The organism is Nonlabens sp. YIK11 (assembly GCF_001413925.1).
Classification (GTDB): Bacteria; Bacteroidota; Bacteroidia; order Flavobacteriales; family Flavobacteriaceae; genus Nonlabens.
This window is the reverse complement of the sequence record NZ_LBMJ01000001.1, coordinates 1,590,001-1,705,343: the sequence shown is the minus strand read 5'-3', so window position 1 is coordinate 1,705,343 and position 115,343 is coordinate 1,590,001. Positions and strand designations below refer to the sequence as shown.

The window sequence follows — 115,343 nt, the reverse complement described above, 5'->3', positions numbered from 1 at the left end:
TGCCGCTCGCCACTGGCGGAAGGTTTGATGCGATCTAAATTGAACTTTACCAAATTCACGGTGGACAGCGCTGGAACTAGCGGTGGCCATAAAGGCGAGGCGCCAGATAAGAGATCTATTGAAGTTGCCAAACGCTACGATCTTGACATCTCGCAACAACGCAGCCGCAAGCTGACACCACAAGATCTTGAAAACTTTGACTATATCTATGTCATGGATCGGTCCAACTATAATGATGTGATGGACCTAGCTCAAAATGACGAGCAGCGCGCCAAGATCAAAAAGATTCTTGAAGTCCCTTTTCCAGGCGACGATCTCGATGTTCCAGATCCCTATTACGGCGGTGATCAAGGCTTTGAGAATGTCTACAAAATGCTGGATCAAGCCACTGATGCGATTGCACAGCAGCTTAACAACCACTAATTTTAAATGATTTACTTGTTTCCGTATTTTGCGATGATGGCTTTGCGGTCCACTTTTGCCGTGTGGGTTTCGGCAAATTGCTTTACAAAAATGACTTTGCGTGGTTTTTCAAATCGGTCTAGTTTCGCTTTCGCGAAAGCGGATTCCAAATCGATCTCTTCACCTTCTACATAAATAACCACTTGTTGACCTAGGGCTTTTTCTGGCTCTGAGGAGATAAAAAAGCGGTTATCGATAAACTTGGACAACTTGTTTTGAACTGATTCTGGATGGATCTTGATACCACCAGTGATGATGACGTTATCTGTCCTTCCTAAAATCTTGAACATTTTTTCATTCTTAATGATTGCCAGGTCATTAGTTACCACAGGTTCATCTGCAAGATCTGGAGCATCGACCACGAGGCAATCTGCACCATTTAGGCGCACCTTGATTCTAGGCAAGGCAGTAAAGAATTCTTCATGATTGGGATAGAGTTCGCGTATCCCAACGTGCGTGCTGGTTTCAGTCATTCCATAAGTATGGTAAGCTCTGGTGTGGCGACCTTTTAGGCTTTCTACTAGGGCTTCATCAACCGGTCCACCACCTATGATGATCTTTCGGCTTTTGTATAAATAATCCAGAGAATGTTTTACTTGATAAGCGGTCATCGCGGTAAAATCATAACGCTTGGTCGCTTTATCCAGCGGATTTTTTGACGGTGCCACCAGGTCGATGTGCCAGCCTAATTCAATCGCACGCACCATCATCAGTTTACCGGCAACATAGCTTAACGGCAAACAGCACAACACATCCATTCCTGCACTTATTCTAAAACGCTCGCCTGTCATGCGCGCACTGTTGATCATGTGCTTTTTCTCCAGTCTATACTCTTTAGGCACACCAGTAGAGCCACTGGAGAATACCGTATGATAGGAAAAATCATCCAGCCAGTTCAATAGAAAATCACCTACTTGACGTTCCCACAGTTCTCCTTCTTTGGCATAACTGTAGGCGACGGTCATCAGGCCTTTATGGTCAAGTGATCTACCGTTTAATTGGAATTCTGGATGTACTTCTGGAATCATCTTATGGATTTAATGTATTGTCAAATTCTATGCTATCGTCGTTCGTATGCGCTGGAACCTCAACTTTCCCAAACAATCGTTCCTTCCAGTTGGTCCACTTATACTTCCATGCAAATAAAAGAACTAGCGCCGGATAATATACCAACAATGGAATAAAAGTGGTAAAATTTACTTCAGGATCAGAAACGTCTATCAATAAGGATTCCGTTTGAAAAGCGGTCCAGTCTGCCGTGACCAGTAACGCGATAAATAAATTGTTTGCAGCGTGAAAACCTATGGCCAACTCTGTTCCTTCATCCATCAACGTGAAAAGTCCAAGTAAGAATCCTGTGCCTACATACCAAAACATAATGGTATAGCCCAGTTTTGCTATTTCTGGATTACCTAGGTGCATCAATCCAAAAATCAAGGAGGTCACAATAAATGGAACGGCCCTATTTTTTGCCATCAATCCCAATCCTTGCATCATGTAACTACGGAAAAACAATTCTTCCCAAGTCGTCTGAATAGGTACGAGAACGATCGCCAACACGAATAGTATCCCAAAATTAACAGGGTCAAAATTCCAGATATAGTCTTCTGGAATCAAATAATATCCAGCAACCGTAGAAATGATGGACACCAATCCAACCACAATAAACGCAAACCAGGCCCGACTCCAGTCAAACTTAACTCGTGATGTTGTGGCCTGTGTCCATGATAGTTTATGAACATATTTGACCCAGATCCACCAGCCCAATATCCCAAAAACGAAACTAATCATCAACAAGAAAAAAGTCAGGTTGGAAGGTAATACACCCATAATGGCAGACGCATCATTAAGCGCGCCCATATTGCCGTCCATAACCGTTTTTACAGCGATGGCAATAGCAAATGGAGTTGCTCCTATCACTTGACAGGCCGCAAAAATGACGATAAATCCTAAAATCCATCTCCACGGCTCGTTGAACTTATTTGCTGCTCTCTTTATAAACATTCTAGAAATTTATTGGATTAGTGTTCCATAAAGCAATCTCGTTACAATGCAACGCACCGTTTTTGATCTGTAATGGAGCTTCAATATTATTGGTATACAAGCCGCCAGTTCCCAAACCCTGCGGCATGGAAACACCTAACGTGTACGTAAATTGTGCGATCGCGTTCAGCCCTATGTTGGACTCTAGGGCGCTGGTCATCCACCAGCCTATGTTGCGTTCTCCTGCCAGATTGATCCATTCTCTTGAGCTGGCAAAACCACCTACAAGAGCAGGTTTCAAAATAATATATTGTGGCTGGATCTGATCCAGACAGCGAGCGCGATCTCCAGAAGTGTACAAGCCAATCAACTCTTCATCCAGCGCGATGGGCACTGGAGTTTTCTCGCACAATTCAGCCATTTCCTTCCATTGGCCTTGCTGGATGGGTTGCTCGATGCTGTGGACCTTATAGGTTGAAATTTTGTCGAGTTTAGCCAGAGCTTCTTTAGGTTCAAAAGCTCCGTTAGCATCAACTCTTATGGTGACTTCGCTTTCGCGAAAGCGAGATCGTATCGACTTCAACAACTGCATTTCGGCATCAAAATCTATGGCGCCTATCTTCAATTTGATACAGTCAAATCCAGCCGCGAGCTTCTCTTCCAGCTGCTGCATCATGAATTTCTTATCGCCCATCCATACCAAGCCGTTGATGGGAATATGATCCTGCTGTTGCGTGAATGGAGATGGAAAAAGCGTAAACGGATCGCTGGACTGCAGCGATTTCATCGCCATCTCATAACCGAATAAAATTGATGGCCACTCTTGCAGGGCAGCGCTCATTTCTGCAGGTTTCATTCCTATATGATCGCAAACCCATTGAAGTTTCTCTTCATAATCAGGCCTATCGTCGCTGGACAATCCTTTAAAAAGATTGCACTCACCTATTCCTTTTTCGCTGTCGTTTTCTACAGTAAGAAAGTAGGTGTCTTTGGTTTTGAGTACTCCACGAGAAGTTCCCGCAGGCTGTTTAAATTCTAAAGTGTATTTCTGGAAACTGGCTTTCATGACGGCAAGATACGCAATGAGTTAAGCGGCATTTGTTAGAACTATTAAAAAAGAAAGAGCGCTAGCCTTTGCGTTTTACGGTCCATTCAAATTTAAACTTACTTACCTGTATACCGTCTGCATTGATTCCAGTGGCTTCCATCCAGACCGTCTGGCCTTCACCTGTGGCTACTGTTTTTTCAATGGCATCTTTAATTGCGAGTCCATCATTAGATGTGAAGGTGATCTGACCTGTTGCTTTCTTAGTAAAGGTGGCTTCATTGTTAGCTACCAGCATGCTCACCTTAGCATTGGATTCTTTGATATAGGACATGACCAAAGCGCCTGTGGTAAGCTCTGCTGCCATGGCCTGCACGGCAAAATACATGCTCTTGAACGGATTTTGATTGAACCACCTGTGCTTGACACGTGTCGTGCACGTCTCTGGCGTGATGGTTTTTACACGTACGCCGCACCACCAGCAGCTGGGTAATTTAAAAAACGTAAAAGTGTTGATTTTGGCCGGTGTGATCATGTATGGTAGCTTGACGTGTACAGCAAAACTAACCGATTTACAGCAGAGTAAGCAAAAAACTTTTGATGTTCAAATCACTTTCTAGATTTAAATTGTAGCTCCTTTTACATCGAGATTTATGAATAACAAACTCATCTTTATTTGAAATTTTGATGATTATCCGATCACACTAAAAAATAAAATCAGATTTTTTCATATCTAACCATTCCTCTTCAAAGGGCTGTTTTTATTACGCTTTCGTGAAAACGAACTCATCAAATCACCATATCTGAACAAAAATATATGGTACTTTGTATTGCATAATACTATCTTTTAGATATATATTTGCATTAGAAATTAATAGGTCATGGAAAAACAACAACAAAACAACCACAATAATATCGCGATGGGAATCCATCTAGCGACATTTGGAAAATGGATCTTCCCATTGGGAAATTTCATTCTGCCCATTCTACTATGGATGGTGAATTCCAAAAAATCTGACTTTATAGATCGCCATGGAAAACAGGCCATCAACTTCCAATTGAGCATCACGCTCTGGACCGTTATACTTGCCTTTATAGGCGGCGGCGTGATTATAGGGAGCATGATCTCTGGCGGTCCAGATTTATGGCAAGCGATGGATGGTCCTAGCTTTCCCTTTACCAATGACTTGGGGATTTTCTCCACTATCGTCGCCAGCGGTGTGATTTGCGGTACGCTTATTCTGGCTTTGGGCATTGTGGATCTGGTCTGCACGATCAAGGCGGCGATCAGGGCTCATGATGGAGAGGAATACCGCTACCCGTTAACGATTAATTTTATTCCTGATACGCCAGTTCAGGAAACATCTAACACGAACTAACATGAAGATAGAAAACACAAAAGCACAAATGCGCAAGGGCGTACTGGAGTACTGCATTCTATCGATCCTCAAGGAAGAAGATGCCTATGTGGCAGAGATTCTTGATACTTTGAAAGATGCTAAACTCCTGGTGGTGGAAGGCACCATCTACCCGTTACTGACACGTTTAAAAAACGCAGGACTACTCAACTACCGTTGGGAAGAAAGTACTGGTGGACCTCCACGTAAGTACTATGGTCTTACTGAAACAGGTAAGATCTTCCTTACTGAACTCTCCAGCACTTGGGACGATCTCAAGAATGCCGTCAATATTGTTACCAAACCTAAAACCAAGAAATCATGAACAAGACCATCAATATAAATTTAGCTGGGCTGTTCTTCCACATAGATGAAGATGCCTATCAACGCCTGCAGCGATATCTTGCAGCGGTACGCAGCTCCTTTTCTGGAACTACGGGCGCAGACGAGATCATGTCTGACATCGAGTCCAGAATCGCAGAACTTTTCCTTGAAAAGCGCGCCAATGAGCAACAGGTCATCTCTATAGGTCATGTAGAAGCTGTGATTGACATCATGGGACAACCAGAAGACTATGAAGTTGACGAGGACATCTTTACAGAATCTGGCAGTAAAGCCAAGCGTCCCAATTATGCTACTAAAGGGAAACAGCTCTTTAGAGACACGCAAAACGGGTACGTTGGTGGAGTGAGTTCTGGATTGGGACATTATTTAGGCGTCGACATCGTTTGGGTACGTGTTCTATGGATCCTGATTACTTTCCTTACCGCTGGTTGGGCCATACCTATCTATATATTGTTATGGATTTTTGTTCCCGATGCAGTGACTACCAACCAGCGCCTGACCATGATGGGCAAGGAAGTCAACATCTCCAATATAGAAGATAATTTCAAAGCGGGTTTTGAGCCCGTGGCCGATGGGCAGACCGACGCCGGCCACCTTATCGTAGGTCAAAAGGGAAAACGTGGAACCGTTAAGTTTTTTGGATTTTTAGGCAGTCTGATCATAGGAGTTCTAAAAGCAATCGTAAAGATATTTGGGTTACTGTTATTCCTCACGACGACAATTGCACTGGTGGCCTTGATCGTATCGACCATCACGGCGAGTGCAATAGATATTGAAGGGTATAGTTTGTTAACCATTTTTGACTGGGTTGTCCCAGCAGATTTTGCTTCCTTCTGGTTGGTTCTTGCCATTATTTTAGTTGCAGGAATACCATTATTTCTTCTTGCTGTTTTAGGCTTGAAGTTATTGGTGAGCAATTTGCGCACCTTAGGATCTAAAGTGTATCTGGCACTTTCTGCCATATGGATCATTGCTGTGATCGCCTTAAGTATCATGATTGGGAGAATCATTGCCAGTCAAGCGATTGATGCGAGTGTACAAAAAACAGAGAAGTTTGCCATTGACGCATCGCAACCGTTCTCACTGGACCTTACCAGGACAGATCGTATCAACTCTTTCAATCGCAATGGTGTCCAATTTGAGTTTGATGAGATTGACGGGCAACAATACGTTAAGTATTATAATGTCAAGGTAGCAACTGGATCCACAACAGATTCTGTTGCACGTGTCGAGCTCTTGTTCAAATCCAAAGGAGCCAGTTTTGAAGAGGCCAAGGAACGAGCAAAACTGATCCAGTTTGAGTACCAACTCACAGACTCTTCTTTTGTAGGATCAGACTATTTTATGTTGCCGCAAAATGGTGGATTTGGCGATCACGATGTGGAAGTCATGGTGTATTTGCCAGAAGGTACCACCGCTCGATTCAATGAGCGATTTGGTGAGCGATACAGATCGTATATCAACAATGACGCATTCCGTTTAGGGAATAACATTGAATACACGTACCAGATCAAGGATGGCAAGGCGGTATGTCTGGATTGCCCCATTATTGAAGAAACAAAAGAAGCTGAAGATGAAGCTATGGATACAGTAAATGATAGTGTCCCGGCGAACAGCATTCCAGAAAATGATGGTGACTGGCAGTATGATGGTAACGATGGCGTGAGTCAAAACGATCGATCATGATAGCGCTCATCTGTTACCTCATCGACCTCATCCTACTATAAAATAGGAATATATTAAGAACCGCTCCCTTTATATGGAGCGGTTTTTGGTTATATTCAAATTAAAAACCAAAAGAAATGAAGAATTTACTAGTAGCATCGATGTTGTTGTTGAGTTTCGCTTTCGCGAAAGCGCAAAAAGTAAAAGGCAATAGAGATGTAACCACCCAAATCATTACCGTAGAACCTTTTCAAGAAATAAGAATAGGTGAAGAACTGGAAGTCACTCTATCTGAAGGTGTTACTCCCAAAGTTGATGTCAAGTCAGATTCCAACCTGCACCAATACATTGATGTTTCTGTAATAGGTGGCGTATTGACTATTAAAACCACTGCAGACATAAGACGCAATAAAGAGCTGAAGATCAACATTGTCTACACTCCACAACTTAGAACGATCACCGCCTTTGAAGATGCGCAATTGAGCACCACCACAAACTTTAGGTTAGAAATGCTTCAAATAAATGTGAAAGACAAAGCCAGAGTATATTTTACAGGGCGCGTGAATGAACTCATTTTTAATGGTATGGCAGACAGTAAGTCAGAATGTAATCTAGGTGGCGGCAGTGCCCAGTTGAACCTTAACGGGAACTCTGATACTGAAGCGCTCCTTAAATATGACGAGATTAATTTCTTGATGACAGACAAAGCGACCGCACGTATTGAAGGTGATGCAAAAACAGCATCCATGGTTCTTGAAGGTAGAGCCGATCTTGTTGCAGAAAAGCTAGACCTCAAAGACTTAAAATTAAGCATCACTCGCAATGCAGAAGCAAGTGTGAATGTCAACAAAGATTTTGAATTGAAAGCCAGCGGCGATGCACAAATAGAACTGTATAACAATCCAAAAATCAATATGGCCGAGTTTACAGACAAAGCGGTCTTGATGAAGAAATAAAAGATAGTTAGTAAAACCAAAAATCCCTTGATGGCCGTGCCATCAAGGGATTTTTTTTATCGTAAAACTTTCAACCTACTCGATGCTGTAATCTCCAGCCTTTACTTCTTCTACCACACCTATATCGGCTAGATAGCGTTCTGCGTCTAGAGCAGCCATACAACCAGTTCCTGCTGCGGTGATGGCCTGTCTATACACTTTATCCTGAACGTCTCCACTAGCGAAAACTCCAGGTAAATTGGTTTTGGTCGTATCTGGAACAGTGACTAGGTAACCATCATCGCCCATGTCTAATTGACCCTTGAAAATGTCTGTGTTAGGCTTGTGACCTATAGCGATGAATAATCCAGTGATTTCAATCTCGTGTTTCTCGCCAGTTTGATTGTTTTTGATGCGCAAACCATCCACGACTTGGTCACCTAGGACTTCGTCCACCTCGCTATTGTATAGGACTTCAATATTTTTAAGACTGTTTACTCTATGCTGCATGGCTTTAGAAGCTCTCATATAGTCTTTACGCACAAGCATGGTTACTTTTTTACAGATGTTGGCTAGGTAACTGGCCTCTTCTGCTGCCGTATCTCCAGCACCTACAATCGCTACTTCTTGATTGCGATAGAAAAATCCGTCACAAACGGCGCACGCACTAACGCCACCGCCGCGCAAACGCTGTTCACTAGGCAACCCTAGATACTTAGCAGATGCTCCTGTAGAAATGATCACAGTATTGGCTTCCAGATGAATTTTTCCGTCTACCACTACTTTGTGGATGCCACCTTTCTCGGTAGCAAAATTCACTTCAGTGACCATACCAAAACGAACATCAGTTCCAAAACGTTCTGCCTGTTTTTGTAGGTCTACCATCATGGCTGGTCCATCGATACCGTCAGGATATCCAGGAAAATTATCCACTTCAGTCGTCGTGGTCAACTGGCCACCAGGTTCCATACCGGTATACATTACAGGTTTCATATCTGCTCGCGCAGCATAGATCGCAGCCGTATATCCTGCTGGTCCTGATCCTATGATTAAACACTTTATTCGTTCTATTTGCTCTGACATGTTCTCAAATTTGGAATACAAAAATAAGATTAATACACGGCTATTTAAGGCGATAGCCATTAGGATTTATTATCACTTTATCAAACAAATGGATGTTGTAAAGCCTAATTTTGAGCATGCCTGTCACCTACAAAAATCCCATTACCCGTGAAAAAGCGACCCTACTGGAAACCAGTGCCAGTACAAACGGCGCATACACCTATATTAAGGTAGAACTACAGCCCGATGGTGGCAATCCCATTCATTACCATAACCGATTTACAGAGGAGTTTGAACCCATTCAAGGAACGTTAGGTGTACACTATCTAGGTAAAGAATTACGTCTATCACCTGGTGATACCTTTAAAGTTCCAATCACCGACAATCACAGATTCTACAATCCCAATCCAGAATCTATTGTATTTAGAGCACGATTAGAGCCAGGACAACCCGGTTTTGAGAACTTCATGGCCGTACTTTTTGGACTGGTAAGCGATGGCAAAACCTTTGGTAGTAATCAAATTCCCTACAATCCATTTTATGCTGTCCTATTGTTAAAATGGGGCGACACTCAAGTGGATAACTTGTTATTCAGACTGTTGCGACCACTGCTGGATGTGATGTTCTCGCTTTCGCGAAAGCTAGGTTACGACAAAAAGCTCATAGCAACTTACGTACGTCATCACTAGGTTTGCAACTCAAATCACAAAGTTGTAACATTACGTTTACTTAAAAATTCATGGAAAGCCAAAACATCAATCACGAGGACGAAAAAATTATTGAAAATAGAGAACTGAATATCTGGGAAGCACTAATTCCTGTTGTGGCGCTAATAATAATGCTGGCCTTTAACGTTCTGGTGGTTTATGGTGATGATGCGCTGTCTGGATCCAATCAATTTATCCTTTTACTAGGTGCGGCCGTGGCTGGGCTGGTAGGTTATTTCAATAAGGTTTCCTATGAGACCATGATTGAAGAAGTCGCACAAAACCTCAAATCCACCGCAGGTGCCATTTTGATTCTCCTTATGGTAGGCGCGCTGGCAGGAACCTGGTTGATAAGCGGTATTATTCCTACCATGATCTATTATGGTCTGGATATTTTGAACCCTACCATATTTTTGGCCGCATGTGTGGTGATTTGTGCCGTCATTTCTGTCGCAACCGGTAGCAGCTGGACCACCAGTGCCACTGTAGGTATCGCCTTGATAGGTATTGCCGGAGCGCTAGATATCAATGCTGGGATGACGGCTGGTGCTGTTTTGAGTGGCGCTTACTTTGGTGATAAACTCTCACCGCTTAGTGACACGACCAACCTTGCTCCTGCCATGGCAGGAACGGACCTTTTCACGCACATTAAGTACATGACCTTGACCACGGTGCCTACCATTGTCGTCACGCTTATCGTTTTTGTCATCATTGGTTTTTCTATAGACACTTCAGGAAATGCAGATGTCACCGTTTATCAAAACGCGATCGAGAATACGTTTAACACATCAGCCTGGTTGTTTTTAGTTCCTGTACTAGTCATCGCAATGATTGTTAAAAAGGTATCGCCACTCGTGGCTTTATTGGTAGGAACATTACTCGCTGCTGTTGCGGCATTAATTTTCCAGCCAGAATTAGTGTTAGCCAACAGCGGACTGGATACCTGGAACTTTACGTCAGGTTACAAAGGTTTGATGAATGCCATTACCGTAGACACGAGCATCGCTCCTATTACAGAAAATACCGAAATAGGTGAAAAGCTTGCCGGTCTGTTTGAATCTGGTGGTATGGCAGGAATGCTGGGAACCATCTGGCTCATTATTTGCGCCATGGTTTTTGGTGGAATTATGGATGCCATAGGTGCGCTGGCCACCATCAGTAAAGCCCTGCTTAATTTATTCGATTCGGTTTTTGGATTGTTTGCGAGTACGGTTGTGAGTTGTCTTGCGATCAACTTTACCGCCAGTGATCAATACCTTGCCATTGTCGTACCTGGAAAAATGTACGCCAAAGCCTATCAAGATAAAGGACTGGCTCCAGAAAACCTCTCCAGGACTCTGGAAGATTCTGGTACGGTAACTTCTGTCCTGATCCCATGGAATACTTGTGGCGCCTATCAAAGTACAACGTTAGGCGTTGATGTCATCGCCTACTTACCTTATGCGATCTTCAATTGGTTATCGCCATTTATGACCTTGTTGTTTGCTGCCTTTAGCATCAAGATCAAGGAGCTTTCTGGTAAGGTGGCTAGTGATGGGCAAGTGGATTTGTAGGATGAATTTATCTAATGATAGAATATGGCACTTATCACTCGTTCTGACTCTCTTCTTCAGTCAATTGGTTGTAAGTCAGAATAAAATGTATAGCGGAGTTGTTCTTGAAAACAACACTCCGATATTGGGCGCTACTGTTGTCGTAAAAGGAACATCTATAAGTACCAAAACAGATTTTGACGGAAAATTCAATATAATTGTCCCGAAGTCTTCCAAAATATTGATTTTTAGCTATTCAGGGTATGAAACCGTCGAGCGTACCCTAGATCAAGAAACTTTTATAAATGTAGAAATGCATACCTACAGAGAAAAAGGTATTTGGGTTTCTGTAGGAGGTTTTTCAGATTTGACTTTTGCACCTTATGGAATAGCAATTAGTAATGGCCAGCAAGAACAAAAACTACTTCATTTTGAAAGTTTTCAAGAACGTGTTTCGTTGAGACTTGCAGTCGCGACAGACTTTTCAGAGAACTGGACTTATGAATCTAAATTTATATATCACCCGCCAATATTGAATAATAGTCTTTCTAACACGTCAATAGCATATATAAAGAAGGATTATCAGGAATTTAAATTTGAAGACTGTTTTCTTTCTACTAACGTGACGAAATTAAATTTTATAAATGCAATGCTAACGGCTAAAGTTGGAGTTCAAAGATTTGATAGAAAACAAGGATTTGGTGGTGCCATAGGTTTTGAAAGTGGAAATTATAACTTGAGATTTCAATACGGCGCACAAATAGGGTATTGGAATGATTATTTTACCTATGAAATTTATTTTCGGAAATTTTTAATCGAAGATAGTTTGAGTTTGATTACGAATTATGATAGAATCAATAACGTCAATTTCTTAAAAGTTGGTATTAATTTCCTATTCAAGACTCACGCAGATAAATATTGAGTTTAGTCATTTAAAATAGTATTACCCTAAAATCCCGTTAACCACAACCGCTTTACATCGCTTACCTCCTATTTTTACGGCTTAAAAAATAAAGCTATGTACAAATATTTATACGCATTACTGTTTTCTTTACTGCTGATTTCCTGCAAATCCAAAGACCCTAAGGACAGCACACCTAAAAAGGTGAAAGAGGAAATGAGCGACAATCCCAACCAGACCGTGACCACTGCCATAGGTGATATCACTTTGCCAGCTCCATATGCAACAGAATCTGAGGTTCTTGTGAGCAACGTGGTAGGATGGAAAGATGGAATGACTCCTATTGCACCAGAAGGTTTTAAGGTAAACGCTTTCGCGAAAGCGTTACAACATCCACGCTGGACCTATGTCCACGAGAATGGTGACGTATTTGTCGTAGAGTCCAATACGCGCAACAGTGCCAACCAAGTCACCTTACTGCGTGACACCAACAACGACGGCGTTGCAGATTATCAAAACGTTTTTGTAAGCGGTTTGAATCAGCCGTTTGGGATGTTGATCATCGACAACACGTTTTATGTGGCCAATACTGATGGACTATACGCTTATGATTACACAGATGGTATCAACCAATTGACCGGTAGTGGTAAGAAAATTTTGGACTTACCTGCTGGCGGTTACAACAATCACTGGACACGTAACTTGATCACCAATGCCGATCAGTCAAAAATCTATATTTCGGTAGGTTCTGGTTCTAACGTAGGTGAAAACGGAATGGAATATGAAAAGCGTCGCGCGACGATTCTAGAAATCAATCCTGATGGATCTGGTGAGATCGAGTATGCCACTGGTTTGAGAAATCCAGTAGGAATGGACTGGAATCCAGTCACTGGAGAGCTATGGACCGCAGTAAATGAAAGAGATAAATTAGGGAACAATCTGGTTCCAGATTATGCGACCAGCGTAAAAAAAGGTGGCTGGTACGGCTGGCCTTATTCTTATTACGGACAAATCAACGATCCACGATGGAGCGATGACCCACATCAAGACTTGGTGGATAAAGCCATTGTTCCAGATGTACCTCTTGGCTCGCATACAGCTTCGCTAGGATTTGAATTCTATACTAAGGACGCATTTCCCGCAGCTTATAAAAACGGAGCTTTCATAGGCCAACACGGTTCCTGGAACCGTCAACCATTGAGTGGTTACAAAGTGGTATTTATCCCATTTGATGCCGCAGGAAAACCACAACCACCACGTGATTTCTTAACTGGTTTTACGGCCAAAGGATCTGACAAAGATGTGTACGGTCGTCCCGTAGGCGTAACTGTTCACAATGACGGAAGTTTGTTAGTGAACGATGATGATAGCGGTATTGTCTGGAGAGTAAGCGCGATCTAGTAACTACCCTTTTTCAAAATATTTAGATACCCGAGTCTTTTATTAGATTCGGGTATCTTTGTTTTTAATCCAATTAGATGACATAAATTATAAATCGTGGTACAAAAAAGCGATGTAGAAAAACTTATTGTTCAGACAAAAAAGAGCAATCTTCTAAATCATTGGAATGACACTTTATTTTACAACACTACGAGATACAGTGGTGAGATTAAAGATAAAGAAATTCTATTATGGAGATCATATCGTTTTTTGCGTGGGGATTATCCTGTATTTCACCTCTCATTCGATGAAAATGAAATACTTAGTGAAATAAAATTAGAAAGAAACCCTTTCATTATTTTTCTTAGAAAATTTGTAATCGGAGTTTCTGCTTTATTGATAATTTTCATGTTTTTAGCAGCTGATTTGGGAACTGCCGTCGCCTATACAATTTGGGTAATTATAATTATAGCTTTACTTAGTTTAGTTTTAGGCATCAGTAGAAGATCGACAGTAAAGTACCTTACAAATGAATTAAGACAGGCGATTGAGAGTTTCGAAAAAAGTAAAAATGAAGAACTAAATAAGTCCTCAATAACTAATCCAGACGATGGACTGAAAAAAGAATGGACTTCAAGTAAAATATTGATCAGACTTATTCTATATCCTTTTGTGTATTTTTAGTCTACATTTCAATAATTGGTTTTTTTCCAAGTGAGAAAATTTTATTTGGACTATTTGGTTTAATTGTAGGTATAGGCTATCCTCTAATCGACTTAGTGCTTGCTTTTAAATTGAAGTCCACAATCTGTTAATTTAAATAGACGATCAAATACCTAAATCAAATTGAGATTCGGATATCTTTGGTCTTATATTTAGATTTTAGATAAATTAAAATGACAATTTGAGATTTACCATTTACCTATCAGCTTTAATTGGCCTAATGATTGGATGTTCAGATTCAAAGCAAAATCTAATTGTTGTTGAAGATGATCATGATATTGATTTAACTCAACTAGATTCAGTACGCGATAACTTGAATGGATTTTGGATTCTTGAGGATGTACTTGATGAGGAGAATTTATTATATCTAGATTTCGATAAGGAAAATAATGTCACGTCTTGGGAAACAATTCCATTTTCAAGAGAAATTGAGCAGTCTGGAGTAATACCTATGATTTCCTGTAGGCCTTGGGTAACCATTATTAAACCACATGATAAAGTTGAATTGGAATTTGTCGGTTTGTATTATTCTGATACATTGGAAATAGAATCCCTATCTAAGACAAAGTTTAAAATAGACGGATTAACCTACTTAAGGCATAAAGGTTACGATTTCATGAGTTCTCCAATTATGCCAGAGTCTGTACCTGAAGATTAAATCCAAAGATTTAGACACTCATTTATTTCAGGGAACTATCCACCACTATCAAGGAAATTTGAAATAGCCAATTCTGAATTTGTTTCAGGTATATTTGTTTTGAACAAATACCTAGAAATACATTCGATGAAGTCCATCTATTTTTTTACCGTACTGGCGGCACTCAGTTTTTCTAACATCACTGCTCAAATCGATCCCACAACAGTCACCATCAAAACAACTGAAGTTGTTGACGATGTATATATGCTGGAAGGTCGTGGTGGCAATATCATGATTGTAGTTTCAGATGATGAGACGCTTATGGTGGATAGTCAGTTTGCGCCGTTGAGTGAGAAAATCAAAGCTACTATTGACTCGATTAGTTCTAACGATATTACCTATTTGGTCAACACGCATCATCACGGCGATCATACGGGCGGCAATGAGAATTTTAATAGCAAAGAAACTACGGTAATTGCGCAAGCCAATGTCCTAAAAAGACTGAAAGAAGCTGATAAGGCAGTTGGCTACCTACCAGAGATTACGCTGGACGAAAATATCAAGCTGGAAATGCCTGATGACAAAAACATCATGGTCGTGCACGTACACAACGCACATACGGATGGCGACAGCTTTATTTATTTTGTAGACAAAAACGTCGTGCATATGGGCGATGTATTTTTTAAGGATAAGTATCCGTTTATTGATTTGAACTCTGGCGGCTCGATTGATGGATACATCGCTGCCCAGCAGTTGATCCTGCAAACCATTAATGAAGATACGCACATCATTCCTGGCCATGGAGAACTTTCAAAGGTTCAAGATCTTAAAAACAGTATCAATATGTTGAAGGATTTCCGAAAAGCGATCCAGCTTGCCATGAGCCTCAACCATACGAGAGAACAGATCATGACAAATACTGAAATCACAAAGCGTTATGACGATCTAGGATACGGCGATGGCTTTATCAATAGCGAGCGCATGAAGGCCATCATATATGACAGCCTCAAATATCCCAATACCGATAATTAAAATTTTATGAGAGCACTCGTGATTTCTGGTGGTGGTAGTAAGGGCGCTTTTGCGGGTGGCGTTGCACAGTATCTTATCCAAGAACTCAAATACGACTACGATCTCTACATCGGGACCAGCACTGGCAGCTTGCTTATCTCGCATCTCGCATTAAAAAAGATCGACAAGATCAAGCAGGTATATACGAGTGTGAACCAGAAATCCATCTTCAGCGATTCACCGTTTTTGATCAAAAGGGACAAATTCAACAATCAGGAAATAAGTATCAATCACTGGAATGTGTTGCGCCGTTTTCTTAAGGGAAAGAAAACCTTTGGTGAGAGCAAAAACCTGCTCAAATTGATCAAAGAAGTTTTTACGGAAGAAGAATTTAGTCAACTCAAAACATCGCATAAAGACATCGTGATCACGGTATCTAATCTTAGCTCGCATGAGACGCAATACAAGTCCATCAAGGATTTTTCGTATGAAGATTTTTGTGACTGGATCTGGATTTCCTGCAACTACGTTCCATTTATGAGCATCGTTTACAAGGAAGGTTGCGAGTGGGCAGATGGCGGTTTTGGCAGTATGGTGCCCATCAAAGAAGCTATTGATCGTGGTGCCACGACTGTAGATGTGATCGTTTTAGAAACTGAGGTCAATTATTTGAACAATTTACCGTCCACAAATGCCTTTTCCCTGTTGACTAACCTACACGGTTTCATGATGGATCGCATCGAGAAGCAGAATATCGCCATCGGTAAATTTGCGGCAAACAACAAAAATGCGATCATCAACATGTACTACACGCCTACGGTTTTGACGACCAATTCTTTGGTATTCAACAAACAAAAAATGACCAAATGGTGGGAAAGCGGTTACAATTATGCCGCTCAGAAAAACATGGATCTCAACGAGATCAAACCACACGAGGATTAGCACTAATCAAATTTGTTTCATTACATCAGGGCTATTGTTTTATTCTATGAATGAATGGGGCAACTAGATCGTAATGAGTTCGCTTTCGCGAAAGCGAAGACTACTTTTGCACCCTCAAATAAAAAACAAAATTGTAATGGCTATAGTAGGCAGAAAATTTCCAGACTTGACAGTAAACGCGATGAACGAAATGGGTGACACCTTTCAAATCAACGTACTGGAAGAAGCAAGAAACAACAACAAAAAAGTATTATTATTCTGGTATCCAAAGGATTTCACCTTTGTTTGCCCAACAGAACTTCACGCATTCCAAGAAGCATTACCTGAATTTGAAAAAAGAAACACCTTGATCATTGGCGCATCTTGTGATACCGCAGAAGTTCACTTTGCATGGTTGAACACGGCAAAAGATGACGGTGGTATTGAAGGAATCACGTATCCACTTATCGCAGACTCTAATCGTAACCTATCTACAATGCTAGACATCCTAGATGCAGATGAAGAGTACAACGATGACCTTGAAGGATATTTGTTGAAGGGTGATAACGTATCATTCCGCGCGACATATTTGATCGATGAAGAAGGAACGGTATTTCATGAAGGTGTGAACCACATGCCTGTAGGACGTAACGTAAATGAATTCCTAAGAATGATCGATGCGTACACACACGTACAGAAAAACGGTGAGGTATGTCCAGCAAACTGGGAAGAAGGTAAAGATGCCATGAAGGCAGATCGTCTAGCAACTGCAGCGTACTTGTCCCAAAACTAAATTTTAATAGTTAGTATGTAGTATTTAGTACTTGGCGCTACGCTTTGCTTTAAGAAACGATTACTAAATACTATTTGACAAGTCCCATAAAATCATTTATTGAAGTTATTAGTAAATGGTAGTGACTAGAGAAATGCAACCGTATTTCTCTAGTCTAGCTACTAGATACTAACCTCTAAATACTAAAAAATGCAAACACTAGAACAAGATAACCTACAAGAGATTGTAGCAGGAAATAAAAAAGTAGTGGTCCAATTCATGGCGAGCTGGTGCGGTAACTGTCGCGTGATGAAGCCTAAGTTCAAGAAACTGGCTAGCGAGAACGAAGACACGATCTTTATCCTTGCAGATGCAGAGAAGTATCCAGAATCCAGAAAACTGGCGACGGTAGATAACCTACCTACGTTTGCCACGTTCAAGGATGGTGCATTTGTGAACCAAGTACAGACTAACAAATTTGAAAATCTTAAAGACCTCGTACATGAAGTTACCAGTAATTAGACACTTTCAAAAAGGAGCTAGCAAGGAGCAGTTGGAAACAACGCTTGAAGTACTAGAGCACTTTACAGAACATAGATCTGTGACTGATGAGGAAATGGATGTGGTGGGTGAATTGATCACTAACATTTGTGGAGCCATTGAAGTACACAACAATGTGGAGAACGGTATGAGTGGTATTGAAGCTGCTAATGCATTTGCACAAAAAGTGATGGGCTCCATAGACGCCTAGTTCTTTTAAAGCTAATTTTAAAAATTAAAAAAGTCCCGAAGAGCCATGCTTTTCGGGACTTTTTGTGTGTGGACGTTTCTCGGTAGATTGCTCGATCAATCCAGCTTCTCGTAACGAGCAGATATAGTATCACGATCACCACCTATAAGCGATAACAAAACCACATATTCCAACATTTTACCCTGAACCAGCACCAGATTCCCTTCATCATCATTGCCTATGATCGTCTTGTTCTCTTTATGATAGTAGAAAAAGGGTAATGGAATAAGCGTTAATTTTCGGTTGATGGCAAAGTATCCGTTTTTGATTTTCCCTTTAAAAATCAGCTCATCTTCCTTTCTACCGTAACGATACAATGTCACTACTAATTTGTTATTGTCAACAAGGTTCAACTCTACCTGCGTATTGTCTGCATTGAACAAAAGATCCTTATGGGATTTATTCTTATACAAATCCTGCCATAGACTATTTGCTGGATCCTCTGGAATGGCGTTTTGATAGACACCGTTCAATTGTTTTGCAGAAAACAGATCGGCTTTGAAATCAGAATTTCGTTCCAGTCCTCTTTGAGATATACAGGATGAAGTCAAAACAGCAAGGACTGCTAAAAGGATAAAATTGCGCATGCAGGTTGGTTTGGGTTTAGAAAGGCACATCAAGCATTATTCCGTTATTGAAAAATTAAAGAAATTCCCTGCAAACAATTAAAAGTTATATTTGATAAAACCCTAATCCATGAAGAAAATCATCCTACTATTCGTTGCTTGCATGATGCTTTCCAGCTGTGCAGAACTTCAATCCATCGCCAGCCAGTTACCACAAAGCGGAGCGCTTTCACAAGCAGATATAGGCAACGGTTTGAGGCAGGCACTTGATAAGGGCGTCAATCAACAAGTGACCAAATTATCCTCTAGAGATGGCTTTTTTAAGAATGAAACCGTAAAGATATTGTTGCCGCAAGAATTACAGGATGTGGATAGCGGTCTGCGTAAAATCGGTTTAGGAAGCGTCGCAGATGAAGGTCTCAAACTATTGAATCGAGCTGCAGAAGAAGCGACCAAAGAAGCACTTCCCATTTTTGTGGATGCCGTAAAAGACATCACTTTTGCAGATGCAAAAAACATTTTGCTAGGCGATCAACGCGCCGCCACCAGTTATCTGCAATCAAAAACGCAGCAAAGCCTTTATGATAAATTCTCACCCGTAATTGATAAAAACCTAAGTGAAGTAGGCGCGACCAAATTATGGAGCGACGCCATCACGCGATACAATTCGATCCCATTGCTTAATGATGTCAATCCTGATTTAAGAGATTATGTAACCCAAAAGGCATTGGAAGGTGTTTTCACCATGATCGCACAAGAAGAAATTCAGATCCGTGAATCTGTCAACGCGCGAACTACAGATCTTCTTAGACGTGTATTTGCGCTTCAAGACTAGACCATTAGCTCAAGGTTTTTAGACTTTCTTAACTTAGATTAATACTTTATTAAAAACATTATTGGTTGAAACTTTTAATTTTGACCATTAATAGTTTTTAGAGTACCATGACCGATATTGAAATAGAGCAAGCAGAAAAGACACTTAACCTTAAAGAGAAAAGATATTGCAACCTAATGCGCAAGTCGTTTGAAATCTCTCTAAAGGACCGTGAACGCGCTGCTAGAATTCACGATAAAGCAAAAGCTTTGTACGAAGAGATAACCTCTACTCGCAAGGCCCTTAATATGGAATTGTCATAGGTAACATTACTACAACAATCCTCTAGCCTTAATTTCTAGATATTTATTGATGGTATTGACGGTAAGCTCTTGAGGCTTTGTCAATATCGTTTGAATCCCAAATTTATTAAGCTCATTAACGATGAGCTTTTTTTCGTAAGCAAACTTCTCTGCGATCGTTTTAGTAAAAATCTCTTGGGTCGTTTCCGCTTTTTCCTTCAACATGCTGGACAGTTCTGTGTTTTCAAAAAAGATCACCACAAGCAAGTGGTTCTTTGCAATCGCCTGCAAATAGGGTAATTGGCGGTGTAGCGCGTCTAGCGTTTCAAAATTGGTGTAGAGCAATAATAAACTACGCTGTGTAATTTTTCGCTTGATGTCAATGTAGAGACGTGAGAAATCGCTTTCGCGAAAGTCGGTATCCAAGTTATACAAGGTCTCTAAAATCAAATTCATTTGTGAAGATCTCTTCTGCGCCATCACCTGATTATCAACCCTACTGGAAAAACTGAACATTCCAGCCTTATCACCTTTTTTAAGAGCAATGTTAGAAATCACCAGAGTCGCATTAATCGCATAGTCGACCAACTTCAATTCTTCAAAAGGCATCTTCATCACCCTACCTTTATCAATCACACTATACACAGGTTGCGACTTCTCATCTTGAAATTGATTGATCATCAATTGGTTGCGCTTAGCCGTCGCCTTCCAGTTGATATTACGCACATCATCACCCAGTATGTAGTCCTTGATTTGTTCAAACTCCATGGTGTGGCCTATGCGACGTATCTTCTTCATTCCATAATCCTTGAGCTTGTTGGTGAACGCCATTAACTCGTATTTGCGCATTTGCAAAAAGGATGGATAATTGGGAACCATGGCATCATGGTCAAAAATGTACTTGCGCCAGGTCAAACCTATTCCAGACTTTACAAAGACATTTAGGGATCCAAAATGAAACTCACCACGCTCTGTAGGTCTAGCCGTGTACATCATAGTTTGCATGGCTCCAGACTTGAGTTCTGTTTCAATTTTAAAATCTCGCTTTTGAAATTGAATGGGCAATTCATCAATAATGCGCAGATACGTCTTAAAACCATATTGGTTTTGGGCCTTTATCTCAACTGGATTCTCATCACCATTTGAGAACTTGTCTGGTAAAATCCTGCTGGCTTTAATGCCTTTACTCTTGCCGTAAATCAGTATCAGGTCAACTACAAGAAGACCGATTAATATAAAAAAACCTATGACCAGATAGTCAATGAGTCGTTCAAAGAAGAACGACACAATGAATAGCACAATCAAACCAAGTAATACTTGGAAAAATCGTTTGCTTAGGAATAGGGCTTTATAGATTTTCTTCACTATCGTGGTATCTCGATGGTTTCTAAAATTTGAGCAACGGCTCGATCTGCCGTGAATCCTTCCATTTCACGTTCTGGAGTAAGAATGATGCGGTGTCTCATTACCGCCTTGGCGATATATTTCACATCGTCTGGAGTTACAAAATCACGTCCCATAATGGCTGCATACGCTTTAGAGCCATTCATGATGGCAATAGAAGCTCTAGGAGAAGCTCCTAGGTAAAGATTGGCGTTGTTACGCGTGTTTAATACGATCTCTGCAATGTACTTGATCAAATTGTCCTCAACCACAATACCTTTTACCGTTTCCTGATGCTGTACAATTTGTGCAGCACTCATGATGCCTTCAATCATGGATTCTGGATCTGAGTTTTTGCGGTTATGGTTGCCTTCCAATATTTTGATTTCCTCTTCCAGATTAGGGTACGATACGTTGATCTTGAAAAGGAATCGATCCAGCTGCGCTTCGGGCAATCTATAAGTTCCTTCCTGTTCCACTGGGTTTTGAGTGGCAAAAACCAAAAACGGTTTCTCCATCACATATTCCTTACCATCAATGGTGACCTGTCGCTCTGCCATCGCTTCAAACAGTGCGGCTTGGGTTTTAGCTGGAGCACGGTTGATCTCGTCGATCAAAATGATATTAGAGAATATAGGACCTTGCTTAAACTCAAATTCGTTGTTTTTCATGGAAAAAACCGAGGTTCCCAAAATATCACTAGGCATCAAATCTGGAGTGAATTGAATTCTTGAGAATCCTACCTGCATGGTTTTGGCCAGTAGCTTTGCAGTTACCGTCTTGGCAACACCAGGAACTCCTTCAATAAGCGAGTGACCGTTTGCAAGTATGGAGACGATCAACAAATCGATCATTTCTTCTTGACCTATAATCACCTTGCGCAGCTCTTCTTTAATCTTGACTACAGCGCTGGATAATTCTGTGAGGTCAACACGACTGCTAAACTTTAGATCGTCGCTATTGATATTATCTGTAGCAGGTGTTTGCACAGCAGCTGATTCTGGTGAGACTTCACTTTCTGGCTGGTGCACATGCTGCTTTTGCGCTGGCTCTGGAAGATTCTGGTTGTGATCTTCTGGTGTTGGGTTGTTATTCTCTTCCATTATTTAGTGTCTTTAAAAAACGCGTCAATGAGTTTGTTAAGTTGTTTCAGTTCGTATTGATTGTGCAAAGGTTTTGCCCTAAGTGTATTGATGTATTGGATAAGCTCTTGCGTCTGGTTTAACGGTCTCGCCGCTTTTGCCGATAACCTTTTAATAAAAGCCCCATCCAGCTTTTCAGTATTCATGTAGTAATTACTGCGCACGCGTTCTAAAAAGAATGTGATCTTCTTGTCCACAATACTGGTGTAGTCACCACTTTGATAGTATAGATTACCTATGGTCTTGGTAAATTCTACCGTAGCATTTTCAAGCGGCTTGATCACAGGAACGATGCGCTGCTCGCGTTTACTTACAAAAACCATATAGAGCAAAATTCCAGCAATAGCCAGATAATAGGCCCATCTCAGTGAGGCTTGAGATAAAATGAATCGCAACGGAGACGTGACCACTCGCCTGCCCGACTTCCCATAATCATCAAAGTAAATCTTGTCATTTTTGAGATAGGACAAAGATTCTGCAACATATTGCTGCTTGCCATTAAGCATATAATAATTACTGTAGGCAACAGGACTCAAGTTATAATAAATGGCACCATCGCCTACCGTGACTTCGACAAAATTCACTTGAGGTGTTTTTCTGGTTTTAATCTCCATCGCCTTCATGGCCTTGAAACTATCCGGATCTTTATCTATGATGTTGTCCAGATCTTCGTCGTCATTCTCGTTTTCAAACATCGATTCCAGATAATTACCTTCTGGGTTAAAAGCAAGAACCTCGCCCAACACCTTAGTACGCAACGTATCATAACGTTCAAAATAGCGATAGCTGCCTTCACGATGATACACATAACTGCGATCCTTAAAAGCCTTATTTGTCAATCGTGTTCTTATGGTGTCGTTACTGGTATCCATATAATAACTGCTGGAACTGGTCTCTAGTCCTAAGGTGTCTGCCAAAGAACCATAAGCGCTGGAACTGGAAATAAACACCTTATTGCCACGCGCCACAAAGTCCAGGAGATAATCAGTTTCAGTGGCGTCAAACTCCAAGTAGTTGTTCAAAAAGATGTAGGTCGCACCAGTATCATCTTCATGCTCACGCAAGAAATCCAGAGGCACCTGATCAACACTTTGTACCTGTGCTCCTTCAAATATCTCATCAAGATTGTCGTACAAAACAAACGCACCCAACGGGATCTTATCACCGCTGGTGTAGCTGGGTCGCCAGTTGACCGGTTTGGGACGGCTGCTCTCAACCACAAAAAGGCCCACGAGAATGGCACCCAGTACGAATAATATGATTTTTGATCGCTTATCCATCAGGCGGCTTTTTTGTTGAGAAGTTCAAATTGTTGTTTCGCTTTCGCGAAAGCGAACTCATCAATGGCAAATTCTCCATACCAAACGTAGTCGTACAAATAAGAAACCTTCTGGAACTGATCCTTTAACGCGGCATCCTTGATCTCCCGATAGTAGTCACCATTGGTTTTCTGGAAATCCCAGTCAATCTTGCCAGCAGCACTAAGCTTCTTGAGTGAGTTAAGATATAAATACCTTATGGCATTGCGATAATTGCCGTTTGCGATGGCCTCGTTTATGAATTTATTGAGGTCCAGTTCTTTAATGTGGGTTTCCTCAATCTTGATTTGATTTCTGGTCTCGCCGCCACGTGCTCTGATTCCAGAGGCTTTCTCGCCCGTCAAGAGTCGCACGAGCAGATAGATGGCAATACCTCCAAAAATGGCATACACGGTCCATTTGATGACGATAGCCCAGAATGGACTGATGTCGATACCAAACCAACTGCCCAGCTTCTTGAAGAACCAGTCAAAGAAATCAGTTAAAAAATTGTCGGCTTCTTGAGTGGTGTCCTCATAATCGAACTCTGATCCCGAATATTTTTCGTTTAGATTTTCTGGAAACTCGTTGACCTCAATCACACGGTCATCGTAATCACGACCGAGTGTGTCTGTGATTTGTCGCGGTCGCTGTTCAATTTCAGGAACGAGATCTTGAAGGTTTTGAGCTTTCGCGAAAGCGAACACCAGCATAAATATAAAACAGAGTTTCAGCTTCATACCTGTGCTCCAATGTTTTCAATGCGTGAACGCAAATAGATGTTGTGTTTAAACTCGTGCAGATTGAAGTATAGAAAGGCGTTGATGACCTGTGAGATAAGCTGCATGAACATGATCATGATGCAGAATAAAGTCACGATCAAAATGATCAAAATATGACTTAACGTGCTGTCAGCAAAGGCCTCGCCATTGTCAATCGCGTGAAACGTGATGATCCCAACGATGATGGCTGGACCTATTTGCAAAGCAAACAGACAGATCTGGACCAAAAAACCCAAAACGAAATTGACGCCTACGGTTCTCCAAAAACCACTGAAAAGCAATTGCCACGCCTCGCCAAAAGCGTCAAAAACATTATGCTCTTCATTGTGCACATAACTAAAGATGGAGAGACTGATCCAAGCGTTGAATCCCAGTCCAATGATTAGGGAAATAATCGTTCCCAGGACCGGTATAAAGGCGAGAACAATTTGTGCAATGAAATAGATAAAATACAGAACTACGGCGCACAGCGCTAGTAGCAGAACGCCCCAAAAAACTCTTTTGGCTTTGCTCCATACTAGTTTTTTGGGCAAGTTGTTCGTTTTTTCGGTTTCGTATAAGGATAGATAGCTGCTTGATATGGCGTAATTGAAAATGCTGGCCAGCGCAATCAGGAAAATCAAGAACATGATGGAGAGCCCGATAATAATTGAAGCTTGATCTGTATTGCCATAGTTATTACCTAGAATGACACCGCTTTCCATGACCATGTACTCTACTATTCCTGTTACCAGGAAATACACGCTTATTAAAAACAGGATGAAGAAAATCCCGTTGTAGCCAATAAATACATTGATCAGCCCTTTGATGTTGGCCTTCATGAAATTGAAAAAAGCCGTGATGATGCCACCAAAATCTCGGCGCAATCTAGGCTCTATGTAATCGCTCATATTGTTTCTTAAGATATTGAGGATACACAATGTAGTATCCTATAATTATCGCGGCACTTACCGCGACGATAGAGTACTTGATGATCGCAGGCATGAAGGCATATCTGGTCACAAAACCTTCTATGAAACCTGCCACGATAAATAGAGGTACCGTACTGATCACGACCTTGATACCGTTTTTTGCACCACGCACAAAGGACACGCGCCTCGCATACGTTTTAGGAAACAAAATGGCGTTCCCCATAATCATTCCTGCCGCACCACAAATCACAATAACCGAAAGTTCAATAGTACCGTGTAGCATGATAACGCTCCAAGATTCTATCCCAACATTTTCCAGCGCAAACATAGCAAAGAAAGTTCCCACCATGACTCCGTTGGAAAATAGGATATATCCTGCACCAATAGAGGTGAGCAATCCAGCTGCAAAACACAACATGCCAACCCTAACATTATTGATGGTTATGGCGAGAAACATTCCCAGCGCACCATCTTCTTGATAAACACCTGTAGGATTACCATCCTTGATATTTTCTAGCGTCATGTTCACATAGGAATCTCCCAAAATAAGCCTGGTAAAGGAATCATCGTTATAGGTACTTATGGCACCTATAGCAACGGCTACCATAAAGATCAAGAACGCATATAACATCGTGATTTGATGCTCTGCAAAAAACAGAGGAAATTCCGTTTTAAAAAATCTAATGATCTTGTTTCCCTTTTCCTTTTTATTGACGTAAATCTTTTGATGGGCCTGACTTGCCAGTGAGTTAAGGTATAGCAACGTCTTGCTTTCTTGGTAATAAGTTTGGGCAAAAGAAAGATCGTTAGTCAACTGAATATAGAGACTAGCCAGCCTGTCGGCATTTATATTTGAATTAGCATCCAGAGCCTTTTCAAATGCCATCCATTTTTCTTTATTTTGCTTGACAAAAGCCGCCTCGCGCATTCTGTGAATTTTGGCTAAAGATAAACACTAAAAATCCCATGTCAAACACTTCTATCAATACAGCGCAGAATGTAAATATCAACTACCATATTTCTAGTTTGGGTTATCGCATTACTGGAGTTTTGGTAGATCTGGTGATCATGTTTGTATACATCATCATCCTGGGTTACATAGAAGATGGAATGAGCAACCTGTTTGACAATTTTACCACCTTTGGGTTGAGTCAATTGATGTTCCTGCCAGTGGCTTTTTATTCGCTTTTCTTCAATATTGTATTTAACGGTAGGACGCCAGGGAAATTTGTGGTTGGTACCAAAGTGGTGAAGATCGATGGCTCGCCAGCAACCTGGAGCGATTACCTCATCTCGTGGATGCTTAGACTGGTCGACATTTGGGTCATTAGCCCTGGAATAGGTGTGATGTCCATTATTTTTAGTGATAAAAACCAGCGATTGGGTGATATGGCATCAGACACGATTGTGATTGACACCCGTAAGAAAACCAAAATAAGCCACACCATTCTTGAAGATGTCAAGGAAGATTACGAGCCCACATTTTTGACGGTCAACATGCTTACCGACAAGGACGTCAACGAGATTAAGGAAATTTACAGACTGGCTGGAGAAAGTCGCGATTATGAAACCTTAAAGATGCTACGCATCAAGGTGGAGCAATTGCTACAGGTAAACTCTGACCTGCGCGACGGTATTTTTGTACGCACCGTACTCAAGGATTACTCCTATTTAACACAAGGCAACTAGATGGATTTTATTGAGATTATTGATTTGATGGGAACCATTGCGTTTGCCATCTCAGGAGCTCTTGCGGCTTTTGCTAAAAAGCTGGATCCGTTTGGTATTATTATCATCGCATTTGTCACAGCCGCTGGTGGCGGTACCTTGCGCGATATTTTGATAGGCGTACGACCAGTGAGCTGGATGCTCAATATGGATCTGGTGTACACCATTCTCATCTGTGTACTGATCACATTTATTTTTAGAAGATGGTTGTTGACTTTGCGCAAAACACTCTTCCTATTTGATACGATCGGTATTGGACTTTATACGGTAGTGGGAATAGAAATGGGACTTACCGCTGGATTGCACCCTGTAATTTGTATTACTTTAGGATGTATCACTGCGTGTTTTGGAGGTGTGATACGTGACATTCTTGTAAATGAAATTCCAGTGATATTCAGGAAGAATATTTACGCAACGGCCTGCATCGCTGGTGGTTTGGTTTACTTCCTATTGGCCAAACTCAATCTGCTAGAAAATTGGGCCTTTATAATCTCAGGATTGACTGTGATTACCATTAGATTTTTTGCGGTGATTTTTGAATGGCAGCTGCCAAGCTTTTATGAAACGGGAAAAGAAGATCCTACCGTTTTCTGATGGGTTGATAATACCGCTTTCGCGAAAGCGGACTCTATTCTGACTTTATCGCATTAAATTCTCACCAACTCGCCTCGTTCCAAAGCCTTTTCCATATCTACTTTTATGTATTTATGGCTGTTGAAGAATTTACCTCTAGAGGTTCTCTTGATCGTAGCGATAACAGTTCCATCATCCTTTTTATCAACGGAATGGATTTCCACTTCTTCATTAATGATTCTGTCATAACTAAAAATGCCGCCTCTTTTGATGATGAAATTTGCTTTGGGGAATTGAATGGCTTCATAATCGTTGTTTTCTACCTGCGCAATTTTGAAAGTATCACCTTTTTTAAATGACAAGTTAGCATCCTGAGCCACAGTATAATTACTAAAAAATAATAGTGAAATTACAAGAGAAAAAAACAGATTCTTCATTTTAAACTTATTTTGATTTAAATAATCGCAAAATAAGCATTGCATAAAAACGAATTTATTAAATGTTTCAAAAATTGATGGTTGCTAAAAATCTGGGACTCGGTCTTGTTGAAAGTAGATGGAGCTAAGATATTTAGAGAAATTTAATGACTAGATTCTCTATCCAAGCTTTGCAATGCAGACTGTTTTAAAGTGAATCAATCCTTTCCCGCTTGGAACAGGAAATCCTTTTCTTCACGGCTCAAACTTTCATACCCGCTAGCAGATATTTTATCTAGAATCGCGTCCACTCTTTTTTGATGGTCACTCGCAGATTTTTTGGGCGTTGCCGTTTTGTTAGTGTTGCGGTATACCGTTTTCATATTGCGGTTCGTTTTGGCAGACTTAGGTTTTGATTTGAATAAGTTGACCATACTATCGCCAAATCCTGCAAAGCCTTCCAAAATATCAATACCAGCCTTCATACGCGTTGCTGAATAATAACCTACGCCAGCGCCAGCAAGGTGCGCCACGCTACCGCCAGCATTATTGTTGGTCAAAATAGCAATGATATCAAAGACAATCAATGCAATAGCTAAGTACTTCAGTTTTACGTTCAAGATGAAGAACAATCTCACCTGAGTCTCTGGCATATAACTACAGATAAAGAATAACGTAGCATAGACTCCAGCACTAGCTCCTACCAGTACGTTATTTGAAAAGAAACCTACAAAGAGCTCACTAACAAGCGTAAATACCAAACCACCTGCAACGACACCTGTAAAAAACAGCGTCAAAAATTGGCGACCACTGAATAGATTGAGCATCATCTGTCCCGTGAAATAGAGCACCAACATGTTGATCAACAAGTGAAAGATTCCGCCGTGTAAGAAACCATAAGTCAACCAGGACCATGGTTGCAGAATGGCAGGAACAAATCGTGAAGGCAATGCAAACCAAGCCGTAATTGGTGGATAGATAAGTCCTAAGAGCCAAAACAACAAAGTAGTGATACTTATAACCGCTACCAACTTACCACTCACGTTGAGCGTTGCGTATTTCAGTTTAATGTTATCTACAAAATCCATTAGTCTATTCTATAACCGTCCATGTCGTTGCGCTTCCAGTACCACACCATAATAAATCCAAAGATGGCACCACCTAAATGCGCTGCATGACCTACGTTGTCTTGTAGTCGTAAAATTCCAAAGGTGCTTAAGGTTTCATACAATACATAAGCGCCTATCAACCACTTTGCCTTAATCTGAAAAGGGATAAATAATATCTGAAACGGCATATTGGGATAGAGATAAGCAAATCCTGCCATCAATCCAAAGATACAACCACTGGCACCTACCATGGGAACAGCAAGACTGGTTCTCGTAAAAATCGCTTGACTTATCTCAGCCTCACTAGCACCTTGGGATGAAAGTTCACTCACATAACCTAGATACTGAAAATAGTCAATTCCAGTGGTAAGCAGATACGCTCCTATACCACAGGCCAAATAAAAGAAAATGAACCTATTGCTTCCCATCCAGCGCTCTAGTAGAGGGCCAAAAAGCAGTAACGCGTACATATTGAACAAAATATGCATGAAGCTGGAAGAATCGTGCATGAACATGTGTGTAAACACTTGCCATACCTGGAACTTAGGATTCATAAAGAACCATAAACTCAAATCGTCATATAATGCCGGTGCAATAAAAACCGTACCTATATAGATCGCGATATTCAGGATAATGATATTCTTGACTATTGGTGTCAGGTTATTGAACATGTACTAGTTAAATTTTGAATTAAGGTGGTCGCCCGTCAGATTGATAAAAACTTTCTTTCTTTGAGCGGTTAGCTCTGGTTCCTTGCAGGCAAACAATTCATCAATCAACTGTTCCATTTGTTGTTTGTTGAGGGCATCACCCGTTTTTATGGCCATTTTTGAAGCCATTCTAGAGGCCAGTCGGTCTACGTGGGAAAAACTACCGTCTGGTAATTCTTCTTGTTGGAATGCAATTATGGAATCCAACAATGGCTCTACATCTGTTTCCTTCAAATCTAACGGTAAACCTTCTATTTCAATGTTGGCGTTTTCCAAATTTTTAAAAAGAAACCCAACACTCTCAAGCTCGGTTTGCAGCTGTTTCAAAATCGTGACCTCTTCTTGTGGTCGATTAATGGAAATGGGAAACAGCAATTGCTGGCTCACGCCGTTCTGTACGGTGAGTTGTCGCAACAACTGCTCATACAAGATTCGCTCGTGTGCCCGGTTTTGGTTAATGACTAGCAATCCACTTTGTAGCGTACTAATTATAAACTTGCGCTGCAGCTGGAAAATATTGGTGTCGTTTGTGGCTTCTTCTGGAGAGAAGAGTGATTGTTCCGCTTTCGCGCCTGCCTGCCGGTCAGGCAGGAAAGTGAGATTCTCATCCGTCATCGTGGAATCCTCATCCAGTCCAGCATATAAAGCTTCCCATGCAGGCGACTTTTCTGGTCTATAACCGTTGGATTTTGGGGTGTTGCTCGACCTGGAATCGGTTTGCTTGAACGGATTGAAGTCTGGATCTACCTCAATGCGTGGCGCGCTGGCGGCACTTCTCGCCTTTTCATATGGCAAATCGAGCTCCATATCTTTCTGGAAATCAATGGAGTCAATGCTAAATTGTCCCAAGGCATGCTTGACACTGGCACGAACGATGGCATAGATGCTGTGTTCATCCTCAAACTTGACTTCAGTTTTTGTGGGATGAATATTTATATCGATACTGTCTGGCGGCACATCCAGGTATATAAAATAACTGGGGTTTGCCTTATCTGGCAGTAAACCTTCAAAAGCACTGACCACGGCATGATGCAGATAGGAATGTTTTATGAACCTATCGTTAGCAAAAAAGTATTGTAGGCCTTTTGTTTTACGGGCAAATTCTGGTTTGCCTATGTAGCCATGGATGGAAAGCAGTTCTGTTTCTTCTTTGAGCGGCACGAGCTTGTCATCGACCCTAGAACCCATGATGTTGACGATGCGATGTCTGTAAGAACCAGCTGGCAGGTTGAACAGCTCACTGTCGTTGTTGATAAATTTGAAGGCAATTTGTGGATGCGCCATGGCGACGCGATGGAATTCATTAGTGATGTTGCGCAGTTCCACGCTGTCCGATTTCAGAAATTTGCGTCTAGCAGGAACATTGTAAAAAAGGTTGCGTACACTTATCATGGTACCGGCTGGCGTTACGACTGGTTCCTGACCGGTAACTTTGCTGCCTTCAATATCGAGTTGCGTGCCCAGGTCATCTTCCTCACGTCTGGTCTTGACACTCACGTGTGCGATCGCTGCCACTGATGCCAGTGCCTCACCTCTAAAACCTTTAGTAGCCAGTGCAAAAAGATCCTCGGCACTGCTGATTTTTGATGTAGCATGACGTTCAAACGCCATACGTGCATCTGTCGTGCTCATACCTTTACCGTCGTCAATCACTTGCACCAGCGTTTTTCCAGCGTCCTTAATGATTAGGGTAATCGCTTTCGCGGAAGCGTCAATAGCATTCTCCAACAACTCTTTGACCACACTGGCAGGACGTTGAACGACCTCGCCGGCCGCAATCTGGTTTGCTACATGATCTGGTAATAAACGTATGATGTCTGACATAAAGTCAATTAGAAACTAAAAATGGATAGGTCAAAGTCGATGAACCATAGAAACAGAAGTATCAAAATGGCCACAATGATATAAATACGGGTGCGCGCCGTACGCTCAGTTCCTTCCTTATAATCGCGCATGGCATTATTGAACTTAGTCTTAAGCCCACGGTTATCGATGGTCGACCTGTAATCATCAAACTTATGCCTGATCTCAAACGGATTGCCATCCTTGTCCTCATTCTTGTAGTAACGAGGCTCGTAAGAATATTTTTTGTTTTTGCGACGTGATAGAACTCCCATAATCTGTGCTCTTTACAAATTTAATTACAAATCAATAGAGTCAGAACAAAGATGATGCCTATCTATCAACAACGATAGCCTTTAAGCGCCGTACATCTTGTTGCGCAACTCTTTGATATCCTTATTGTCCATATAATCCTCAAAAGTAGAATAACGGTCAATCGCACCTTTTGGAGTCAATTCAATCACACGGTTACCTACGGTTTGAGCAAACTGATGGTCGTGTGTGGTCAACAGAACGGTTCCCTTAAAGTTACCCAAACTGTTGTTGAAGGCTTGAATGGATTCCAGGTCCAAGTGGTTGGTAGGTTCATCTACCATCAACACGTTAGCTCTCTTCATCATCATTCTGGAAAGCATACAGCGCACCTTCTCACCACCAGAAAGTACTCTGGCACTTTTCAGGGCTTCTTCTCCAGAGAAGATCATTTTACCAAGGAATCCGCGGAGGAATACTTCTTCACGTTCTTCCTCAGTTTGTGCGTATTGACGCAACCAGTCTACCAGATTCATATCCACATCAAAGAACTCTGAGTTGTCCACAGGCAAATAACTTTGAGTAGTGGTTACACCCCAATCGTAAGTCCCAGCATCTGCCTTAGTCTTACCGTTGATGATGTCATAGAATAAAGATGTGGCGCGGCTATCCTTAGAATAAAGAATGACTTTATCGCCTTTGGCGAGGTTGATATCTACATCCTTGAACAACACCTCACCGTCGATAGATCCAGCCAGCTTCTTTACATTTAAGATCTGGTCACCTGCCTCGCGATCGCGTTCAAAAATGATGGCAGGATAACGTCTGGAAGAAGGCTTGATTTCGGCTATGTCCAGCTTTTCTATCATTTTTTTACGAGAAGTAGCTTGTTTGGACTTGGCGACGTTCGCGCTGAATCGAGCAATAAATTCTTGTAATTCTTTTTTCTTTTCTTCGGCTTTTTTGTTGGCTTGTTGACGTTGTCTTGCCGCAAGCTGCGAGGACTCATACCAGAAGGTATAGTTACCACTATATTGATTCACTTTACCGAAGTCAATATCTGCAATGTGCGTACAGACCGCATCTAGAAAGTGACGGTCGTGAGATACCACGATCACTGTATTTTCATAGTTGGCCAAAAAGTTCTCCAACCAGTTGATCGTTTCATAATCCAGGTCGTTAGTAGGCTCATCCATGATCAAAACGTCAGGATTACCGAAGAGAGCCTGTGCCAATAGCACACGTACCTTCAATTTGTTATCCATGTCCTGCATGAGCGTGTAGTGATATTCCTCACCTATTCCCAGGTTGGACAATAAAGATGCTGCAGCACTGTCTGCATTCCAGCCATCCATTTCTTCAAATTTCACTTGAAGCTCGCCTATTTTCTCTGCGTTCTCGTCTGTATAATCGGCATAGAGCGCGTCGATTTCAGATTTTAATTTATAAAGTGGCTTGTTTCCTTTAAGAACGGTTTCCAGTACGGTATCCTCATCATGTGCATTGTGATCCTGCTCCAGCACGCTCATACGTTTTCCTGCTTCCAGATGCACATGACCGCTGGTAGGTTCCATCTTACCGGTCATGATCTTTAAAAAAGTGGACTTACCAGCACCGTTTGCACCAATAATACCGTAACAATTGCTACCGCCAAATTTTGCGTTGACCTCATCAAAAAGGACGCGTTTCCCAAATTGAACGGATAGATTTGAAACTGTTAGCATAGCATGATTTTTAAGGCTGCAAAAGTACTGATTTCCTACATATTATTACTTAAAACACCAGTCCTTATTTAACAGCCCATTAACTGCTGTAGTCGACCAGAACCTCTTTTTTTGTAACGCTCCAAAATAAAATGAAGAATTGTTCATATGATTAAGCTCTTTACGCTTTCGCGAAAGCGAACTATTACCACAAGGCTGCTTATTCTATCCATCATATGGATCCCATTTCTTTATTCCTGTGAAGAAGATACCAGCGGAACTACCTATATAAGTGGTAAAGTGGTCAATCCTGAAGCGTCGTACGTGGTAATCACTGATTATATGGATGTTAGGGATACCTTACAGCTGGATGATCATGGTAATTTTCAAGCCACCTATGAAGATTTAAAATCTGGATTGTACAGTATCTCCTATCCTGGCGAGTATCAATCCTTTTACGTTGACAAAGGTGATAGTCTAGGAATGCGAGCCAATACTAAGGCCTTTGATGAGACTCTTGCATTTACTGGTGCCCACTCAAGGGAAAATAATTTTCTTATTCAGTTATATATTGACATAGAAAAGTCCAACATGAGACTGCTCAAGTACAAGAATGAGTCTCCAGAAGTATTTTACAAGAACGTTCAAAATGTCAAAAAAGAACGTCTTAAAAATCTAGACAATGCTGTTGCCAAGTACAATTTTGAGGATCGATTTGTTGATTTTGCTAGATTCATCATTAACCTCAATAGTTATTATGAGCTAGAGCGTTACCCTATTCTTAATGATGGGAATCCTTATGAGGATGAAGGTGTCGTGTTCCCTGAGGAGTTTTTTGCACACAGACAAAGATTGGACCTTAATAAAACCAAGTTACTTAATAATTATGCGTTCCGTCCTTTCATGAACGCGATGGTGTCCAACATTGCTTTTAAAAAACTATCCATCAAGAATGATGATGATGTAGATCTCAACAGCTATTATTATAATAAAGAGCGACTCGCCATAATTGACAGTACACTTACTGACGAGACCTTGAAGAATTACTTTGCAGCGAGCGAGATACGCAATTTTATAAGACGTCGCAAAAATGCCAAAGACATCAACCTTTTAGTCAATGATTTTTTGACTATTTCTACAGACGAACGAGTCAATGCAGAAATTGCCCAAATGGCATCTACCTACATCTCGCTAGATCCTGGGCAACCATTACCTAATTTTAAGTTGCGTGATATTGAGAATGAAACTGTCATGCTTAAGGAAGAGGTCAAGAATCTTAGTGTTCTGTATTATTGGTCGATTAAGGATAAAAATTATGCGGTAGGTATTCACGAACAAGTGAAGGATTTGCAGCTCAAGTACCCTGAAATAGAATTTATAGGAATCAACATTGATGATTTAGGCTATGACGAGTGGCAGGACGTTATTGCTCAAAATAACTTTAGGGATTCCCGTGAATTTCAAATCTCTGGAAGATCCTCCGTTGAGCGCCAACTTGCCCTGCGCAACAGCAATCGCAGCATGGTGGTAGATCATGACCTCACCATTATCGACCCCAACATCAATTTATTTTACTACAGGATTGAAACTACCTTACTAGGATATATCAATCGTTAGTATTTAAGCTGAGTACGATTCCCAAATTTTTTCATGCGGACAGAGATGTGAATTCTCATTTGACTCCTTAGTTTTCACCACATAAAAAAGCCGAAACACATTGATGTGTTTCGGCTTTTTTCAATTCAGGACTCTTTGGATAGATTAAGAGTTTCCTTTTTTATAGTCGGCTAAGAATTTTGCTAGACCTATGTCTGTCAATGGGTGCTTAAGCAATCCTTCTATTGAAGATAATGGTCCGGTCATCACGTCTGCACCTAACTTGGCACATTCTAAAATATGCATGGTGTGACGTACCGATGCTGCAAGAATCTCAGTTTCAAAACCGTAGTTGTCATAGATCAATCTGATCTCTGCAATAAGGTTCAAACCATCTGTGCTGATGTCATCCAATCTACCTATAAATGGAGAAACGTAAGTTGCACCAGCCTTTGCAGCTAGCAATGCCTGACCTGCACTAAATACTAAAGTACAGTTGGTCTTGATTCCTTTATCAGAAAAATACTTGATTGCTTTGATACCATCTTTAATCATAGGCACCTTTACCACGATCTGGCTATTGAGCGCTGCAAGCTTCTCACCTTCTTCTACCATACCATCAAAGTCGGTCGAGATCACCTCTGCACTGACATCACCATCCACGATCTCGCAGATTTTCTTGTAGTGGTTGATAATATTTTCTGCACCAGTAATGCCTTCCTTTGCCATCAAGCTAGGATTAGTGGTGACTCCATCCAGCACGCCTAGATCTTGCGCATCTGCAATTTGATCAAGGTTTGCGGTATCAATAAAGAATTTCATAAGAATACGGGCTTAAATTTGAAGTAAAAATACAAGTCTCAATGGGTTTGTGGTCCACGGTTTATGCTATTTTTGATCAGAACTTATTAACGAACCGCTCAAACCTACTTTAAATGAAATTTTTCCAGAGCCGTATTTTCCTGTTGATAATTTTCTGTTTTGTGCTTCTATCCTGCAACAGCCCAAAGAAGTCGCTCACACCAGAAGCGCTTGAGGTTAATGCCATTGACGTGCCGCCAGGAACACTTAAAGTAAATGACACTTTGTACGTGGATCGAGTTCCAGTGACTAATTTGATGTACAATGAGTTTCTGGATAACCTTGAGAATTATTGGAGCATGAAAAAGCACGAGCGCATGCAGTTCTATCCACGTTATGATCTATCTCAAGATACCGTGTTCCAACCATGGACCGGTAACACCAGGTTGTACATGGAGGCCACTTATGAGAATCCTAAGGAACTCGTCAACAAACAACTCAAACTAGGTGAATACAGCAAAAACCCTAGATATGCTTACCATCCAGTGATAGGAATTTCAAAATTTCAAGCAGAGTTGTTCTGTTTGTGGCGATCTGATCTGTCCAATGCGGTGTACGCCATACGCAGCAAGTCAGAAAAGAAACGAGCCAAGTTTCCCTATAAGGTCAACTATCGCCTGCCCAAACAGAAAGAAATGCTCCAGATTGAAAATCAGTTAAGTAGTCGCGACAGGATTCGCTACTATCAAGACGACATGTTCTCTGCCATGGCTAGTACGCTCACCTTTAAAGAATTGCAGGAAAATGGCAACCTGATGATTCTGGAACTTAAGGAAATCGGTCAAGACGGCACCTATCTGCCCTTGTTTAACCAGCCACTTCAATATTACGATCGCGCCGAGTTGAAAACAGGTTTCCGTTGTGTTTGTGAAGTGGAAAAGAAGTAGTACTTTCCTCACAACTCAAAGGCTTAAAATGTTTTCGCTTTCGCGAAAGCGAACTCCTTTCACACCATCTAAATAACCAAAATCATGGACATCAATTGGAAACTATATACGGATAAGATTGAGTTCATGCCCGAGGTAATCGTGGGCACTGTATTTCTCTATATCTTATTGATCGTCTTTACGAGACTGTTTGGTCTGAAGAGTTTTAGTAAAATGACTGGCTTTGACTTTCTCAATACGGTGGCCATAGGTAACTTGCTTGCAATGAGCGCTGCCACGAGTTCTCCATCATTATTTGTGGGCGCTCTATTAATAGGGATGTTGTACCTAATGAACTATCTGGTTACCTATGTCATGTTTAAAAGTAAAACTGCAAGATCGATGATCGATAATACACCTATCCTACTCATGAAAGACGGCGAAATTATTGAGGAAAACTTGCAAAAAACCAAAGTCACCAAAAATGAACTGAGAGGTAAGTTGCGCGAGGCCAATGTAATCAGGTTGAGCGAGGTGCGCGCCGTAGTGCTGGAAACCACTGGCGATGTGAGCGTCCTGCACACAAGTGGTGAAGAGCGCATGGAGGATTTTATCATGGAGGATGTTGAAGGTTATTAGATGAGTATTCTTTATATCATTCTGGGTTTTGTGTTGCTGGTGGCTGGTGGTGAGTTTTTGGTACGCTCATCAGTTGGGCTATCCCTCAAACTGAACCTGTCTAGAATGATCATTGGGCTTACCGTGGTTTCTTTTGCGACGAGTGCGCCAGAACTGATTGTGAGCGTTCAAGGTGCCCTCAATGGACTTTCGGCACTTGCGGTTGGGAATGTAATAGGATCCAACATTGCCAATATTGGAATCGTTTTAGGCGCCACTGCGGTTGTGGCACCACTGGCCATGGATAAGGATTTCTTTAAATTCAACTGGTTGTGGATGGTGGTTTTTAGCCTTATTTGCTATGCGGTTTTATGGACGGGAAACAACATCACCCGGCTGGAAGGTGTTTTTCTTATAGCTTTATTAGTGCTTTTCTTAGTGTTGCTCATTCGCCGTGCTCGTAAACAACCAGCTGCGGTAGATATTGACCTGGATATGGATCTGGACGAAAGCGCTCAAAAAAACAAATGGTGGAAAATCATTCTCTATTTATTATTAGGTGGTGCCGCACTATGGCTGGGATCTGAATGGCTGGTGAAAGGTGCTGTCGAGATTGCCACGGCACTAGCTATTCCTGAAGGTGTGATAGCAGTTTCCATGATCGCTGTAGGAACCTCGGTTCCAGAACTGGCCGCCTCTCTTATTGCCGCCATCAAGAAAGAAAAAGCCATTTCCTTAGGTAATCTGGTGGGAAGCAACATTTTTAATATAGGATCTGTTTTGGGAATAACCGCTGTGATCCAACCTATAGAAATCGATGGTCAAAACCTTTCACTCCTTAGTAATGATATTTTGTGGATGATAGGATTTGCCGTCGTACTGTTACCTCTTGCCTTTTTACCTAAACGATTTGTGATTTCTAGATTCAAGGGAATTGGATTATTGGCAATTTACGGCCTGTTTATTTATTATATCTTCAACGCCCTATAGTATTTAGGGCTTCAGCACGAATTTTTTTGAGCTATTAACGTTAAACCCCATTTTTTTTAGGGGTGTTTTTCTTATTTTAATATTTTTACACCACTAATTCAATTAAATCCAATATGTCCACACTTAGATTTCAAGCAATCAAAGAGACGTTGAATCGTCAACCAATTCCAGTGACGGAACCAGAACGCCGCAGTAGTATTTTCGGTAAGCATGTGTTTAACAAATCTGCCATGCGTCACCACTTGACAAAACAAGCTTACAAAAGCGTTATGTCTGCCATGGAAACGGGTACTAAAATAGATCGTGAAATTGCAGACCATATCTCTACAGGTATGAAAGATTGGGCAATTCAAAATGGAGCAACACATTACACGCACTGGTTCCAACCACTAACTGGATCAACAGCAGAAAAGCATGACGCCTTTTTTGAGCTGGAAATGAGCGGTGAAGTAATGGAAAAATTTGATGGAGGCCAATTGGTACAACAAGAGCCAGATGCATCTTCTTTCCCTAACGGCGGAATTAGAAATACTTTTGAGGCACGTGGTTACACGGCATGGGATCCTACATCCCCTGCGTTTATCATGGGTACTACATTGTGTATCCCAACCGTATTTGTTGCTTATACTGGTGAAGCGCTGGATTTCAAAACTCCTTTACTTAGATCACTCCAAAGCATAGATCAGGCAGCGACAGCGGTTTGTAAATATTTTGACAAAAATGTTTCTAAAGTAGTGGCTACACTAGGATGGGAACAAGAATATTTTCTTATTGATAGTGCGTTAGCATCATCTAGACCAGACCTTGATCTTTCAGGTCGTACCTTGTTAGGTCATGCATCTGCAAAAGGTCAACAGTTAGATGATCACTATTTTGGTTCTATTCCTTCACGAGTATTGAATTTCATGCGTGACATGGAAACAGAATGTATGCTATTAGGTATACCTGTAAAAACCAGACACAATGAGGTGGCACCTAACCAGTTTGAATTAGCTCCTATTTTTGAAGAAGCTAACCTAGCAGTAGACCATAACAGTTTATTGATGGATGTGATGCGCAAGACCGCAGCGAGACACCATTTTAAAGTACTATTCCACGAGAAGCCTTTTGCAGGAATCAATGGTAGTGGTAAGCACAATAACTGGTCACTCTCTACCAATACTGGAGTAAACCTATTGGGTCCTGGTAGTACTCCTATGAAGAACCTTCAATTCTTGACGTTCTTCATCAATACCATCAAAGCCGTTCACGATCATGAAGAATTAGTGCGTGCATCGATTGCAAGTGCGTCTAACGATCACCGTTTGGGAGCAAATGAAGCACCACCAGCGATTATCTCTGTATTTATTGGTTCTCAACTAACAGACGTTTTAGACCAATTAGAAAAAGTCACTGATGGTAAACTAACGCCAGAAGAAAAAACGGATCTTAAACTAAATGTGGTAGGTAAAATTCCAGAAGTGATTCTAGACAATACCGACCGTAACCGTACCTCACCGTTTGCCTTTACCGGTAACAAATTTGAGTTGCGTGCAGTAGGTTCCATTGCCAACTGTGCCAACCCAATGACGGTTCTTAATGCCATCGTTGCTAAACAATTGATCGAATTCAAAAAAGAGGTAGATGCGTTGATCAAAGACAAGAAGCTTAAGAAAGACGAAGCTATCTTTAATGTACTGAGAGAATACATCAAGAAGTCCAAGAAAATCAGATTTGAAGGTGATGGTTACGGTGAAGCTTGGGCAAAAGAAGCTGCAAAAAGAGGCTTGAGTAATAATAAAACGACTCCTACTGCCTTAAAGGCTAAAATCTCCAAGAAATCCATAGCGCTATTTGAAGAACTCAATATCATGAGTAAGATCGAGTCAGAAGCACGTTATGAGATCGAGATTGAAGAATATGCCATGCGCATACAAATTGAAGGACGTCTTTTAGGTGATATAGCACGCAATCATGTGATTCCTACAGCCATTAGATATCAAAACACGTTGATTGAAAACGTACGTGGTTTGAAAGAAATCTACGGTAAGGACTTCAAAAAGATTGCTCACGAGCAAATGGAGATCATTGAAGAGATTTCAGATCACATCGCCAAAATCAATAAAGGCATTACAGATATGACTGAAGCGCGCAAAAAAGCGAACAATGCAAAAGATGCGGTAGAGACCGCAGATCTTTATTGTGATGAAGTGAAGCCATTCTTTGAAGAAATTCGTTACCACTGTGATAAGCTAGAAATTTTAGTCGACGATGAACTATGGCCATTGACCAAATATCGAGAACTATTATTCACTAGATAATTAGATCTATCTTTATTCAAAATCCCCAGTATCAACTGGGGATTTTTTTTGATTAATTAGTGGCTCAAAGGCTTAATTACTTTGTGCATTAATTAACGCTAGATATCTAAACAGTCATAATTAAAGTCCTAAACACGCGGTCGATAGCATTCTAGCAAGTCAAGGATCTTCTAGACGTAAAGACTAACTCCTTTAGTTTAAAAGAAGTTGCTTCAAGTCATTTCCTTGCTTCAATAGATTCCTTCACCTTCACAAGAAAATCTAGGATCTTAAATAGTATTTTTGCCTTATGAGCAATGAGATTTCCAAAAGATACGCGCAACGCGGCGTTAGTGCAGGTAAAGAAGATGTACATAATGCGATTAAAAATGTAGATAAAGGCTTGTTCCCACAGGCTTTTTGCAAGATTGTTCCAGATTATTTGACCGGCTCAAACGACCATTGTCTCATAATGCATGCAGATGGCGCAGGTACCAAGTCTAGCCTTGCTTACACTTATTGGAAAGAAACAGGCGACATCTCTGTATGGAAAGGAATTGCACAAGATGCACTCATCATGAATATTGATGACCTGCTTTGTGTAGGTGCCACAGACAATATCTTATTGTCCAGTACCATAGGACGCAATAAAAACCTTATTCCTGGCGAGGTCATCAGTGCCATCATCAATGGTACGGAAGAACTCATTGCAGACCTAAAAAAACATGGGGTAGAAATCATCTCTACCGGTGGTGAAACGGCAGATGTAGGCGATTTGGTTCGTACGATCATTGTAGACTCCACGGTTACTGCTCGAATGAAGCGCAGCGATGTCGTGGACAATGCAAACATCCAGGCTGGAGATGTTATTGTTGGTTTGGCTAGCTATGGACAAGCCACCTACGAATCCGCCTATAATGGCGGTATGGGAAGTAATGGACTTACCAGTGCAAGACACGATGTGTTCCATAAGTCTATGGCCTCTAAATATCCTGAAAGTTTTGACGCAGCCGTTCCAGAAGATTTGGTTTATTCTGGATCAAAACATTTAACCGATTCCATTGAGAACAGTCCTATTGATGCAGGTAAATTAGTGCTCTCGCCTACTCGCACCTATGCGCCTATCATCAAGAAAATATTGAGCAGTGTTTCTAGAGAGCATCTACATGGCATGGTACATTGTAGTGGTGGCGCTCAGACTAAAATTCTACATTTCATAAAGAATTTACACATTGTTAAGGATCAGCTTTTTGATTTACCACCTTTGTTTAAGATGATTCAGGAAGAGTCTGGAACTGATTGGAAGGAAATGTATCAGGTATTCAACATGGGACATCGTATGGAGCTATACGTGAATGAGTCGATCGCACGAGATATCATTTCAATCTCAGAGTCCTTTAACGTACCAGCTCAAATTATCGGACGTGTAGAAGCTGCCGATTCCAAAAAACTGACGATTAAAAGTGAATTTGGAACTTTTGAATACTAAGTATTCCTGGTAACATTGCCTATTTCATAAAACAAACTTCAAGTACAAGCTAGTGTTGAAAGCCGGCAATTTCTTTTTCGATCAAGTTAATCCATTGTAATTCCTGCTTCTGGATTTTTCCATAGATAGATCATGTAAAAAATCCAAAAAAACAAGAACGGTAAAGCGGGAAAAAGCATCCGGGAATATGCACAGAGCAATGAGCTCCCTAAAAGATAAATAATTGCAAATGCTGCAGATGCCGTGACAACCAATGGCAGCCTCTTCCTTAGTGGAATCATCATTACAGTACTCAAGCAGATGAACACAAACAAAAAACTATTGGGCACGGCCAGAAGAATAAAAGAAAACTCTTGATACGTATAGCTATTAGGAATATCCAGAAATAACCTACTCACATTTGAGATGTAGTTTTTCAAGAACTTTTTTGGGTAGCTCAAGATATTCTCAAAAGCTTTCTCCTTTAAATATTTATCCTTCTCAACAGGTTCTAGTGTTTCAATAGAATTGAAAAACTCGTTGTGGTTCTCAAACTGCGGCTTTTTTTCAAATTCCCGGCCTCGTACCAGTACCCATTCACCTTGCTCACCTTCATACGGCGTACTCAACCAGTACAGACATTGCCCACCAGAATTGGCATAATAAGGAAATTCACCGGTCAAGCTATAAGTGTACGTCAAGTATGGCAGCGTTACGGCGTTAGCTAGTAGACAGATCAAGATCAAACGATAACACTTGGCTTTAAACGTACGGAATGCGATAAGCACCAGCAAAACGCATATAAACCCAAGAACGACATATGCAAAAATGACCTTGGTGAGAATAAGAAACCCAAGAGCCAGAGATGCTAGAATCAATTTCTTTATAGAAAACCTATTCAGAATTTCACAGAATAGAAACAGTATAGTGCTAGCCAGAAAAAAAGCAAAACCTTCTGAAAGAAGGTACCTAAGAGAAAAACTCACCTGTGGATAGTACAAACCTAAAAGATAGGCACCCCATAAAGCATGTCTTACCGATAAAAAACGCAAGCATGTGCGGTAGAAAAGCACAATGCCTGAAAACAGAAAGAAAACATTGATAAACTTCAACGCCGCTAGTGGCATGCCTAGCCAAACGAATGGTGCCAAAATAATGGGATAACCTGGTCCGTTCCATAAAAATAAAGGCCCATCAATGGCATAGCCACCATCAATAATATTTTGCGCATACATCAAGTATCGAGCTTGATCGCCGCCTAATTCTGTATCTATGGTCAAAAGAGCCACCACTATATAAAGCAACAGCAACGGTAACAGGTATAAAACAGGCAACCTTTTAAATAACGTCATTCCTAGTGCTTAACCCTTTATTTTAGCTCTCAAATTCATGTGTTTCACAAAAACAAAGTGAAGATATAGAATATCATTCATTGAACTTCCTTACAATTTCCAACTTTGGTTCAATGTATTTCACACAAAACGGCGCATCGGGTCGTGTACGGTAATAGTCCTGTATAGATTCCCGCGATGCCTTAAAGTCTGCAAATGGTAGGATTTGCGTGATGTATTTTTTATTTCGCTTTCGCGAAAGCGAACTCATCACCACCTTCACCTCTTCCATTTGAGCGTCATTCATCACATAAACCGCACTGCGATATTCTGATCGTCGCTGGTGTGCTACTGTAGAGGCATGCGTGGCCAGATGCACATCAAGAATTTTTTCAAAACTCACCATGGCTGGATCAATATCCAGCAAGATCGCCTCACTCCAGCTATCGATGGGTGACTCGCTTTTGATGTAGCCTTGTCTCACATTGGAAACTCCTTTCAATTGCTGGAAAACCGCCTCTGTACACCAGTGGCAGCCGCCGCCTAGACCTAGGGTTTGTGTGGTTTTCATTTTGAGGTTGTGGTTCGCAATTCAGTGCAATTTCCGTATTTTCGCAGGACTTGAGAAAAGAAGATGCTAGATAAATTAAACATAGTAAAAAATAGGTTTGACGAGGTGAATGACCTGATCATTCAGCCAGATATTATTTCTGACCAGAAACGATACGTCTCGTTAACTAAGGAATACAAAGACCTTAAGGACTTGATGGATAAGCGTGAAGAATACATCACACTTACCTCAAACCTTGAAGAAGCACAAGAGATCCTGGCAGACGGCAGCGATCCTGATATGGTAGAAATGGCGCAAATGCAGCTGGATGAAGCCAAAGAAGCCATTCCAAAACTGGAAGAAGAGATACGCATGATGATGATCCCTAAGGATCCTGAGGATGCTAAAAATGCCGTAATGGAAATTCGTGCTGGAACTGGTGGTGATGAGGCAAGTATCTTCGCTGGTGATCTTTTCAGGATGTATGAAAAATACTGTTCCAGTAAAGGCTGGAGCACCAACGTGGTCGACACCAGTTATGGAACCAGTGGCGGCTACAAAGAAATTATTTTTGAGGTTAATGGTGATGATGTATACGGCACTCTCAAGTTTGAGGCTGGCGTACATCGCGTACAACGTGTCCCACAAACTGAAACTCAAGGTCGTGTGCATACCAGTGCCGCAACGGTGATGGTACTACCAGAAGCAGAGGAATTTGATGTACAGCTGGACATGAGTGAGGTGCGTATCGAGCGCACTACCTCGACAGGTCCTGGTGGACAATCGGTAAATACAACCTATTCTGCCATCAAGCTGCACCACGAACCTACCGGTATGATCGTGAGTTGCCAGGATGAGAAGTCCTCACACAAAAACCTTGAAAAAGCATTGAAGGTACTGCGCTCCCGATTGTACGAGATCGAGCTGGCCAAGAAAATGGAAGCCGACAGTGCCAAGCGTAAAAGCATGGTAAGCTCTGGTGACCGTAGTGCCAAAATCAGAACCTACAACTATCCGCAAGGTCGTGTGACAGATCATAGAATCAACCTAACTTTGTATGATCTGGACAACATCATCAATGGTGATGTTCAAAAGATTATTGATGAGCTACAACTGGTCGACAATACCGAAAAGATGCAAATGAATGAAGATGGTATCTAAACGCTTTTGAAGCTTCACGCTTTTTTTGCCTTAACCATAGAAGTAATTAGATGAATGACAAAAAGCCTTTAAATTATAAAAATAAGAATGCTTCGTATGAAATTAGTATTCCCTATTTAAATTGATGGCCTAAGATTTTAATTGAATAACATTGAACTATTGAATATTCTAAAAAGACTACTTATCTGCTTCTTTGTATTCTCTGGAATTACGGCGATGAGTCAGGACTATGTAACGTCTGACAACTTCAAGTTGAAGTTGATCAAGGCAAAGAAAGCATCTGGTTCCACTTGGGAATACACGATAAAAACCTCAAAACAGACTAAAAAAGCTCAGGTAAGACTACGCCTTAAATCTTCAACAGGTAAAAAAGAAAGTTTTGACCCCAACAAATTTTACTTGGTATCTAATGAAGCTAAGGTTAGGGTGCGGCCGCTGGATGTTAGGTATAATTATGCAGCTGGCTGGATCTTTATACCCTTTGATAGACTAGCCTACAATCCTATAGATGCACAAAAAGTGAAAGATCTGGTATCCTACGATCCTGATATTGAAGACACTTTCCAAAATTATGGTCTTGACGGCTTTGAAAACATATCTCCAGAAATCAACTTTGGAACGAAGAAAAAACCTAAAGTCATTCCATCTTATCTTGAACCAGAAGATCTTAAATCATGCAAACTAGATTTGTATTTTGCGTTACCTAAGGAATTAAAAAACTTTGAGATTTATCATGGTGATGAGAAAATAGCTAACGTTACTCTCAAATAAAGTATCAAGATACATCAACCTGCTACAGCATGCGAGAATCGAGTCTAACCATTCTATCTAGTGACTTTTCAAAAACTTTAAAGTTTTTAACGGGTCTACTCCTTATCACTTTTACGACTGGTTGTGGTATTCAACAGGCCAACAAACAGCTCAATCCTCAAAATAAGATTGTAGGCAATCCTGCAGATAATTTGAGGTACGATTATGCTGGTACGTTTAATCAAGAAGATCTACAGTTTCTAAAAGATACGTTTAGATGGACTCAAGATGTTCTGGTAATCAATTATAATTTATCTGACGATAACTGCGCCATTCCCTATAACAAACCTACAGATCCCAAAACCAGATACGACCGTGCACGTAATTATTGGGATTCTTTTTATTCAGACATTGATCTAATGGGTGCCAAAGTAGTTCACGTAGAAGCCAGTGAGCGCTACGGCAAGGCCTTTGGATCTTATTCCAATCGCTACTATTGGGATGAAAAAGGGTTTTTATTGGATCACTTCTTCAACAATGCCCGTGAGTGTGAAAATGTACTGGTAGTCAATAAAGAAGGTAAGTTTTATCAGGAAAACAGGTCGTACAGTCAACAGCAAGTGGCCTTTTATATTGCGAAATTGAAAGACCAAATACCAAACTATGAATTGGAGTAATTCAATAATACCAACATTGCTATTTTTTGTTTGCACCACTATTTACGGTCAAAATGCAAAAAACGAATCTTGGAAAACGAGATTTGATTATCAAGGTCAGGTAATTCAAGAAAATCTAGACAAGTTTAAATCAAGTTATAATTGGGATGGTAAGGATATACTTTTAATTCATTACACCTATTCTAATTATAAATGTCCATTCGGCAAATTATCTAAAAGCCCTAAACGGAGACTTAAAAAGCAAAAATCTCAATTTATCGAATTCCTCAGTGAAATAGATTCTTCAGAAGTCAGTGTTCATTTTGTAGAAAAGGATGAAGAATTAGGAAAGGAGATGAATGAATTGGATCCAGATTTTCATGGCGATAGGAATCAGTTTCTAGCTAAACGCTATTTTGACAAACCCACAGACTGCATAGGCATATTTATCATAAACTCAGCTGGCAGGTATTATCAAAAAAATTATCATTATTACAAAGAGCAAATTAAATACTACGATGCTATGCTTCGACAGGATTTAAGGATGCGAAAAATGATCCTTAACGACTCCATTTAATGACTCCTCAAAACCTTTCCGATCAAATAAAAACTAAGAAATCATTCCTATGCGTAGGTCTTGATGTGGATTTGGAGAAGATTCCATCGCATTTGTTGCAGGAAGAAGATCCTTTGTTCGCTTTCGCGAAAGCGATTATCGACGCCACTCATGACCTGTGCGTGGCCTATAAGCCCAATACCGCCTTTTTTGAAGCTTACGGTGTGAAGGGTTGGAAATCACTGGATAAAACGATTAATTATCTAAATGAGAATTATCCTAACCACTTCACCATTGCAGATGCCAAACGCGGTGATATAGGCAATACCAGCTCGCGCTATGCCAAGGCTTTTTTTGAAGACCTCAACTTTGACAGCGTGACAATTGCACCTTATATGGGCAAGGACAGTGTGGAGCCGTTTCTTGAGTTTGAGGGCAAGTTTGCAATACTTTTGGCATTGACATCCAACGCTGGTGCATTTGATTTTCAAACCTTAACTGCAGCTGACCAACCGCTCTACCAACAGGTTTTACAGAAAGCTTCCCAATACAAAAACTCCAACCGACTTATGTACGTCGTGGGCGCTACAAAGGCTGAATACCTTAAAGAAATCAGACAGATTGTTCCAGGTTCTTTTTTACTCGTTCCTGGTGTAGGCGCACAAGGTGGCAGTCTGGAAGAAGTATTTAAATACGGCGCAAACGATCAGATAGGATTGCTGGTCAATTCTTCTCGTGGAATTATCTATGCATCAAATGGGCAAGACTTTGCAGATGCGGCGAGGAAAAAAGCGCAAAACTTACAGCAGCAGATGGGTGCTCTTTTAGGCTAAGTACGCTTGAAGATGCTTTTTGGATGGGCTACTCTGTAAGAATCTGGCTTATCCCTGAAGATTTCAGCAGCATCTAATTGTTCTTGATACATTTTTAAAGTCGCCCCTTTACAGAAACCATAGGAATAATGGTATTGAATTAATTCTAAATCTAGTTGACTCAATTCTTCAGGAGCATCTACACATGAGGAGAAATAGCTATTGCAGTCGAGTTCTCTTGTGTCTTCAAAATATCCTAGTGTCTTCACAAAATATCTTTTCAATTGCTTCAGGCGCATTTCTTGGTTGAAGTATACTTCTGGGTCAATCCTCAGTGCGCCCTTTTCAATAAAAGCACCTTTCCAGCTTAAATAAAAGTCTACCGCACTTGAACTCATTCTAGGTTCATATTCGTAAGACCCTTTGTAGTAAACTACAAAATTGGAATCCTCAACATTATTCACAATATCCATTTTAAGACTGTCCACTTTACTGGCTATGTTTAAGGCAAAGTCAGTTAACCCTTTCCTGTCTTTTCGATGTACTTCTTTAGAAAAATAAATACGCATTTCATCTTTCCAATATTTCATACTTGCGGGAAATGTGTCTCTAACATTCGGATCCTTGAAAGCAACTTTTTCGTAGATGTCCGTAAACTTTTTAGAACGATAATCAAATGGTACAGTGATTAAGTCTTTGTTAGGATTGTCAGCAAATCTGAAAAGAATGAGAGTATCTCGATCTTTAAATATCATAGTTTCCTTAGGTATATCTTCTAAAGATTGATTGGTAAACTTCAAAAAGTCTCTCAATCGAATAGAATCAACAACAGATGGCGAATGCTGTGCAGTGATGGTATTACAACAAAGTGCTATTAAAATATACCCTAAAATTTTATTCATAGTCTGGTTTGGTAAGTTTAATGAAATCGTCAAATCTAGGTCCGACTTTCCATAGAATATGGTAATGCATTTTTAATAATTCAATATCCATTTCCTCTACCCGTTCATTATTTTCGTAAGCATACGTGTTAAGGCTAGCAACATTGCCATCTGTAGAATTTCTAAAGTTGGTGATCACGTGATAAAAAAGATGTTTCAGTTTTTTAAGCGCAACGCTACCGTTATCAATTTCTTTATAATTGACCTTGATGAGCGTTTGGTATTTTGTCCCGTCATATCCTTTCCATTCTACATCCTTGATGTTGTCATAAGGCAGACCATCGGGAAATTTTTTTATGTAACGCTCGTAGCTTTTACTTCCAGGTTTTATTCGATATACTGAATCGTTAGTGTTAGCGACTGCCACATTAGACTTCTCCTTTTTATTAGTAAAATCGACGTTCAAATTTGGAATTCCTTGATAAGTTGATTTGACGTGCGTTTGGAAATTGTCTCTGAGAAGTTTTGGTAATTCAGGATCTAGAAAAATATGGACGGGTTTTTTCCACTGTACAATATTTACAGTAGATGGTTTGGAGTTTTTCCCATTGAATGAAAAAACGTACTTGAGATACATATTATAAAGGAAATCATCTTGATAAATGCTTTTATCATTTACCTCACCAAAATCCCTATCTGCACGAACTAAAGTATCATTTTTTAACACTAGAATGTCCTGATCAGATTCTATTTCTTGCTTTATAGCAATGTATTTTTTATAGGATTCAGAATCAGCTGCTTGAGATAAAGCTACCGCAGGTAAACAAATTATGAATAAAAGAAAAAGTGATCGGTTATATGTCATTTGTTTACTTAAAATCTAAATATAAACGTCTCTATCGAGAATAAAAAACCAATCCTCCAGATCTCAGTTCTCTTTGGAAATATAAAGGATCAATACCGCTTTTTATAAAACAGCTTCCCATCACGACCGTAGACCTTCCAGGTGCCGGTTTGCTCGCCATTTTTGTAGCGACCGGAGATCTTAAGGTCACCACTTGGATAATATTCTTTGTAAACGCCATGCGGCTGGCCGTCTTTTAAACTCACTCGCATTTTGAGTTTGCCGTTGGCATATTTGGTTTCGTAACGACTAGCGGTAAAATCACTGGGAAATAACTCAATCCTAAAAATACTTTTGGTATCGATCTCGTTATCGACGCTTACAAAATCAGTTGGGTAATCTTTGTATTTTTCTTCTAATCTCAAAACGTCAAGGTCGTAATCCTTGTCATAATGCAAGGCCAGTTTAGAAACAAACTGATCGTTTTGAGCGGTCAACTCCATGCCTAGTTGAGTCAGTTGAGAGAAAAATAGCTCTTCCTTCTGGAGCAATTCCTTGGATTCTCCGGTCAGATAAGCCTGCGCCGCCTTCATGGAAAGATTGGTATTTACATAAACAAACACGTTGCTTCTTGAACTGAATTCGTCCTCAAAATCGGTGAAGTAATCGTCCTCTTCCAACGTGTTGTCCTCTTCATAGGCATCGATGAACAATTTTAGGGTTTTGGGTGAATTGCTAAAAACCACATAATCATCAATGGTCGTATAATACGGTTTCTCGATACGCTCAAAAAGATTGCCCAGAATCAACTTGAAAAACCCTTTGATTTCCAGATAATTGATTTGATAATCGCGATAGGTCACGGCCTTGAATTTGACCGGCGTTCTCTTCCTGATTTTCTCTTGGATTTTTTGAAGGCTTGCGTTGCTCACGTCCACATCTTTAGATTTAAAGACCACGGCCAGTCCTTCTTGTTCTGATAGTTGTGGTGAGTACGCTTTCGCGAAAGCGATCTCATTATCCACCCAATCGTAAAAATCCTGCTCTAGGGAAATGTCGAGAAACTGCTCCACACGTTGCCTGCCGCTGGTATAGGTCGCTAGGGATTCAGGATTTGAGGTGGAAAGCAGCTCATAAAAATTGTTGTGTAGCTGCGTGAACTCATCAAAGCCAAAACTCATGAAAAATGCGGTTTCCTGTGGTAATACCTTAGGAATATCGCGGGCTGCCGTGCCGCTTTCTTCTAGGGCGCGCATCAGGCTGGTGGTCGCTGCATTGCCGGTGGTAAAGCCGGTGGCGGTGAGCAGCCTGTCGTTTTTCTCATCGATGTTCCAACCGGTGTAGGCAAAATCATCGGTAAGCATGTCCACCGACTCGCTGGGTTGTATCGAGAACACCCGATAGTATTCTTTCAGTTTTTTGTGGTTAAGGTAAAGTCGCAGCAAGCCATTTTGCCTGACCTCTTGTTGCACCTCGAGAAACTGGAGATCACGACCTATGACTGGATTCTGGAATTCTTTTATGCTGTCTTCCAACAATTTTGCATGGTAAGATGCAATCATCTGGTTTTCTATAAAACCTATCGTCAGCGTTTCAAAGCTTTCTAGATCTGTAATCTCAGTGAGCTCGATGTTTTCAAAATTGCGTTTGTTTACCTTAAAACCGTCGCTCACAAACTGATTAAGATTCTCTTTGATCAGGTTGAGTCTGGAAAGTTTGCCCAGATCCACAATGTATAAAAAGGCATAATCGTCACGCTTGATCATATGGGCACTTACGATCAGATCCCTATCGCCTATGATCTCAAACAGATCTGTATCTGACTGAAACATGGAATCAATGGCATTGAGCTTGGCACTCATGGCGTGAATCTGCTCATTAGACTGGAAATGATCCCAGATCTCGCTTTTGGAAAGTGTTTTGAGATTTGAGATAGGCTCGTCCATCTCAAAGAAGAACACGCTATCTGACGGAATCAGATAGATGGAATTGACGCTGTCCTGTTTAACTAAAAAGAAATGAATAGCTTGATAAACAAGAAATCCTATGATTCCTAAAATCGCTATCCAGATGATTTTCTTTTTCATGAGTACGTAGGTCTACGTCTGTATCACCCCAAGATTAAAGTCCTTCGCAATAGGCGCATGATTGGCAGCTTCTATTCCCGTGGAGATCCATTTCCTGGTATCTATAGGGTCAATGATCGCATCAGTCCAGATTCTAGCAGCGGCATAGTACGGTGAAACCTGATCGTCGTAGCGGTCTTTGGTTTTGGCAAAAAGCTCTTTTTCTTCTTCTTCGGTCAATTTCTTACCCGATTTTTCTAGCGAAGCTTTTTCAATTTGCATCAGCACTTTAGCAGCACTATTTCCTGACATCACGGCAAGTTCTGCACTAGGCCATGCCACGATCAATCGTGGATCGTATGCTTTTCCACACATGGCATAGTTTCCAGCGCCATAGCTGTTCCCTATCACGATCGTAAATTTAGGAACCACACTGTTGGAAACGGCACTCACCATTTTTGCTCCATCTTTTATGATACCGCCATGTTCGCTTTTGGAACCAACCATAAAGCCAGTAACATCCTGCAAGAACACTAACGGGATTTTCTTCTGGTTACAGTTGGCAATAAATCTTGTGGCTTTATCTGCACTATCGCTATATATCACACCGCCAAATTGCATTTCGCCCTTTTTGGTCTTTACAATCTTACGTTGGTTGGCCACGATTCCAACCGCCCAACCATTGATACGAGCATAACCCGTGATAATGGTTTGACCATAGCCAGCTTTGTATTCGTCAAAAGTATCTGCGTCAATAACCCGCTCGATAATTTCCATCATGTCATACTGTGCGCTGCGCTCTCGTGGCAAAACACCATACAGTTCTGATGGATCCTTGGCTGGTTTGACCGCTTTGACCTTGTTGAATCCAGCTTTGTCATAATCGCCTATTTTGTCCATGATGCGCTTGATCTTGTCCAGCGCATCCTTGTCGTCTTTGGCTTTATAATCAGTAACACCGCTTATCTCACAGTGTGTCGTCGCGCCACCTAGAGTCTCGTTATCAATGCTCTCGCCTATCGCTGCCTTTACCAAGTAACTACCTGCCAAAAAGATGCTGCCCGTTTTATCAACGATCAACGCCTCATCACTCATGATAGGCAGATAAGCACCACCGGCCACACAACTACCCATCACGGCTGCAATCTGGGTGATTCCCATGCTGCTCATCACGGCATTGTTTCTAAATATGCGTCCAAAATGTTCTTTATCAGGGAAAATCTCATCCTGCATGGGCAAATACACGCCAGCACTATCTACCAGGTAAATGATAGGCAAACGGTTCTCCATCGCAATTTCCTGTGCTCGTAGGTTTTTCTTACCCGTAATCGGGAACCAGGCACCAGCCTTTACGGTAGCATCATTTGCCACGACAATCACTTGACGACCTGCAACGTGACCTATTTTGACAACAACGCCGCCACTGGGACAGCCGCCATGTTCTGCATACATGCCATCACCAGCAAACGCTGCGATTTCCACTGCTTTTTCTGCATCGTCCAGCAAGTAGTCAATACGCTCACGAGCAGTCATCTTTCCTTTGGAATGATGCTTTTCAATGCGCTTCTCGCCGCCACCTAGACTGACTTTGGCCAGTTTTTGACGCAATTGCGATAATAGTAACTTATTGTGATCTTCGTTTTTGTTGAAGTCTAAATCCATGCAAGGTGCTTTTTCCCAAAAATAAAGCATTTGATGATGAAAATGATGTGGAATAGTTCGCTTTCGCGAAAGCGAATTCCCAACCATCTACTCTACAAATAAATAGCTGGATTCTTTTAAAATCAAGGCTTACGATAATGCCGATTCTCTTGAAGCTCGTAAGCCGCCACGGAATTTCCCAGCCAGAAACGTACGGGAATCGTGCGGTTCTGCCCAGAAAACTCTGGTCGATACACGGTAAAGTGCAAATGCGGACCTGTAGACCAGCCGGTATTGCCACTATAGCCTATATGCTGGTCCTTATTGACCTTATCGCCTTTGCGTACCAGTGAGCCATTGACCATGAGGTGCGTATATTCTGCAATGGTGCCGTCTTCATGAAGGATTTTGATGTAGTTGGCATACTCTAGACACTTCGGCTTTGTGCAGCCTAAGGATTGATCTTCCCTAACGGCGATGACAAGGCCACCACGAGCGGCGTGCACCGGCGTACCCGTAGGCATGCTAAAGTCGATTGCATATTTACCACGATGTGTACTGCTGCTGTTGTTGCCTTGGGAAACCCGGTAGGAAGCGGTTCTAGCATATGGCAAATGATACAAGAAATCCTGTGGTTCCTGGGTTTGATTACCTATGAGATATGAAGCGCTCGCTTTATAGCCGTAAGTATCTCGCTTGATCATGTGCAGCTGGAGTATCTCAAAGTTTTCGCTATGTGCTGGCACTACAAATACACGCTTAGAAGTATTCGCCTTAAGATTGTTGGGTTTGAGATCCAGCTTGACCGTAATGGGATAAGGTTCATTATTGGTGACTAGATACGCATAGCCATCATCAATAGCGACCGCACCACTCGTAACATCCAATTCCTGAGCGTCAACCGTAAAGAAAGATAAAATGAAAAGCACTAAAAGAAAACGCATGAAAAAGTCGCTTTTGAGATCGACTGTGTATCATTAACGCAGTTATCCTACCTTCTAGTATTATTGAGCAATAGAGTCTGCAAAAACTTCTACCGAATGTATTTTTTCATAAACCGTTGGCTCAGGCTCTGCTTCTGGATGTGGTTCTACTACGTTGCCTTTGTAGATGGTCAATTTGCCGTTTTCTTCTAGACCGTAGTAGTTATTTCCAGTACCTGCGTAATAGCTACGGATGTAGAAAAGCGCACCTGCGGGCATTTCTAGTGCCACCGCTTTTTCCTCGTCGATCATGATTCCTCCTACATCCATTCCTATTTTCAGTGAATCACGAGAGGTTGATGGGTACAAGTACAACGCATATTTTGTAGGACTGGTAAGATCTGTATCACTGTTGCTTGCCTCAAAGGTTTTAAAGTCAAAATCGGTTTGACTCAAATCAACTGGTGTAGGTTTTTGAGCCGTAACTTCAACCTCATCACTGGCTGGATTTTCTATCCTATCTGTCTGGTTTTTACAACTCGAGGCAAGAAGGATGATAATCAAAAAGTACAAGGTATTTTTCATGGATAAACTTTTTACAACGGCAAGGTAACCAAAGCCTAACATTATATTTTTCAAAATTATACTACATTTAACCTTATAACTTGTTCCTCATGAAAAATGCTTTAAGTGCCATCATCTTCGGAGTGGCCATTGTCCTGTCTGCTATCTTTTTAGGAAATGCCTTTATGAATCGCAATCAAAAACAGGGAACCATTGAGGTTACCGGACTAGGTAGTCAGGATTTTGTGTCTGATTTGATTGTTTGGGAAGGAAGGTTCACGGCGAGCAGTCCAGTTTTGAGCGATGCCTATGAGCAAATTGCCAGCAATAAACAAACGATTGAGACCTACCTCAAAGGGAAAGGTATCGATCCATCCATAATGGTATTTAGCTCTGTAAATACTTCTAAAAACACCACGCCTATTTATGGAGCCAATGGTAATTATCAAGGTGAAACCTTCAATGGATATGAACTCTCCCAAACCATAGAAGTGCAATCCAATGAAGTAGAAAAAATTGAGAAAATATCTCGCGAGGTAACCGAGTTGCTCAATCAAGGAGTGCAGTTTTACTCACAGTCGCCTAGATATTACTACACCAAATTATCTGATCTCAAAATCGAGATGATCTCTAAAGCAACTGAAGACGCCAGAATACGTGCCGAGCAGATTGCTGCCAATTCTGGTGGCGGTTTGGGCGATTTGATATCTGCAGATATGGGCGTATTTCAAATTACCGGTCAAAACAGCGCCGAGGATTATTCTTGGGGTGGCACCTATAACACCAGCAGCAAAGAAAAAACAGCATCAATTACTATGAAGCTGGTCTATGAGGCAGAATAGCCGCTCTCAAATTATTCTTTAAACCTCAGCATCCAGAAGATCCGTTGCAATATGATAGCGTGGATCTTCAATACTGGTTTCGATCACTGTTTCAAATTCTGGATTGCGCTTGATCAATAACGCTTGACACTCTGGACTCAAATGCGTGAGCTTGATTTGCTTGCCCAGATCCAGATATTTGTTCCCAACAGATCGCAAAGCCTCTACTCCACTATGGTCTTGCACTCTGGATTCCATAAAGTCGATCTCAATCTTATCCGGATCATTTTTAGGGTCAAATTTTGAATTGAAGGCTGTTACAGATCCAAAAAACAGCGGTCCCCAAATTTCATACACCTTGGTTCCATCTGGCTTAAGGCTTTTTCTAGCTCTAATTCTTTTGGCACTATTCCATGCAAATACCAGCGCACTCATAATCACACCAGTCACAACCGCAATCGCTAGATCTTGCCATACGGTAATCGCACTTACAGTGATCAAAACAATTAAATCTGCCAGCGGTATTTTATTAATAATCCTAAAGCTGGACCATGCAAAGGTTCCTATGACGACCATAAACATCACACCCACGAGAGCTGCGATAGGAATTTGCTCTATTACCGGCGCACCGAACAAAATGAAAATCAACAATGCAATTGCTGCAACCACTCCAGAAAGTCTACCTCTTCCACCTGAATTGACATTGATGATGGATTGACCTATCATGGCGCAACCGCCCATACCACCGAAAAGTCCGTTGACAAGATTACCAGCTCCTTGAGCCACACATTCACGATTCCCGCTACCACGAGTTTCAGTAAGGTCATCAACTAGATTCAAAGTCATCAAAGATTCAATCAGACCTACCGCAGCCAATGTCACGGCGGTACCTAGAATAAGTGACCAATTGCCTTGAAGAGTATCCAGCAATGTAAAGATCTGGAATTGAAATTCAGGTAAGGAACCTTGCATACCATCGCCGCCACCATCTCTGATAAAAGAGCCTACCGTAGCCACATCTAGATTGCCAAATATGGTGATCCCAGCAACGACAGCGATAGCTACCAATGCTGCTGGTAATGCTTTGGTGACTTTAGGCAAAAAGTACATGATTGCCATGGTAAGTCCCACAAGCGCCAGCAAAATATACAAAGACGCACCTGTCATCCATTCCTTAGCATCTCCAGTTCCTGTCTTGAAAAAATCCAATTGTGCCAAAAAGATAACGATGGCCAGACCGTTCACAAATCCCATCATCACAGGATGCGGAATCAATCTTACAAATTTGCCCAATCGCAAAAAACCAGCTGCCATCTGTATCACACCTACTAGCAGCAATGTGATAAACAACCACTGCAATCCTAGATTTTCATAAGGCGTGTCCATTGCCAGACCTACTTCATTACCAGTCTTGATCAACAGCACCATAACGATCGCGGTGGCACCCGTAGCACCAGAAATCATTCCAGGTCTACCGCCAAAAAGCGCCGTAATCAATCCCATCATAAAAGCTCCATACAATCCCACCATAGGATCGACACCAGCTACAAAGGCAAAAGCGACCGCTTCTGGCACCAGTGCTAGGGCCACAGTAAGCCCAGAAAGAATATCATTTTTGGGATTGCCTATAAAGTTGTTGAATAGCTTCATGGAATAAATTTTAAATGTAATTTTTAAGGGCGCAAAGATAGTGGATTGTAATGGGTTTGGGATTTAGGATGCCATCACTGCTCAACCACGCTAGTTGAACGCGCTACCAAAATAACAAGAGCCAAAAATGCAGGACCACCACTTTATTTATACAACTCCCAAAGCTTCGCAAATTACCGATGCGATAAGTTTATTGAAGAAGGCTGCACAACGGCTTCAATCCCAAAATATCAAGCAATGGAGTTACTGGCTCGATCCACCAGCCGAACGATTGGAATGGCTACAAGAAGGATTCGAAAAGGGTCAGTTTACCTTTGTGTATAAGGATGAAAAACTCATCGCTACGTATCGCTTGATGGATGTGGACCTCAAGTATTGGGGCAAGAAAGAAGAAAGCGCCTACTATATTCATTCCTTGGTCGTTGACCCAGATTTTAAGGGACAGAAAATCGGATCGCACCTCATCCATCGCATATTTCAAAAAGCCCTCATAGCCAAAAAACAATTCCTGAGATTGGATTGCGATGCAACTAACGACGGCCTTTGCCAGTATTATGAGAGGTTGGGATTTGAAAAAGTAGGACAGGTACAAATGGAACTGTCCCTAAATGCACTTTTTGAACGACCCGTTTTAAATAAGAAATAGGCTCTTGATGAGTTCGCTTTCGCGAAAGCGAAATATCTACCAACATTAACTTTCAACCATAAAAAAAGCGACTCTTAAGTCGCTTTTAGTTTATTCTAGAAGATCCATTAAGAATTGGAGCTGCGGCTTCTATTCTTATTGCGATTCCCAGTAGATTTAGGTTTGCCGCCAGATGGTCTTGAATTGCGACCACCGCCGCGACCACGATTGCCTCCTTGTTTTTTCAAACTAGGTTCTGCCGCGTCTTCCATTTTAAATTCAAATGGATGATCGTCTACCACAGGTATTTTTGTCTGGATCAATTTTTCAATGTCCTTCAAAAAAGGTCGTTCTTCCAGCATACAAAAACTAGCTGCCATACCACTAGCTCCAGCTCTACCTGTACGACCTATACGGTGCACATAAGATTCTGAAACGTTAGGCAAGTCATAGTTGATCACATATGCAAGCTCGTCGATGTCGATACCGCGAGCGGCAATATCTGTCGCCACAAGCGCCTGTAATTTTCCATCTTTAAAATCACCTAGCGCACGCTGGCGCGCCACTTGTGATTTGTTACCGTGAATGGCGGCACTTTTGATCCCTGCTTTTTCAAGGTCTTTAACGATCTTGTTAGCACCATGCTTTGTTCTGGAAAAAACAAGCGTGGAATCATTCATGTCAGTTTCAAGAAGGTGGACCAATAGGTTAGTCTTATTTTTCTTGTTGACGTGATAGATGCGTTGTTCTACTTTTTCGGCAGTGGTTTTTTCTGGCTCGATGGTCACGCGCTCAAAATCTCCCAAAATTTGTCGGGAAAGTTCCACGATCGCCTTAGGCATGGTCGCGCTAAAAAACAGCGATTGACGTTGTTTAGGTAATAATTTTAGTAGTTTCTTGATGTCATGGATAAAACCCATGTCCAGCATTTGATCAGCTTCATCGAGTACGAAATACTCAATATCTGCCAGGGAAATATACTTTTGGCTTATTAGATCTAACAACCTTCCAGGTGTTGCGACGAGTACATCGACACCTTGATGTAGTGCGTAGACTTGTTTGGTTTGTTTGACACCACCATAAATGACGGTGTTTTTGATGTTGGTGTATTTCGCGTAAGCGGTAAAATTCTCATCAATCTGTATCGCAAGTTCTCTGGTAGGTGTCACCACCAATGATCTGATCTTGCGCTTCTTTCTAGGTCCTTCACCTTCCAGCAATTGCTGTAGGATAGGAATGGAAAAGGCAGCTGTCTTACCGGTACCGGTCTGTGCGACGCCTAGTAGGTCCTTGCCTTTTAATAAGATGGGAATGGATTGTGCTTGAATAGGTGTTGGATTCTCATATCCTTGGTCCTGTAAAGCTTTCAGGATGGACTCGTCGAGCCCCAATTCTTTAAATGTCATGTAATGTATTAAGCTGCAAAGGTACGCTTATTCAAAAAGCATTAGCTATCTATTGGCGTAACTATTATCTCACGCTTAAGGTGTAATCCCGTGAGGTCGAGTCTTCACAAAGCGTATCGCCGTCTTCCAAGATGCCTCCATCATCGTCTGTGAAGAAAATGGGTTCTACCGTTAGAAATACACGTATTCTGTAATCGCCACGCTCTGATGGGTTGCCAAATATGAAAAGTCTACGTCCTTCCTGTTCGTAATCCATACCTCTAGGTAAACCAGTTACCGTAAAGTAGTAGAAATAACTGTCATCACGAGGATCGTTATTCACTTGAGCTCTCAAACTATGTTCATAATACTGACCTGCCACTGCGGTATTGAAAATTGAACTGGGCAGTTCGGGTCTGGTAGGAATGATACAATCGGTTAGAGGATCACAAGAAATGAAACTTAAACTAAGGACGATAAAAAGCAAGTATAGTTTTCTCATGATCTGGATTTTTTAAATCCCAATCAATGAAAGTGCCAAATTTTATAAAAGCCTTTGATCCAAACACTTGTACGGGCTTCAAAGATGTACGAAAAGGTAAGCCAAGTAGAAAAACTTTAAATGCAGCTATACGAATTTTTAAAAACGAAATGGAGAATTGAGATCAACCTACCATCCACCACTAGCGCCGCCGCCACCAAAGCCGCCGCCGCCAAAGCCACCACCGAAACCGCCGCCGCCGCCAAAGCCGCCGCTGGAACCACCGCCAAAACTGCCACCACCGCCAAAACCACCGCGACCCAAACTGCTGAGTACAATAATGTCTAGTAAAGAAGCGCCAGATCTGCGGCCGCCGTTATTACCATCGTTGTTTCGGTTTTTGATACTCATGATAATGACTAGAATGATAAAGCCCAAGACGATGATCGCTTGAACCGGCACACCAGAACTTTTTGAGAAATCCCGAGTTTCGGTAAACTCGCCGTTTAGCGCAGCGAAAATAGCATCAGCGGCTTTGTCTAGCCCTGCGTAGTAATCGCCTCTTTTAAACTCTGGGATGATAACACGATTGATGATGCGCTCTGACATCAAATCGGTTAACCGGTATTCGATGCCGTAGCCTGTAGCGATATCAACGCGTCTATCATCTCGAGCCAGCAGAATTAGAATACCGTTATCTTCACCTGCCTGACCTATGCCCCATTGCTGGCCCCATTCTGCAGACACCATTGAAATATCTTGACCATCTGTACTACCTATGATCGCCACCACGATTTGTGTACTCGTGCTATCTGCATAACGCAACAGTTTGCTGGTCAATGCAGCTTTCTGACTAGAGTCCAGCAAATCCACATAATCGTAAACTGCCGTTTGTTTTGATTCACTGCTGGGCTTTTCAGGAATTTCAAACTGCGCATATGCAGTGCTGGAAAGCAGCAGAAAACAGGCAAATATGTAGAAGAAGTGCTGTTTCAACTGGTAGATATCTGGTCTGGAAGTTCATTGACGTCGTCCTTGTGCCATGGGAAATAAGCGGCCAATTTCTCTCCTACGAGTTCGATTCCCGTAACCAGGCCTTTTTTGAATTCGCTTTCGCGAAAGCGAGCCTCCATACCATCTTTTATGGAATTCCAAAAATTACCTGGAACCACGTTGTTGATCCCACTATCGCCTAAAACGGCAAATTTGCGATCGTCCACGGCCAAGTAAAATAGGATGCCATTAGCATCCTTAGTGTTGTCCATTTTGAGTAGATGAAACAATTCCTGGGCGCGCGTGTAGGCATTGCCGGCACAAGTGCGCTCCAGATGGACGCGTATCTCGCCACTGGTGCGCAGTTCTGCCTTGCGTATCGCCTCTACGACTTCTTCCTCGTCGTTTGCGCTTAGAAATGCTTCTACCTTGCTCGCCATGTTAATTATTGAAAAGATCTCCTACTTTAGGGGCGTTCTGTGCGCCTTCATCTGCCTTAAAATAAGGAGATTCATCAAAGCCTAAAAAGGATGCCAATATAGATCCTGGGAATTTCTTGATTTGCAAATTGTAGACCTGTACGGTATCGTTGTAACGGTTGCGTTCTACATTGATGCGGTTTTCAGTACGCTCCAACTCGTTGATCAATTCCTTGAAGTTCTCGTTAGCCTTGAGGTTAGGATAGTTCTCATAGGTCGCCAATAATCGGCCTAAACCACTGGAAACGGCACCTTGCGCCTCGCTAAATGCCTGAATTTGCTCTGCGGTAAGGTTGGAGGCATCGACATTAACGCTGGTCGCTTTGGCTCGAGCCTCAATAACACCAGTTAGCGTTTCCTGTTCAAACTCTGCATATTGTTTTGCGGTCGCGACAATATTGGGAATAAGGTCAGACCTGCGTTGATAGCTACTCTCAACATTCGCCCATTGGGATTGTACCGCTTCGCTTTTTGCAACTGCTGTGTTGTTCCATGTTATGCCGTAGATGGCTAATATGATAATGACCGCAAGTGCACCGATTCCTGCTAGAGCACCGCAGCCTAGTCCTGCTATTTTAGCGTTGTTCATTACTTCAAATTTTAGTTACTGATTGGTATTAAATTGAATCCGAAAGTTACAATGAATAGATTAGAAAAACACTTAGTTCTCGTTCAACTCACTTCTTAACTTCTGGAAATAGGCAGGTGAATGTAGCAGCCTGCTGCCGTACCATGAAAATGGTTCACCGTCCACGATGAGGATGCGTGGTTGTGGTAGGTTCGCTTTGGTGGTTCGACCTCGCTCACCATAAACTTCTGCATCGCTGCGCTCTTTGAAAGCGGTATCAAATTCAGCTTTGTCGTTCTCACTAAAATTATAGGGCTCTGAAGAGAGCAAGATCACTTCTGGTCGTTGTTTGACGATCTGATCCATTTCCAATTGCGGATATCGAGTGTGTGTTCCCATGACATTTTCAAATCCTGCGAGGCGCATCATGTCATGGATAAAAGTGTCGCGACCTACCGTCATGTATGGCTTTTTCCAAACAAGATATAAGGCCGATTTTGTTTCTAGTTCATCGCTGAATTGCTGGAAGCTGACTTGAATCTTCTCAATGATATCTCTTGCTTTTTCTGTGCTGGCAGTCAAATGACCTATGTGCTGGATCATTTCTAAAGCGTCCTCTAAGGTGGAAACGTCTGAAACGTATATAGGACAAATGGAAGAACAGATCTCCACCATTTCCATCGTGTTCTCTTCTTTATTACAAATGATTAGATCTGGTTGTAGGTCTATTAGGCGCTTCTTGACAACCTTTTTGGTGCCACCCACAACCCTCTTTTCTTTTAAAGCTTTTTCTGGATGCACGCAAAATCTGGTAATACCAACAATTTTATCCTCAAGACCTAAGTCAAATAGCAATTCGGTTTGCGAGGGAACGAGAGAAATAATGCGTTGTGGTGCTGCTGGTAGTTGCACCGGCCTATGGCATTGATCTTTAAGAAAAATGCTCACCTAATCCAATGCATTTTTAGTGACCCACATTTTGTAACCAATAAGCGCCATCTGTAATTTTGAGGCTTTGGCGAGGTCAAAATCTTCATCCTTGCTATAACTGGGCAGGACGGCTTTATTGATTTTGGCCAGCATTTTAAAAATGGATTTTTTCATAACCTTAAAAGTACTTAATTCCCTCAAGGCAAACTGCTAACAAAAACAAAAGAGGACACGATCGCTATGGAATCGTGTCCTCTAAGTATTATTTGAAGCCAACTGTTACTTTTAAAGGATAGTTGGCCATAAGTTTTAATTCTCTTTGTCGTTTTTTGTCGTTTTGGTCTTCTTTTGAGTGACAATGATGATGGCACCATCCTTTGCGTCTGCACCGTACAGAGCGGTGGCTTCATCAGACTTTAATATTGAAAATGATTCGATTTTGTTAGAATCTAGAGCATACATCTGCTCCTGTTTTGCCACCACTCCATCGATCACGATATATGGAATGGCACGTGTGCTTTTAATAGCGCTTAACTTGACGTCCTCTGCAGATTTAAGGGTGACCACAATAACACCATTTTCTGATCCTTCACCATAAACCGCAGTTGCAGCTTTATCTTTTAACACATCTACGGCCTTGATGGACTGTGGATCGATTTCATTCATTTTTGAATAAGGAACTCGCTTACCATCAACAATTAAAATAGGATCTGTTCCAGTAGATCGTATGATGGGTTTCCCTCTTTGAGCTTTAGGCACATCATAAATCACAATATTGTCCATGTCATTCCCTAAGGTATCTGTGTTAAAGAATTGTGTTTTCATGCTGGATTTTACACTATCCTTATTCATCCTAAGTATCTGGAATCTAGCTTGTCGCATAACATCATGAAGAGAATCCAGATTCATGCGACGCATTTCCCTTTGTGCTTTTTTCAGGTCAGCTTCCATTTGTTTGATATCAATATCTTCCATCCGTACCTGTAGATCCTTGTAGCTGGCTCTCATGGCACGGTGAAAGGAATCTATGTCTATCTTTTTAAGATCCTTCATCATTGACATCAAAGAATCGGTATCAAATTTGAGACTCTGGGAAAAATATAAGGAATCTGGACTGTAGATATAAGTTGCTGGATCATTTTCCGAGATTAAAACGTTTCCTTTTGCAGTCCATCTAGTCTTCTCACAGCTGCCCATGCTCCATTTTTTACTATTACCATCAATGATACCAGTGATACAGATAGGATTGATAGGTTCATCACCATTATAGTTTTGCGAACCCTTAAAGCCACGGTTATCATCAAGCTCGATCTTGATCCTGGTAATTTTTCCATCTTGATACTTTAGATTTTTATAAGTGAAATCTACATTGTGGTCTGATTTTAATCGCTTTTTGAATGTTTCAAGACTTTGCTCTGTCGTCGTGGCGACGATTTTGAATTCAATCGTTTCAGTAGCGACGCTTGTTGCATTTTGCTCGCCGTTTTTATCGTCATTCTCCTTAATAACATCCTGCGCCGCACTCGTGACAGAAGTATTTGCAGAACTAGTTGCAACATTCTGAGCTTGTTCTTTTTTGAAATTGGACTTGACATATTCCGTTTTAGTCACCGTGTTGAAACTGTATAAGAACAGTGCCATAACAGGCAGGATCAACGCATATTTGTAAGCGTTCCAGGTTTTTGAAGTTTCTTTTTGTAGCATTTGAATTCGTTTTTTGATAAAAGGTGTGAAAAAATTATTGGCAAGTGCCGGCTGCATATGGCTGGCCGCACTGGATAGTAGGGTGCGTTCATAACTTATACCGGTGGTGTTTTCTACTTTGGCAGTGGCATCTGCGATGAACTCTAGGTTTTCACCTATTTGACGTTTGAGCCACCACGCTAGCGGATTCAACCAAAACACGGCGCAGTACAAATGGGACAGTAACAAATCCACACTGTGCCATTCTCTCGCGTGAACCTGCTCGTGTTTCAGGATCAGGTCATGATCCTGTTGTTGCTCATCGCCTACCGTAAAGCAGATGTACTTGAAAAAGCTGAATGGAGTCACCTTTCGCGAAAGCGAAATTCTTACATATCCATCTTCCAACCGACGCTTCCCAGAGATGATCAATTTCCTCAAGGACAATAGCTCCACACCCATTTTGCCTATAAAAAAGAGGCTTACAGCCGCATACAGCATAAGCAGTAATTGGGAAGTGTTGATCAATGGCTCGACTGGCGGTTCCTGCTGTAGCAGCGTCATGGCGGTCACCATATCTGCAGCGCTGTAGGTCACTTCAGGCTGCTCCACATAAACCGTTTGCGTGATCTCGATTAATGGAAAGGTGATGCTGGCCACCATTCCAAATAGCAAAAAGAACCGGTTTGCTTTAAAGAATGTTAATCTGCGCAGCAATAGATGATAGGTGATCACAAAAATACTCAGTACACCAGCGCTTTTCCATAAGTAGTCAAATGCTTCTTCCATGGCTAGTCCTTTTTAGATTCAATCATTTCCAGGATCTCGCGCAACTCCTTGGCACTAATTTTTTCTTCCTTGGCAAAAAAAGAAACCATGTTCTTGTACGAGTTATTAAAATAACTGGTCATGGCGTTATTCACATATTTGTTGCGGTAGCTTTCCTTATCGACGATGGGAAAATATTGATGCGTCTTACCAAAGGCATTATAACCCACAAATCCCTTTTCTTCCAGCTTGCGCACTACGGTCGATATGGTGTTGTAGTGATTGGAGCCATCCAGCTGCGGCACAATCTCTTTAACAAAGGCCTTTTCCAGCTGCCATAGCACCTGCATCACCTCTTCTTCCTTTTGGGTCAGTTTTTCCATGTGTTGTGTTGTTTGGGCGTTCCCATCCCGATAAAAATCGGGATGGTCGGGCTTTCGGCGCTACGCGGTAGCTTGCCTCAATCCCTAACGCATTTCAAACATATAACTATTATTTTAGTTAACAAACTATTTTTATAGTTATTCAACTAAAAACGTCGTTTTATTAAAAATAGTATTACTTACTTTACTTTTTGTAAAGTTTACTTTACTTTTACCGTAGCATTTAATATTTAGAAATCATGAAAAGTAGCATCCTTTTTCCGCATCGGTTTAAAATTCCTGCCTTTATTATTTTCATTCCCAGCTTACTGGCAATGATAGGTATCATGTTCTTTGACCTAGACACCTCTGGATTGGCTTTAGAGCTAGAACTACCCGTCATAACCGAATCTCCTTTTATGGGTGACCGTCGCTATTTTGTCTGGGTAAAGCGTGATGTGTTGGATCTGATTCTACTATCTGTTCTCATCATTAGCGGTATTTTATTCGCCTTTTCAAAAGAACCCATTGAAGACGAGATGATCGCCTCCATACGCAAGGACTCCTTGATCTGGGCAGTGTACCTGAATTATGGTATGTTGCTAGTAAGCATATTTGCCTTTGCAGGACTTGACCTATTCGTCATATTGGCACTTAATATCTTAAGCCTGCTCATATTTTTCATGCTGCGCTTTCAATGGCAAAAACGAATTCTTAAAGATTCCCTAGATGCAGAATAACCTAAAAGTATGGCGAGCAAAATATTCCTATACACAACAAGATCTCGCCGATAAGATTCAAGTAAGCCGACAAACGATTAACGCTATGGAAAAAGGGAAATATGTTCCATCTACCGTTCTAGCTTTAAAGATTGCAAACGTTTTTGACACAACAGTATTGGATGTGTTCTCGTTAGAAACTTCAGACTGGACCTAAAAAAAGCACGCCTTACAGCGTGCTTTTTTATTTCCAGATTTATATCAACTATAATTTGTTTCCTTCAAGATCTACCAATTCACCAGCACCATTTTTAAGCGTGATGATGTTATTCTTTAAATTGAATTGGTAACGCAATCCACTGATGCTTACGGTTCCACTTACCGGGCGGTCGTCCACTTCCATGGGCAATACCAGTACCGTACGTTCCATGGCATCATAAACTAACGTACGTGATTTGTAAACCTCATAGGTGTATTGTTGTGCGTTGATAAAGACATAGCCTTGGCTTTTTACATCTGTCTTCTTCACTTTGCGTGCCTCTCGATCCTGTAGCTTCTTAAGTTCTGCAATAGTAGCTTTCATGCTAGCATCATCATCCTGTTCGACAGCCTTTTTCTCTTTAGCCTTCAAAGCAGCAAGAGCAGCATCATCAACTTTTTTCTTATTTCTAACGACTAGGTCGTTTTCCATTTCCATTTGTGCGGCTTCATTTGCGCTTTGAGCCAAGTCGCTTTTCTCTACCATTTTTTCTTTGATCGCAGGAGATTCTGGTGCTACAGGAGTTTTTTGAACCATCAATTCCTTTTGAGCCTGCGTAGCAGCTTGCTGATTTTCGAGTGCTTCCTTTTTTGCCAGTTCTTCTCGTTCTAAAGCCACCTTTTGAGCCTCAAGTTGTTCCTGCTGTTTTTTTAGGGCTTCGGCTTCTTTCTGTTCTTGAGCTTTTTGGGCCGCAAGTTGTACCTCTTTTGCTTTTTGAGCGGCAGCTTCCTTTTCTGCTTGAACCGCTGCGGCTTTTTCTTGAGCTGCTTTTTCTAGTTTACCTTTTGCTTGTTCTGCTTCAAGCTCCTTTTGAGCCTGCGCTGCAGCTTGCTGATTTGCGATTGCTTCTTTCTTTGCCAGTTCTTCACGTTCCAAAGCTGCCTTTTGAGCCTTGAGTTGTTCCTGCTGTAATTTTAGAGCTTCGGCTTCTTTAAGAGGTTGAGCTCTTTGAGCAGCAAGTTGTTCTTCCTTTACTTTTTGAGCAGCAGCTTCCTTTTCTGCTTGAAGGGCTGCGGCCTTTTCTTGAGCTGCGGCCTCTACTTCTTGGGCTGCGCGTTTTCTTTCAGCCTCTAGTGCTGCTTTTTCCTGTGCAGTGATTTCTTGAGGACCGCTTTGATCCACTTGGGACTCTTCCAACTTATCAGGATCTGTAACGGTCGTTGATTTGATACTATACGTTGAGGTAGTTTGCGATTTAGTGACTGGTTTAGGCACCTCTGGAGCAGCATTGTTGGTTGCAAGTGCTTTAGTGTTCCCACTTGCGGCACCTGCGTAGCTTATGCGCTTCGTTGATTTCTCAATGCGCAAAACTTGTGGTGTTATACCTGATGCATCGATACTCTTGATCGTTTGGGACGAACCGACTGCCGGCGCAAATTCCAATTCAATTGCCGTCAATCCTACACGGCCCAATTCATAATCCTTGAATTTTGTAGTGATGCCATAAGCATCTTTGATCATGTTGATCTTTTTAAAAAGCGAGGTGCGATCATCCTTTGAGGTGATACTAATCTCGTGGATATCGTTTTGTGAAGTGGTGGTTGTGGATTGCGCTTTCGCGAAAGCGATACCCAGCAAAAAAAGTATGGCTCTCAAGTAATGCGATTTCCCTACAAATGCATTCATGATTAGTGGTTTTATAATTCAAAAATACTCTTTATTCCGAAAGCTGGTATCATGATCAAATAATATCAGTATCGTTTTCTAAAACTTATTCAAGGTATCCAGTGGCTCTCCATTTTGATTGACCAGATCACCATCCTCATTCTTGATGTACAACACATTACCAGAATAATTATAAGTAAAGGATTCTCCTTGAATCTTGAGTGTGCCGCTCATAGGCGTTTGCTTTAATTCTTGATTAATGGTAAACAAGAAGTTTCCCTGGTTGCCATACACGATGGAATAACCGTCATAGACTTTATAGAGACATTGCTCTAATGCAAAAATCAAATAACCTTGGGATTTAAAGTTGCTACCGTCATCTTCTCCCAGCATAGCTTTTCGGTAGGCCTTGAGACTTTCTGCAGTTTCTGATTTGAGACCTTGCTCTTCAATAACTTCCTGCTGCTTTTTGATGAGTTCTTCATAACGCGCCTGTTGGGCCAGCGCTTGGGCGAGCATTTCTTCCTGTTTGAGTAAGGTTTCTTGCAGTCGTTGCTGTTGGGCCTGCAGGCTGTCTCTTTTTGCCTCGGCCCGTTCATTGTTATAGGCTAGCGTCTGTCGCTCGCGACGGGAACGGTTGACCTCAATCTGCAATTCCTGAAGCTCTTTTTTGCGCAGCGCTTTTTCCGTTTTGATGGAATCCGCATCGGTCGATAGGGTCTCTTTAATCTGTTCCAGTTGCTCATTTTGCGACTTGACCCGATCCATTTGTTGTTCCTGTCTAGCAGACTGGCGCTCGATGCTAGCAAGCGTTGCAACGGCTCTCAAACTATCCAGTTGCTGGGTGCGCGTGATATTTGAAGGAACAAAAGTTTCTGATTTTGCCAGAATCTTTGACGGTTGTTGTAGTGTATTTGCAATCTCGGGTTGTACTATAGGTTCGTTACAGAGAGAAAGTCGATCCACACTGCCATCACCTACCACCATGCAAATGGGATCGATCCCATTTTCATTATTGGCGACGTATTCTATCCAGTCTTCATTGACCGGCTTGACCGCGATGCCCAATTCCTTGACGTGATTTTCATTGCGCTGGTAAGCAAATAACTTTACCTCTAACTTGTGGTCTGTTTTCAATTCATCAATGATACCAAACAGCTCTTCCCTACTGGAGTCCTTGGTGATGGAGTAAGATTTTTTTGAGATGTTTGTGGGGCTTGTTTGTGAGTTCGCTTTCGCGAAAGCGAAAACCATCAAAACACTTATGTATGCGCAAGGGTTTTGAAGTTTTACAAACATTTTCATTGTGAGTGATTTAAGTCTTTCAATAATACGAAAATATCGTTCTATTTGGAACTTTAGTTTACCTCATGGACGTTGCCAATCGTTTGAAAGGTTTTAACTTTGCCGCTCATATTTTGTAGTTATGATTAAGATTACCCTGCCAGATGGCAGCATCAAAGAGTTTGAAAGCGGCACCACACCTATGGATGTCGCCATGAGCATATCCCATGGCCTGGCACGCAACGTGATTAGTGCCAGTTTTAACGGTGAAAAGGTCGAGACCAAAACGCCTCTAGAAACAGATGGCCACCTTGTCTTGTACACTTTCAATGACAAAGAAGGTAAAGAGGCCTTCTGGCACTCTTCTTCCCACATCATGGCACAGGCCGTTGAAGAATTGTTTCCTGAAGCCAAATTAACGATAGGACCAGCCATTGAAAATGGTTTCTATTACGACATTGATTTTGCCGGTCGTTCCATCACTGAAGCTGACATTCCTGCCATTGAGAAAAAAGCGATAGAGATTGCTCGCGGCAAGCATGAATTCACCATGCGCAGCGTCTCAAAAGCAGATGCCCTGAACAAATACAAGGAAGAAAACAATCCCTTTAAAGTCGAGCTGATCCAAAACTTGACCGATGGAGAGATCACTTTTTGCGATCACGACACCTTTACCGACTTATGTCGCGGTGGACACATTCCAAACACCGGAATTGTCAAAGCCTTTAAAATTATGAGTATCGCCGGTGCATACTGGCGTGGTGACGAGAACAACCCGCAACTTACCAGGCTGTACGGTATCTCTTTCCCTAAACAAAAAGACCTCACCGAGTATCTAGAGTTACTGGAACAGGCAAAACAACGCGACCACAGAAAGCTGGGCAAGGAATTACAGCTATTTACCTTTTCACAGCGTGTAGGCCAAGGTTTGCCGTTATGGTTGCCTAAAGGTGCTGCGCTTAGAGAGCGCCTGGAAAACTTTTTGAAAGCTGCCCAGAAAAAAGCAGGTTATGAAATGGTCATGACTCCGCACATAGGTTCTAAAGAATTATATGTCACCAGCGGTCACTATGAGAAATATGGTGCCGACTCTTTCCAGCCTATCCATACACCGGCTGAAGATGAAGAGTTCCTATTGAAACCCATGAACTGCCCACATCACTGTGAGATTTACAAAAGCATCCAGTGGTCCTACAGGGATTTACCAAAACGCTTTGCAGAATTTGGTACGGTGTACCGATATGAGCAAAGTGGTGAATTACATGGATTGACCCGTGTGCGTGGCTTTACACAAGATGATGCACACATTTTCTGTACTCCAGATCAATTGGATAAGGAGTTTATGGATGTGATTGATTTGGTGCTTTATGTTTTCGGGTCTTTAGGATTTGAAAATTTCACCGCACAGGTAAGCATCCGAGATCCCAAAAAGCCAGAGAAATACATTGGAGATCTAGACAACTGGGAAAAAGCAGAAAATGCGATTCTTAGAGCTGCGCAGGCTAAAGGATTGGACTATGTGGTTGAAGAAGGTGAAGCTGCATTCTATGGCCCTAAACTGGACTTTATGGTTAAGGATGCCTTGGGTCGTAGCTGGCAGTTAGGAACCATTCAAGTGGACTACAATCTGCCAGAACGCTTTGATCTATGGTACAAAGGTGCTGACAATGAGTCACACAGACCTGTCATGATCCACAGAGCACCATTTGGGAGTATGGAGCGATTTATCGCCATACTATTGGAACACACTGGCGGTAATTTTCCTTTATGGTTGATGCCTGAGCAGTGTACCGTGCTGTCTTTGAGTGAGAAATATGAAAATTATGCAAAAAAGGTAGCGGAAACACTAGAAATTAACGAAATTCGTACCACAGTAGATAATCGAGCCGAGACAATGGGCAAGAAAATCCGCGAGGCAGAAATGGCCAAATTACCCTATATGTTAATAGTAGGTGAGCAAGAAGAAAAGGATGGCACTATTTCTGTACGTAAACATGGTGGAGACGATTTAGGAACAATGACAGCACAACAGTTTGCAGATTTGATTCAAAAAGAAGTCGCCAGCAGTATCAAAACATTTGAAGTTTAATTAAAATTATTTAGCCATAGCAATAAGAAGACGCAGAAGCCGCGGACCAGCGCGGATTATCAAAGAAGACAAGCACGCGATCAATGAAAAAATACGTGCACGCAAACTACGACTGGTAGGAGAAGGTGTCGAACCCCAAATTATCGACACTCGAGATGCCCTAGCAAAAGCTCAGGAAATGGAAATGGATCTTGTAGAGATCTCTCCTAATGCTGATCCACCAGTGGCAAAGATCATGGACTACAAAAAGTTTGTCTATGAACAAAAGAAGCGCGAGAAAGCCATGAAGGCAAACGCTTCTAAAGTGGTCATTAAGGAAATCCGTTTCGGTCCTAACACAGATGATCATGATTATGAGTTTAAAAAGAATCATGCCGAGAAATTTCTTAAGGAAGGTGCCAAATTAAAAGCGTACGTATTCTTTAAAGGTCGTTCTATCATTTACAAGGATCAAGGAGAGATACTTTTATTGAGACTCGCCCAAGATCTAGAAGAATTGGGTAAAGTGGAACAGATGCCTAAAATGGAAGGTAAGCGTATGAACATGTTCTTAGCTCCTAAGAAGAAATAAAAACGTTTTTCTAGTGTATAGATCACTAGGCTGAGAGAAAATAGAGAAAAGACTGTTCCAGTTTGGTACAGTCTTTTTATTTTCATGACAAATATCTCTGGATATGGCAATTTTGTTGCGTGATCATTGAGCTAAATAGAAATAAAACAATACTTTTGCAGTCCTTAAAATTGACGGGGTTCTTAAAGCTAATTCGAGCGGTAGTTGAGAATAGCGTTTTGAAAATCACAATTTCAATTTTAAGGATGCGAGAATTTAAAAAAGGAACTTATGCCTAAGATGAAAACAAAATCCAGTGCCAAAAAGCGTTTCAAGCTTACCGGTACAGGAAAGATCAAAAGAAAACACGCTTTTAAAAGTCACATCCTGACTAAAAAGAGCAAGAAACGTAAACTAGCCTTGACGCACGATACCCTTGTGCACAAGTCTGACGAAGACAATATCAAGTTACAATTGCGTCTTAAGTAAGACCGTACTGTAAACCTTGATGGTTTATTAATTCATTTACAAACCCAGTTTCTAGGCTTACAAGAATTCATTTTTGAATCGCCTGTTACTAAAAAATTAAATTATGCCAAGAGCAACAAACAGAGTGGCCTCAAGAGCCCGCAGAAAAAAAGTCCTCAAGCAGGCAAAAGGTTATTTTGGACGTCGTAAAAACGTATGGACAGTAGCCAAAAACGCAGTAGAGAAAGCCATGTCTTACTCCTACCGCGATAGAAGAAACAAGAAAAGAACCTTCCGTAGATTATGGATCACGCGTATCAACGCTGGTGCAAGAATGCACGGAATGAGCTACTCACAGTTTATGGGAGCTGTTAAAAAGAACAACATCGAGTTGAATCGTAAAGTTCTTGCTGACCTAGCAATGAATCACCCAGAAGCTTTTGCAGCTGTAGTCAATCAAGTAAAATAAAGGTGTAACCACCTCTCGCATTTAAGGAAGATCCCGATCAGCAATGGTCGGGATTTTTTTATACCTTTTAATGAGTTCGCTTTCGCGAAAGCGAACAACTATCCAAGCATGGTGCTATTTTCAATCTATGGTTTTAAAAGTTATTTTTGATCACTGGAAATAAACTCATTGAAAAACACAGTTTTATTACTATGGCTTTTAATAGCTAGCCTATGTTGCGCACAGCAGTCCAGTGAGGACTATCCATTCTTGTCCAAAACTTACGTGCAGTTCAATCTGGGCATGATCTTCAACGACTTTAATGAAGAGCAGCTTCAAGATGGTTTTACGTATGACGGTACCAATCCCAACCGATTTTCTGGCAGGATCTTGTTGGGTTATGAATTTGCTCCAGATTGGGCCATTCAATATGGTGTACTGCGGCCTGCCAGCTGGTTTGAGTATGAAAAGGTCAACGGTACCAACCTAAGTAAAACGGTATGGACCAATGTATGGTCATTGACTGCCAAAAAGGATTTTCATTTAAACGATCGCTGGGGCGTTTTTATAGAGGCTGGACCTGCTACTGTTGCTCGCAAGGGTTTTACTCTAGGAACAGAAACTGGAGTTGAAGATTACAGGTACCTTTCTATTCTAGCGGCTGCAGGCATCACCTACAAATTATCAGATCAATGGGAACTGCTTGCCCACGCAGTCCATATCCCAAAGGATCAACAAAACCAGCCGTCGATTCAAAATTATAGCATAGGCGTGCAGTACAATCTCAACGAATTGGCACCAAAAACTAATGGTGAGAATGCTGGTGATCGTCCATTTTTTCCAACGCATACCTTTCAGCTAGGTTATGGGAATGATTTTATTGGTTATGCTCCTAATAAGATTTTCTCCATGAATGCTAGAATTGGTGGTACCGAGAGTTTGGGAATTCCCATATTTTGGTATGGAGATGCCAAGGCGTCCAACACTGTACTGGCCAATTACACCAAAACCGTTTATAAATCCAACAAATTTTTCAGCCTAGGCTATGGAGCCAGCATCACCGCGTTTGAGAACAGCATTGACAAAAAATGGACCGGTGCGCTATCTATCTATCCGCATATCAACTTCTTTTTTTGGCGCAGAGAAGGATTTGATGCTTATGCAACCTATAGCGTCATAGGACCTACTTTTATTACCAGAGAAGATATTGACGGCGTGGAAACAGGACCTAAAGTCACCTACCAGGATTTTATAGCTGCCGGTGCTTACTTTGGTGCAGACCGCAAGTGGAATGCAGAGCTCAAAATCATTCACTATTCTAACGGTAATATTTTTCCGCGCAACGATGGTGTGGCTGTACCTATTGTTTTTCAGCTGGGTTATCAGTGGTAGAAAGCTAGCTTAAATATCAAAGCCCAAATTCCAAATCTCAATTTTAAGTTTCAGTTTCAGTTTCAGTTTCAGTTTCAGTTTCAGTTTAAAGATTCAAACCGCATTTTAATACTTGCAAATTGGATCTTGAAATATTTTACTGGATTGACATTCGTTTTGCTAGGTAATTATCACGCTTTCGCGAAAGCGTAACTATCATAAGCATAACACATATTAAGTCTTGTAAGACTACAATTTAAACCTCACTCCTATTCCGCTTTCAAGATCTGGAGCATTGTTGACCTTAAGGTCTTCTTTGAGATACACAAAATACTGGATGCGCTCGCGACCATGTGTGTAGTGAAACGTCCAGCTGCTCAAGCTTTCCAACAATGTGGTATAGGCATTGTGCCAACCGGCATTAATACTCGACCAGTCGCCTTCAAGATAGAAATAATCTTCCTCGGCCTTTTTACGATAGCGGGTCTGTTCCTGATAATTTAATCCTATGCTGTTGTAATTCCCTCGATCTGTGATATCTGTCCACTCCACCATGATTTCGCTAGACCCTAAAAAAGCGTTGTTGCCTAGATCTACGTTTTGGTCAAATTCTAGCAGGTTTCTTCTCAACACACTGCCGCCTAATCCTAGTTTCCAAAAATTCCCGTTTTTCATGTTCCACTCTTTCAAAAGGTTTGCGCTCACTCCTGCATCTACTGATCGATTAAATCGAGTGATGTTCCAACCCGAGTGCAGCGCTAGATTAGCGTAAATCTGTTGCTTTTCAAGCCAATCAATTTTTGGGTAGTAATGGTAAGCGACTTCCATACCACCTAGAAATAGCTCGCCATGCTGCATGGAAAGTTCCCGACCACTAGCATCGGTATATTCGAAATTCACCTGATTAAGCCCATAGAACCTACGACCGAAGGCGTCCTCACCACCAGCCACATTGCTATGGAACCATTCAATGGAACTATCGCTGGAGAAATAAGAAAAAGGATAATTGCCCTTAACGGCAATAAAACCTCTTAAGCCTAGCTGCAACTCACTTTTAGCATTGATAGGGATTTCCAGATCGACCCGATATACTTTAAGCACGGCATCAAATTCAAAATGAAAGATCTGGGCTGGTGTAGTTTCCTGATCCTGAAAATCAAAGATTCTAAAAAACCAGGTAGTGTTTGAAAAATCTTCTCGTATAGAAGGGTCTTCTGGCAAATAGGCCTTTAATTCTGGCTGGAATACATTGCCACTTTGTTGCTGTACGCGCATCGTTACATCAGACACAGGTTCTTTTTTAAAATTCTGCGAGATGCGGGAAATGAAAATACCAAAAGGATGCGTGCTCAAAAGGTTAAGCTTATCCATACCGGGTTTGTAAACGGTATCGATCACCTGTGATTGTGCACCACAAATGCTAAAGAAAAAGAGCGATAAGGCAATTAATCTCAGGTTCAATGGAAGTTGGGTTGGTACCTAAAATTACTAAAATTATGTTAAAAGACTACAATGAAATTATTTGGTGAATTATGAATATGATGGTCATTTGTTTTAAGGCTGAGTAGAGTTCGCTTTCGCGAAAGCGATAACCACTTAAAACGATAAACCCATATTAAAGATGTGGCAAGTACCCTAATTCTGGCTTACATTGTTCGCCAAAACCAAGAAGCGTGGCTATTTTATTGATTAGAAATGATAAGGATTACCAACCATGGATCGATGCATTCCAGGAATATGATGCATCCCTTGAAGTCGTGACTCTTGAAATGGATCACGATCCAGATGCGGTGACCATGGCCATGATGTGGAAGGCTCCAGAAGGTAGTTTTAAGGGATATGACCATTTGCAGGTTATTGGTTCTCTAGGTGCTGGTGTGGACCATCTTTTTGCAGATCCATCGTTGCCTGAAAATGTACAGCTCACACGTGTCGTGGATGAAAAGCTGTCTGGCGACATGCAGGAGTTTGTTCTAGGCTTATGCTTGAACCATATCAAAAACTTGCATTTCTATGCGCAGCAGGATCGTGAGTGGAAGCCGCAACCCTATTTGCGTGTAGAGAATGTTCATGTAGGTATCTTGGGTTTTGGTACTTTGGGACAAGCTGTAGGTGCGAAATTGAAAAGCGTAGGCTTTCAAGTTTCGGGATGGTCAAAAACAGCCAAAAACGTTGATGGCATCAAGAGTTACAGAGAAACAGAACTGGATGACTTTTTGAATGTTTCTCAGATTTTAGTGTGTTTGCTACCGTTGACAGAAAAAACCACTGGCATCCTGAATAAAGAACTTTTCATGCAATTACCTGAAAATGCTTTTTTAATCAATGTCGCACGCGGCGGTCATCTAGTTGAAACAGACTTGCTGGAAAGTATAGAAAACGGCCACCTGGCTGGAGCTGCACTAGATGTTTTCAATAAAGAACCTTTGCCGCAGGATCATGCTTTCTGGAAACACCCGAAAGTTCTAATCACACCTCATGTAGCTAGCAATAGCAACCCGCCAACGGTGGTAGCACAGATCGTGGAGAATTACCGAAGAATGAAAAATGGAGATCCTTTGAAAAACACGGTCTCTAGCGAACGCGGCTATTGATTTTCCTGTGCTATAAACGGTAAACGGTGCTTACTGAATGATGCGAGAGATGCAGATGGAGTCATAAGTTTCACAAGATACATTTCCCTGTATGTGCGGTCAAAGGGTTTAAAACTTTAATTATTCCTCCAATTTCTGATACTCAACACTCGCTTTCGCGATTCCTTTTGGATTGGGATCTAAATACAGTTCGTAACCTTTTAAAAGCTTTACTTTTTTAAGTTCACCTTTCTCAATGGGTATTTCTTTGATGATTTCTCCAGCTTGCTGTATTCTAATGGAAAACGGTATATCTCCTATATTTTCTATGATTGCATAGCAATCTTGACCAACAAAAGGATTGATCGTAGCATCTTGACCAGGACCTTTACCGGTCATGATCATACTTTGAGACGGTTCTAAAACAAATTCTGTTTGAGCTGTTATCTCTAATTGAATCAAGAATATTAGCGAGATGGATAAAAGAAGTGTTTTCATGGCGTATCTAGTTTTAAAAGGTACTTGGTTTATAAATGATGGTAAGTCTAATTTACGATATGTAGCGCTTAAATAAGCTGTTCATTTTCGGTTAGGCATCTACCCAGCTATGAATTATACACGTTGTTGCAAGTAGTTATTTTTTGTTTCCAAATATGTTTGTCAATTTATCATAATCCACCGAAGAATCTGTAATTCTTAAATAACAGTATTCCTGCATTCGGTAAGCCATAACTTTTCTGTTTTTTTCAATCCAATAGTACGTAAATGGTCCACTTTCTTTCGTTTGTGACAGAATAGAGTAAACTTTCAAATGCTCATTTCCATATTTTTGTCTTAAATATCCAGTCAGCTTTTCAAATCCGAGTTCAATGTTTTTTTCGTCAGTCAAAAACACTAATTCCAATTCATATAGTTTGTCTTTGTAAAAATCAGTTCGGATAATTGTTGGAATTTTAAAGTCAGCGTTTAATTCCCAGTTTATTCCATAATTCTCAAACTCATTCGTATCTCCGTTTATAGATTCAAAGTCAGATTTTTGTTTTAGAATTGAGTCAACAGCTTTAGTCGATTGTCCAAATTTTAAATCTAAAATATTCAGTTCAGAAATAGTTCCTTTAGATTTTTCCGACTCCGTTATTTTAATCAACTCCGCTTTGTCACGTTCAATTAGCTGTTCTAAATTTAATTCAGATTTTGATTGACTTTTACAACTCATTGAAGTCAAAATTATTAATGTCAGCAGAATGTTTTTCATAATTACTTGCAACGGTCTTGTATATCAAAAGTAGCGCTGAAAAAAGGCGATTAATTTTCGGATAATACACAAGCCGAATTTTTAAATTTTACTATTTATTTCATTTTTGGAAAATCGTCAAATTTAAAAGTTTGGCGACTCTGCAAATACACAAAAACCTCTTGGAAAGCTCATATTAGCCATGTTTTATATAGATTGTTGTGGTTAGTTTTTTGGGTCCAACCAGACAGCTTGAAATTTCCAAACGTCATATTTATTTGTTGTTCCTGAATAAATCCAATTCCAACCTTCGATTGATTTGATTTTAAAATGCTGTTGGTAGCTTTCAGGTGCCTTTTTTTTAATTTGGTCGCCAACCCAAATTTCATTTGTTCCAGCTGCATTTTGAATTTTAGATGCTATGTTCGGTGTCGGTCCAACAGCTGTTAAAAAATTTCTTTTATGTTTACTCGTTCCAGTTGGCAAACCTATTCTGGTAATAAGAATTTGACCTAAATCTATTCCAATTCTAGCATCTACTTTTTTAATTCCTTTTTTTTCCAAATGCGGGTTTATGAGGTGTTTAAGAGTATAAAAAATAGTTAAAGATGCTTTAAGTGCATTTAGGGCTGATGTTTCGTCATCATCATCAGTACCAATTAATGCCATAATTCCGTCTCCTGTATTTTTTTCTATATAACCATTGAAATCATATATAATTTTCATTACCGTGGGAATAACGCAATTGAGCATATAAAGCGTTTCCTTTAATTTTTCTAAATCAGAAGAGCTAGTCCGTTTAGTAAATCCTCTAATATCAAAGAATAGACATACGGCTCTCATTTTTCTACCAGAACCTATAGCAATATCTTCTAACGCTGGTGTAACTCTGCCGTCAGTTACAGAATCAACTCTATCATCAAGTCCGTCAATATTTAAATCAAATTGTTGCTTTATAGATTCCCAAAATTCTTTATTCCAATTAGGCATAAGTGTTTATCATATATAAAGTAATTAGACAGACTAATGAAGGTATAAAAACAATTATTGATGCTCTGATAAACCAATATTTTCTACTTAACAATTTGCTCAAACTGTAATTTTGCACCGAATACTTTTTCTCAATTTTATCTTGGTCTAATTCTTTTACTTTATCAAAATATTCATTGGAATTTTCAAATTCCTTGACATTTTCCCAGAATATCAAACCTTTTTTCTTTCTTGGATTTCTAGGAAATACTGTGCAAATGGAAAACAGACAGGTTAGTGATAATAAAATAATGGTTGAATAAAATAGAAAGTTTTCAAACGATGTACAATGTTCAAATTCTTTTAAAAAGTCAAAAAGAACAAATGAAATAGCAATTAACACACCTGCTTTGGCATCAGCGACTGTCACATAATGATTGTAATAATCATTTACGTTTTTGCTAAATCCGTAATATTCTTTTTGTTGACTCATATTTTTTTCAAATTAACCACAACTAGCCGTTATATACAATCATCAAACTACAACATTAATTTAATTCTTTAAACAGTCCGACTAGCCAAATCCTGTTAAATACATAAACCCCTTTGATATAAAGTAACTTATCGCATTTATCCGTTTGCAAACGACAATAAACGAAAGTAACCGATTAAAATAATTTATGAATTAGGAAGTCGCCACATATTTGCACCGTCATCAAATCAGCAATGGCAACAAACAAATTTTTAATCCATACAAACTAATTTATTATGAGCAGTTTAAACAACAAAGTACAATTGATCGGTAACCTAGGCGCAGACCCAGAAATCATCAACCTTACAGACGGTAAGAAAATAGCCAAGTTCTCTATCGCCACTACAGATAGGTACAAAAACAAACAAGGCGAGACCGTGAGCGATACCCAATGGCACAACATTGTTGCCTGGAACAAAACAGCCGAGATCGTCGAGAAATACATCACCAAAGGCAATCAAGTAGGCATTGAAGGAAAGTTGACCACTCGCAAATGGGAAGATAAAGATGGTAATAACCGCTACACGACTGAGGTCGTTTGCAGCGAGCTCCTGATGCTAGGCGGCAAGGCATAATTGATTTCCCCTTTAATAGAAAAGCTCCATCGGTAAGTTTCCGATGGAGCTTTTTTTATTCTCGATTACACCACAATATATCTTCAAAACTTGAACTCGAACTTGAACCTTTAACTTGGAACTTGGAACTTGGAACTTGGAATTTGGAATTTGGAATTGAAAATCTGCTTTCCCCAACACAAGTGAACCTTGACCAAACTCATTACCTTTGTCACATGTCAGAAACAGGTATCAGAATCAACAAATTTTTAAGTGAGCAAGGCTACTGTTCACGCCGTGCTGCAGATAAACTCATCGAGCAGGAACGCGTCACAATCAATGGCAGCGTACCAGAAATGGGAACCAAAGTCATGGAAAACGACATCGTCGCCGTTGACGGCAAACTGATTTCCAAGAAAAAAGAAAAACCCGTCTATCTGGCATTTAACAAACCAGTTGGCATCGTCTGTACCACAGACACACGTGTGGAAAAGGACAACATCATCGACTTCATCAACTATCCCACGCGCATATTTCCCATAGGTAGGCTTGACAAACCCAGTGAAGGCTTGATTTTTCTTACTAACGATGGCGACATCGTCAATAAGATCCTGCGCGCGCGCAACAATCACGAAAAAGAATATATCGTCACCGTGGACCATAGCATCAACCCGCGATTCATTGAGCGCATGTCCAGCGGTATTCCTATTTTGGACACCGTTACCCGCGACTGTGAGGTCGAGCAAATAGGTAGGAAAACCTTCCGCATTGTCCTTACCCAAGGCTTGAACCGTCAAATACGCCGCATGTGCGAGTTTCTGGACTATCGGGTCACAAAATTGAAACGCGTTCGCATCATGAACGTACCGCTCGACATTCCAGTGGGACACTACCGCGAGCTTACCGATTCCGAAATGGCAGAAATAAGACGCCTCACCGCAGATAGCGACAAGACCTACGTTCCCATTGCAGACGATGATATGGATTAATGCTTAGATAATTTCGCTTTCGCGAAAGCGTCACTACCATTCTTCCTTTCCAATATCATGACCAGCTCAGCTTCTGAAACAAATGTAGCATGACAGGCCACACAGCTGTCACCCTGAACTCGTTTCAGGGTCTTGTTCATTCATGTCATTACTTGTCACCCTGAATTCATTTCAGGGTCTAGCTTTTTTTTTTAGAAAATGCTTTTCATTAAAATCCGACTACACACAAACAACAAAACTTCCCTCCATCAGATGCTGAAATAAATTCAGCATGACAGACCAAACATCTGTCACCCTGAACTCGTTTCAGGGTCTTGATATTTCTTGTGTTCCTGTCACCCTGAACTAGTTTCAGGGTCTCGTTATCTCGTGTAAAATGATTAAAATAAAATCCGACTCCAAACAAACACCAGAACCTCCGCACCATCAGATGCTGAAATAAATTCAGCATGACATTTATCAATAGCTGCTGAAACACGTTCAGCAGGACTTTGAAAAAGATAGAAAAAAGATAAAACCTCTCTATAATTTCCAATTCTCGGCGAGATCATTCCAATCAGGATTTTCGGATTCTATGAGATTAATTTTCCACTGTCGGTGCCAGTTTTTTAACTGCTTTTCTCTCGCGATGGCATCATGCACGAACTGAAACTCTTCAAAGTAAACCAATCTATGTGCTTTATATTTCTTGGTAAAGTAAGATCCTTCACCTAATTGATGTCTTCGCAATCTATCTTCCAGGCCACCAGTTATTCCTATGTATAGAACACCATTCTTTTTATTGGTCAAAATGTACACGGTGTAATTATGAAACCATCGTTTTGCCATGCATTTAAAATAATATTTTGTGGGCTAAAATTCTATATTATGACAGATGCTGAAATAAATCCAGTATGACAGAACACACAATTGTCACCCTGAACTCGTTTCAGGGTCTTGTTCATTCAAGTCATTACTTGTCACCCTGAATTCATTTCAGGGTCTAGCTTTTTTTTAGAAAATGCTTTCATAAAAATCCGACTCCAGACAAACATCAGAACTTCCTACGATCAGATGCTGAAATAAATTCAGCATGACACATTTGAAGGCGATGCTGAAACAAGTTCAGCATGACAGGATAATCAACTGATATACTTCCACAAGCCCTTTTTGTTTTGGAGAAAATTCATCACGCGTCGTACGTTGATATTTTTTTCTAGGCCAATGGATGGATCTTCCTGTAGAAAATTCATCGCAGCATTTCTAGCCACGGCGAGAAGCTCATTATCCTTGACAATATCTGCAATGCGCAACTCCATCACACCACTTTGTCGGGTTCCCATGATATCGCCAGGACCGCGCAGCTTGAGATCGACCTCTGCGATCTTGAAACCGTCGGTGGTTTCTACCATGGTCTGAAGTCTGGTTTTGGCCTCGCTACTTAGTTTATGGCTCGTCATGAGTATACAGTAACTCTGGTCTGCACCACGTCCTACCCTACCACGCAACTGGTGCAATTGTGACAGGCCAAAACGCTCTGCACTCTCAATAATCATCACACTCGCATTTGGCACATTCACGCCTACCTCGATGACTGTGGTAGCAACCATGATTTGGGTCTTGCCTTCTACAAAGCGTTGCATTTCATGATCCTTGTCTTCAGGCTTCATTTGACCATGAACGATGCTCACTTGATAGTCTGGTAATGGGAATTCCCTAACGATGCTTTCATAGCCATCCATTAAGTCTTTGTAATCCAGCGTTTCTGATTCTTGAATCAGCGGATATACAATATAGATCTGCCGGCCTTTTTTGATCTCATCCCTAATGAATTTGAATACTGCCAATCTATTCTTGTCATACCGGTGCACCGTTTTGATTTCTTTACGGCCTGGCGGCAACTCATCAATCACAGATATATCCAGATCGCCGTATAAACTCATGGCCAGCGTTCGTGGTATAGGCGTGGCCGTCATGACCAAAACATGTGGCGGCAGCTTGTTTTTCTTCCACAATTTGGCTCTTTGAGCGACCCCAAAACGGTGTTGCTCATCTACAATGGCAACGCCCAAGTTTTGAAATTTGACCTTAGGTTCAATAAGCGCGTGAGTACCAATAAGAATATCCAGACTGCCATCTTCCAGAGCCTCGTGAATAACTCGGCGTGCTTTGGTCTTGACAGATCCTGTTAGCAAAGCCACCTTTAAACCTGTAGGCGCCAACAATTCTGACACTCCAGCCATGTGCTGTTGTGCCAGGATTTCAGTAGGTGCCATGATGCAGGCTTGAAAGCCGTTGTCAATGGCTAATAAACATGTAAGCACCGCGACAATGGTTTTACCAGAACCTACATCTCCTTGTAACAATCGATTCATGTGTGCACCAGTCGCCATGTCGGCACGTATTTCTTTGACCACTCGTTTTTGTGCACCGGTCAATTCAAAGGGTAGATTGTATTGATAGAAATTATTAAAATGGTCTCCTACTTTTTCAAAGGCAAAACTTTTGATCTGCGTTTTTCTGATTCGGTTTTGAAGCAATAACTCTAACTGTATAAAAAAAAGCTCCTCAAACTTCAATCGCTTTAAAGCAGCCTGCAAACCAGCGGCACTGGACGGGAAATGGATCTCCTGCATCGCAGCATTCTTGGTGATGAGCTGCTGTTCCCGCATCACATCATCTGGTAGCGTCTCCACAAAGGCTGTTTTAATTTCAGAAAACAGTTTGCGCATCAAACCAATGAAATATTTGTTGGTCAGCTGTCTTTTGGTGAGTGTTTCGGTAGATGGGTAAATGGGCGACATGGCTGCTTGCTGTCTGGATTTGTATTCCTTGGCCAGCTCCATATCAGGATGTGCCATACTGTACATCGCGCCGTATCTGGAGACCTTACCATACACCACATAGACCTCGTTGACCTTGAGATTTTCCCTAAAATATTTCTGTCCCTTGAACCAGACCAGTTCCATGCGACCCGTATCATCTGCAAAGGTGGCTACCAGCCTAGTCGCTTTACCAGCTCCAGCCGTGGCAATAGAAACCACTTTACCTAGAATCTGTACCTGTGCCGTGTCGGGTACCAATTGATTGATCTTGTAGAACTGTGTGCGATCCACATACCGATTGGGAAAGAAATTCGCCAAATCACCATAGGTCTCAATACCCAATTCCTTGCGCAATAGATCTGCACGCGCCTGGCCTACGCCGCTTAGGTAATCAATAGGTGTGTTTAAAAAATTAATGGGCACGGTTGTGGATCTAAAGCGTAAAGGTAGCATTGCCGCAAGGAATGGTCAAGACTAAACTTTGCGACAACTTGAGCGTCCTATAAACCGCATGATATTTGTATTTTGGCAGCCTATGAGATTTCTATTTGTTTTATTGTTCTTCACTTTTCTAACGACTCAAAACTACGCCCAAGGAATAGATCAACCAGCGGTTGATTTCCAGAGTGCTAAGGTCCAAATCACGATGGATCCAGCCCAAGAGATGGTAAGCGGTACGGTAACTTTTGACATCAATATTCTTCAAGATACCGATCAGATTTTGATCGATGCAAAAAATATTGTGGAGTTTACGGCGAGTTCCACCACGCATCCTTCTATGATCTCCAGCCAGAACGATGCAGGAATAGTTGTGAAATATCGCTTTCGCGAAAGCGAAAAAACCACCATCACCATTGCATTTAAAAGTCAACCCAACAAAGCCATGTATTTTATTGACAGTGATGTCGATGGACGCTGGGAACAGGCGTGGACGCAAGGTCAAGGAAAATATACCAGCAACTGGCTGCCCAGCATAGATGACATGAACGAAAAAATGGAATGGGATATAAGTGTTACCGCACCAGATGATCTCACTGTGGTTGCCAATGGAAATCTCATTTCCAAAAAAGGTGAAGGTGACCAAATGACCTGGAATTATGATATGACACATCCCATGTCTAGTTATCTGGTAGCGGTCGTCGTGGGAAATTATGCAATATCAACGGCAACCTCTCAAAGTGGCGTGCCGTTGGATATGTACTATTATCCTGAAGATGAGCAAAAGGTGTCAAGTACCTTTGTTCATACTAAGGAGATCTTTGACTTTCTTGAAAATGAGATAGGGATTGCCTATCCATGGCAAAATTATAAGCAAATTCCCGTCAAGGATTTCTTGTATGCCGGCATGGAAAATACGGGCACAACGATTTTTGATGATCAGTTTGTGCAAGACGAGTTGGGCGCTGTGGATCGCAGCTATGTCACTGTAAATGCTCACGAACTCGCGCACCAATGGTTTGGCGATCTAGTCACTGCAGCGTCTGGAACGCACCACTGGCTGCATGAAGGTTTTGCAACTTATTATGCCATGCTTGCCGAACGACATCTATACGGTGATGAGCATTATCACGTGAATCTCTACGAGCAGGCAGAATTACTCAATGAACAGAATCAGTCAGGGAAAAGCACTGCCTTGCTGGATCCAGCGGCAAGTTCTCTTACTTTTTATCAGCATGGTGCCTGGGCCATTCATGCCTTAAGAGATCTGGTAGGCGATGCGGCATTCAAGGCAGGAATCAAACGCTTTTTGAAGGAATATGCATTCAAAAATGCAACGACAGATGATTTTCTGGATATTATGTCTCAAGAGTCTGGAAAGGATCTAGCTTCTTATAAAGCCACATGGTTAACCAGCAATCAGTTCCCTAGCAACGAGGCTTTACGCCTATTGCGCAAAGACTTGTTTATGGAAGCCTACCTACAGCTGCTGGCCAGACGTATCTCTCCTTTTCAAGAGGCATTGAACAGTTACAAAGAGACGCTGCAGCCACCGGTGCAAAAACAAATGGTTCTAGAAATGGTAGGCCAATTAAGTTTGCATGAAGACACTCGCAAGTATGATCTCCTAGAACGAGCGGCGGCGACCAATAATCTGGAAATACGCCAGTTGATCACCTTGACAGCGCAAGAAATCAATGACTATAATAAAGAAATGATTTCTGGAATGTTGACCGATGCATCCTATGCTACCAGAGAAAATGCTTTGGTGCTGCTTTGGAATGCCGCTACCGATAAAGCCCGATTGCTCAAAACGGCAAAAAAAGCATGGTCAACTACCAATGAATCTCTGGACATGGCTTGGTTGACACTAGCCATCAATTCAACAGGATTCTCAAACAATGATCGAACAGCATACCTAGGCCAATTGCAAGAATACACCAAACCGATTTACAGCACCTCAACGCGACAGACTGCTTTTGATTATTTGATAGCCTTAGGATATCTAGACGATCAAAACTATCTCGATCTCTATCAAGCAGCGCTGCACCATAACTATCGCTTCTATCAATATGCCCGCAAATTGGTTAATGAGCAATATGCAAAAGAAGCCAATAAACCCTTGATGGAAAAGGTCGTAGAATTATTGACTGAAAGAGAGCAGGAGAATTTGAGATTGGTAACTGATTTGTAGAATTGGATTTCCAATCTGGACTTGAATTTTACGATCCACTTGATTTAAGAATCTTCAGGATATGTCACAAGAATTCATGCCTAATGCCTAAACCTAAAACAACTCTCTAACTTCTCTTCTCACAAAACTCAATGCCGTTTCGCTAGTTGCTGGACCATCCATGAATTCATTGATAATTTGTGCGCGTAGTTCTTCCGCAGTATGTGATTTGTCGCTCATGCCTACTTGTCTTATTTTCTGAATGGTCGTGTTTTTTGCTGCCCTAATCACATTCCAACATTCTTCTGTGAAATAAATCTGCTGGGCGATATTGTGTTCAAACTCTTGCTCTATGGTCGTAATGAGTTTATTCTCGTATTCGCTTTTAGAAAGATGACCTGGTAGAGTTCTGACCAACAAGCTATTGGGTTTCATGCGTTCCAAAAAAAGCGTCAATCGTTCGTAGGCCGCCATGCGCATGGGCAAGGTTTTGGGTTTTAAAGATTTACCGGCAAGATAGATGCGACGGTTTTCTTCATTCTTCAAAAAAGAACTGATCAATAAATAAGCTACAGCACCCACGATAAGCGCTGGTACAAAAGCAATGAGTAATTGAGTTGTTGTAAGATTCATTTAAACTTCTATTTCGATATTAATGACGTGAACCACCTAGGTGTTCACACTCTTTTAAAGCCTGCATACCCTTAAATTCTACGGGAGTTTTTTGGTATTTGTAGGTGTATTCCAGGGTTTGAGTCATGTTGGTATCACCGGTGCTTACATCCACATCGCGCATATCAAATTGACAAGGATGTTCATATCCGGCTGCATGCGTGATTTCCAGCAATTCCTTATTGAATTTCTTGAAATAGCTTGCAAGGCGTTCAGCTTTTTCAGGAACAACGATACCGCGTTGTAGCCACTTGTTCTGCGTAGCGACACCTGTAGGGCAAGTGTTGTTGTGACACACTTTTGCCTGTATACACCCTATGGAGATCATGGCTTCACGTGCTACATTGATACAATCAGCTCCCATGGAAAATGCCATGGCAGCTTTGGCTGGAAAACCTAATTTACCACTGGCGATAAATACAATATCAGTAGTTAAGTCACGCTGCTGAAACACTTGATACAAATCTGAAAACCCAAAAACCCATGGAAGCGACACATGGTCTGCAAAACTAGGGGGTGCTGCGCCAGTTCCACCTTCTCCACCATCAACCGTGATAAAATCTGGGCCTTTACCGGTAGTTTTCATAATTTCTGCCAGTTCTTCCCATTGTTCCAGTTTTCCTATGGCAGCTTTGATTCCGGTAGGTAGTCCAGTTTCTGTGGCAATTTGTTCAACAAAATCTACAAGCCCTTTGACACCTTGGAAAGCACTATGCGTAGGTGGCGATAGAACGTCCTCGCCCATCGGAACGTGTCGTATCTCACTTATTTCTTTAGTGATTTTTGAGCCAGGCAGCACGCCACCTTTACCAGGTTTGGCGCCTTGGGATAGCTTGACTTCAATCGCTCTAATTTGCGGATTCTCTTCCACGAGTTTTTTCAACTTTTCCATGGAGAAATTCCCTTCGTCATCTCTAACCCCAAAGTACCCAGTACCAAAATGAAAAACGACGTCTGCACCACGTTTGTGGTACGGTGACAAACCACCTTCACCGGTATTGTGGTAGGCATGTACTTTTTTGGCACCATTATTCATGGCGTCCAGTGCCTTGGCGCTCAAACTGCCGTAACTCATTGCCGAAATATTAATCACACTTGCAGGCCGATAAGGCCTTTTTCTATTTTTTGCAGCGCCCATGACCTTAGCGCACGGCAGGAAGGACGGTTCCAGATCTGTAACAGATCCTTTCTCGACCTTATGCGACATCATGGAGTTATTGATAAAAATATACTGGTTGGCATAGATGTCTCTATCGGTTCCAAAACCCTCGTAATTGTTCTCATTTTTGGCACTGGCATAGATCCAACCGCGCTCGATCCTGTTAAAGGGTAACTCTTCCCTGTTGTTTGCCACGATGTATTGGCGCAACTCTGGACCAATACTTTCCAGCCAGTATCTAAAATGTCCCACCACCGGGAAGTTGCGTAAAATGATATGACGACGCTGTAAGATGTCATAGAGAAACACGATAATGATCAAGAGTATCAAATACCAGTACCAGGCTATACTGCTCAAAAATTCCCACATGGATTCCATAGGCGGTCTTTAGAGCCCTAAAAATACAATATGTCATCGCAGTAGGACTTTGTCTTTAGCATAAAAATGTGGCTGTTTTGTTGAAAAAAGGATGGTATTTAGTTCGCTTTCGCGAAAGCGAACTCCCATCAAACCTTATCTTTATAGATCAGAAAATGAAGTAGATTTTGGAAGATTATTTATCCCAATTAAATGACGCGCAGCGGCTTCCAGTCCTGCAAAAAGATGGTCCCATGATCGTGATTGCCGGTGCTGGATCTGGCAAGACACGTGTATTGACTTTACGCATCGCTTACCTGATGCAGCAAGGTGTAGATCCGTTCAATATTTTGGCATTGACATTTACCAACAAGGCGGCGCGTGAGATGAAAAACCGTATTGCCGAAATTGTGGGTGCCAGCGAATCCAAAAATTTGTGGATGGGAACTTTTCACTCGGTTTTTGCGCGATTGCTGCGCATGGAAGCCGATAAATTGGGCTATCCATCCAACTTCACGATTTATGACTCCCAAGATTCCCAGCGACTTACCAGCGCCATCATCAAGGAAATGGGACTGGATAAGGATGTCTACAAATACAAACAGATTTTTTCCAGAATCTCGTCGCTCAAAAACAGTCTGATTACTGTGCGTGCCTATTTTGCAGATCCTGATTTGCAAGAGGCAGACGCGATGGCGAGGCGACCTCGATTTGGCGACATTTATAAAGAATATGTGGAGCGCTGTTTTAAAGCTGGCGCGATGGATTTTGATGATTTATTGCTTAAAACCAATGAGCTTTTGAATCGTTTTCCAGATGTGTTGGCCAAGTACCAACATCGTTTTCAATATATCCTGGTGGATGAGTATCAAGATACCAACCACTCACAATACCTGATTGTCAAAGCACTGTCAGATAAATTCCAAAACATTTGCGTGGTAGGAGACGATGCCCAGTCGATCTATGCATTTCGCGGTGCAAACATTAACAACATCCTGAACTTCCAGCGTGATTATGATGATGTAAAAGCCTACCGACTGGAGCAAAATTATCGTTCGACAAAAAATATTGTTGAGGCTGCCAATTCCATCATTGAGCACAACAAAACCAAACTGGACAAAGTCGTATGGACCGCCAACAACGATGGTCCTAAAATCATCGTCCACCGATTGATGAGCGATGCCGAAGAAGGCCGCTTTGTGGCCAGTAGCATCTGGGAAAACAAGATGAATAAGCAGCTGGGCAATGATCAGTTTGCGATTCTTTATAGAACTAATGCGCAGTCCAGAGCTATGGAAGACGCACTGCGCAAGCGTGATATACCCTATCGTATTTATGGTGGCCTTAGTTTCTATCAGCGTAAAGAGGTCAAGGATGTTCTTTCCTATTTGCGATTGATTGTCAATCCAAAAGATGAAGAAGCCATCAAACGTGTGATCAACTATCCAGCGCGTGGTATAGGCGCCACTACTATCGACAAGTTAATCGTAGCAGCGAAGCAGTACGACAAAAGTCTCTTTGAGATTATCGAAAACATTGATCGTGTCGAAGCTAATATTAACGGCGGAACCAAAACCAAATTGCGCAATTTTGCTACCATGATCAAAAGCTTCCAGGCACTGGAAGAAACACAGAACGTTTTTGAGCTAACGGAATATGTGATTAAAAAAAGTGCGCTTCTAACTGAGCTTAAGAAAGATGGATCTCAGGAAGGAATTTCTCGTATAGAAAACATTGAAGAGTTGCTCAATGGTATGCGGGACTTTGTAGAAGGACAACAAGAAATTGCAGATGCTCGCGGTTCCCTTGCAGAATTCCTGGAAGATGTGGCACTCGCCACAGATCTAGACAAAGATACAGGCGACACAGATCGTGTTTCGCTCATGACCGTACACTTATCCAAAGGGCTTGAGTTTCCATACTTATATATCGTAGGAATGGAAGAAGATCTGTTCCCTAGTGGTATGAGTATGAACACTCGTGAGGAATTGGAAGAAGAACGTCGCTTGTTTTACGTGGCACTTACCAGAGCAGAACATCAAGCCTATCTGACGTATACTCTAAGTAGATACCGTTGGGGAAAACTGGTCGATGCAGAGCCCAGCAGATTCATTACCGAAATTGATGATCAATACCTGGAGTATACTACTCCTATGGATGACTACAAATACAAGTCTGCGATGACAGATCATCTATGGGATGAACCCGATAAATCAAAACTGCGCCAGACCAAACCACGAAGCGGTACACCACCAACAGTTAGCAAACCTAGCGAGGAGCAAATACGCAAACTGCGCAAGATGCGACCTGTAAGTACCTCAACTAATCCAGCGCCAGCAGGCTTTGAAGGCGATCTAAAACCTGGCACTAAGGTTTCCCATGCGCGTTTTGGTCAAGGAACCGTGGTCAACCTAGAAGGTATTGGAGGCGAGAAAAAAGCTGAAATCAACTTTCAAGTAGGTGGTTTGAAGAAGTTATTGTTGCGTTTTGCGAAGTTAGAGGTAGTAGACTAAAGCCCATAATGCTGCTGGCTGCTCCAAAAATCAGGTAGTTCTTTTGAGGATTTATTATTTAAAGTGCTCGTTTTCAGTGTTTTTATTAATAACCTAACGCTTTTTATGTACTTTGGGCATCGGACAGTTCTGGCGTAAGGAGTCTGCAAATTATTGTTGCCTTAGTAGATTGCGCGGAATTCAAACAAGAGACTGTTGCTTCTATTTTTAAAATTCTTGCAAAGACTTTATCCATACGCCTTATTCAAATCACCTTCCAAAATGACGGTAGGATCTGGACTCAACTCTCGCAGCTCAAAACCTCTATTTACATGAACAACGCTTATATAAGTGGCACAGGATCTTATGCGCCTGAAAATATCGTCCCTAACGATTACTTTGAAAAAGTTGGTTCCAACGATGCCTGGATACAAAAGAATCTAGGTATTAAGGAACGACGCATCAGTACTGGTGAGACCACAAGTGACCTTGCCACAAAAGCGGCTCAAAATGCCCTTAAAAATGCAAGTCTCACAGCAAAGGACATTGATCTCATCATTCTTGCTACAGCTACTCCAGACAAACTTGCTCCATCTTGTGCTTGTTTTGTTCAGGAGAATCTGGAAGCGTTTGATGCCGTGGCCTTTGATATTTCGGCAGTGTGTTCTGGTGCTGTTTTTGCCATTGCTACTGCAGTACAATTCATCAAATCAGGTATGTATAAAAATGTGCTGGTCATAGGCGCTGATACGTTCTCAAATATCACCGATTGGGATCGACGTGATTCTGTGTTTTTTGGTGATGGCGCTGGCGCGATGGTTATTTCACATACTACAGAAGACAAAGGTTTTCAAGACTTCTTATTACATACTGATGGTCGTGGTAAAGACGCCTGGAATATTCCAGCTGGTGGTTCCTTACAACCAGCTTCTGAAGAAACGGTTAATGACGGCCTTCACTATTTCCAGATGGATGGTCAAGCCGTTTTCCAAACCGCTATCGATGTGGTTCCTAAATCCATCAATGAGCTGCTGGATCGTAATAAAGTGTCCATTGATCAAGTGGATCACATGATACCACACCAACCCAGCATACGCATCCTACAATCCATTGCAGAAACCGTTGGTCTGCCTTGGGAAAAAGTACATACCAACATGGATCGCTATGCCAACACTTCTGGTGGCACAATACCGATCATGCTGGACGAAACCAACAAAAACGGACTACTCAAAAAAGGCGACCTCATTCTTTTCGCTGCCGTAGGCGCAGGATGGACTTGGGGAACAGCACTTTATAAATGGTAAACACTATGACATTACAAGGAAAAACTTTTTTGATTACAGGGATAGCAGATGAGCATTCCCTAGCCATGTACACCGCTCGCGAGATTGTCAAAAATGGCGGCAAAGTGGTTTGTACAGGCTTAGGTGTGAGCAAACACCACAAAAATCTTTCAGAAAAAGCTCAGGCGTTTCTCAACACTAACTATGAGGACTTTAAGGCATCTGTCAAAAAAGAGTTGGGCGATAGCCTGACCGCTATTTTAGATGTGACCATCGATGATAACATCGCCAGTTTTGCACAGGAATTAGCTGATAAAAACATCAAACTCGATGGTTTTCTTCACGCGATTGCCATGGATAAAACCATACGCAAGAAAGAAGTAAAACCTTTGATTGAGGTGACCTTGCAGGAATTTTGCGATACCATGGATGTGAGCGCCTATTCCTTGATCAGCGTTACACGTCATTTATTGGAAAAAGGCGTGTTACAAAATGGCGCTTCCATTTGTTCACTTAGCTACATTGCCGCGGCCAAAGTTACTTTTCATCCCTATCGCAATATGAGTATTGCAAAGGCAGCACTGGAAAGAATTACCGTGGAGCTGGCAGATGAGCTGGGACGCAAGTACGACATTCGTTGCAACGCCTTGAGATTTTCACCTTTCATGGGCAGCAAGGCCGGTAATGCCACGCTACGTCCAGAAGATGTACAAACCTCTAACAGGATGAGCCCGCTGGGCAATGCGAGGCCAGAAGATCTTGCTTTTGAAATCGTGCACCTTTTCCGTCCAGAATGTCGCATTACTGGAGAGATACGCCATGTCGATGGTGGTTACCATATTCACGGTTAGATTCAAGATCTTTCAGCTTCAACTTGTATTAGGTATTAATTTCTTGTTGAAGAATGATGATTTGTTCATGTGTTTTTGATGGATATCGCTTTCGCGAAAGCGAACTATTCTCCTACCTTTACATGGACCATATCAACCGTATCTCATGCAAAATATTCAGTATCCCATTAGATTCTCTTTTAGAATCACCACGTTGAGCAACGACTTTACTGCAACTGATGCCACTGGTGCGACCATCGCTTATGTGAGGCAAAAGATGTTCAAACTCAAAGAGGCGATTACCGTTTATAGCGATACTTCAAAATCGCAAGTGTTGTTTACCATACGAGCTAACCAATGGCTGGACTGGAGTGCTGCATACAATATGCTGGATGCGAATGGCACCGAGATAGGCAAGATTGCACGCAAGGGCTGGAAATCCATGTGGAAGGCAGAGTACGATATTATCGACCAGCACGAGAAATTTCAGTATAAAGTACAGGAAGCCAGCGCATGGACCCGACTGGGTGATTCATTGATGGGCGAGATTCCTGTACTTAGTTTTTTTACTGGATATGTTTTTCACCCAACCTATAATGTTACTGATGTCAATGGCGATATCGTCGCTAAACTTAAAAAGAAACCTTCCTTTTTTGGGAAGGAATTTGAAGTTGAAAAAATCGCAGAAATTGACAATGACGACAAGGAACGCGTCATGCTGGGCTTGATGATGATGATCCTTCTTGAGCGACGTCGCGGTTAAAACTTACTGATTTGTACGAAAACACATTTCCCTCAAAACGTTTCAAAAAGACGCTGGAATTCTTACAACTACACGTGGATCCATCTGAAAAGATTCTGGATCTAGGAGTTGAAAATCCATTTTCGGTGATCTTGAAAGAAAACGGTTTTCAAGTCCAGAACACGAGCGGTGAAGACCTAGATGATGATACTACTGCGGTTTCTGGTTTTGACGGCGAGGTTGTCACTGCTTTTGAAATTTTTGAGCATTTAGTAAATCCCTATGGTGTTTTAAAAGCGATTCCCTGCAAAAAATTATTGGTGAGCGTACCTCTCAGATTGTGGTTTGCATCAGCCTATAGAAATCCCAATGATATAAGAGATCAACACTATCATGAGTTTGAGGACTGGCAGCTGGACTATGTTTTGAACAAAGCCGGCTGGGACGTGATCGACCGCGTGAAGTTTACCAATCCTACTAAAAAGTTGGGCCTACGCCCTATTTTGAGAAACTTTACAGATCGTTACTATCTTGTATATTGCGAGCGATCCTAAACCTATAGCGTTGCGCATTGCCATCATTATTCCTGCCTACAACGAGGCGTCTTTCATAGCACAAACACTGGAAAGTCTCCTTGCGCAAACCGTTAAGGCCGCACAAATCATTGTGGTGGACGACAACAGTACAGACAACACGTATGATGTCGCCAGCCGCTTTACGGATAGATTACCTATTACTATTATAAGGAATGCATCTGCTGCAGAGAATATTCCTGGAACCAAGGTCATCAACGCCTTCAAAAAAGGATTGGAACTGGTAGATCTCAACAAAGTGGACATCATCTGCAAGTTTGATGCAGACCTCATCTTTCCAGAACATTACCTAGAAGATATTGTAGTTCGCTTTCGCGAAAGCGAAAAAACAGGAATGGCAGCTGGACACTGTATCATCGAGGTAAACAATCGTTGGGTCGTAGAAAACCAAAACAATCCAGATCATATACGTGGTGCATTGAAGGCATATCGTACGGCTTGTTTCAAAGAAATAGGCGGATTGAGATCTTCCATAGGTTGGGATACCATCGACGAGATGCTGGCAAGGTACTATGGCTGGCAGGTAAAAACTATAGAAGGTTTGCACGTCAAACATTTGAAACCTACCGGTGCTGCCTACAAACCCAAGTCCATGCAGTTGCAGGGTGAAGCGTTCTACAAGATGCATTACGGATGGCTGCTCACGGTAATTACTGCCCTAAAAATGGCGGCAAATAAGCGACAGCCCAATCTGTTTACGGATTACCTGAAAGGATATTTCAAGGCACAAAAAAACGGCATAGATCCTATTTTGAATAAAGATCAAGGCCGTTTTTTGAGACAATACCGTTGGAACGGTATCAAGTCTAAATTAGGTTTCTAAAGATTGAAAGACATCCCAATGTTGAAATTGAACTGGTTGTTCAAGTCTTCGGCTGGAGTTAAGTCACCATCATCGTATTTGGCAAATGGAAATTGAGCCTCGGTATAAATCCCGAAACCTTCACTGAAAAAATAGCGAGCTCCCAAATGACCACCGAAGTTTTTAGTACCAAAACTAAGTCCTGGATAAAAGTCAAACATCGGGTCAAAATTGAGCACGTTCCCTATATTAGCGTTGAAACGCAAACGTAAATCTGCACGCTGGTCAAAATCTGCATCGATCTCGTCATCAACACCTAACAGATAAACCGTAGAGATACCAAAGGAGATATTCTCGCCTACTCCATAATCATAGGTGGCTTGAATACCTGTACCGTTATCTTGTAGATTAAGTCCTACTTGGAATTTTTGATCTCCTTTTCCAGTATAAGCCTGACCCAAAGAAATGGCTGTAATAAAAAACGCTGCAATCGTGATGTATAATTTCATGGCTATTGATTTATGAAACAAAGATATAAGAAACAGTATCTCGTTATTTTAAAACTTTGCCAATAGGATTTCCCGTGGCGCTGTTAGGAAAACTAATTCCCAAAAGAGATGAAATCGTAGGAGCTATATCAGTAATATGTGTACGATCGTTGGTGCTTCCTTTATTGATGCCTTTCCCATAAAATAATAGCGGCACGTGTGTATCATAACTTTGTGGGCTACCGTGCGTACTACCTTTTGAAGAGTACACAATGACTCCAGGATCTAGAACAAACACTACATCACCACTGCGTTGATGGTGAAAGCCTTTTTGAACCAAAGCCGCCATGCCGGTAGTAAAACTGCCGCTAACAAGTGCATCGCGAGTAAAAGCTTTATTGACACCTGGATAATTGCGTATTTGAGATGCTAGATATTCCTGTAACTCTCCAGCATCAACGCCATTAGACTTCAAAACAGACTGATCGAAAAAGATCTGATCGTTGCTTACGTTTTTGATCAATCCGCTGGTGCTGAATTGATTTGTGATTAATGAGTCCATTTCCTTTACAAAGGTTTGTTCATCAAAATATCCAGCGCTGAATCTTTTCTCCTGCAAATAAGCTGGTACGTTTACCGCTCCATGGTCTGCTGTCAAGAAAACGGTATACTCGCCATTCCCAACCTTTTGGTCAAGAGCATCCAGCAGCCTTGCTAGATCTTGATCCAGTCTTAAATACGTATCCTCAATCTCAACAGAATTTACGCCATACTGATGACCCACATAATCTGTACTTGAAAAACTTACCGCCAAAAAGTCTGTGATGTCATCCTTGCCCATACTTTCGCTTTCCAGAGCCTCAATAGCAAAATCTGCTACAATGCTGTTACCATACGGAGTGGATTTGATAAGATTATAATCGCCATTTGAAGGAGCCAGTTCTTTGAGATCATATGGGAATGTGGCCGTTTCCTTGCCTCGTGGCGCTCTTTCAAAATCGTTGAGATCTGAACCACTAGCTGTATAGCTGTTCATAGGATAAAGTGTTTCCCATGTTTTAAGGTATTTACTGGCTGGATTGGACTCATTAAAATCCTTTACCCATTTAGGAAGCTCTTGCATATAAAAATCGCTGGTGATAAAAGCACCTTCATCGCCACCTCTAAACCAGTAAGCGGCATCTGCCGCGTGACCCGCTGGCAATATCGCACCACGGTCTTTGATGGATATACCTATCACCTTGGCACGTCCTTGAGTAAACAATTCCAATTCGTCCGTTACCGTAGAACTCAACAATTTGCGTGGTGACATCTTACCTTCATCGCTAGACGTACCTATAGGAATGGCATTTTCATCGTCTGCATTGTAAATCGTCTTGTCGATGAATTTGTCATACCAATTATTTCCTATGATTCCATGATCTGCTGGTGTGGTACCTGTATAAATGGAGGCATGTCCAGGCGCCGTATAGGTAGGAACAAAATTATAATGGTTGTTAGTAGCGCTAAAACCATCCTTCATCAAACGCTTGAAACCATCGTTACCATATCTATCGTAAAACCTAGTGAGGTAATCATAACGCATTTGATCCACGACAATACCTACGACAAGTTTTGGCCTGTCTACCGTTGTGATATTGGTTTCACTAGAAGCTTTCATGGTTGCAGGCTGTTGAGGGTTAGTTCGCTTTTGCGAAAGCGAAATAGTTGCAGTCAACAACACTAGAAAAAAGCAAAGAGGTTTCATTAATTTCATTCTACAGAATTTTTACAAAAATACATATTGTAAATCCTGTCAAGTTTAAGAAAGGATTAAATCGCCAGTTCTAATTTATCTATATATTTACCGCTCATGAAGATTTTGAGCCATCTGGGCAAATATATGATCATGCTCTTTGAGGTCTTTAGAAGGCCCACAAAAGCTATTGTTCTTAAGGAACTGATCATGAAGGAGATTGACGACCTGATCATAGGGTCGATAGGTATCACCGCATTTATTAGTCTATTTATGGGTGCCGTTGTGGCGCTACAAACTTCCTTGAATCTGGATAATCCCTTGATTCCAAAATCGCTTATAGGGTTTGCGGTAAGACAGTCCATAATTTTAGAGTTTGCACCTACGGTAATTTCAATTATCATGGCTGGTAAAGTAGGATCCTATATCACATCTAGTATTGGAACCATGAACGTTACAGAGCAGATAGATGCTCTTAAAGTAATGGGTATCAACCCGCTGAACTATCTGGTATTCCCAAAGATTATTGCGATGTTGTTTTACCCGCTACTTATCGCCATCATCATGTTTGTAGGGATTTTGGGAGGATTTTTGGCTGCCGTTTATGGCAATCTGGTTAGCGCTCAGGATTTTATCATAGGCCTGCAAGACACTTTTGTTCCTTATCAAGTCGTGTACGCTTTTATAAAAACCATGGTTTTTGGCCTTATTCTAGCTACCATTCCTAGTTACCATGGATATTACATGAAAGGTGGCGCTCTTGAAGTAGGTGAAGCTTCTACTACTTCATTCGTTTGGACCTGTGTGGCCATTATTGTTGCTAACTACTTACTTACAACCATACTGTTATGATAGAAATCAAAAATCTACATAAGAGTTTTAAAGGTGAGACTATTCTTGACGGTATTGACGCCACATTTGATCGAGGCAAAACCAACATGATTATAGGTGCCAGTGGTTCTGGAAAATCTGTATTTCTCAAGAATATGCTGGGATTGTTCAAGCCAGATTCTGGTGAGATTGTCTATGACAACGAGCGATTGAGCGAGATGGATGAAGATCGTCAAAAAGAGCTACGTGAAAACATGGGGATGCTATTCCAGCACAGCGCATTATTCGACTCCATGACGGTGGAAGAAAACGTAATGTTCCCACTACGCATGTTTACTAAAATGCGTCGTAAGGAACGTCAGGAAAGAGCCAACGACATTTTACAACGAGTCAATCTAGAAAATCTTAATAAGAAGAAGCCTAGCGAAATTTCTGGTGGGCAGCAAAAACGTGTGGCACTTGCTAGAGCTGTTGTAAACAAGCCAGCGTATCTATTTTGCGATGAACCCAACTCTGGGCTTGATCCTAAAACGGCTACGGTAATTGACAACCTTATTCAAGAGTTGACGCATGAAGCCAACATAACTACCGTCATCATTTCTCACGACATGAACTCGGTTTTGGAAATTGGAGAGACCATCATTTTCCTAAAAGATGGACGGATCGCTTGGAAAGGCACCAACAAGGAAATTTTCAAAACAGAGAATGAAGCGGTAACCGACTTTGTTTACAGCTCAGAACTCTTCCGTAAGGTAAGAATTGCTCAGAATAAAGGCTTATAAACCCTATAAATTTCAATTCTCAACTAGATTCCAGACGCCGTAGCTTGAGCTGTTTGCACCATCACACTATCAGACTTGATTCTGTATTTTAGCCAGTTCTTTAAGCGGCTATTAACCGTTAAACGTTCCAGTGGTTTCATGAGCGAATCGTTATATGTAACGGTAAAAACATCAACGGTATCCATAGAATTATTGTCAAAACTTTTGGACACGTTTGGCGCGTAAGAAATAGTTTTCAATTCGGGATACAGCAAATGCGCTTCTTCGCTTATTGATTCAAACCTGCGGTTTTCACTTTTTATCGCAGCCAGTTCCATTTGTAGTGCCGTGATCTGTAATCCTTGATCTTGTAATCTTTTAATATCACCTATGCGCTCTTCCTGCATGCTGGCGATATTTTCATAATTGCCGTCCAGATTAGGAGCAGACGAACCTTGATAAAACTGCGAGGTTACTTGCGACAACGCTGGATAAGACTCCAGCTTTTTTTTCCATTGTTGAATGATCAAATCTGGAACAGGTGCACCAAAGAGCACTACATCCAATTTTTTGGTTTTAGGATCGTATTCTGATGTAGAACGAACGCCTTCATACTGTACATACTCGTCCATGAACTCGTTGATCGCACTCTTCTCTACTTGCACTCGGTACAGTTGGTAAAACAAATAAATGGATGGTGCGAGTACCACCACACCAACAATGGTTGCAATGGCAGATATACGCTTGCGTTTCTTTTGGTTCGCATATTTGACCATCGGGAATTTTAGCAACTTACAGACTACATAGGTAGATAACCCGATGAACACTGTGTTGATGGAAAACAAATACATGGCTCCACTGAAATACGCTAGGTTCCATTCTGCTATACCGTATCCAGCAGTACATAATGGCGGCATCAAAGCGGTGGCAATAGCCACACCAGCAATGGCATTTGATATCGTTCCTTTTTTAGTTTTTGCCACGATAAGTGCCAGACCACCAAAAATGGCCACGAGCACGTCCAGCACGTTAGGCGCTGTTCTCGCTTCTAATTCTGGAGTGAATTCTGATATAGGTGTCAGCGTAAAATACAGTGTTGCCGCGAGTAAAGACAGACTAACCATCACACCTAAATTAATAAGTGATCTACGCAACATACGATCATCATTGATCGCCACACCTAGTCCCATGCCAACGATAGGACCCATAAGTGGTGAGATTAACATCGCACCTATTACCACCGCAGTGGAACTTACATTTAATCCTAAGGACGCAACAAAAATGGAAAAGATCAAAATCCAAGCATTGTGACCCTGGAAAGAAATATCCTTGCGTACAGATTCAATCGTTTCATTGCGATCAGAATCCTCACGTATATCGAGTAAGTCGTGGAGAAATTTCTTGGAATTATCCCATATTCCTAGAATGACTTTTTGGTTTTCTTCTAACTGGGAATCACCGGTGTCTTTAGAATTCTGATCCATCTATGATAAGTTACTACCGTATTTTTTTATTGCATTATTCCTAATCTCCTTGATATCTTGATCTGCAGACAAGGGCATGATCATGAGTACATCGTCTTCATCAACGATGATGTAGTTTTCTAATCCTTGAACGACTACTTTCTTACCAGGTCTGGTTTTGATCATGTTTCCCGTTGCTTCACGCGAGGTCAACGATGCATTCACGAGGGCATTAGAGTTCTCATCTTTTGTAAGTCTGCTGTATAAACTACTCCAGGTTCCCACGTCGTTCCAGCCAAAATCCACCGGCAACGTATAAACGTCCTTACTGCGTTCCATCACAGCATAGTCAATAGAAATGTTCTTGGCCTTTTCATAGTTTTCGGCAAGAAATTCAGTTTCTTCTGCTTCGTTGTAGGCTGGTATGCCTTTTTCAAACAATTGGAAAAGTTCTGGTTCCGCTTTCGCGAAAGCGGACAATACCGCATCTACAGACCATATAAAAGTCCCAGAATTCCATAAATAATTCCCTGCATCTACATAGGACTGCGCGGTCTCTAAATCTGGCTTTTCCCTAAATTGGGCGACTTTCTTGACATCATGGTCGCCTTGTAAATACTCAATGTAGCCGAAGCCAGTGTTAGGTGAATCAGGCTCAATGCCTAATGTCATCAAAGCTTGCGGATGCTCCTCACAAAAAGAAAAAGCCGTTTTGAGATCCTTTTGAAACTGCGTATTATTCTCAATATAACTATCGCTAGGCGCCACAATCATGATAGCGTCAGGATTCTTTTTCTGGATTTTGAGAGCAGCGAGCAGTATGCAAGGTGCTGTATTGCGCATGGCTGGCTCTGCCACAATATTTTCCATGGGAACTTGAGGTAATTGCTCCTGAACCAGCGGAATGTAATCTGCATTTGTTAGAATCAATATATTGCCTTCTGGAACCTGCTGTTTGAGCCGGTCAAAAGTGGTTTGTAACAATGATTGTCCCAGTCCCAGCATATCGTGAAATTGTTTGGGAAATGTCTGACGGCTTACCGGCCAAAACCTGGATCCAACGCCACCGGCCATAATCACTGCATATTTATTCTCTAGATTTTTTTCCATAATTGTACTTGTACATTTGGCTGAAAAATATAGGTTCTGCCTGTGTCGACTTCAACACACTCAAATCGCTTCCTCAGCTTTTTACCTCGACGAAATCGACGGCCCTGTGAGGTGATAAAATAAGAGCCGTAGTCCAACTCAAATATATAGATTTTATCAGTCGGCGCATCATAGGATTTCAAGGCAACGCTCATGGCAGCATCTGTATCGCTGCTGGCTTTGGGATTTTTGAAATGCCTAGCTAGTACCGGCAGTAGGTTATTTGGGAAAACCTCGGGCCTTAGGAAAGGCAACATTAATTGCTGGAAGGTTTTTTTCCATTCCAACCCATGCGGTTTGATTTGATAGCCATATTTCTTGAACGCGACAAGATGGGCAATCTCGTGAACGAGAGTAATTAAAAAGCGATAAGCGTTGAGATTAGCATTAATGGTGATCTTGTGTGACCCATCTGGTAGTGGTCGATAATCACCGTGCCTTGTTTGTCGCTCGTTAACAATCTTTAAATGAACTTGATGTATTTCCAGCAACGCAGTGAGTGGTCTGACTGCCGGTGCTGGAAGATATTTTTCAAGTACGTTCATTCAATGTAAAGTGGCCATAAGAAAAAGAAGCTTATTTCTTTTTCTTTTGCGCTTCTTGTTGTGCTTGCGCCTGCTCCATGATTTCTGCCATTTTTGAAGCAAAGCGTCCCTTTTTCTTTTTTGGTTTTGCTTTTGCCTTTTCAATTTTAGCAAGAACACGATCTTTATCGATGATAAAGTTCTTGATCACTAACATGATACCTATGGTAATCAAGTTAGAAACAAAGTAGTACAAGGATAAACCACTCGCATAGTTATTAAAGAACACCAGCATGAACAATGGTGACAGGTACATGATGAACTTCATATTAGGCATTCCAGGCTGCGTGGTCTGCATGGATTGACCTGTAGTCATTTGCATGTAGAAAAATATGGAGATGGACGCTAAAATCGGGAACAAACTCACGTGATCACCATAGAATGGAATTTCAAAACCATCAGGGAACTTATAAATCGTATCGTAACTAGACAAGTCGTCTGCCCACAGGAAACTCTTTTGTCTTAAATCAAAGGCCGTTGGGAAAAATTTGAATAAGGCAAAAAACACAGGCATTTGCAACAGCGCCGGCAAACAACCCGATAGCGGACTCGCTCCAGCCTCGCTTTGCACCTTCATGGTTTCCTGTTGCTTTTTCATGGCGTTGTCCTTGTACTTTTCCGCAATGCGGTTAAGTTCTGGACGTAGGACTTTCATTTTGGCTTGAGTCAAGTAACTCTTATAAAGAACCGGTGAAAGCACCAAACGAACGGATATGGTCAAGAGAATGATCGCAATACCAAAGGCAATACCTAAATCAACCGTCAAGAAAGAGAAATAAGGACGTATCGCATATTCATTGATCCATCCAAAAATTCCCCAACCCAGATCAACGACTTCATCAAGATTGCGGTCGTAACCATCCAAGATGTCAAAGTCAGTTGGACCAAAGTACCAATCCATATTGTAAGCCAACTCGCCACCGCTGTATTCCATGAGCAGCTTGGATTCAAACTCTTTAGTGAACTCGTCTTGTTCCTCGTTGATTTCTTCAATGTTGGTCGATTCCATCAACCCACTCACAAAAGGAGTATCTGTCAAAAGAATGGAGGAAAAGAAATGCTGCTTATAGGCTACATAGGTTATGTTTTCTGCTTCTTCATCTGCAGTGTCGCCTTGTCCTGTATAATCATCGCTACCGCCATCGTATTCAAACTTGATCTCTGTATAGCGATTCTCGTTTGTCATACTCTTTGAACGTCGGTACGCCTTCATTCTCCAGTCCAGCACAGGATTTTCTGAAGTATTTACAGCACTTGCGATGCCTTGAGTCCTGATGTTGAAATCCAGCATGTAATCATCTGGTTTCATTTCAAATCGATATTCAATAGATCCTGAACCGACTGGTGCCGTTAGTGCCAGAACTTTGTTGCTGCCATTCATGGACTCTTTGGCATTAAAAACAAGGTCCTTGGTATGGATCTCGCGACCATCTTTTGCCTTAAGGATTAAATCAAGAGAATGATCGTTTTCTCTAGCGAGGTAAACTGGCAAGGAATCAAAGGTTTTAAACTTCTTGAGCAGTGCCGTTTCAATGATCGCACCTTTGGTATTTATTTTAAGTTCCAGCAGGTCATTTGATAGGGTCACTTCCTTACCTACCGGCACGGCCTGGCGTGTGGAATCCGCTGCGGTGATCGTGCTGTCGTTAGCCACTGTGGCTGCTGCTGGCGCATCATCTTCAATAGTGAGAGATTGCTCTGTAGCTGTTTCTTCAACAGGTTGGGTTTCCTCTTGATTGTAAAGAAAAGTCCACATGAGAATACCAAATATCAAGGTCATTCCCAGTAATGTTTTCCAGTCCGTTTTTTTCTCTTCCATATGTGATGTCCCTAAATTGGGGTTATTTGCTAGTCTTGCTAGATTCTATATGTATGAATAGGTTGGTGGTTGTTACGCTTTCGCGAAAGCGAACTCTCCTCAATCCTTTTTATTCCTTTTAAAATTTGCTGCTGCCTGCACAAACGAGGTAAACAATGGGTGCGGAGACGCCACGGTGCTTTTATATTCTGGATGGTACTGCACGCCCACAAACCATGGATGATCTGCAATCTCGATCACTTCTACCAGTCCAGATTTAGGGTTGATTCCCGTGCAGGCTAGACCTGCCTTTTCCAGCTGCTCACGATAGGCATTGTTGAATTCATACCTGTGACGGTGACGTTCTGAAATGAGGTCCTTACCGTAGATTTCTTTGATTCTGCCGGACTTAAGCTCGCAATCCCAAGCGCCCAGACGCATGGTGCCGCCCATATCCAGAATATCCTTTTGATCTTCCATAAGGGAAATCACGGGATTTGAGGTTTCACGCTCCATCTCTGATGAGTTGGCATCCTTGATTCCCAATACATTGCGACTGTACTCAATGACCGCCATTTGCATCCCAAGACAGATCCCAAAAAACGGAATACCATTCTCACGAGCATATTTAACAGCTTCTATCTTGCCCTCAATACCACGTTCACCAAATCCTGGCGCAACCAGCAAACCGTCAAGGTGTTGCAAGTGTTGCGACACTTTACCTACTTCAAGGTGTTCGCTGTGAATGGATTCTATATTCACGCTCACCTCATTTTCTGCACCAGCATGAATGAAAGCCTCGAGAATGGATTTATAAGAATCTTGAAGTTCTACATATTTACCTATGAGCCCTATGGTAACTTCGGACTTAGGGTTTTTATGACGTTGCAAGAATTGATTCCAGCGTGTTAGATCTGGCTGCGCTCCTGTCTTGAGCTTTAATTTTTTAATTACAACGGTATCTAGACCTTGCTCCTGCATCTTGTTGGGAACATCATAAATGGTCTCTACATCAATGGACTGGATGACTGCTTCTGGCTTCACGTTACAGAAACGTGCTAGTTTTAACCGAATGTCTTCAGAAAGTTCGTGCTCTGTGCGACATACCAAAATGTCTGCCTGCACTCCGCTTTCCATCAAGGTTTTTACACTGTGCTGTGTTGGTTTTGTTTTAAGCTCACCAGCGGCACTTAGGTAAGGTATCAAAGTCAAATGTATGACGAGCGAATTGTGCTCGCCCAGTTCCCAACTTAATTGTCGTACACTTTCTATGTACGGTAAGGACTCGATATCACCTACGGTTCCACCTATCTCTGTAATCACCACATCGTAATCTCCAGATTTTCCTAAAATCTGAATGCGGTGCTTGATTTCATCTGTGATATGAGGTATGACCTGAACGGTTTTTCCAAGAAACTCACCACGTCTTTCCTTATCGATGACGCTTTGGTAGATTCTTCCCGTAGTTACGTTATTTGCCTGTGAGGTATTGACATTGAGAAAACGCTCGTAGTGGCCTAAGTCAAGGTCAGTTTCTGCACCATCTTCTGTGACGTAACACTCGCCATGTTCGTATGGATTGAGCGTTCCAGGATCCACATTAATATAAGGGTCCAACTTCTGTATGGTCACTCGCAGTCCTCTGGCCTGCAATAGTTTTGCCAGTGAAGCGGCGATAATCCCTTTTCCTAATGAGGAAGTAACTCCACCTGTGACAAAAATGTACTTTGCATGTGCCATAAAACCTAACTGTGCTTTTTGAAAACCAGCTGCAAAAGTACTTATTTTATGAGCAAATTAGGAATACTCCACGCGCTAAAAATGGATTATTTCAACAGGTTATTGGCTGCTGATTTATGGTAATGTGATGATGTAATGATGTGGTAAATGAAAAACATGCCGAACATCTTTAGAGGAGGTTCAAATAGCTTTCAAACAATCAGCAAAAATGTGCCAGCGCGTTTGCATCATCTTGAAACAGCAATGATACGTATCAAAAAGAGTGGAAGATCAAACCCTGAACTTTCTTGAACTATTTAATCCCAACTGAAAGTGATATTCTTTTTTATATCTGGATGCAGGCTATTGTGAACCGGACAAGTCATCGCCACTCGTTCCAAAATGAGTTGGGTACGCTTGTCACAATTACCGGTCATTTCTAGTTGGACGTCTATTTGTGAGATACGACGCGGCTCTGCCGACATGATTTTAGTTACCGCTGCAGTGCTTTTTGAGATATCGACTGTCAATTCTCTAGCTTTTATTCCCATAACAGTCAACATACAACTGGCGAGCCCTGTAGCAACCGTGTCTGTAGGTGAGAATGCCTCACCTTTACCATTGTTATCTAACGGTGCATCTGTGGCAAATGAGCTACCGCTTTTAACGTGCGTTGATGTGCATCTTAAATCTCCAAGGTATTCTACCGTAGATGTGATTGATGATTTATTCTCCATAACCAGAAACTTCTACTTCTTCAATCGTTAAATCTGGCTGATATCTCAATATATAGCAGGCCTCATTGTAGAATCCAGCAAGAAATCTCTTGTTGTACTCAAAGCTATTTTCTACCATCACCGTTTTGCCATTGCGTACCGCACTTTCATAAAGGTTATCAGCACTAGCTTGCCTTAGAATCACATCCATAGTCACATCAAAACCTCTAGTTGCATAGTCGCTAGGTGTGATACCGTGCTTCTTGAAATAATGATTTGCAAAAACGTTTTCACTACTCGTGTGTCTATTCATCTTAGGATAGGTATAATTTACTGCGGCAAGGCCCATATTATTGATGTTCATATTATCATAATCGTCCATACCTACCATCGTGATATCATGAGTTCTCGCTTTGGCGGCATAATTTGAAACCGCGTCAGTTATGAAACCTACATGATCTACGGCAAGTATAACCACGTTGTCCATTTCTTTTGAGAGCGCGCTGGTATACTTGTAACTTGAGATGTAATTATTCTTGTCAGGATACAGAATCTTAGCAGCTGGAAATAACGGTGCAAACTCATCTTTAAACTGTGGATTTTTATTATCAGTAACGATGATCACGTTCTTACCTCGCGAGAAATTAACCAAGTAATTCTTAAGCCTATTCATCAAAAACTGATCGTCAGGCCTTGCTTGAAACAGGTTTTTATATAGACGCACGTTGGTATTAGTCAAAGGTGATATTACGGGAATATCATCATCCTTGAGCTCTCTCGCTACAGCCACTACATTTTTAGCCAGCAATGGTCCAATAACGCTGTTGTAGTTTTTAAAGTTATTGTCTCTAAGGATTTTAAGTGATGTGCTCTCATTGCGTCCTGTGTCAAAAACATCAAACTGCACATTGATTCCTAACGCTCTTGCGCTATCTCTAGCGATCATCATACCACTATAAAAATCAGTGGCAATTCTCATGGTGTTGCTTTCCTTAAGTTGTTTGCCATACTCATCACTACTCAAGCCATTGATAGAAAATGGCAACATCACAGCGATGCGTTGATTCTCATAATTTCTAATACTATCTACTAATCTGGCATATTTTGCAGTACTGTTCCATAATTCTGGAGTCTCCTTTTCGTTTACCGCTCTATAAGGCAGCTTGATAGTCATGCCCTTCTTCACACCATCTTTTAGCGCTGGATTGATAGCAATAAGTGAATCTGCGCTTAGGCCACTCATTTTTTCCAAGCTGTACATGGTCATTTTAGGCTCTACTTCATAATCGATGTAACGCAATTTCATGGAATCTGATGAAGTCGATGATAAGTTATCAGGGTCCACTACATTGACGATCATACCTTCATCCAATTCTCCCAAATCTGGATTCCAGGCTTCCAATTGAGCAATCGTAATGTTGTTATTTGTAGCGACTCTATATTTACCTTCAGATTTTTTGACCTTGTACTGACCTGGTTTTACCGTTTCAGTTTTAGTGTCAGAAACTTTTACGATATCCGTTACTCCTGGGATGATATCGATAACGATAGGTTCTTTGGGCTGAGCAACTTCAGCAAATACGGGAATCTGGATACGGTCGCCCTTGCGTAAAGGATTTGAGTACAATTCCTTATTGGCTTCCTTGATATCCAATTCTGTCACGCCATATTCCTTTGATAAAGAATACAAAGTTTCTTTACGCTTAACCTTATGCGTTTCATAGCTTTCAATAGGTCGATTGGTAATCGCACTAACTGATTTAGGTATCAGGATCGTGGCACCACTTTTCAAACCCATTTTCAGGTCTGGATTAAGCTCAATGAGCTGCGCGGCAGTCACATTATACTTATTGGTAAGCATATACATGGTGTCTCCTTGCTCCACCACATGCCTGTTATAGCTTTGAAGTGTGGATGAGTTCGCTTTCGCGAAAGCGAAACAAACCAACAAAATCACTGTTATAAATCGTATCATATTATTCCCATTCAATAGTGGCCGGCGGCTTTGAGCTGATGTCGTACACTACTCTATTAACGCCTTTGACCTTATTTATTATCTCGTTGCTGGTATCCTGCAGGAATTTATAGGGAAGATCTACCCAATCTGCCGTCATTCCATCTGTACTTTCTACCGCTCGCAGTGCCACACATTTTTCATAGGTGCGCTCATCGCCCATCACTCCAACAGAATTTACAGGAAGCAAAATCGCTCCTGCCTGCCATACCTTATCGTACAATTCCCATTTCTTGAGATTTGCAATAAAAATCGCATCTGCCTCTTGCAGCAATCGTACCTTTTCCTGATCTACATCGCCCAAAATACGTATCGCCAGTCCTGGACCTGGAAATGGGTGACGACCTAATAGGTTTTGTGCCATTCCCATCTCTGCACCTACTCTTCTTACTTCATCCTTGAACAGCATGCGCAACGGCTCTACTATCTTGAGTTTCATGAAGTCTGGCAGGCCACCTACATTGTGGTGTGACTTGATCGTCGCACTAGGTCCGTTGACTGATATACTCTCAATCACATCTGGATAAATCGTTCCTTGTGCTAGAAATTTCACATCTTCAATCGCGTGTGCCTCATCATCAAAAACCTCAATAAACACTCGGCCTATGGCCTTGCGCTTCAACTCAGGATCTTCCACATTTTTTAAGGCTTCCATAAACCGTGCCGTGGCATCAACACCCTTTACATTGAGTCCCATGTCCTTGTATTGATCAAGGACCTGATCGTATTCATCCTTGCGCAACAAACCATTGTTCACAAAAATGCAGTAAAGGTTCTTACCTATAGCTTTGTGTAGCAAAATCGCGGCCACACTAGAATCAACGCCACCGCTCAATCCCAAGACGACTTTATCATCGCCTACTTTCTCTTTAAGCTCTGCAACGGTCATATCAACAAAAGCTCCAGGTGTCCAGTCGGGTTGCACTCCAGCAATCTCAATCAAGAAATTGTGTAAAAGTTGCTTACCGTCAGTACTATGATAAACCTCTGGATGGAACTGTATTCCATATGTTTCTTCACCATCTATCCTGTAGGCAGCGTTAAGAACGTCTTGCGTACTGGCAAGCGTTACCGCATTTTCAGGTAGGTTCTTGATGGTATCGCTGTGCGACATCCATACTTGTGAATTCTCTGTGATGTTGCTAAAGAGTGGCTCAGCATCCTTGATTACCGTTAGATGGGCGCGACCGTACTCTCTGGTACTGGAAGGCGCCACCTGGCCACCGTGAAAATGCGCTAAATATTGAGCGCCGTAACAAACACCCAATAATGGCAATTTCCCTTTGATCTGGCTTATGTCTGGATGTGGTGCATCTTCAGAACGCACTGAAAAAGGACTACCTGAAAGGATGACGGCCTTGAATGAAGAAAGATCTTCTGGCACTTTATGGAAAGGATGGATCTCGCAATAAATATTGAGTTCTCGCACGCGACGCGCTATAAGCTGTGTGTACTGGGATCCAAAATCAAGAATTAAAACACTGTTCTGCATGTGCAAATTTAGGTTTTTAATAGAAAAAAGGTGTTAGAGCTACAAGGTCACTTATCAAGAAAATCACCGTCATTGTTCACAGTTCAATCACAGTGAATCTAGGATCTAACGGGTCTAGCGATTTCTTGAGGATATCGATCAATTCTGGACCCATGTCTTTATAGAAATATGAAAAATTAGCCTGGCGTTCTTGCAGGCTATCGTTAGGAAAAAGTTCGTTTTTGATAACAGCGACGCGTTCTAGATGATCATTCCATTTGCGTTTTTGAGCTTTTAAAAGTCGTTTTTCAAGATGCTCCAGGCCTTTAATTTGTTTACGCTCTTGAGCACCAACAGCACCTAGAAATGAAGGATCTGTGTCTTGAGCCACGGCATAAAGCTCTTTGAATTGCTTTTTGAGAAATTTCTTTTGCTGTTCAAAATCGATCTCTATTTCTGACACTTGTCGTATGATCTGTTCGTTGAGCTCGTGATCTTTTTTAAAGAGATCTGCCACTTCAACTTTTAAGGATTCAAGCTTTTCAAGTTGCTTAGTGTTGACCAACAATGCAGAGTTGCGCAATAGCAAAATGGGAAATGGAATATCTTGCCCTTCAAAATAGTTTTTCAACTCCAGCCAGTATGCGATCTCACCACCGCCACCTATATAGCAAAGGTTGGGTAAGATAATTTCCTGATACAGCGGTCTCATGATCACATTAGGAGAGAACCGCTCTGGATGCTCTTCGAGTTCGTTTAAGATTTCGTCCTCTGAAAATGTTTTATCGATGCCATCAAGAAAGAATTTCCCATCCTTTTTTACGATGCGGTAACGACCATCATCATTAAGATAAAATAAATTGATCTCTCGCGGGTTGACCTGAACTTTGAAGTCTTCATTCCAATTTTTTAAGGTCTCGTTAACCGTCTCAAAAGATGACTGATCGATGAGTTCCTCTTTGAAATAGGGAATAGCGAGGTTTTTTATTTGTGAATCATCTGCATCAATGATGACTAAACCATCTTGCTTGAACAGCTCGTGGGCCAAGTTTCTGGTCGCAATGGCGAGGTTATCTGCAGTATATGATTGTGAGAATAGATTAGAAAGCTCCTCAGAAAATCGTGAAGCGCCTAAAAGAATTTGCAGCTGCTCATTAATATTCTCTAGACCGTCCGTATCCAGACGGCCTACAGCACCTGCACTTTCTCGTTCATAGACCAACTTACGATCTCCAAAGTTGAAGAATTTGATCTCATCAAAATCATGATCCTCCGTTGCCATCCAATAGACGGGAACGAAGTTGTACTCAGGATATTCGGTCTTGAGCGCTTTGCATAGATTTATGGTGGATATGATTTTGTACAGAAAATAAAGCGGCCCAGTAAATAGATTGAGCTGGTGACCAGTCACTACCGTAAAGGTCTTATCATCCTTTAAAAGATGTATGTTTTGCAGCGTGGCAGCGGCGTCATCTACCTTTTGGTATTGCTTGCCCAACGCTTCTACTAACACCTGACGTGTGTTTTGCAAATCATGTTGCTGAGATTTTTCAGCAATTTGATCGCCAAAATTCTCCAGCCTTGGATACCTATGGTACAGTCCCTTTACCTCGTTTGAATCCTCTAAATATGCTTTGATAATTTTGGAAAAATATCGCAGTTCTTGGTAAGGAATCTTGGATGAAATCATAGGTATATTAGATGGTAGAAGGATTGATGGATATCGCTTTCGCGAAAGCGAACTAAAATTACAACTATTTGCTGCCTTTAACAGTGGCCGTGTACGAAGGAATTAATTTATTGGACACTTCGCCAAAACCTATCCTAACGGAATTATTGTTGCAATAGCCTCGCATCGTAATCGTGTCGTTGTCGTTTACAAAGCTACGCTGGGTACCATCGTTCAAACGTATGGGTTGCTCTCCATTCCAGCTTAACTCCAACAGCGAACCGTAACTATCTGGCACTGGACCAGAAATCGTACCGCTACCCATAAGATCACCACTGTTGATGCGGCAGCCGTTAATGGTGTGATGCGCCAGTTGCTGGGACATGCTCCAGTAAAGGTGTTTGAAATTGGACTTGGTAAGCGTAGTAGGCGTTCCATTTTCTGGAGTGAGATCCACTTCTAGATGGATATCAAAACTACTCTTGGGTTTGTGATTCAAATATTTAAGTGGCGTTTTTTCCTGCTCAGGACCAGCGCATCTAAAAGGTTCCAATGCATCCATGGTGACAATCCAAGGACTGATCGATGTCGCAAAGTTTTTGCCCAAGAAAGGCCCTAGTGGTGCATATTCCCATTTTTGTATATCGCGAGCGCTCCAGTCATTAAGTAACACCATCCCAAAGATATAATCTTCGGCCTGTTTGATATCAATAGGTTCACCCAACTTGTTGGCATCAGTAGTGATAAAGGCGGTCTCGAGTTCAAAATCAACCTTTTTTGAGGGGCCAAAAACTGGCTCATTGGTGTCTTTATTGAGCATTTGACCTTTTGGTCTATGTATGTTAATGCCTGATGGAATGATTGAACTGGACCTACCGTGATACGCAATAGGCATATGAATCCAATTGGGCATTAAAGCGTTTTCCTTGTCTCTAAACATAGATCCTACATTTATAGCATGTTCCTTACTGCTGTAAAAATCTGTGTAGTCTCCTATAAGTACCGGTAGCTGCATCTCGACTTCGTCTATGTGAAAAATGACCCGATCTCTATTTTCCTTGTGGTCTCTCAATTCATCATTGTCCTTATCAAAAATATCACCGATGCGATTGCGCACTAGCCTCCAAGTTTTTTTACCATCAGATATGAAATCGTTTAAGGTATCCTGCATGAACATATCATCAGTAAGAGGTACGTCTGCAAAGTATCCCAACTCTTGAAGAGCACCTAGATCTATAGCGTGATCGCCTATGCGAGTACCTATGGTAATGACATTCTCACGAGTAAGAAACACACCAAAAGGTATGTTTTGAATAGGGAAGTGAGAGTCCTTGCTGTATCCTATCCATGATCTGCGATTGGGGTTGTTGGTCTGGGCTGGCATATATGGTTGTTAAACTGTTTAAAAGTAATAATCAAAACTATATTTGAGAGCCCCTAACATAGAGGTTGTGACCTATTTTTGTATATAATTTTTTCACAAATGACAGCAATGGATAACGAGATATTTGATCTGATTGATTTAGAAGCTAAAAGACAGGTTTCAGGACTAGAACTGATTGCCAGCGAGAACTATGTTAGCGATAATGTGCTTAAAGCGGCAGGCTCTATACTGACCAATAAATATGCAGAAGGATATCCTGATAAAAGATATTACGGCGGCTGCGAGATCGTGGACAAAATCGAAACTATAGCGATTGAACGAGCGAAGCTTTTATTTAATGCAGAATACGTCAATGTGCAACCCCATTCTGGAAGCCAAGCCAATACAGCAGTTTTTCATGCTTGCTTAAATCCTGGAGATAAAATTCTAGGATTTGACCTTTCACACGGCGGTCACCTAACCCATGGATCTCCAGTGAATTTTTCAGGGAAATTATACAGCACATCATTTTATGGAGTTGATCGCGAAACAGGTCTTTTGGATTATGATGAGATAGCAAAAATTGCTGAAAAAGAGCAACCTAAATTAATTATTGCCGGAGCGTCAGCATATAGTAGGGAGATTGATTATAAAAAGTTCAGGGAGATTGCAGATAATGTTGGGGCAGTTTTATTATCAGATATCGCTCATCCAGCTGGATTAATTGCCAAAGGTCTACTTCAAGATGCGGTAGAGCATTCGCATATATGCACAAGTACTACGCATAAAACATTACGAGGTCCTCGAGGTGGAATTATTATCATGGGCAAGGATTTTGAAAATCCATTCGACCAAAAATTAAAGAATGGTAATCTTAAAATGATGTCCACATTACTTAATAGTGGAGTTTTTCCTGGAAACCAAGGTGGTCCTTTAATGCATATCATTGCAGCGAAAGCGATGGCTTTTGAGGAGGCTTTACAAGAAGATTTCTTGCATTACACTGTTAGAACAAAATTGAACGCACAATCATTAGCGAACTCTTTGAAGGCTAAAGGTTACAACATTATCTCAGATGGCACGGATAACCACATGATGCTCATAGATCTAAGAAACAAAGGAATAACAGGAAAAGACGCTGAAATTGCATTAGGGAAAGCTCATATTACCGTGAATAAAAATATGGTTCCATTTGATTCTGAATCGCCTTTTGTGACTAGCGGTATTCGCATAGGAACAGCTGCAATTACGACTAGAGGAATGAAGGAAGATCAAATGGAAAAGATAGCATCTTGGATTGACAGTGTAGTGAGCAATTCTAAAGATGATGACGAAATACTTAGAATTGGCAAAGAAGTAAATGAATATGCAAGCTCCTACCCGATTTTTCAGAAATAGGTAGTCAATTGCCCTTTAAAGTTTTAATGAAATAGATATTTTACTTTGAACTACCGGATTGCTATTATACAGGTATTTTAATGTTTAGTTATCACTACTTCACTATCTCACAAGAAGAAGGGATATTTTGATTAAGTAATAATTTTATTCTAGAATATTGTAGAGCGTACGTCCAAAGATTGTCTACGATGTCATAATAAGAAAGCATTACTACTATTATATTTGCAATCCGAAATTG

The 115,343-nt window shown here is 41.4% G+C and carries 114 protein-coding genes (1 of these 114 running past the window's edge); 53 read left to right on the top strand and 61 right to left on the bottom strand.

Annotated features, from left to right (window positions below):
• A protein-coding gene (locus tag AAU57_RS07760; RefSeq protein WP_055412366.1) for a low molecular weight protein-tyrosine-phosphatase crosses the window boundary here: on the top strand, positions 1-423 show its 3' portion. The gene continues 45 nt to the left of window position 1, outside the view; 423 of the gene's 468 nt are visible here — the last part of the coding sequence; its start codon lies beyond the left edge, outside the window; its stop codon occupies positions 421-423.
• Between the two features lie 11 nt (positions 424-434).
• Here the strand turns inward: AAU57_RS07760 and AAU57_RS07755 are convergent, their stop codons facing one another.
• From AAU57_RS07755 to AAU57_RS07740, 4 genes are all read right to left on the bottom strand, one after another.
• The gene (locus tag AAU57_RS07755) at positions 435-1,490 is read right to left on the bottom strand and encodes an AMP-binding protein (RefSeq protein WP_055412365.1); all 1,056 of its coding nucleotides are present in this window, start codon (positions 1,488-1,490) and stop codon (positions 435-437) included.
• A 1-nt stretch (position 1,491) separates the two neighbouring features.
• On the bottom strand, positions 1,492-2,466 hold the full coding sequence (locus AAU57_RS07750; RefSeq protein WP_055412364.1) for a CPBP family intramembrane glutamic endopeptidase: 975 nt from the start codon (positions 2,464-2,466) through the stop codon (positions 1,492-1,494).
• 1 nt (position 2,467) lies between these two features.
• Complete coding sequence (locus tag AAU57_RS07745) at positions 2,468-3,511, bottom strand: o-succinylbenzoate synthase (RefSeq protein WP_055412363.1); 1,044 nt, start codon at positions 3,509-3,511, stop codon at positions 2,468-2,470.
• Between the two features lie 61 nt (positions 3,512-3,572).
• On the bottom strand, positions 3,573-4,025 hold the full coding sequence (locus AAU57_RS07740; RefSeq protein WP_055412362.1) for a DUF4442 domain-containing protein: 453 nt from the start codon (positions 4,023-4,025) through the stop codon (positions 3,573-3,575).
• Between the two features lie 346 nt (positions 4,026-4,371).
• Here AAU57_RS07740 and AAU57_RS07735 point away from each other — a divergent pair, with 346 nt between their 5' ends.
• The 4 genes from AAU57_RS07735 (at position 4,372) to AAU57_RS07720 (ending at position 7,853) form a co-directional block, all read left to right on the top strand.
• Positions 4,372-4,869: a DUF4870 domain-containing protein gene (locus AAU57_RS07735; RefSeq protein ID WP_055412361.1), complete on the top strand. Its 498-nt coding sequence runs from the start codon at positions 4,372-4,374 to the stop codon at positions 4,867-4,869.
• Position 4,870: 1 nt separating this feature from the next.
• A complete protein-coding gene (locus AAU57_RS07730) occupies positions 4,871-5,212 on the top strand; it encodes a PadR family transcriptional regulator (protein WP_055412360.1) in 342 nt (113 codons plus the stop codon).
• Positions 5,209-6,918, top strand: a complete 1,710-nt coding sequence (locus AAU57_RS07725) for a PspC domain-containing protein (protein ID WP_082438576.1) — start codon at positions 5,209-5,211, stop codon at positions 6,916-6,918. Before AAU57_RS07730 ends, AAU57_RS07725 begins: the two co-directional genes overlap by 4 nt.
• A 116-nt stretch (positions 6,919-7,034) precedes the next feature.
• Positions 7,035-7,853, top strand: a complete 819-nt coding sequence (locus AAU57_RS07720) for a GIN domain-containing protein (protein ID WP_082438575.1) — start codon at positions 7,035-7,037, stop codon at positions 7,851-7,853.
• A gap of 75 nt (positions 7,854-7,928) precedes the next feature.
• Here the strand turns inward: AAU57_RS07720 and trxB are convergent, their stop codons facing one another.
• Positions 7,929-8,915 carry a thioredoxin-disulfide reductase gene (trxB, locus tag AAU57_RS07715; protein WP_055413709.1) on the bottom strand — a complete coding sequence of 329 codons (987 nt, stop codon included), beginning with the start codon at positions 8,913-8,915 and terminating at the stop codon, positions 7,929-7,931.
• Between the two features lie 116 nt (positions 8,916-9,031).
• Between trxB and AAU57_RS07710 the strand changes: the two genes are divergently transcribed.
• The 11 genes from AAU57_RS07710 (at position 9,032) to AAU57_RS07660 (ending at position 18,229) form a co-directional block, all read left to right on the top strand.
• Positions 9,032-9,583, top strand: coding sequence for a cupin domain-containing protein (locus AAU57_RS07710; RefSeq protein ID WP_055412358.1), 552 nt, complete (start codon positions 9,032-9,034; stop codon positions 9,581-9,583).
• Between the two features lie 50 nt (positions 9,584-9,633).
• Positions 9,634-11,154 (top strand): Na+/H+ antiporter NhaC, encoded by a 1,521-nt coding sequence (nhaC, locus tag AAU57_RS07705; protein WP_055412357.1) that lies wholly within the window; start codon positions 9,634-9,636, stop codon positions 11,152-11,154.
• A gap of 1 nt (position 11,155) precedes the next feature.
• Complete coding sequence (locus tag AAU57_RS07700) at positions 11,156-12,055, top strand: carboxypeptidase-like regulatory domain-containing protein (RefSeq protein WP_055412356.1); 900 nt, start codon at positions 11,156-11,158, stop codon at positions 12,053-12,055.
• A gap of 96 nt (positions 12,056-12,151) precedes the next feature.
• On the top strand, positions 12,152-13,435 hold the full coding sequence (locus tag AAU57_RS07695; RefSeq protein ID WP_055412355.1) for a PQQ-dependent sugar dehydrogenase: 1,284 nt from the start codon (positions 12,152-12,154) through the stop codon (positions 13,433-13,435).
• A 96-nt stretch (positions 13,436-13,531) separates the two neighbouring features.
• Positions 13,532-14,098, top strand: coding sequence for a hypothetical protein (locus AAU57_RS07690; RefSeq protein WP_055412354.1), 567 nt, complete (start codon positions 13,532-13,534; stop codon positions 14,096-14,098).
• Positions 14,099-14,318: 220 nt separating this feature from the next.
• Positions 14,319-14,795 carry a hypothetical protein gene (locus AAU57_RS07685; RefSeq protein WP_156340050.1) on the top strand — a complete coding sequence of 159 codons (477 nt, stop codon included), beginning with the start codon at positions 14,319-14,321 and terminating at the stop codon, positions 14,793-14,795.
• Between the two features lie 126 nt (positions 14,796-14,921).
• Positions 14,922-15,806: an MBL fold metallo-hydrolase gene (locus AAU57_RS07680; RefSeq protein ID WP_055412352.1), complete on the top strand. Its 885-nt coding sequence runs from the start codon at positions 14,922-14,924 to the stop codon at positions 15,804-15,806.
• Between the two features lie 6 nt (positions 15,807-15,812).
• On the top strand, positions 15,813-16,727 hold the full coding sequence (locus tag AAU57_RS07675) for a patatin family protein (protein ID WP_055412351.1): 915 nt from the start codon (positions 15,813-15,815) through the stop codon (positions 16,725-16,727).
• Positions 16,728-16,863: 136 nt separating this feature from the next.
• Positions 16,864-17,499, top strand: a complete 636-nt coding sequence (locus tag AAU57_RS07670) for a peroxiredoxin (protein WP_055412350.1) — start codon at positions 16,864-16,866, stop codon at positions 17,497-17,499.
• A 189-nt stretch (positions 17,500-17,688) separates the two neighbouring features.
• Positions 17,689-18,000, top strand: a complete 312-nt coding sequence (locus tag AAU57_RS07665; protein ID WP_055412349.1) for a thioredoxin family protein — start codon at positions 17,689-17,691, stop codon at positions 17,998-18,000.
• Complete coding sequence (locus AAU57_RS07660) at positions 17,981-18,229, top strand: DUF6952 family protein (RefSeq protein ID WP_055412348.1); 249 nt, start codon at positions 17,981-17,983, stop codon at positions 18,227-18,229. Before AAU57_RS07665 ends, AAU57_RS07660 begins: the two co-directional genes overlap by 20 nt.
• Before the next feature lie 95 nt (positions 18,230-18,324).
• Here AAU57_RS07660 and AAU57_RS07655 read toward each other — a convergent pair whose 3' ends face one another.
• Positions 18,325-18,855 (bottom strand): hypothetical protein, encoded by a 531-nt coding sequence (locus tag AAU57_RS07655; protein WP_156340048.1) that lies wholly within the window; start codon positions 18,853-18,855, stop codon positions 18,325-18,327.
• Between the two features lie 109 nt (positions 18,856-18,964).
• Between AAU57_RS07655 and AAU57_RS07650 the strand changes: the two genes are divergently transcribed.
• Together AAU57_RS07650 and AAU57_RS07645 are read left to right on the top strand one after the other, a co-directional pair.
• Complete coding sequence (locus AAU57_RS07650; protein WP_055412346.1) at positions 18,965-19,669, top strand: DUF4197 domain-containing protein; 705 nt, start codon at positions 18,965-18,967, stop codon at positions 19,667-19,669.
• 107 nt (positions 19,670-19,776) lie between these two features.
• The gene (locus AAU57_RS07645) at positions 19,777-19,971 is read left to right on the top strand and encodes a hypothetical protein (protein WP_055412345.1); all 195 of its coding nucleotides are present in this window, start codon (positions 19,777-19,779) and stop codon (positions 19,969-19,971) included.
• Between the two features lie 9 nt (positions 19,972-19,980).
• Here the strand turns inward: AAU57_RS07645 and AAU57_RS07640 are convergent, their stop codons facing one another.
• Genes AAU57_RS07640 through AAU57_RS07615 form a run of 6 tightly spaced genes read right to left on the bottom strand, consistent with a single transcriptional unit; the run spans position 19,981 to position 26,394 of the window.
• Positions 19,981-21,315, bottom strand: coding sequence for a DUF58 domain-containing protein (locus tag AAU57_RS07640; protein WP_197275399.1), 1,335 nt, complete (start codon positions 21,313-21,315; stop codon positions 19,981-19,983).
• Entirely contained in the window at positions 21,315-22,436 is a 1,122-nt protein-coding gene (locus tag AAU57_RS07635; protein WP_082438572.1) for an AAA family ATPase, read from the bottom strand. The genes AAU57_RS07640 and AAU57_RS07635 overlap by 1 nt, the downstream gene beginning before the upstream one ends.
• Complete coding sequence (locus AAU57_RS07630; RefSeq protein ID WP_055412343.1) at positions 22,436-23,755, bottom strand: DUF4350 domain-containing protein; 1,320 nt, start codon at positions 23,753-23,755, stop codon at positions 22,436-22,438. The genes AAU57_RS07635 and AAU57_RS07630 overlap by 1 nt, the downstream gene beginning before the upstream one ends.
• Positions 23,755-24,513, bottom strand: coding sequence for a hypothetical protein (locus tag AAU57_RS07625; RefSeq protein ID WP_055412342.1), 759 nt, complete (start codon positions 24,511-24,513; stop codon positions 23,755-23,757). Before AAU57_RS07625 ends, AAU57_RS07630 begins: the two co-directional genes overlap by 1 nt.
• Positions 24,510-25,445 carry a hypothetical protein gene (locus AAU57_RS07620; RefSeq protein WP_055412341.1) on the bottom strand — a complete coding sequence of 312 codons (936 nt, stop codon included), beginning with the start codon at positions 25,443-25,445 and terminating at the stop codon, positions 24,510-24,512. Before AAU57_RS07620 ends, AAU57_RS07625 begins: the two co-directional genes overlap by 4 nt.
• A complete protein-coding gene (locus tag AAU57_RS07615) occupies positions 25,423-26,394 on the bottom strand; it encodes a stage II sporulation protein M (protein WP_055412340.1) in 972 nt (323 codons plus the stop codon). Before AAU57_RS07615 ends, AAU57_RS07620 begins: the two co-directional genes overlap by 23 nt.
• A gap of 38 nt (positions 26,395-26,432) precedes the next feature.
• Between AAU57_RS07615 and AAU57_RS07610 the strand changes: the two genes are divergently transcribed.
• Positions 26,433-27,155 carry an RDD family protein gene (locus AAU57_RS07610; protein ID WP_055412339.1) on the top strand — a complete coding sequence of 241 codons (723 nt, stop codon included), beginning with the start codon at positions 26,433-26,435 and terminating at the stop codon, positions 27,153-27,155.
• The gene (locus tag AAU57_RS07605; protein WP_055412338.1) at positions 27,156-27,788 is read left to right on the top strand and encodes a trimeric intracellular cation channel family protein; all 633 of its coding nucleotides are present in this window, start codon (positions 27,156-27,158) and stop codon (positions 27,786-27,788) included.
• A gap of 53 nt (positions 27,789-27,841) precedes the next feature.
• Here AAU57_RS07605 and AAU57_RS07600 read toward each other — a convergent pair whose 3' ends face one another.
• The 6 genes from AAU57_RS07600 to AAU57_RS07575 form a co-directional block, all read right to left on the bottom strand.
• Entirely contained in the window at positions 27,842-28,204 is a 363-nt protein-coding gene (locus AAU57_RS07600) for a hypothetical protein (RefSeq protein ID WP_055412337.1), read from the bottom strand.
• A 197-nt stretch (positions 28,205-28,401) separates the two neighbouring features.
• On the bottom strand, positions 28,402-29,271 hold the full coding sequence (locus tag AAU57_RS07595) for a rhomboid family intramembrane serine protease (RefSeq protein ID WP_055412336.1): 870 nt from the start codon (positions 29,269-29,271) through the stop codon (positions 28,402-28,404).
• A complete protein-coding gene (locus AAU57_RS07590; RefSeq protein WP_055412335.1) occupies positions 29,271-29,963 on the bottom strand; it encodes a rhomboid family intramembrane serine protease in 693 nt (230 codons plus the stop codon). Before AAU57_RS07590 ends, AAU57_RS07595 begins: the two co-directional genes overlap by 1 nt.
• 3 nt (positions 29,964-29,966) lie before the next feature.
• A complete protein-coding gene (gene mutL, locus AAU57_RS07585; RefSeq protein WP_055412334.1) occupies positions 29,967-31,826 on the bottom strand; it encodes a DNA mismatch repair endonuclease MutL in 1,860 nt (619 codons plus the stop codon).
• Between the two features lie 8 nt (positions 31,827-31,834).
• Positions 31,835-32,119: a hypothetical protein gene (locus AAU57_RS07580; RefSeq protein WP_055412333.1), complete on the bottom strand. Its 285-nt coding sequence runs from the start codon at positions 32,117-32,119 to the stop codon at positions 31,835-31,837.
• 81 nt (positions 32,120-32,200) lie between these two features.
• Positions 32,201-33,820 (bottom strand): ABC-F family ATP-binding cassette domain-containing protein, encoded by a 1,620-nt coding sequence (locus AAU57_RS07575; RefSeq protein WP_055412332.1) that lies wholly within the window; start codon positions 33,818-33,820, stop codon positions 32,201-32,203.
• Positions 33,821-33,967: 147 nt separating this feature from the next.
• Between AAU57_RS07575 and AAU57_RS07570 the strand changes: the two genes are divergently transcribed.
• A complete protein-coding gene (locus AAU57_RS07570) occupies positions 33,968-35,416 on the top strand; it encodes a TlpA family protein disulfide reductase (protein ID WP_055412331.1) in 1,449 nt (482 codons plus the stop codon).
• Positions 35,417-35,560: 144 nt separating this feature from the next.
• Here AAU57_RS07570 and fsa read toward each other — a convergent pair whose 3' ends face one another.
• Positions 35,561-36,217, bottom strand: coding sequence for a fructose-6-phosphate aldolase (gene fsa / locus AAU57_RS07565; RefSeq protein WP_055412330.1), 657 nt, complete (start codon positions 36,215-36,217; stop codon positions 35,561-35,563).
• A 113-nt stretch (positions 36,218-36,330) separates the two neighbouring features.
• Between fsa and AAU57_RS07560 the strand changes: the two genes are divergently transcribed.
• The 5 genes from AAU57_RS07560 (at position 36,331) to AAU57_RS07540 (ending at position 42,498) form a co-directional block, all read left to right on the top strand.
• Positions 36,331-37,143, top strand: a complete 813-nt coding sequence (locus tag AAU57_RS07560; protein WP_055412329.1) for an SUMF1/EgtB/PvdO family nonheme iron enzyme — start codon at positions 36,331-36,333, stop codon at positions 37,141-37,143.
• 84 nt (positions 37,144-37,227) lie between these two features.
• Positions 37,228-37,761: a DUF421 domain-containing protein gene (locus tag AAU57_RS07555; RefSeq protein WP_055412328.1), complete on the top strand. Its 534-nt coding sequence runs from the start codon at positions 37,228-37,230 to the stop codon at positions 37,759-37,761.
• The gene (locus tag AAU57_RS07550; protein WP_055412327.1) at positions 37,762-38,730 is read left to right on the top strand and encodes a calcium/sodium antiporter; all 969 of its coding nucleotides are present in this window, start codon (positions 37,762-37,764) and stop codon (positions 38,728-38,730) included.
• Positions 38,731-38,843: 113 nt separating this feature from the next.
• The gene (locus AAU57_RS07545; RefSeq protein WP_055412326.1) at positions 38,844-41,030 is read left to right on the top strand and encodes a glutamine synthetase III; all 2,187 of its coding nucleotides are present in this window, start codon (positions 38,844-38,846) and stop codon (positions 41,028-41,030) included.
• A 289-nt stretch (positions 41,031-41,319) separates the two neighbouring features.
• Positions 41,320-42,498: an AIR synthase related protein gene (locus AAU57_RS07540; protein ID WP_055412325.1), complete on the top strand. Its 1,179-nt coding sequence runs from the start codon at positions 41,320-41,322 to the stop codon at positions 42,496-42,498.
• A gap of 86 nt (positions 42,499-42,584) precedes the next feature.
• On the opposite strand, the gene AAU57_RS07535 is transcribed toward AAU57_RS07540, so the two are convergent.
• Positions 42,585-43,829 carry an ArnT family glycosyltransferase gene (locus AAU57_RS07535; RefSeq protein WP_055412324.1) on the bottom strand — a complete coding sequence of 415 codons (1,245 nt, stop codon included), beginning with the start codon at positions 43,827-43,829 and terminating at the stop codon, positions 42,585-42,587.
• A 73-nt stretch (positions 43,830-43,902) separates the two neighbouring features.
• A complete protein-coding gene (locus AAU57_RS07530) occupies positions 43,903-44,379 on the bottom strand; it encodes a peptide-methionine (S)-S-oxide reductase (protein ID WP_055412323.1) in 477 nt (158 codons plus the stop codon).
• A 63-nt stretch (positions 44,380-44,442) separates the two neighbouring features.
• On the opposite strand from AAU57_RS07530, the gene prfA reads away from it, so the two are divergent.
• The 5 genes from prfA to pyrF all read left to right on the top strand — a co-directional run bounded on the left by prfA (position 44,443) and on the right by pyrF (position 48,314).
• Positions 44,443-45,519, top strand: coding sequence for a peptide chain release factor 1 (gene prfA, locus AAU57_RS07525; RefSeq protein WP_055412322.1), 1,077 nt, complete (start codon positions 44,443-44,445; stop codon positions 45,517-45,519).
• A gap of 159 nt (positions 45,520-45,678) precedes the next feature.
• Complete coding sequence (locus AAU57_RS07520; protein WP_156340046.1) at positions 45,679-46,290, top strand: hypothetical protein; 612 nt, start codon at positions 45,679-45,681, stop codon at positions 46,288-46,290.
• Positions 46,291-46,319: 29 nt separating this feature from the next.
• Positions 46,320-46,946: a hypothetical protein gene (locus tag AAU57_RS07515; protein ID WP_055412320.1), complete on the top strand. Its 627-nt coding sequence runs from the start codon at positions 46,320-46,322 to the stop codon at positions 46,944-46,946.
• On the top strand, positions 46,933-47,502 hold the full coding sequence (locus tag AAU57_RS07510; RefSeq protein WP_055412319.1) for a hypothetical protein: 570 nt from the start codon (positions 46,933-46,935) through the stop codon (positions 47,500-47,502). Before AAU57_RS07515 ends, AAU57_RS07510 begins: the two co-directional genes overlap by 14 nt.
• Entirely contained in the window at positions 47,502-48,314 is an 813-nt protein-coding gene (gene pyrF, locus AAU57_RS07505) for an orotidine-5'-phosphate decarboxylase (RefSeq protein ID WP_055412318.1), read from the top strand. Before AAU57_RS07510 ends, pyrF begins: the two co-directional genes overlap by 1 nt.
• Here pyrF and AAU57_RS07500 read toward each other — a convergent pair.
• The 6 genes from AAU57_RS07500 to AAU57_RS07475 form a co-directional block, all read right to left on the bottom strand.
• A complete protein-coding gene (locus AAU57_RS07500; protein ID WP_055412317.1) occupies positions 48,311-49,195 on the bottom strand; it encodes a hypothetical protein in 885 nt (294 codons plus the stop codon). The two genes, pyrF and AAU57_RS07500, sit on opposite strands and share 4 nt — an antisense overlap.
• Positions 49,188-50,039, bottom strand: a complete 852-nt coding sequence (locus tag AAU57_RS07495) for a hypothetical protein (protein ID WP_055412316.1) — start codon at positions 50,037-50,039, stop codon at positions 49,188-49,190. Before AAU57_RS07495 ends, AAU57_RS07500 begins: the two co-directional genes overlap by 8 nt.
• Positions 50,040-50,128: 89 nt before the next feature.
• A complete protein-coding gene (locus AAU57_RS07490; RefSeq protein ID WP_055412315.1) occupies positions 50,129-52,105 on the bottom strand; it encodes a DUF3352 domain-containing protein in 1,977 nt (658 codons plus the stop codon).
• Positions 52,106-52,117: 12 nt separating this feature from the next.
• On the bottom strand, positions 52,118-53,746 hold the full coding sequence (locus tag AAU57_RS07485) for an acyl-CoA carboxylase subunit beta (RefSeq protein WP_055412314.1): 1,629 nt from the start codon (positions 53,744-53,746) through the stop codon (positions 52,118-52,120).
• Between the two features lie 122 nt (positions 53,747-53,868).
• Entirely contained in the window at positions 53,869-54,669 is an 801-nt protein-coding gene (locus tag AAU57_RS15235; protein ID WP_055412313.1) for a M23 family metallopeptidase, read from the bottom strand.
• Positions 54,670-54,729: 60 nt separating this feature from the next.
• Positions 54,730-55,233 (bottom strand): hypothetical protein, encoded by a 504-nt coding sequence (locus AAU57_RS07475; protein ID WP_156340044.1) that lies wholly within the window; start codon positions 55,231-55,233, stop codon positions 54,730-54,732.
• Between the two features lie 89 nt (positions 55,234-55,322).
• Here AAU57_RS07475 and AAU57_RS07470 point away from each other — a divergent pair, with 89 nt between their 5' ends.
• Positions 55,323-56,054: an SIMPL domain-containing protein gene (locus AAU57_RS07470; protein ID WP_055412311.1), complete on the top strand. Its 732-nt coding sequence runs from the start codon at positions 55,323-55,325 to the stop codon at positions 56,052-56,054.
• Between the two features lie 18 nt (positions 56,055-56,072).
• Here AAU57_RS07470 and AAU57_RS07465 read toward each other — a convergent pair whose 3' ends face one another.
• Positions 56,073-57,683, bottom strand: a complete 1,611-nt coding sequence (locus tag AAU57_RS07465; protein WP_055412310.1) for a SulP family inorganic anion transporter — start codon at positions 57,681-57,683, stop codon at positions 56,073-56,075.
• Between the two features lie 127 nt (positions 57,684-57,810).
• Here AAU57_RS07465 and AAU57_RS07460 point away from each other — a divergent pair, with 127 nt between their 5' ends.
• Positions 57,811-58,329 carry a GNAT family N-acetyltransferase gene (locus AAU57_RS07460; protein ID WP_055412309.1) on the top strand — a complete coding sequence of 173 codons (519 nt, stop codon included), beginning with the start codon at positions 57,811-57,813 and terminating at the stop codon, positions 58,327-58,329.
• Between the two features lie 107 nt (positions 58,330-58,436).
• Here the strand turns inward: AAU57_RS07460 and AAU57_RS07455 are convergent, their stop codons facing one another.
• The 9 genes from AAU57_RS07455 to AAU57_RS07415 form a co-directional block, all read right to left on the bottom strand.
• Positions 58,437-59,714 carry a DEAD/DEAH box helicase gene (locus AAU57_RS07455; RefSeq protein WP_055412308.1) on the bottom strand — a complete coding sequence of 426 codons (1,278 nt, stop codon included), beginning with the start codon at positions 59,712-59,714 and terminating at the stop codon, positions 58,437-58,439.
• Between the two features lie 64 nt (positions 59,715-59,778).
• Positions 59,779-60,195, bottom strand: coding sequence for a hypothetical protein (locus AAU57_RS07450; protein ID WP_055412307.1), 417 nt, complete (start codon positions 60,193-60,195; stop codon positions 59,779-59,781).
• A 168-nt stretch (positions 60,196-60,363) separates the two neighbouring features.
• Entirely contained in the window at positions 60,364-61,170 is an 807-nt protein-coding gene (locus tag AAU57_RS07445; protein ID WP_055412306.1) for a TPM domain-containing protein, read from the bottom strand.
• Positions 61,167-61,607, bottom strand: a complete 441-nt coding sequence (locus tag AAU57_RS07440; RefSeq protein ID WP_055412305.1) for a TPM domain-containing protein — start codon at positions 61,605-61,607, stop codon at positions 61,167-61,169. Before AAU57_RS07440 ends, AAU57_RS07445 begins: the two co-directional genes overlap by 4 nt.
• 1 nt (position 61,608) lies before the next feature.
• Entirely contained in the window at positions 61,609-62,235 is a 627-nt protein-coding gene (locus AAU57_RS07435) for a LemA family protein (protein ID WP_055412304.1), read from the bottom strand.
• Positions 62,236-62,307: 72 nt separating this feature from the next.
• On the bottom strand, positions 62,308-63,162 hold the full coding sequence (locus tag AAU57_RS07430) for an ABC transporter substrate-binding protein (RefSeq protein WP_055412303.1): 855 nt from the start codon (positions 63,160-63,162) through the stop codon (positions 62,308-62,310).
• Positions 63,163-63,318, bottom strand: a complete 156-nt coding sequence (locus AAU57_RS07425) for a hypothetical protein (protein ID WP_055412302.1) — start codon at positions 63,316-63,318, stop codon at positions 63,163-63,165. It abuts the gene before it with no gap.
• A 135-nt stretch (positions 63,319-63,453) separates the two neighbouring features.
• A complete protein-coding gene (locus AAU57_RS07420; RefSeq protein WP_055412301.1) occupies positions 63,454-65,616 on the bottom strand; it encodes a M56 family metallopeptidase in 2,163 nt (720 codons plus the stop codon).
• A gap of 2 nt (positions 65,617-65,618) precedes the next feature.
• Positions 65,619-65,978: a BlaI/MecI/CopY family transcriptional regulator gene (locus AAU57_RS07415; RefSeq protein ID WP_055412300.1), complete on the bottom strand. Its 360-nt coding sequence runs from the start codon at positions 65,976-65,978 to the stop codon at positions 65,619-65,621.
• A 239-nt stretch (positions 65,979-66,217) separates the two neighbouring features.
• On the opposite strand from AAU57_RS07415, the gene AAU57_RS07410 reads away from it, so the two are divergent.
• Entirely contained in the window at positions 66,218-66,697 is a 480-nt protein-coding gene (locus AAU57_RS07410; RefSeq protein WP_055412299.1) for a hypothetical protein, read from the top strand.
• Positions 66,687-66,893: a helix-turn-helix transcriptional regulator gene (locus AAU57_RS07405; protein WP_055412298.1), complete on the top strand. Its 207-nt coding sequence runs from the start codon at positions 66,687-66,689 to the stop codon at positions 66,891-66,893. The genes AAU57_RS07410 and AAU57_RS07405 overlap by 11 nt, the downstream gene beginning before the upstream one ends.
• 48 nt (positions 66,894-66,941) lie before the next feature.
• Here AAU57_RS07405 and AAU57_RS07400 read toward each other — a convergent pair whose 3' ends face one another.
• Together AAU57_RS07400 and AAU57_RS07395 are read right to left on the bottom strand one after the other, a co-directional pair.
• The gene (locus AAU57_RS07400) at positions 66,942-68,561 is read right to left on the bottom strand and encodes a hypothetical protein (RefSeq protein WP_055412297.1); all 1,620 of its coding nucleotides are present in this window, start codon (positions 68,559-68,561) and stop codon (positions 66,942-66,944) included.
• Between the two features lie 78 nt (positions 68,562-68,639).
• Positions 68,640-69,845, bottom strand: coding sequence for a hypothetical protein (locus AAU57_RS07395; protein ID WP_055412296.1), 1,206 nt, complete (start codon positions 69,843-69,845; stop codon positions 68,640-68,642).
• Between the two features lie 121 nt (positions 69,846-69,966).
• On the opposite strand from AAU57_RS07395, the gene thrS reads away from it, so the two are divergent.
• The 5 genes from thrS (at position 69,967) to AAU57_RS07370 (ending at position 74,771) form a co-directional block, all read left to right on the top strand.
• Positions 69,967-71,913 (top strand): threonine--tRNA ligase, encoded by a 1,947-nt coding sequence (thrS, locus tag AAU57_RS07390; protein ID WP_055412295.1) that lies wholly within the window; start codon positions 69,967-69,969, stop codon positions 71,911-71,913.
• 58 nt (positions 71,914-71,971) lie between these two features.
• Entirely contained in the window at positions 71,972-72,484 is a 513-nt protein-coding gene (gene infC, locus AAU57_RS07385) for a translation initiation factor IF-3 (protein WP_262491894.1), read from the top strand.
• 270 nt (positions 72,485-72,754) lie between these two features.
• Complete coding sequence (rpmI, locus tag AAU57_RS07380) at positions 72,755-72,952, top strand: 50S ribosomal protein L35 (RefSeq protein WP_055412294.1); 198 nt, start codon at positions 72,755-72,757, stop codon at positions 72,950-72,952.
• A gap of 103 nt (positions 72,953-73,055) precedes the next feature.
• Positions 73,056-73,400, top strand: a complete 345-nt coding sequence (gene rplT / locus AAU57_RS07375) for a 50S ribosomal protein L20 (protein ID WP_055412293.1) — start codon at positions 73,056-73,058, stop codon at positions 73,398-73,400.
• Positions 73,401-73,568: 168 nt separating this feature from the next.
• On the top strand, positions 73,569-74,771 hold the full coding sequence (locus AAU57_RS07370) for an acyloxyacyl hydrolase (RefSeq protein ID WP_055412292.1): 1,203 nt from the start codon (positions 73,569-73,571) through the stop codon (positions 74,769-74,771).
• A gap of 228 nt (positions 74,772-74,999) precedes the next feature.
• Here AAU57_RS07370 and AAU57_RS07365 read toward each other — a convergent pair whose 3' ends face one another.
• Positions 75,000-76,211, bottom strand: a complete 1,212-nt coding sequence (locus tag AAU57_RS07365) for a hypothetical protein (RefSeq protein WP_055412291.1) — start codon at positions 76,209-76,211, stop codon at positions 75,000-75,002.
• Positions 76,212-76,423: 212 nt separating this feature from the next.
• Here AAU57_RS07365 and AAU57_RS07360 point away from each other — a divergent pair, with 212 nt between their 5' ends.
• Positions 76,424-77,344 carry a 2-hydroxyacid dehydrogenase gene (locus AAU57_RS07360; RefSeq protein ID WP_055412290.1) on the top strand — a complete coding sequence of 307 codons (921 nt, stop codon included), beginning with the start codon at positions 76,424-76,426 and terminating at the stop codon, positions 77,342-77,344.
• 120 nt (positions 77,345-77,464) lie between these two features.
• Here AAU57_RS07360 and AAU57_RS07355 read toward each other — a convergent pair whose 3' ends face one another.
• The 4 genes from AAU57_RS07355 to AAU57_RS07340 form a co-directional block, all read right to left on the bottom strand.
• Positions 77,465-77,821, bottom strand: a complete 357-nt coding sequence (locus AAU57_RS07355) for a hypothetical protein (RefSeq protein WP_055412289.1) — start codon at positions 77,819-77,821, stop codon at positions 77,465-77,467.
• A gap of 136 nt (positions 77,822-77,957) precedes the next feature.
• Positions 77,958-78,578, bottom strand: a complete 621-nt coding sequence (locus tag AAU57_RS07350; protein ID WP_156340042.1) for a hypothetical protein — start codon at positions 78,576-78,578, stop codon at positions 77,958-77,960.
• A gap of 204 nt (positions 78,579-78,782) precedes the next feature.
• Entirely contained in the window at positions 78,783-79,547 is a 765-nt protein-coding gene (locus AAU57_RS07345; protein WP_055412287.1) for an adenylate/guanylate cyclase domain-containing protein, read from the bottom strand.
• Positions 79,540-80,019 carry a Pycsar system effector family protein gene (locus tag AAU57_RS07340; RefSeq protein ID WP_055412286.1) on the bottom strand — a complete coding sequence of 160 codons (480 nt, stop codon included), beginning with the start codon at positions 80,017-80,019 and terminating at the stop codon, positions 79,540-79,542. The genes AAU57_RS07345 and AAU57_RS07340 overlap by 8 nt, the downstream gene beginning before the upstream one ends.
• 275 nt (positions 80,020-80,294) lie before the next feature.
• On the opposite strand from AAU57_RS07340, the gene AAU57_RS07335 reads away from it, so the two are divergent.
• A complete protein-coding gene (locus tag AAU57_RS07335) occupies positions 80,295-80,633 on the top strand; it encodes a single-stranded DNA-binding protein (protein ID WP_055412285.1) in 339 nt (112 codons plus the stop codon).
• 215 nt (positions 80,634-80,848) lie between these two features.
• Entirely contained in the window at positions 80,849-81,601 is a 753-nt protein-coding gene (gene rluF, locus AAU57_RS07330; protein WP_055412284.1) for a 23S rRNA pseudouridine(2604) synthase RluF, read from the top strand.
• Here the strand turns inward: rluF and AAU57_RS15005 are convergent.
• The 3 genes from AAU57_RS15005 to recG form a co-directional block, all read right to left on the bottom strand.
• Complete coding sequence (locus AAU57_RS15005) at positions 81,598-81,741, bottom strand: hypothetical protein (protein ID WP_156340040.1); 144 nt, start codon at positions 81,739-81,741, stop codon at positions 81,598-81,600. The two genes, rluF and AAU57_RS15005, sit on opposite strands and share 4 nt — an antisense overlap.
• A 382-nt stretch (positions 81,742-82,123) precedes the next feature.
• A complete protein-coding gene (locus AAU57_RS07325; protein WP_055412283.1) occupies positions 82,124-82,429 on the bottom strand; it encodes a GIY-YIG nuclease family protein in 306 nt (101 codons plus the stop codon).
• Between the two features lie 293 nt (positions 82,430-82,722).
• On the bottom strand, positions 82,723-84,858 hold the full coding sequence (gene recG / locus AAU57_RS07320; RefSeq protein ID WP_055412282.1) for an ATP-dependent DNA helicase RecG: 2,136 nt from the start codon (positions 84,856-84,858) through the stop codon (positions 82,723-82,725).
• 58 nt (positions 84,859-84,916) lie between these two features.
• Here recG and AAU57_RS07315 point away from each other — a divergent pair, with 58 nt between their 5' ends.
• Positions 84,917-87,037, top strand: coding sequence for a M1 family metallopeptidase (locus tag AAU57_RS07315; RefSeq protein ID WP_156340038.1), 2,121 nt, complete (start codon positions 84,917-84,919; stop codon positions 87,035-87,037).
• A 93-nt stretch (positions 87,038-87,130) separates the two neighbouring features.
• Here the strand turns inward: AAU57_RS07315 and AAU57_RS07310 are convergent, their stop codons facing one another.
• Positions 87,131-87,649 (bottom strand): hypothetical protein, encoded by a 519-nt coding sequence (locus AAU57_RS07310; protein WP_055412281.1) that lies wholly within the window; start codon positions 87,647-87,649, stop codon positions 87,131-87,133.
• A gap of 19 nt (positions 87,650-87,668) precedes the next feature.
• Positions 87,669-89,225, bottom strand: a complete 1,557-nt coding sequence (locus tag AAU57_RS07305; RefSeq protein ID WP_055412280.1) for an FMN-binding glutamate synthase family protein — start codon at positions 89,223-89,225, stop codon at positions 87,669-87,671.
• Between the two features lie 167 nt (positions 89,226-89,392).
• Here AAU57_RS07305 and AAU57_RS07300 point away from each other — a divergent pair, with 167 nt between their 5' ends.
• The 6 genes from AAU57_RS07300 (at position 89,393) to AAU57_RS07275 (ending at position 95,967) form a co-directional block, all read left to right on the top strand.
• Positions 89,393-91,717 (top strand): ATP-dependent helicase, encoded by a 2,325-nt coding sequence (locus tag AAU57_RS07300; RefSeq protein ID WP_055412279.1) that lies wholly within the window; start codon positions 89,393-89,395, stop codon positions 91,715-91,717.
• A gap of 311 nt (positions 91,718-92,028) precedes the next feature.
• Entirely contained in the window at positions 92,029-93,000 is a 972-nt protein-coding gene (locus tag AAU57_RS07295; protein ID WP_055412278.1) for a 3-oxoacyl-ACP synthase III family protein, read from the top strand.
• Positions 93,001-93,005: 5 nt separating this feature from the next.
• On the top strand, positions 93,006-93,830 hold the full coding sequence (locus tag AAU57_RS07290; protein ID WP_055413706.1) for an SDR family oxidoreductase: 825 nt from the start codon (positions 93,006-93,008) through the stop codon (positions 93,828-93,830).
• A gap of 145 nt (positions 93,831-93,975) precedes the next feature.
• Complete coding sequence (locus AAU57_RS07285; protein ID WP_055412277.1) at positions 93,976-94,572, top strand: hypothetical protein; 597 nt, start codon at positions 93,976-93,978, stop codon at positions 94,570-94,572.
• An 11-nt stretch (positions 94,573-94,583) separates the two neighbouring features.
• The gene (locus tag AAU57_RS07280) at positions 94,584-95,105 is read left to right on the top strand and encodes a methyltransferase (RefSeq protein ID WP_055412276.1); all 522 of its coding nucleotides are present in this window, start codon (positions 94,584-94,586) and stop codon (positions 95,103-95,105) included.
• Positions 95,083-95,967 (top strand): glycosyltransferase family 2 protein, encoded by an 885-nt coding sequence (locus tag AAU57_RS07275; RefSeq protein WP_231717786.1) that lies wholly within the window; start codon positions 95,083-95,085, stop codon positions 95,965-95,967. The genes AAU57_RS07280 and AAU57_RS07275 overlap by 23 nt, the downstream gene beginning before the upstream one ends.
• Here AAU57_RS07275 and AAU57_RS07270 read toward each other — a convergent pair.
• Positions 95,964-96,455 (bottom strand): DUF6646 family protein, encoded by a 492-nt coding sequence (locus AAU57_RS07270; RefSeq protein ID WP_055412275.1) that lies wholly within the window; start codon positions 96,453-96,455, stop codon positions 95,964-95,966. The two genes, AAU57_RS07275 and AAU57_RS07270, sit on opposite strands and share 4 nt — an antisense overlap.
• Positions 96,456-96,498: 43 nt before the next feature.
• Entirely contained in the window at positions 96,499-98,190 is a 1,692-nt protein-coding gene (gene pafA / locus AAU57_RS07265) for an alkaline phosphatase PafA (RefSeq protein WP_231717785.1), read from the bottom strand.
• A gap of 96 nt (positions 98,191-98,286) precedes the next feature.
• Between pafA and AAU57_RS07260 the strand changes: the two genes are divergently transcribed.
• Together AAU57_RS07260 and AAU57_RS07255 are read left to right on the top strand one after the other, a co-directional pair.
• Positions 98,287-99,021 carry an MlaE family ABC transporter permease gene (locus AAU57_RS07260; RefSeq protein ID WP_055412273.1) on the top strand — a complete coding sequence of 245 codons (735 nt, stop codon included), beginning with the start codon at positions 98,287-98,289 and terminating at the stop codon, positions 99,019-99,021.
• Positions 99,018-99,782: an ABC transporter ATP-binding protein gene (locus tag AAU57_RS07255; RefSeq protein ID WP_055412272.1), complete on the top strand. Its 765-nt coding sequence runs from the start codon at positions 99,018-99,020 to the stop codon at positions 99,780-99,782. Before AAU57_RS07260 ends, AAU57_RS07255 begins: the two co-directional genes overlap by 4 nt.
• A 23-nt stretch (positions 99,783-99,805) precedes the next feature.
• Here AAU57_RS07255 and AAU57_RS07250 read toward each other — a convergent pair whose 3' ends face one another.
• From AAU57_RS07250 to fahA, 10 genes are all read right to left on the bottom strand, one after another.
• On the bottom strand, positions 99,806-101,245 hold the full coding sequence (locus AAU57_RS07250) for a DUF389 domain-containing protein (protein WP_055412271.1): 1,440 nt from the start codon (positions 101,243-101,245) through the stop codon (positions 99,806-99,808).
• Positions 101,246-102,334 carry a mannose-1-phosphate guanylyltransferase gene (locus AAU57_RS07245; protein ID WP_055412270.1) on the bottom strand — a complete coding sequence of 363 codons (1,089 nt, stop codon included), beginning with the start codon at positions 102,332-102,334 and terminating at the stop codon, positions 101,246-101,248.
• Positions 102,319-102,918 carry a SprT-like domain-containing protein gene (locus AAU57_RS07240; protein ID WP_055412269.1) on the bottom strand — a complete coding sequence of 200 codons (600 nt, stop codon included), beginning with the start codon at positions 102,916-102,918 and terminating at the stop codon, positions 102,319-102,321. The genes AAU57_RS07245 and AAU57_RS07240 overlap by 16 nt, the downstream gene beginning before the upstream one ends.
• Positions 102,919-102,949: 31 nt before the next feature.
• The gene (gene yidC, locus AAU57_RS07235) at positions 102,950-104,776 is read right to left on the bottom strand and encodes a membrane protein insertase YidC (protein WP_055412268.1); all 1,827 of its coding nucleotides are present in this window, start codon (positions 104,774-104,776) and stop codon (positions 102,950-102,952) included.
• A 99-nt stretch (positions 104,777-104,875) separates the two neighbouring features.
• Positions 104,876-106,495, bottom strand: a complete 1,620-nt coding sequence (locus AAU57_RS07230) for a CTP synthase (RefSeq protein ID WP_055412267.1) — start codon at positions 106,493-106,495, stop codon at positions 104,876-104,878.
• A 296-nt stretch (positions 106,496-106,791) separates the two neighbouring features.
• Complete coding sequence (locus tag AAU57_RS07225) at positions 106,792-107,193, bottom strand: OsmC family protein (RefSeq protein WP_055413704.1); 402 nt, start codon at positions 107,191-107,193, stop codon at positions 106,792-106,794.
• A 7-nt stretch (positions 107,194-107,200) separates the two neighbouring features.
• Positions 107,201-109,165: a LysM peptidoglycan-binding domain-containing protein gene (locus tag AAU57_RS07220; protein ID WP_197275398.1), complete on the bottom strand. Its 1,965-nt coding sequence runs from the start codon at positions 109,163-109,165 to the stop codon at positions 107,201-107,203.
• Position 109,166: 1 nt separating this feature from the next.
• Entirely contained in the window at positions 109,167-110,696 is a 1,530-nt protein-coding gene (gene guaA, locus AAU57_RS07215; RefSeq protein ID WP_055412266.1) for a glutamine-hydrolyzing GMP synthase, read from the bottom strand.
• A 76-nt stretch (positions 110,697-110,772) separates the two neighbouring features.
• Entirely contained in the window at positions 110,773-112,365 is a 1,593-nt protein-coding gene (gene bshC, locus AAU57_RS07210; RefSeq protein WP_055412265.1) for a bacillithiol biosynthesis cysteine-adding enzyme BshC, read from the bottom strand.
• A 64-nt stretch (positions 112,366-112,429) separates the two neighbouring features.
• Entirely contained in the window at positions 112,430-113,728 is a 1,299-nt protein-coding gene (fahA, locus tag AAU57_RS07205; protein WP_055412264.1) for a fumarylacetoacetase, read from the bottom strand.
• A 99-nt stretch (positions 113,729-113,827) separates the two neighbouring features.
• Between fahA and glyA the strand changes: the two genes are divergently transcribed.
• Positions 113,828-115,105 carry a serine hydroxymethyltransferase gene (gene glyA, locus AAU57_RS07200; protein ID WP_055412263.1) on the top strand — a complete coding sequence of 426 codons (1,278 nt, stop codon included), beginning with the start codon at positions 113,828-113,830 and terminating at the stop codon, positions 115,103-115,105.
• The last annotated feature ends 238 nt before the right edge of the window (positions 115,106-115,343 follow it).

Bases quoted from the DNA above. Each gene is read 5' to 3' on its own strand.
- AAU57_RS07755 (WP_055412365.1), bottom strand. From the start codon at position 1,490: ATGATTCCAGAAGTACATCCAGAATTCCAATTAAACGGTAGATCACTT.
- AAU57_RS07750 (WP_055412364.1), bottom strand. From the start codon at position 2,466: ATGTTTATAAAGAGAGCAGCAAATAAGTTCAACGAGCCGTGGAGATGG.
- AAU57_RS07745 (WP_055412363.1), bottom strand. From the start codon at position 3,511: ATGAAAGCCAGTTTCCAGAAATACACTTTAGAATTTAAACAGCCTGCG.
- AAU57_RS07740 (WP_055412362.1), bottom strand. From the start codon at position 4,025: ATGATCACACCGGCCAAAATCAACACTTTTACGTTTTTTAAATTACCC.
- AAU57_RS07735 (WP_055412361.1), top strand. From the start codon at position 4,372: ATGGAAAAACAACAACAAAACAACCACAATAATATCGCGATGGGAATC.
- AAU57_RS07730 (WP_055412360.1), top strand. From the start codon at position 4,871: ATGAAGATAGAAAACACAAAAGCACAAATGCGCAAGGGCGTACTGGAG.
- AAU57_RS07725 (WP_082438576.1), top strand. From the start codon at position 5,209: ATGAACAAGACCATCAATATAAATTTAGCTGGGCTGTTCTTCCACATA.
- AAU57_RS07720 (WP_082438575.1), top strand. From the start codon at position 7,035: ATGAAGAATTTACTAGTAGCATCGATGTTGTTGTTGAGTTTCGCTTTC.
- trxB (WP_055413709.1), bottom strand. From the start codon at position 8,915: ATGTCAGAGCAAATAGAACGAATAAAGTGTTTAATCATAGGATCAGGA.
- AAU57_RS07710 (WP_055412358.1), top strand. From the start codon at position 9,032: ATGCCTGTCACCTACAAAAATCCCATTACCCGTGAAAAAGCGACCCTA.
- nhaC (WP_055412357.1), top strand. From the start codon at position 9,634: ATGGAAAGCCAAAACATCAATCACGAGGACGAAAAAATTATTGAAAAT.
- AAU57_RS07700 (WP_055412356.1), top strand. From the start codon at position 11,156: ATGAATTTATCTAATGATAGAATATGGCACTTATCACTCGTTCTGACT.
- AAU57_RS07695 (WP_055412355.1), top strand. From the start codon at position 12,152: ATGTACAAATATTTATACGCATTACTGTTTTCTTTACTGCTGATTTCC.
- AAU57_RS07680 (WP_055412352.1), top strand. From the start codon at position 14,922: ATGAAGTCCATCTATTTTTTTACCGTACTGGCGGCACTCAGTTTTTCT.
- AAU57_RS07675 (WP_055412351.1), top strand. From the start codon at position 15,813: ATGAGAGCACTCGTGATTTCTGGTGGTGGTAGTAAGGGCGCTTTTGCG.
- AAU57_RS07670 (WP_055412350.1), top strand. From the start codon at position 16,864: ATGGCTATAGTAGGCAGAAAATTTCCAGACTTGACAGTAAACGCGATG.
- AAU57_RS07665 (WP_055412349.1), top strand. From the start codon at position 17,689: ATGCAAACACTAGAACAAGATAACCTACAAGAGATTGTAGCAGGAAAT.
- AAU57_RS07660 (WP_055412348.1), top strand. From the start codon at position 17,981: ATGAAGTTACCAGTAATTAGACACTTTCAAAAAGGAGCTAGCAAGGAG.
- AAU57_RS07655 (WP_156340048.1), bottom strand. From the start codon at position 18,855: ATGCGCAATTTTATCCTTTTAGCAGTCCTTGCTGTTTTGACTTCATCC.
- AAU57_RS07650 (WP_055412346.1), top strand. From the start codon at position 18,965: ATGAAGAAAATCATCCTACTATTCGTTGCTTGCATGATGCTTTCCAGC.
- AAU57_RS07645 (WP_055412345.1), top strand. From the start codon at position 19,777: ATGACCGATATTGAAATAGAGCAAGCAGAAAAGACACTTAACCTTAAA.
- AAU57_RS07635 (WP_082438572.1), bottom strand. From the start codon at position 22,436: ATGGAAGAGAATAACAACCCAACACCAGAAGATCACAACCAGAATCTT.
- AAU57_RS07630 (WP_055412343.1), bottom strand. From the start codon at position 23,755: ATGGATAAGCGATCAAAAATCATATTATTCGTACTGGGTGCCATTCTC.
- AAU57_RS07625 (WP_055412342.1), bottom strand. From the start codon at position 24,513: ATGAAGCTGAAACTCTGTTTTATATTTATGCTGGTGTTCGCTTTCGCG.
- AAU57_RS07620 (WP_055412341.1), bottom strand. From the start codon at position 25,445: ATGAGCGATTACATAGAGCCTAGATTGCGCCGAGATTTTGGTGGCATC.
- AAU57_RS07615 (WP_055412340.1), bottom strand. From the start codon at position 26,394: ATGCGCGAGGCGGCTTTTGTCAAGCAAAATAAAGAAAAATGGATGGCA.
- AAU57_RS07610 (WP_055412339.1), top strand. From the start codon at position 26,433: ATGTCAAACACTTCTATCAATACAGCGCAGAATGTAAATATCAACTAC.
- AAU57_RS07605 (WP_055412338.1), top strand. From the start codon at position 27,156: ATGGATTTTATTGAGATTATTGATTTGATGGGAACCATTGCGTTTGCC.
- AAU57_RS07600 (WP_055412337.1), bottom strand. From the start codon at position 28,204: ATGAAGAATCTGTTTTTTTCTCTTGTAATTTCACTATTATTTTTTAGT.
- AAU57_RS07595 (WP_055412336.1), bottom strand. From the start codon at position 29,271: ATGGATTTTGTAGATAACATTAAACTGAAATACGCAACGCTCAACGTG.
- AAU57_RS07590 (WP_055412335.1), bottom strand. From the start codon at position 29,963: ATGTTCAATAACCTGACACCAATAGTCAAGAATATCATTATCCTGAAT.
- mutL (WP_055412334.1), bottom strand. From the start codon at position 31,826: ATGTCAGACATCATACGTTTATTACCAGATCATGTAGCAAACCAGATT.
- AAU57_RS07580 (WP_055412333.1), bottom strand. From the start codon at position 32,119: ATGGGAGTTCTATCACGTCGCAAAAACAAAAAATATTCTTACGAGCCT.
- AAU57_RS07575 (WP_055412332.1), bottom strand. From the start codon at position 33,820: ATGCTAACAGTTTCAAATCTATCCGTTCAATTTGGGAAACGCGTCCTT.
- AAU57_RS07570 (WP_055412331.1), top strand. From the start codon at position 33,968: ATGATTAAGCTCTTTACGCTTTCGCGAAAGCGAACTATTACCACAAGG.
- fsa (WP_055412330.1), bottom strand. From the start codon at position 36,217: ATGAAATTCTTTATTGATACCGCAAACCTTGATCAAATTGCAGATGCG.
- AAU57_RS07560 (WP_055412329.1), top strand. From the start codon at position 36,331: ATGAAATTTTTCCAGAGCCGTATTTTCCTGTTGATAATTTTCTGTTTT.
- AAU57_RS07555 (WP_055412328.1), top strand. From the start codon at position 37,228: ATGGACATCAATTGGAAACTATATACGGATAAGATTGAGTTCATGCCC.
- AAU57_RS07550 (WP_055412327.1), top strand. From the start codon at position 37,762: ATGAGTATTCTTTATATCATTCTGGGTTTTGTGTTGCTGGTGGCTGGT.
- AAU57_RS07545 (WP_055412326.1), top strand. From the start codon at position 38,844: ATGTCCACACTTAGATTTCAAGCAATCAAAGAGACGTTGAATCGTCAA.
- AAU57_RS07540 (WP_055412325.1), top strand. From the start codon at position 41,320: ATGAGCAATGAGATTTCCAAAAGATACGCGCAACGCGGCGTTAGTGCA.
- AAU57_RS07535 (WP_055412324.1), bottom strand. From the start codon at position 43,829: ATGACGTTATTTAAAAGGTTGCCTGTTTTATACCTGTTACCGTTGCTG.
- AAU57_RS07530 (WP_055412323.1), bottom strand. From the start codon at position 44,379: ATGAAAACCACACAAACCCTAGGTCTAGGCGGCGGCTGCCACTGGTGT.
- prfA (WP_055412322.1), top strand. From the start codon at position 44,443: ATGCTAGATAAATTAAACATAGTAAAAAATAGGTTTGACGAGGTGAAT.
- AAU57_RS07515 (WP_055412320.1), top strand. From the start codon at position 46,320: ATGCGAGAATCGAGTCTAACCATTCTATCTAGTGACTTTTCAAAAACT.
- AAU57_RS07510 (WP_055412319.1), top strand. From the start codon at position 46,933: ATGAATTGGAGTAATTCAATAATACCAACATTGCTATTTTTTGTTTGC.
- pyrF (WP_055412318.1), top strand. From the start codon at position 47,502: ATGACTCCTCAAAACCTTTCCGATCAAATAAAAACTAAGAAATCATTC.
- AAU57_RS07500 (WP_055412317.1), bottom strand. From the start codon at position 49,195: ATGAATAAAATTTTAGGGTATATTTTAATAGCACTTTGTTGTAATACC.
- AAU57_RS07495 (WP_055412316.1), bottom strand. From the start codon at position 50,039: ATGACATATAACCGATCACTTTTTCTTTTATTCATAATTTGTTTACCT.
- AAU57_RS07490 (WP_055412315.1), bottom strand. From the start codon at position 52,105: ATGAAAAAGAAAATCATCTGGATAGCGATTTTAGGAATCATAGGATTT.
- AAU57_RS07485 (WP_055412314.1), bottom strand. From the start codon at position 53,746: ATGGATTTAGACTTCAACAAAAACGAAGATCACAATAAGTTACTATTA.
- AAU57_RS15235 (WP_055412313.1), bottom strand. From the start codon at position 54,669: ATGCGTTTTCTTTTAGTGCTTTTCATTTTATCTTTCTTTACGGTTGAC.
- AAU57_RS07475 (WP_156340044.1), bottom strand. From the start codon at position 55,233: ATGAAAAATACCTTGTACTTTTTGATTATCATCCTTCTTGCCTCGAGT.
- AAU57_RS07470 (WP_055412311.1), top strand. From the start codon at position 55,323: ATGAAAAATGCTTTAAGTGCCATCATCTTCGGAGTGGCCATTGTCCTG.
- AAU57_RS07465 (WP_055412310.1), bottom strand. From the start codon at position 57,683: ATGAAGCTATTCAACAACTTTATAGGCAATCCCAAAAATGATATTCTT.
- AAU57_RS07460 (WP_055412309.1), top strand. From the start codon at position 57,811: ATGCAGGACCACCACTTTATTTATACAACTCCCAAAGCTTCGCAAATT.
- AAU57_RS07455 (WP_055412308.1), bottom strand. From the start codon at position 59,714: ATGACATTTAAAGAATTGGGGCTCGACGAGTCCATCCTGAAAGCTTTA.
- AAU57_RS07450 (WP_055412307.1), bottom strand. From the start codon at position 60,195: ATGAGAAAACTATACTTGCTTTTTATCGTCCTTAGTTTAAGTTTCATT.
- AAU57_RS07440 (WP_055412305.1), bottom strand. From the start codon at position 61,607: ATGGCGAGCAAGGTAGAAGCATTTCTAAGCGCAAACGACGAGGAAGAA.
- AAU57_RS07435 (WP_055412304.1), bottom strand. From the start codon at position 62,235: ATGAACAACGCTAAAATAGCAGGACTAGGCTGCGGTGCTCTAGCAGGA.
- AAU57_RS07425 (WP_055412302.1), bottom strand. From the start codon at position 63,318: ATGAAAAAATCCATTTTTAAAATGCTGGCCAAAATCAATAAAGCCGTC.
- AAU57_RS07420 (WP_055412301.1), bottom strand. From the start codon at position 65,616: ATGGAAGAAGCATTTGACTACTTATGGAAAAGCGCTGGTGTACTGAGT.
- AAU57_RS07415 (WP_055412300.1), bottom strand. From the start codon at position 65,978: ATGGAAAAACTGACCCAAAAGGAAGAAGAGGTGATGCAGGTGCTATGG.
- AAU57_RS07410 (WP_055412299.1), top strand. From the start codon at position 66,218: ATGAAAAGTAGCATCCTTTTTCCGCATCGGTTTAAAATTCCTGCCTTT.
- AAU57_RS07405 (WP_055412298.1), top strand. From the start codon at position 66,687: ATGCAGAATAACCTAAAAGTATGGCGAGCAAAATATTCCTATACACAA.
- AAU57_RS07400 (WP_055412297.1), bottom strand. From the start codon at position 68,561: ATGAATGCATTTGTAGGGAAATCGCATTACTTGAGAGCCATACTTTTT.
- AAU57_RS07395 (WP_055412296.1), bottom strand. From the start codon at position 69,845: ATGAAAATGTTTGTAAAACTTCAAAACCCTTGCGCATACATAAGTGTT.
- thrS (WP_055412295.1), top strand. From the start codon at position 69,967: ATGATTAAGATTACCCTGCCAGATGGCAGCATCAAAGAGTTTGAAAGC.
- rpmI (WP_055412294.1), top strand. From the start codon at position 72,755: ATGCCTAAGATGAAAACAAAATCCAGTGCCAAAAAGCGTTTCAAGCTT.
- rplT (WP_055412293.1), top strand. From the start codon at position 73,056: ATGCCAAGAGCAACAAACAGAGTGGCCTCAAGAGCCCGCAGAAAAAAA.
- AAU57_RS07355 (WP_055412289.1), bottom strand. From the start codon at position 77,821: ATGAAAACACTTCTTTTATCCATCTCGCTAATATTCTTGATTCAATTA.
- AAU57_RS07350 (WP_156340042.1), bottom strand. From the start codon at position 78,578: ATGAAAAACATTCTGCTGACATTAATAATTTTGACTTCAATGAGTTGT.
- AAU57_RS07345 (WP_055412287.1), bottom strand. From the start codon at position 79,547: ATGCCTAATTGGAATAAAGAATTTTGGGAATCTATAAAGCAACAATTT.
- AAU57_RS07340 (WP_055412286.1), bottom strand. From the start codon at position 80,019: ATGAGTCAACAAAAAGAATATTACGGATTTAGCAAAAACGTAAATGAT.
- AAU57_RS07335 (WP_055412285.1), top strand. From the start codon at position 80,295: ATGAGCAGTTTAAACAACAAAGTACAATTGATCGGTAACCTAGGCGCA.
- rluF (WP_055412284.1), top strand. From the start codon at position 80,849: ATGTCAGAAACAGGTATCAGAATCAACAAATTTTTAAGTGAGCAAGGC.
- AAU57_RS15005 (WP_156340040.1), bottom strand. From the start codon at position 81,741: ATGAACAAGACCCTGAAACGAGTTCAGGGTGACAGCTGTGTGGCCTGT.
- AAU57_RS07325 (WP_055412283.1), bottom strand. From the start codon at position 82,429: ATGGCAAAACGATGGTTTCATAATTACACCGTGTACATTTTGACCAAT.
- recG (WP_055412282.1), bottom strand. From the start codon at position 84,858: ATGCTACCTTTACGCTTTAGATCCACAACCGTGCCCATTAATTTTTTA.
- AAU57_RS07315 (WP_156340038.1), top strand. From the start codon at position 84,917: ATGATATTTGTATTTTGGCAGCCTATGAGATTTCTATTTGTTTTATTG.
- AAU57_RS07310 (WP_055412281.1), bottom strand. From the start codon at position 87,649: ATGAATCTTACAACAACTCAATTACTCATTGCTTTTGTACCAGCGCTT.
- AAU57_RS07305 (WP_055412280.1), bottom strand. From the start codon at position 89,225: ATGGAATCCATGTGGGAATTTTTGAGCAGTATAGCCTGGTACTGGTAT.
- AAU57_RS07295 (WP_055412278.1), top strand. From the start codon at position 92,029: ATGAACAACGCTTATATAAGTGGCACAGGATCTTATGCGCCTGAAAAT.
- AAU57_RS07290 (WP_055413706.1), top strand. From the start codon at position 93,006: ATGACATTACAAGGAAAAACTTTTTTGATTACAGGGATAGCAGATGAG.
- AAU57_RS07285 (WP_055412277.1), top strand. From the start codon at position 93,976: ATGCAAAATATTCAGTATCCCATTAGATTCTCTTTTAGAATCACCACG.
- AAU57_RS07270 (WP_055412275.1), bottom strand. From the start codon at position 96,455: ATGAAATTATACATCACGATTGCAGCGTTTTTTATTACAGCCATTTCT.
- pafA (WP_231717785.1), bottom strand. From the start codon at position 98,190: ATGAAATTAATGAAACCTCTTTGCTTTTTTCTAGTGTTGTTGACTGCA.
- AAU57_RS07260 (WP_055412273.1), top strand. From the start codon at position 98,287: ATGAAGATTTTGAGCCATCTGGGCAAATATATGATCATGCTCTTTGAG.
- AAU57_RS07255 (WP_055412272.1), top strand. From the start codon at position 99,018: ATGATAGAAATCAAAAATCTACATAAGAGTTTTAAAGGTGAGACTATT.
- AAU57_RS07250 (WP_055412271.1), bottom strand. From the start codon at position 101,245: ATGGATCAGAATTCTAAAGACACCGGTGATTCCCAGTTAGAAGAAAAC.
- AAU57_RS07245 (WP_055412270.1), bottom strand. From the start codon at position 102,334: ATGGAAAAAAATCTAGAGAATAAATATGCAGTGATTATGGCCGGTGGC.
- AAU57_RS07240 (WP_055412269.1), bottom strand. From the start codon at position 102,918: ATGAACGTACTTGAAAAATATCTTCCAGCACCGGCAGTCAGACCACTC.
- yidC (WP_055412268.1), bottom strand. From the start codon at position 104,776: ATGGAAGAGAAAAAAACGGACTGGAAAACATTACTGGGAATGACCTTG.
- AAU57_RS07230 (WP_055412267.1), bottom strand. From the start codon at position 106,495: ATGGCACATGCAAAGTACATTTTTGTCACAGGTGGAGTTACTTCCTCA.
- AAU57_RS07220 (WP_197275398.1), bottom strand. From the start codon at position 109,165: ATGATACGATTTATAACAGTGATTTTGTTGGTTTGTTTCGCTTTCGCG.
- guaA (WP_055412266.1), bottom strand. From the start codon at position 110,696: ATGCAGAACAGTGTTTTAATTCTTGATTTTGGATCCCAGTACACACAG.
- bshC (WP_055412265.1), bottom strand. From the start codon at position 112,365: ATGATTTCATCCAAGATTCCTTACCAAGAACTGCGATATTTTTCCAAA.
- fahA (WP_055412264.1), bottom strand. From the start codon at position 113,728: ATGCCAGCCCAGACCAACAACCCCAATCGCAGATCATGGATAGGATAC.
- glyA (WP_055412263.1), top strand. From the start codon at position 113,828: ATGACAGCAATGGATAACGAGATATTTGATCTGATTGATTTAGAAGCT.